105 protein-coding genes and 1 tRNA gene (1 of these 106 only partly in view) are annotated in these 104,591 nt (G+C 61.7%); 55 read left to right on the top strand and 51 right to left on the bottom strand.

Annotated elements, in window-relative coordinates:
* Window positions 1-180: 180 nt before the first annotated feature.
* Entirely contained in the window at window positions 181-2,922 is a 2,742-nt protein-coding gene (locus KSW38_RS09760; RefSeq protein WP_216924637.1) for an FG-GAP-like repeat-containing protein, read from the bottom strand.
* Window positions 2,923-3,193: 271 nt separating this feature from the next.
* On the opposite strand from KSW38_RS09760, the gene KSW38_RS09755 reads away from it, so the two are divergent.
* Window positions 3,194-3,430: a hypothetical protein gene (locus KSW38_RS09755; protein WP_216924635.1), complete on the top strand. Its 237-nt coding sequence runs from the start codon at window positions 3,194-3,196 to the stop codon at window positions 3,428-3,430.
* A gap of 26 nt (window positions 3,431-3,456) precedes the next feature.
* On the opposite strand, the gene KSW38_RS09750 is transcribed toward KSW38_RS09755, so the two are convergent.
* Window positions 3,457-3,744 (bottom strand): MoaD/ThiS family protein, encoded by a 288-nt coding sequence (locus KSW38_RS09750; protein ID WP_216924633.1) that lies wholly within the window; start codon window positions 3,742-3,744, stop codon window positions 3,457-3,459.
* 7 nt (window positions 3,745-3,751) lie between these two features.
* Window positions 3,752-4,906 carry a WD40/YVTN/BNR-like repeat-containing protein gene (locus KSW38_RS09745; protein ID WP_216924632.1) on the bottom strand — a complete coding sequence of 385 codons (1,155 nt, stop codon included), beginning with the start codon at window positions 4,904-4,906 and terminating at the stop codon, window positions 3,752-3,754.
* 158 nt (window positions 4,907-5,064) lie between these two features.
* Between KSW38_RS09745 and metH the strand changes: the two genes are divergently transcribed.
* On the top strand, window positions 5,065-8,730 hold the full coding sequence (gene metH, locus KSW38_RS09740) for a methionine synthase (RefSeq protein WP_216924631.1): 3,666 nt from the start codon (window positions 5,065-5,067) through the stop codon (window positions 8,728-8,730).
* On the opposite strand, the gene KSW38_RS09735 is transcribed toward metH, so the two are convergent.
* Both KSW38_RS09735 and KSW38_RS09730 read right to left on the bottom strand, forming a co-directional pair.
* A complete protein-coding gene (locus KSW38_RS09735; protein ID WP_216924623.1) occupies window positions 8,720-11,686 on the bottom strand; it encodes an ATP-binding cassette domain-containing protein in 2,967 nt (988 codons plus the stop codon). The two genes, metH and KSW38_RS09735, sit on opposite strands and share 11 nt — an antisense overlap.
* The gene (locus KSW38_RS09730) at window positions 11,683-12,255 is read right to left on the bottom strand and encodes a hypothetical protein (protein WP_216924621.1); all 573 of its coding nucleotides are present in this window, start codon (window positions 12,253-12,255) and stop codon (window positions 11,683-11,685) included. The genes KSW38_RS09735 and KSW38_RS09730 overlap by 4 nt, the downstream gene beginning before the upstream one ends.
* Window positions 12,256-12,489: 234 nt before the next feature.
* Here KSW38_RS09730 and KSW38_RS09725 point away from each other — a divergent pair, with 234 nt between their 5' ends.
* The 13 genes from KSW38_RS09725 (at window position 12,490) to KSW38_RS09665 (ending at window position 25,500) form a co-directional block, all read left to right on the top strand.
* Window positions 12,490-13,164, top strand: a complete 675-nt coding sequence (locus KSW38_RS09725) for a haloacid dehalogenase type II (RefSeq protein ID WP_216924619.1) — start codon at window positions 12,490-12,492, stop codon at window positions 13,162-13,164.
* Window positions 13,165-13,200: 36 nt separating this feature from the next.
* Entirely contained in the window at window positions 13,201-14,250 is a 1,050-nt protein-coding gene (locus KSW38_RS09720) for a phosphotransferase (protein WP_216924617.1), read from the top strand.
* A gap of 29 nt (window positions 14,251-14,279) precedes the next feature.
* Window positions 14,280-15,641, top strand: a complete 1,362-nt coding sequence (locus KSW38_RS09715) for an aspartate aminotransferase family protein (RefSeq protein ID WP_216924615.1) — start codon at window positions 14,280-14,282, stop codon at window positions 15,639-15,641.
* A gap of 116 nt (window positions 15,642-15,757) precedes the next feature.
* The gene (locus KSW38_RS09710; RefSeq protein ID WP_216924614.1) at window positions 15,758-16,684 is read left to right on the top strand and encodes an ABC transporter substrate-binding protein; all 927 of its coding nucleotides are present in this window, start codon (window positions 15,758-15,760) and stop codon (window positions 16,682-16,684) included.
* 53 nt (window positions 16,685-16,737) lie between these two features.
* Window positions 16,738-17,829, top strand: a complete 1,092-nt coding sequence (locus tag KSW38_RS09705; RefSeq protein ID WP_216924613.1) for an ROK family transcriptional regulator — start codon at window positions 16,738-16,740, stop codon at window positions 17,827-17,829.
* Between the two features lie 167 nt (window positions 17,830-17,996).
* Window positions 17,997-18,686 (top strand): haloacid dehalogenase type II, encoded by a 690-nt coding sequence (locus KSW38_RS09700; protein WP_216924611.1) that lies wholly within the window; start codon window positions 17,997-17,999, stop codon window positions 18,684-18,686.
* Window positions 18,687-18,703: 17 nt separating this feature from the next.
* Window positions 18,704-19,174 carry a RidA family protein gene (locus KSW38_RS09695; RefSeq protein ID WP_216924609.1) on the top strand — a complete coding sequence of 157 codons (471 nt, stop codon included), beginning with the start codon at window positions 18,704-18,706 and terminating at the stop codon, window positions 19,172-19,174.
* Between the two features lie 40 nt (window positions 19,175-19,214).
* Window positions 19,215-20,321, top strand: a complete 1,107-nt coding sequence (locus KSW38_RS09690) for an alanine racemase (RefSeq protein ID WP_216924607.1) — start codon at window positions 19,215-19,217, stop codon at window positions 20,319-20,321.
* A 69-nt stretch (window positions 20,322-20,390) separates the two neighbouring features.
* A complete protein-coding gene (locus KSW38_RS09685; RefSeq protein WP_216924605.1) occupies window positions 20,391-21,125 on the top strand; it encodes an SDR family NAD(P)-dependent oxidoreductase in 735 nt (244 codons plus the stop codon).
* A gap of 52 nt (window positions 21,126-21,177) precedes the next feature.
* Window positions 21,178-22,584, top strand: coding sequence for an NAD(P)/FAD-dependent oxidoreductase (locus KSW38_RS09680; RefSeq protein ID WP_254186283.1), 1,407 nt, complete (start codon window positions 21,178-21,180; stop codon window positions 22,582-22,584).
* A 47-nt stretch (window positions 22,585-22,631) separates the two neighbouring features.
* The gene (locus KSW38_RS09675) at window positions 22,632-23,543 is read left to right on the top strand and encodes an ABC transporter substrate-binding protein (protein WP_216924603.1); all 912 of its coding nucleotides are present in this window, start codon (window positions 22,632-22,634) and stop codon (window positions 23,541-23,543) included.
* 109 nt (window positions 23,544-23,652) lie between these two features.
* Window positions 23,653-24,786: an FAD-dependent oxidoreductase gene (locus KSW38_RS09670; protein WP_216924601.1), complete on the top strand. Its 1,134-nt coding sequence runs from the start codon at window positions 23,653-23,655 to the stop codon at window positions 24,784-24,786.
* A gap of 36 nt (window positions 24,787-24,822) precedes the next feature.
* Window positions 24,823-25,500 carry a GntR family transcriptional regulator gene (locus tag KSW38_RS09665; protein ID WP_216924599.1) on the top strand — a complete coding sequence of 226 codons (678 nt, stop codon included), beginning with the start codon at window positions 24,823-24,825 and terminating at the stop codon, window positions 25,498-25,500.
* A 34-nt stretch (window positions 25,501-25,534) separates the two neighbouring features.
* Here KSW38_RS09665 and KSW38_RS09660 read toward each other — a convergent pair whose 3' ends face one another.
* The gene (locus tag KSW38_RS09660; protein ID WP_216924597.1) at window positions 25,535-25,735 is read right to left on the bottom strand and encodes a hypothetical protein; all 201 of its coding nucleotides are present in this window, start codon (window positions 25,733-25,735) and stop codon (window positions 25,535-25,537) included.
* Between the two features lie 198 nt (window positions 25,736-25,933).
* On the opposite strand from KSW38_RS09660, the gene KSW38_RS09655 reads away from it, so the two are divergent.
* Genes KSW38_RS09655 through KSW38_RS09645 form a run of 3 tightly spaced genes read left to right on the top strand, consistent with a single transcriptional unit; the run spans window position 25,934 to window position 29,402 of the window.
* Complete coding sequence (locus KSW38_RS09655) at window positions 25,934-28,507, top strand: CHAT domain-containing protein (RefSeq protein ID WP_216924595.1); 2,574 nt, start codon at window positions 25,934-25,936, stop codon at window positions 28,505-28,507.
* The gene (locus KSW38_RS09650) at window positions 28,504-28,845 is read left to right on the top strand and encodes a CU044_2847 family protein (protein ID WP_216924593.1); all 342 of its coding nucleotides are present in this window, start codon (window positions 28,504-28,506) and stop codon (window positions 28,843-28,845) included. The genes KSW38_RS09655 and KSW38_RS09650 overlap by 4 nt, the downstream gene beginning before the upstream one ends.
* A gap of 50 nt (window positions 28,846-28,895) precedes the next feature.
* The gene (locus KSW38_RS09645; RefSeq protein WP_216924592.1) at window positions 28,896-29,402 is read left to right on the top strand and encodes a universal stress protein; all 507 of its coding nucleotides are present in this window, start codon (window positions 28,896-28,898) and stop codon (window positions 29,400-29,402) included.
* Between the two features lie 265 nt (window positions 29,403-29,667).
* Here the strand turns inward: KSW38_RS09645 and KSW38_RS09640 are convergent, their stop codons facing one another.
* Genes KSW38_RS09640 through KSW38_RS09625 form a run of 4 tightly spaced genes read right to left on the bottom strand, consistent with a single transcriptional unit; the run spans window position 29,668 to window position 34,692 of the window.
* A complete protein-coding gene (locus tag KSW38_RS09640) occupies window positions 29,668-31,059 on the bottom strand; it encodes a GntP family permease (protein ID WP_216924590.1) in 1,392 nt (463 codons plus the stop codon).
* Between the two features lie 24 nt (window positions 31,060-31,083).
* Window positions 31,084-31,719 carry a bifunctional 4-hydroxy-2-oxoglutarate aldolase/2-dehydro-3-deoxy-phosphogluconate aldolase gene (locus KSW38_RS09635; protein WP_216924588.1) on the bottom strand — a complete coding sequence of 212 codons (636 nt, stop codon included), beginning with the start codon at window positions 31,717-31,719 and terminating at the stop codon, window positions 31,084-31,086.
* Window positions 31,716-33,374, bottom strand: coding sequence for an N-acyl-D-amino-acid deacylase family protein (locus KSW38_RS09630; RefSeq protein ID WP_216924586.1), 1,659 nt, complete (start codon window positions 33,372-33,374; stop codon window positions 31,716-31,718). Before KSW38_RS09630 ends, KSW38_RS09635 begins: the two co-directional genes overlap by 4 nt.
* A gap of 10 nt (window positions 33,375-33,384) precedes the next feature.
* Window positions 33,385-34,692 (bottom strand): type III PLP-dependent enzyme domain-containing protein, encoded by a 1,308-nt coding sequence (locus KSW38_RS09625; protein ID WP_216924584.1) that lies wholly within the window; start codon window positions 34,690-34,692, stop codon window positions 33,385-33,387.
* Window positions 34,693-34,816: 124 nt separating this feature from the next.
* Here KSW38_RS09625 and KSW38_RS09620 point away from each other — a divergent pair, with 124 nt between their 5' ends.
* The 3 genes from KSW38_RS09620 to KSW38_RS09610 are packed head-to-tail and all read left to right on the top strand — an operon-like array spanning window position 34,817 to window position 37,048.
* On the top strand, window positions 34,817-35,881 hold the full coding sequence (locus KSW38_RS09620; protein WP_308169318.1) for a sugar kinase: 1,065 nt from the start codon (window positions 34,817-34,819) through the stop codon (window positions 35,879-35,881).
* A gap of 19 nt (window positions 35,882-35,900) precedes the next feature.
* Window positions 35,901-36,647, top strand: a complete 747-nt coding sequence (locus KSW38_RS09615; RefSeq protein ID WP_223947367.1) for an IclR family transcriptional regulator — start codon at window positions 35,901-35,903, stop codon at window positions 36,645-36,647.
* The gene (locus KSW38_RS09610) at window positions 36,644-37,048 is read left to right on the top strand and encodes a RidA family protein (protein WP_216924578.1); all 405 of its coding nucleotides are present in this window, start codon (window positions 36,644-36,646) and stop codon (window positions 37,046-37,048) included. Before KSW38_RS09615 ends, KSW38_RS09610 begins: the two co-directional genes overlap by 4 nt.
* A 251-nt stretch (window positions 37,049-37,299) precedes the next feature.
* On the opposite strand, the gene KSW38_RS09605 is transcribed toward KSW38_RS09610, so the two are convergent.
* A complete protein-coding gene (locus tag KSW38_RS09605) occupies window positions 37,300-38,601 on the bottom strand; it encodes an LssY C-terminal domain-containing protein (protein WP_216924576.1) in 1,302 nt (433 codons plus the stop codon).
* A 210-nt stretch (window positions 38,602-38,811) separates the two neighbouring features.
* On the opposite strand from KSW38_RS09605, the gene KSW38_RS09600 reads away from it, so the two are divergent.
* From KSW38_RS09600 to KSW38_RS09590, 3 genes are read left to right on the top strand one after another with little or no spacing between them, the layout of a single operon-like run.
* On the top strand, window positions 38,812-39,414 hold the full coding sequence (locus tag KSW38_RS09600; RefSeq protein WP_216924574.1) for a PadR family transcriptional regulator: 603 nt from the start codon (window positions 38,812-38,814) through the stop codon (window positions 39,412-39,414).
* Entirely contained in the window at window positions 39,411-41,177 is a 1,767-nt protein-coding gene (locus KSW38_RS09595; protein WP_216924572.1) for a sulfatase, read from the top strand. Before KSW38_RS09600 ends, KSW38_RS09595 begins: the two co-directional genes overlap by 4 nt.
* 59 nt (window positions 41,178-41,236) lie before the next feature.
* The gene (locus KSW38_RS09590; protein ID WP_216924570.1) at window positions 41,237-42,595 is read left to right on the top strand and encodes an MFS transporter; all 1,359 of its coding nucleotides are present in this window, start codon (window positions 41,237-41,239) and stop codon (window positions 42,593-42,595) included.
* 52 nt (window positions 42,596-42,647) lie between these two features.
* Here the strand turns inward: KSW38_RS09590 and KSW38_RS09585 are convergent, their stop codons facing one another.
* Window positions 42,648-43,625, bottom strand: coding sequence for an NAD-dependent epimerase/dehydratase family protein (locus tag KSW38_RS09585; protein ID WP_216924568.1), 978 nt, complete (start codon window positions 43,623-43,625; stop codon window positions 42,648-42,650).
* Between the two features lie 107 nt (window positions 43,626-43,732).
* Between KSW38_RS09585 and KSW38_RS09580 the strand changes: the two genes are divergently transcribed.
* From KSW38_RS09580 to treS, 3 genes are all read left to right on the top strand, one after another.
* Entirely contained in the window at window positions 43,733-44,302 is a 570-nt protein-coding gene (locus KSW38_RS09580; RefSeq protein WP_216924566.1) for an RNA polymerase sigma factor, read from the top strand.
* Window positions 44,303-44,337: 35 nt separating this feature from the next.
* Window positions 44,338-45,120: a hypothetical protein gene (locus KSW38_RS09575; RefSeq protein WP_254186281.1), complete on the top strand. Its 783-nt coding sequence runs from the start codon at window positions 44,338-44,340 to the stop codon at window positions 45,118-45,120.
* 190 nt (window positions 45,121-45,310) lie between these two features.
* Window positions 45,311-47,587, top strand: a complete 2,277-nt coding sequence (gene treS / locus KSW38_RS09570; RefSeq protein ID WP_216924562.1) for a maltose alpha-D-glucosyltransferase — start codon at window positions 45,311-45,313, stop codon at window positions 47,585-47,587.
* Between the two features lie 65 nt (window positions 47,588-47,652).
* Here treS and KSW38_RS09565 read toward each other — a convergent pair whose 3' ends face one another.
* The 8 genes from KSW38_RS09565 to KSW38_RS09530 all read right to left on the bottom strand — a co-directional run bounded on the left by KSW38_RS09565 (window position 47,653) and on the right by KSW38_RS09530 (window position 56,564).
* Window positions 47,653-48,777 (bottom strand): alcohol dehydrogenase catalytic domain-containing protein, encoded by a 1,125-nt coding sequence (locus tag KSW38_RS09565; RefSeq protein ID WP_216924560.1) that lies wholly within the window; start codon window positions 48,775-48,777, stop codon window positions 47,653-47,655.
* Window positions 48,770-49,075, bottom strand: coding sequence for a putative quinol monooxygenase (locus KSW38_RS09560; RefSeq protein ID WP_216924558.1), 306 nt, complete (start codon window positions 49,073-49,075; stop codon window positions 48,770-48,772). Before KSW38_RS09560 ends, KSW38_RS09565 begins: the two co-directional genes overlap by 8 nt.
* 27 nt (window positions 49,076-49,102) lie before the next feature.
* A complete protein-coding gene (locus KSW38_RS09555) occupies window positions 49,103-49,708 on the bottom strand; it encodes a glycerol-3-phosphate responsive antiterminator (RefSeq protein ID WP_216924556.1) in 606 nt (201 codons plus the stop codon).
* Between the two features lie 46 nt (window positions 49,709-49,754).
* Window positions 49,755-51,278 carry an FAD-binding oxidoreductase gene (locus KSW38_RS09550; RefSeq protein WP_216924554.1) on the bottom strand — a complete coding sequence of 508 codons (1,524 nt, stop codon included), beginning with the start codon at window positions 51,276-51,278 and terminating at the stop codon, window positions 49,755-49,757.
* Window positions 51,279-51,281: 3 nt separating this feature from the next.
* The gene (locus tag KSW38_RS09545) at window positions 51,282-52,943 is read right to left on the bottom strand and encodes a glycerol-3-phosphate dehydrogenase/oxidase (protein ID WP_254186280.1); all 1,662 of its coding nucleotides are present in this window, start codon (window positions 52,941-52,943) and stop codon (window positions 51,282-51,284) included.
* A 57-nt stretch (window positions 52,944-53,000) separates the two neighbouring features.
* On the bottom strand, window positions 53,001-54,509 hold the full coding sequence (locus KSW38_RS09540; protein WP_216924551.1) for an FGGY family carbohydrate kinase: 1,509 nt from the start codon (window positions 54,507-54,509) through the stop codon (window positions 53,001-53,003).
* 20 nt (window positions 54,510-54,529) lie between these two features.
* Window positions 54,530-55,963 carry an MFS transporter gene (locus tag KSW38_RS09535; protein WP_216924549.1) on the bottom strand — a complete coding sequence of 478 codons (1,434 nt, stop codon included), beginning with the start codon at window positions 55,961-55,963 and terminating at the stop codon, window positions 54,530-54,532.
* Window positions 55,964-56,174: 211 nt separating this feature from the next.
* Window positions 56,175-56,564: a GNAT family N-acetyltransferase gene (locus KSW38_RS09530; RefSeq protein ID WP_223947383.1), complete on the bottom strand. Its 390-nt coding sequence runs from the start codon at window positions 56,562-56,564 to the stop codon at window positions 56,175-56,177.
* Window positions 56,565-56,591: 27 nt separating this feature from the next.
* On the opposite strand from KSW38_RS09530, the gene KSW38_RS09525 reads away from it, so the two are divergent.
* The gene (locus tag KSW38_RS09525; protein WP_216924547.1) at window positions 56,592-57,029 is read left to right on the top strand and encodes a VOC family protein; all 438 of its coding nucleotides are present in this window, start codon (window positions 56,592-56,594) and stop codon (window positions 57,027-57,029) included.
* Window positions 57,030-57,039: 10 nt separating this feature from the next.
* Here KSW38_RS09525 and KSW38_RS09520 read toward each other — a convergent pair whose 3' ends face one another.
* Together KSW38_RS09520 and KSW38_RS09515 are read right to left on the bottom strand one after the other, a co-directional pair.
* Window positions 57,040-57,705, bottom strand: a complete 666-nt coding sequence (locus KSW38_RS09520) for an alpha/beta fold hydrolase (protein ID WP_216924546.1) — start codon at window positions 57,703-57,705, stop codon at window positions 57,040-57,042.
* A gap of 25 nt (window positions 57,706-57,730) precedes the next feature.
* Window positions 57,731-58,075 (bottom strand): rhodanese-like domain-containing protein, encoded by a 345-nt coding sequence (locus tag KSW38_RS09515; RefSeq protein ID WP_216924667.1) that lies wholly within the window; start codon window positions 58,073-58,075, stop codon window positions 57,731-57,733.
* A gap of 297 nt (window positions 58,076-58,372) precedes the next feature.
* Here KSW38_RS09515 and KSW38_RS09510 point away from each other — a divergent pair, with 297 nt between their 5' ends.
* The 5 genes from KSW38_RS09510 (at window position 58,373) to KSW38_RS09490 (ending at window position 64,339) form a co-directional block, all read left to right on the top strand.
* Entirely contained in the window at window positions 58,373-60,214 is a 1,842-nt protein-coding gene (locus KSW38_RS09510; protein ID WP_308169321.1) for an FG-GAP-like repeat-containing protein, read from the top strand.
* A gap of 53 nt (window positions 60,215-60,267) precedes the next feature.
* Window positions 60,268-61,086, top strand: a complete 819-nt coding sequence (locus KSW38_RS09505) for an alpha/beta fold hydrolase (RefSeq protein WP_216924542.1) — start codon at window positions 60,268-60,270, stop codon at window positions 61,084-61,086.
* Window positions 61,087-61,153: 67 nt separating this feature from the next.
* Window positions 61,154-61,525 (top strand): metal-sensitive transcriptional regulator, encoded by a 372-nt coding sequence (locus tag KSW38_RS09500; protein ID WP_216924540.1) that lies wholly within the window; start codon window positions 61,154-61,156, stop codon window positions 61,523-61,525.
* Between the two features lie 49 nt (window positions 61,526-61,574).
* The gene (locus KSW38_RS09495) at window positions 61,575-61,808 is read left to right on the top strand and encodes a heavy-metal-associated domain-containing protein (RefSeq protein ID WP_223935099.1); all 234 of its coding nucleotides are present in this window, start codon (window positions 61,575-61,577) and stop codon (window positions 61,806-61,808) included.
* 8 nt (window positions 61,809-61,816) lie between these two features.
* A complete protein-coding gene (locus KSW38_RS09490) occupies window positions 61,817-64,339 on the top strand; it encodes a heavy metal translocating P-type ATPase (protein ID WP_216924538.1) in 2,523 nt (840 codons plus the stop codon).
* A 12-nt stretch (window positions 64,340-64,351) separates the two neighbouring features.
* Here KSW38_RS09490 and KSW38_RS09485 read toward each other — a convergent pair whose 3' ends face one another.
* Entirely contained in the window at window positions 64,352-64,624 is a 273-nt protein-coding gene (locus tag KSW38_RS09485) for a DUF2277 domain-containing protein (RefSeq protein WP_216924537.1), read from the bottom strand.
* Between the two features lie 158 nt (window positions 64,625-64,782).
* Between KSW38_RS09485 and KSW38_RS09480 the strand changes: the two genes are divergently transcribed.
* Window positions 64,783-65,046: a WXG100 family type VII secretion target gene (locus KSW38_RS09480; protein WP_216924666.1), complete on the top strand. Its 264-nt coding sequence runs from the start codon at window positions 64,783-64,785 to the stop codon at window positions 65,044-65,046.
* Window positions 65,047-65,192: 146 nt separating this feature from the next.
* On the opposite strand, the gene KSW38_RS09475 is transcribed toward KSW38_RS09480, so the two are convergent.
* Window positions 65,193-66,239, bottom strand: coding sequence for an EamA family transporter (locus KSW38_RS09475; protein ID WP_216924536.1), 1,047 nt, complete (start codon window positions 66,237-66,239; stop codon window positions 65,193-65,195).
* A 71-nt stretch (window positions 66,240-66,310) separates the two neighbouring features.
* On the opposite strand from KSW38_RS09475, the gene KSW38_RS09470 reads away from it, so the two are divergent.
* Window positions 66,311-66,859, top strand: a complete 549-nt coding sequence (locus KSW38_RS09470; RefSeq protein ID WP_216924534.1) for a CGNR zinc finger domain-containing protein — start codon at window positions 66,311-66,313, stop codon at window positions 66,857-66,859.
* 10 nt (window positions 66,860-66,869) lie between these two features.
* Here the strand turns inward: KSW38_RS09470 and KSW38_RS09465 are convergent, their stop codons facing one another.
* The 3 genes from KSW38_RS09465 to KSW38_RS09455 all read right to left on the bottom strand — a co-directional run bounded on the left by KSW38_RS09465 (window position 66,870) and on the right by KSW38_RS09455 (window position 69,219).
* Entirely contained in the window at window positions 66,870-67,223 is a 354-nt protein-coding gene (locus tag KSW38_RS09465) for a hypothetical protein (protein ID WP_216924532.1), read from the bottom strand.
* A 73-nt stretch (window positions 67,224-67,296) separates the two neighbouring features.
* Window positions 67,297-67,869 carry a DUF308 domain-containing protein gene (locus KSW38_RS09460; protein WP_308169317.1) on the bottom strand — a complete coding sequence of 191 codons (573 nt, stop codon included), beginning with the start codon at window positions 67,867-67,869 and terminating at the stop codon, window positions 67,297-67,299.
* A gap of 9 nt (window positions 67,870-67,878) precedes the next feature.
* Complete coding sequence (locus KSW38_RS09455; protein ID WP_216924530.1) at window positions 67,879-69,219, bottom strand: MATE family efflux transporter; 1,341 nt, start codon at window positions 69,217-69,219, stop codon at window positions 67,879-67,881.
* A gap of 42 nt (window positions 69,220-69,261) precedes the next feature.
* Between KSW38_RS09455 and KSW38_RS09450 the strand changes: the two genes are divergently transcribed.
* Both KSW38_RS09450 and KSW38_RS09445 read left to right on the top strand, forming a co-directional pair.
* Window positions 69,262-69,846 (top strand): putative antibiotic biosynthesis monooxygenase, encoded by a 585-nt coding sequence (locus KSW38_RS09450; RefSeq protein ID WP_216924527.1) that lies wholly within the window; start codon window positions 69,262-69,264, stop codon window positions 69,844-69,846.
* Between the two features lie 40 nt (window positions 69,847-69,886).
* Window positions 69,887-70,321 (top strand): DoxX family protein, encoded by a 435-nt coding sequence (locus KSW38_RS09445; protein WP_216924526.1) that lies wholly within the window; start codon window positions 69,887-69,889, stop codon window positions 70,319-70,321.
* 143 nt (window positions 70,322-70,464) lie between these two features.
* Here the strand turns inward: KSW38_RS09445 and aztD are convergent, their stop codons facing one another.
* A complete protein-coding gene (gene aztD / locus KSW38_RS09440; protein WP_216924524.1) occupies window positions 70,465-71,778 on the bottom strand; it encodes a zinc metallochaperone AztD in 1,314 nt (437 codons plus the stop codon).
* A gap of 145 nt (window positions 71,779-71,923) precedes the next feature.
* Here aztD and KSW38_RS09435 point away from each other — a divergent pair, with 145 nt between their 5' ends.
* The 6 genes from KSW38_RS09435 to KSW38_RS09410 all read left to right on the top strand — a co-directional run bounded on the left by KSW38_RS09435 (window position 71,924) and on the right by KSW38_RS09410 (window position 75,515).
* Window positions 71,924-72,346, top strand: coding sequence for a hypothetical protein (locus KSW38_RS09435; RefSeq protein WP_216924522.1), 423 nt, complete (start codon window positions 71,924-71,926; stop codon window positions 72,344-72,346).
* Between the two features lie 2 nt (window positions 72,347-72,348).
* A complete protein-coding gene (locus KSW38_RS09430) occupies window positions 72,349-72,693 on the top strand; it encodes a PEP-utilizing enzyme (RefSeq protein WP_216924519.1) in 345 nt (114 codons plus the stop codon).
* Between the two features lie 8 nt (window positions 72,694-72,701).
* Complete coding sequence (locus KSW38_RS09425) at window positions 72,702-73,262, top strand: hypothetical protein (protein ID WP_254186278.1); 561 nt, start codon at window positions 72,702-72,704, stop codon at window positions 73,260-73,262.
* Window positions 73,263-73,341: 79 nt separating this feature from the next.
* A complete protein-coding gene (locus KSW38_RS09420) occupies window positions 73,342-74,316 on the top strand; it encodes an acyl-CoA thioesterase (protein ID WP_216924515.1) in 975 nt (324 codons plus the stop codon).
* A 115-nt stretch (window positions 74,317-74,431) separates the two neighbouring features.
* Window positions 74,432-74,614 carry a hypothetical protein gene (locus tag KSW38_RS09415; RefSeq protein WP_254186277.1) on the top strand — a complete coding sequence of 61 codons (183 nt, stop codon included), beginning with the start codon at window positions 74,432-74,434 and terminating at the stop codon, window positions 74,612-74,614.
* Between the two features lie 73 nt (window positions 74,615-74,687).
* Window positions 74,688-75,515: a hypothetical protein gene (locus KSW38_RS09410; RefSeq protein WP_216924511.1), complete on the top strand. Its 828-nt coding sequence runs from the start codon at window positions 74,688-74,690 to the stop codon at window positions 75,513-75,515.
* Window positions 75,516-75,535: 20 nt separating this feature from the next.
* Here the strand turns inward: KSW38_RS09410 and dnaB are convergent, their stop codons facing one another.
* A complete protein-coding gene (dnaB, locus tag KSW38_RS09405) occupies window positions 75,536-76,921 on the bottom strand; it encodes a replicative DNA helicase (protein WP_216924509.1) in 1,386 nt (461 codons plus the stop codon).
* A 631-nt stretch (window positions 76,922-77,552) separates the two neighbouring features.
* Between dnaB and KSW38_RS09400 the strand changes: the two genes are divergently transcribed.
* Window positions 77,553-78,023, top strand: coding sequence for a hypothetical protein (locus tag KSW38_RS09400; protein ID WP_216924661.1), 471 nt, complete (start codon window positions 77,553-77,555; stop codon window positions 78,021-78,023).
* Window positions 78,024-78,030: 7 nt separating this feature from the next.
* Window positions 78,031-78,606: a hypothetical protein gene (locus tag KSW38_RS09395; protein WP_216924507.1), complete on the top strand. Its 576-nt coding sequence runs from the start codon at window positions 78,031-78,033 to the stop codon at window positions 78,604-78,606.
* Window positions 78,607-78,612: 6 nt separating this feature from the next.
* Here the strand turns inward: KSW38_RS09395 and KSW38_RS09390 are convergent, their stop codons facing one another.
* The 4 genes from KSW38_RS09390 to KSW38_RS09375 form a co-directional block, all read right to left on the bottom strand.
* On the bottom strand, window positions 78,613-78,960 hold the full coding sequence (locus KSW38_RS09390) for a TFIIB-type zinc ribbon-containing protein (RefSeq protein WP_308169314.1): 348 nt from the start codon (window positions 78,958-78,960) through the stop codon (window positions 78,613-78,615).
* A 133-nt stretch (window positions 78,961-79,093) separates the two neighbouring features.
* Window positions 79,094-79,717 (bottom strand): FMN reductase, encoded by a 624-nt coding sequence (locus KSW38_RS09385; protein WP_216924659.1) that lies wholly within the window; start codon window positions 79,715-79,717, stop codon window positions 79,094-79,096.
* A gap of 97 nt (window positions 79,718-79,814) precedes the next feature.
* Window positions 79,815-80,300, bottom strand: coding sequence for a DUF1801 domain-containing protein (locus KSW38_RS09380; protein WP_254186276.1), 486 nt, complete (start codon window positions 80,298-80,300; stop codon window positions 79,815-79,817).
* The gene (locus KSW38_RS09375; RefSeq protein WP_308169313.1) at window positions 80,281-81,264 is read right to left on the bottom strand and encodes an alpha/beta hydrolase; all 984 of its coding nucleotides are present in this window, start codon (window positions 81,262-81,264) and stop codon (window positions 80,281-80,283) included. The genes KSW38_RS09380 and KSW38_RS09375 overlap by 20 nt, the downstream gene beginning before the upstream one ends.
* A gap of 332 nt (window positions 81,265-81,596) precedes the next feature.
* Between KSW38_RS09375 and KSW38_RS09370 the strand changes: the two genes are divergently transcribed.
* From KSW38_RS09370 to KSW38_RS09360, 3 genes are read left to right on the top strand one after another with little or no spacing between them, the layout of a single operon-like run.
* On the top strand, window positions 81,597-83,024 hold the full coding sequence (locus tag KSW38_RS09370; protein WP_216924501.1) for a GntP family permease: 1,428 nt from the start codon (window positions 81,597-81,599) through the stop codon (window positions 83,022-83,024).
* A 46-nt stretch (window positions 83,025-83,070) separates the two neighbouring features.
* Window positions 83,071-84,321, top strand: a complete 1,251-nt coding sequence (locus tag KSW38_RS09365; RefSeq protein WP_216924499.1) for a CaiB/BaiF CoA transferase family protein — start codon at window positions 83,071-83,073, stop codon at window positions 84,319-84,321.
* The gene (locus KSW38_RS09360; protein WP_216924497.1) at window positions 84,318-85,295 is read left to right on the top strand and encodes a beta/alpha barrel domain-containing protein; all 978 of its coding nucleotides are present in this window, start codon (window positions 84,318-84,320) and stop codon (window positions 85,293-85,295) included. The genes KSW38_RS09365 and KSW38_RS09360 overlap by 4 nt, the downstream gene beginning before the upstream one ends.
* 42 nt (window positions 85,296-85,337) lie before the next feature.
* On the opposite strand, the gene KSW38_RS23415 is transcribed toward KSW38_RS09360, so the two are convergent.
* Both KSW38_RS23415 and KSW38_RS23410 read right to left on the bottom strand, forming a co-directional pair.
* Window positions 85,338-85,583 (bottom strand): hypothetical protein, encoded by a 246-nt coding sequence (locus tag KSW38_RS23415; RefSeq protein ID WP_254186275.1) that lies wholly within the window; start codon window positions 85,581-85,583, stop codon window positions 85,338-85,340.
* A complete protein-coding gene (locus KSW38_RS23410) occupies window positions 85,553-85,786 on the bottom strand; it encodes an SRPBCC family protein (RefSeq protein WP_254186274.1) in 234 nt (77 codons plus the stop codon). Before KSW38_RS23410 ends, KSW38_RS23415 begins: the two co-directional genes overlap by 31 nt.
* Before the next feature lie 92 nt (window positions 85,787-85,878).
* Here KSW38_RS23410 and KSW38_RS09350 point away from each other — a divergent pair, with 92 nt between their 5' ends.
* Window positions 85,879-86,760, top strand: coding sequence for a hypothetical protein (locus KSW38_RS09350; RefSeq protein WP_254186273.1), 882 nt, complete (start codon window positions 85,879-85,881; stop codon window positions 86,758-86,760).
* A 109-nt stretch (window positions 86,761-86,869) separates the two neighbouring features.
* Here the strand turns inward: KSW38_RS09350 and KSW38_RS09345 are convergent, their stop codons facing one another.
* The 5 genes from KSW38_RS09345 to KSW38_RS09325 form a co-directional block, all read right to left on the bottom strand.
* On the bottom strand, window positions 86,870-87,322 hold the full coding sequence (locus tag KSW38_RS09345; protein ID WP_216924495.1) for a hypothetical protein: 453 nt from the start codon (window positions 87,320-87,322) through the stop codon (window positions 86,870-86,872).
* Between the two features lie 14 nt (window positions 87,323-87,336).
* Window positions 87,337-87,804 carry a hypothetical protein gene (locus KSW38_RS09340; protein WP_216924493.1) on the bottom strand — a complete coding sequence of 156 codons (468 nt, stop codon included), beginning with the start codon at window positions 87,802-87,804 and terminating at the stop codon, window positions 87,337-87,339.
* A 940-nt stretch (window positions 87,805-88,744) separates the two neighbouring features.
* Window positions 88,745-89,644 carry a diacylglycerol/lipid kinase family protein gene (locus tag KSW38_RS09335; RefSeq protein ID WP_216924491.1) on the bottom strand — a complete coding sequence of 300 codons (900 nt, stop codon included), beginning with the start codon at window positions 89,642-89,644 and terminating at the stop codon, window positions 88,745-88,747.
* A gap of 56 nt (window positions 89,645-89,700) precedes the next feature.
* Window positions 89,701-90,492 (bottom strand): IclR family transcriptional regulator, encoded by a 792-nt coding sequence (locus KSW38_RS09330; RefSeq protein WP_216924489.1) that lies wholly within the window; start codon window positions 90,490-90,492, stop codon window positions 89,701-89,703.
* A gap of 54 nt (window positions 90,493-90,546) precedes the next feature.
* Window positions 90,547-91,398, bottom strand: a complete 852-nt coding sequence (locus tag KSW38_RS09325) for a PhzF family phenazine biosynthesis protein (protein ID WP_216924487.1) — start codon at window positions 91,396-91,398, stop codon at window positions 90,547-90,549.
* A gap of 55 nt (window positions 91,399-91,453) precedes the next feature.
* On the opposite strand from KSW38_RS09325, the gene KSW38_RS09320 reads away from it, so the two are divergent.
* Entirely contained in the window at window positions 91,454-91,882 is a 429-nt protein-coding gene (locus tag KSW38_RS09320; protein WP_216924485.1) for a DUF1801 domain-containing protein, read from the top strand.
* 58 nt (window positions 91,883-91,940) lie between these two features.
* Here the strand turns inward: KSW38_RS09320 and rplI are convergent, their stop codons facing one another.
* From rplI to KSW38_RS09295, 5 genes are all read right to left on the bottom strand, one after another.
* Entirely contained in the window at window positions 91,941-92,393 is a 453-nt protein-coding gene (gene rplI / locus KSW38_RS09315) for a 50S ribosomal protein L9 (protein WP_216924483.1), read from the bottom strand.
* Window positions 92,394-92,411: 18 nt separating this feature from the next.
* Complete coding sequence (gene rpsR / locus KSW38_RS09310; RefSeq protein ID WP_003800144.1) at window positions 92,412-92,651, bottom strand: 30S ribosomal protein S18; 240 nt, start codon at window positions 92,649-92,651, stop codon at window positions 92,412-92,414.
* A 127-nt stretch (window positions 92,652-92,778) separates the two neighbouring features.
* Window positions 92,779-93,369 carry a single-stranded DNA-binding protein gene (locus tag KSW38_RS09305; RefSeq protein ID WP_216924481.1) on the bottom strand — a complete coding sequence of 197 codons (591 nt, stop codon included), beginning with the start codon at window positions 93,367-93,369 and terminating at the stop codon, window positions 92,779-92,781.
* A 50-nt stretch (window positions 93,370-93,419) separates the two neighbouring features.
* Window positions 93,420-93,725 (bottom strand): 30S ribosomal protein S6, encoded by a 306-nt coding sequence (rpsF, locus tag KSW38_RS09300; RefSeq protein WP_021473324.1) that lies wholly within the window; start codon window positions 93,723-93,725, stop codon window positions 93,420-93,422.
* A gap of 280 nt (window positions 93,726-94,005) precedes the next feature.
* Window positions 94,006-94,088, bottom strand: a tRNA-Leu gene (locus KSW38_RS09295).
* A gap of 134 nt (window positions 94,089-94,222) precedes the next feature.
* On the opposite strand from KSW38_RS09295, the gene KSW38_RS09290 reads away from it, so the two are divergent.
* Window positions 94,223-94,885, top strand: coding sequence for a DUF1345 domain-containing protein (locus KSW38_RS09290; RefSeq protein WP_223947409.1), 663 nt, complete (start codon window positions 94,223-94,225; stop codon window positions 94,883-94,885).
* Between the two features lie 94 nt (window positions 94,886-94,979).
* The gene (locus KSW38_RS09285) at window positions 94,980-95,402 is read left to right on the top strand and encodes a hypothetical protein (RefSeq protein ID WP_216924479.1); all 423 of its coding nucleotides are present in this window, start codon (window positions 94,980-94,982) and stop codon (window positions 95,400-95,402) included.
* 61 nt (window positions 95,403-95,463) lie between these two features.
* Here the strand turns inward: KSW38_RS09285 and KSW38_RS09280 are convergent, their stop codons facing one another.
* From KSW38_RS09280 to KSW38_RS09270, 3 genes are all read right to left on the bottom strand, one after another.
* Entirely contained in the window at window positions 95,464-96,879 is a 1,416-nt protein-coding gene (locus KSW38_RS09280; protein WP_216924477.1) for an amino acid permease, read from the bottom strand.
* Window positions 96,880-97,120: 241 nt separating this feature from the next.
* On the bottom strand, window positions 97,121-98,428 hold the full coding sequence (locus tag KSW38_RS09275) for a M18 family aminopeptidase (RefSeq protein WP_216924475.1): 1,308 nt from the start codon (window positions 98,426-98,428) through the stop codon (window positions 97,121-97,123).
* Window positions 98,429-98,464: 36 nt separating this feature from the next.
* Window positions 98,465-99,352 carry an intradiol ring-cleavage dioxygenase gene (locus KSW38_RS09270; protein ID WP_216924467.1) on the bottom strand — a complete coding sequence of 296 codons (888 nt, stop codon included), beginning with the start codon at window positions 99,350-99,352 and terminating at the stop codon, window positions 98,465-98,467.
* A 181-nt stretch (window positions 99,353-99,533) separates the two neighbouring features.
* Between KSW38_RS09270 and KSW38_RS09265 the strand changes: the two genes are divergently transcribed.
* The 3 genes from KSW38_RS09265 to KSW38_RS09255 all read left to right on the top strand — a co-directional run bounded on the left by KSW38_RS09265 (window position 99,534) and on the right by KSW38_RS09255 (window position 101,546).
* Complete coding sequence (locus KSW38_RS09265; protein WP_216924465.1) at window positions 99,534-99,980, top strand: hypothetical protein; 447 nt, start codon at window positions 99,534-99,536, stop codon at window positions 99,978-99,980.
* Window positions 99,980-100,720: a cyclase family protein gene (locus KSW38_RS09260; RefSeq protein WP_216924463.1), complete on the top strand. Its 741-nt coding sequence runs from the start codon at window positions 99,980-99,982 to the stop codon at window positions 100,718-100,720. The genes KSW38_RS09265 and KSW38_RS09260 overlap by 1 nt, the downstream gene beginning before the upstream one ends.
* A 61-nt stretch (window positions 100,721-100,781) precedes the next feature.
* A complete protein-coding gene (locus KSW38_RS09255; RefSeq protein WP_216924462.1) occupies window positions 100,782-101,546 on the top strand; it encodes an IclR family transcriptional regulator in 765 nt (254 codons plus the stop codon).
* An 11-nt stretch (window positions 101,547-101,557) separates the two neighbouring features.
* Here the strand turns inward: KSW38_RS09255 and KSW38_RS09250 are convergent, their stop codons facing one another.
* From KSW38_RS09250 to KSW38_RS09240, 3 genes are all read right to left on the bottom strand, one after another.
* Window positions 101,558-102,322, bottom strand: coding sequence for an IclR family transcriptional regulator (locus KSW38_RS09250; protein ID WP_216924460.1), 765 nt, complete (start codon window positions 102,320-102,322; stop codon window positions 101,558-101,560).
* A 147-nt stretch (window positions 102,323-102,469) separates the two neighbouring features.
* Complete coding sequence (locus tag KSW38_RS09245) at window positions 102,470-103,918, bottom strand: amino acid permease (RefSeq protein ID WP_216924458.1); 1,449 nt, start codon at window positions 103,916-103,918, stop codon at window positions 102,470-102,472.
* A gap of 163 nt (window positions 103,919-104,081) precedes the next feature.
* A protein-coding gene (locus tag KSW38_RS09240) for a response regulator (RefSeq protein ID WP_254186306.1) crosses the window boundary here: on the bottom strand, window positions 104,082-104,591 show its 3' portion. It continues 129 nt past the right edge of the window; the window shows 510 of its 639 coding nt (coding positions 130-639); its start codon lies off the right edge, out of view; its stop codon occupies window positions 104,082-104,084.

The following is a 104,591-nucleotide window of genomic DNA, read 5'->3' as shown; positions in this document are numbered from 1 at the left end:
GTGAAGTGACTCCGCTTCGAAGCACGCAACGGGACAACAAAATCCATAACGGACCTTTCCCCGCCCCGCACGTCAGGCCACGAGCGACACACAAACTGTCACACAGCAGCCTGACACACAGGGGTTTCCCGGCGATTTCGCACGTTTCCGGCGACCTCGTGGCACCAAGGCCAGCCGGACCTATCGCGGATTCAGCGCCACCGGCATGAACTTCCCAGCACCCGTTCCGGAGTACATCAGCAACGTGCCGTCCCCGGCAACTCCCACCACGGAGGGGTCGCCAGTACCGGTAAATCCGTTACCGAGGGCAGCGATGCTGGAGAACATGTTCCACCCTGAGCCGAGGTAGGAGCGGGAAAGGAAGCCGCCAGCCCCGTTCCCCGGGTAGAGCCAGAGTCCGCCATCACCTGTACGGCCAACCAGGTCTTCCCTTCCGTCGCCGTTGAAGTCACCGGCCTGCAGGACCAGGTTGAACATGTCCCACCCGGTGCCGATCTGTTTGCGGGCCAGGAAGCCCCCGGAGCCGTTGCCGGGATAGACCCACAGCACGCCATCGGAGCCCTGCGCAACGATGTCCGGCTTTCCGTCGCCCGTGAAATCGCCCGGGGCCAGCAATTGCTCGAAACCTTGCCATCCGGTGCCGATCTGTTTACGTGCAAGGAACTGTCCCGTGCCGTCCGTCGGGTAAAGCCACAGTGTCCCATCGGAAGCCCGGGCCACAAGATCAGGGTGCGAATCGCCGTCGAAATCTCCCGCGCTGAGCACCGACGTGAACTGGCCCCAGCCCCACCCGACTTGAACACGCGGAACGAAGCTGCCCGATCCGTTGCCCGGGTAAAGCCAGAGCGCGCCGTCGGTCCCGCGCGCCAGGATGTCGGCGGCAGCGTCGCCGTCGAAATCGCCTGCTTCCCACACCTGACGGAACTGGTTCCATCCGGTCCCGATCGCAAGCCGATCCGCGAAGCCAATGCCGTCCCCTGGATAGAGGGTCATGCCCCCGCCCGCTGCTGCGGTCAGGACGTCCACCCGCTTGTCACCTGTGAAGTCCCGGCCGCCAACAATGTCACCTACCCCGTTCCAACCAGTTCCGACGGCGGCACGCGGCAGGAAGCCGCCCCTGCCATCCCCGGGGTAGACGAAGAGCGTGCCGTCGCCGGCCCGGGCGAGCAGACCCGGAGCACCGCCCCCGAACGAACCTGACGCTGCGAGGCTGTTGAAGGAATCCCAGCCTTGGCCGATCTGCGTTTGGGCTAGGAAACCACCTGTGCCATTGCCGGGATACAACCACAGGCGGCCATCCGCACCGGCGGCGATCAGGTCGCTCCGGCCATCCGCATTGAAGTCCCCGGCCGCGACCAACTGCGTGAAGCCCTGCCAACCAAAACCGATCTGGCTCCGGGTCAGGAATCCACCCTTGCCGTTGCCAGGATAAAGCCACAATGCGCCGTCGCTGGTTCGGGCCAGGACATCCGCGAAGCCGTCGCCGTTGAAGTCCGACGTTCCCAAAACGGCATTGAAGATGCTCCAGCCCGAGCCGATCTGCACCGGATCGTCCAGCCGGTTTCCTGGGAGGCCGCTGAAGAGCAGCAGCGAACCGTCAGCTTCCCGGGAGATGACGTCGGCCAGTTTGTCGCCGTCGAAGTCGCCCGCGGAGAAACGCATGCGTGCCTTGAGTTTGGGATCGGCGTTGATGGTGACAGTCGCCGAGGTTGTGGAGACGGAGTTGATGGTGACCTGGGTGCCGGTGTAGGTGGTGAAGGTGCTGCCGGCTTGCCAGGCGTGGTTCTTGGCGTAGTACTGCTCCGGGAACGGGATGGTGGACGGCATGAGAATCAGCGATGACGCGATCGTGGCGCCACCGCGTTGGACGATCTTGACGCCCCTGTTGCCGGCGGGCCTGCCCTCATCCCCGAGATAGCTGTCGTACCCCACCGGCTGCCTGAGTTCCAGGTAGTAGACCTCTTTGCTGACCGGGTCCGTGAACTTAATGGCTCTCTGCGCGTCGGTGCCTCCCCAAGGCTTCAACGTGTAGCTTTTGACGCCTGTAGCCACCCCGACATCGCGGATTTCATCGCCGCGGCCCAGCCCTGCGTAGTCCCAGAAGCTGGAGCTCACCACCGGCTGGGCGTACTGCGCAGCGCCCATGAGGTCCGTGGTGTCTCCGTATTCACGGATGTAGCAGGAGCTGTCCGTGAACCGCCCGGTGCTGTCCACGCCGACGTCGGACGCGCCGCTGTAGCACTGCAACGCATCGGCGTGCATCAGTCCGATCACGTGCCCGAATTCATGGCTCATGACGTTGTTGGAGAAGTTGCTGATTTGCGGCATCAGCACCCGCCCGCTGTAGCTGCCACTGCTGTAGCCGACGCCCAGCGCATTTCCGGAAAGTGTGGACGTCGGAATAAAGATCACCAGCGCCGTGTAGGGGCTTGCCGTCCATTTCAACTCGCTCGTGATGGTGGACATGATGGTGCTGTAGCTGTCTGTCGACTTGGCTTTGGATTGGAACCCGGAGACCTTGCTGTCCACAGTCATGGACAGCTTGTTGTCCGTCATGGCTTTCCAGTAGCTGCTGGTGGCCGCTACCGTCTGCTCGGCCGCTGACATGGAGACCGGATTGGTGTTGTCGGCAAGCTTGGCCGTGACGAGTCGAACCCGGATATCGCCATTGGGGCCGGTTGCTGCTGCGCCCTCGCCGAGAAGGGATTCGACGTCGGTGATCTCGCCACTGCTGGATGGCGCCTGTCCGGGTGGCGCCTCAAAGACGTGCTCCGAATGCGGCGTCCCCTCGAAGAACCGTACGTTCGGATTATCGGGTGTGGGTTCCGGCACCGCCGAGGCAGGGGCCTGGACGAAAAACAGGCCTGTGGCGAAAACCACCAAGCCTGTGGACACCGCGATTGCACGTCGCAAAAAGCCCATTAAATCTCCCGGGGACGGAGTCTGTGGTTCCTGTGAGTCTCAAGAACCGAGATCAGGTTACCGTCGCGCCCGCGCGGGTCCGCGGAAGCAGCCACAAAGCGAAGGCGAGTCCTACCACCGATGTGCGAATCGGCGTCGGGCGATAGCGGAAACGCAAGCATCCCGGAATGCTAACCGGACCCTAACCACGCCGAAATACTTTGGCAACAATGCCCCGCCACACTGGAATAGCCGGCAAGTGCAGGCACCAGCTCCAGTTCAGGAGGACACCATGCTGAAGGAAGTCACCACTCACACAACACGTATACGCGCGATCAGCCAGCTCCACCGCGGAGACGAGATCGAGGCCCGCATGTCCGTTGGTCCCGCCTACGATGACGTGGTCATCCGCCGCGGACGGGTCCAGGAAACAGCGCCTGGAATCGGCGTCGTCTGGATCATGGACCACGTCTCCGGTATGAGGAAAGCCATCAATACCGACGAATGCAGTGTTTGGCGCGTCGCCTGAACCCAGGCTTGACCCCAAATACCCGCTTAGCCGCCGGCCACGGACTGGATAATCAAGACCTCCTGGCCGGCCGCAACCTCCGTATCAAGACCCTTCAGACGCCGGACCTCATCGCCGTTCACGTAAATATTCACGAAACGGCGGAGCGCACCGGTTTCATCCCGCAAACGCCTGGCCAGCACCGGATATTCTCCGGTTACCGAGTCCAGCAACTGTCCAACGGTCACAGCCCCGTCGGCGGACGCAGTCAGATAGGACTGTCCGCCGACGAGCGGCTGCAGGACACCTGGCAACACGACCGTAAAGTCAGCCACAACGGGCCTAACCAGGCACCGGAGCGCTGGCTGATGCTTCCCGCGCCCGGCCGCTGCGGTTTCCAACCACGACGGCGGCACGCACGCACAGTACGTCCGGCAAGTGCGAGGCCACTTCAGTAAAGGTCTCGCCCTCGTCGGCGCTGGCATAGACAGCTCCACCGCGCGTTCCGAAGTACACGCCAGTCGGTTCGGCAGTGTCCACGGATGCGGCGTCGCGAAGCACAGCGTTGTATTCGTGGTCCGGCAGACCGGTGTGGAGCTCTCTCCACGTTCCGCCGGCATCCTCCGTGCGGTGCACGCTGAGCTTGCCGTCCGGCGGGATGCGTTCGCCGTCGGCCTTCAGCGGGATGACCCAGGCGGTGCCCTCGCGCCGGGGGTGGGTCAGCATCACGAAGCCAAAGTCCGCGGGCAGCCCCTCCGCGATGGAGTTCCAGTTCTCGCCGTTATCGTCCGTGCGATATACGCCATGGTGGTTCTGTGCGTACAAACGGCCCTCGACGGCAGCATCGGCAGCAATCTTGTGGACGCACTGGCCAAACTCGGGATTGGGATCAGGCATGAAGTAGGCCGAGATTCCCTTGTTACGGGGCTCCCAGGAGGTACCGCCGTCGAGCGATCTGTAAACGCCGCCCGTGCTCATGGCGACATGGACGTTCTCACCGGAAGGATCCACCACGATCGAGTGGGCTGCCGCGCCGCCATAGCCAGCACCCCACTCACTGCGATGGGGGTGGTCCCAGAGTCCGCGGTTCAGCTCAAAGTGCTCGCCGCCGTCGGTGGATTTCCACACTGAAATCGGCTCGCACCCGGCCCAAACCACGCCAGGACGGGACTCGGCGTCGGGGTAGATCTGCCAGATGCGTTCCAAGGCGGCGTCGGTGCCGTCCGGAAATTTGATGGCGCCTTGCTCGGGTTCGGTCCAGGTGGCGCCGAGGTCATCTGAGTGGGCCACGGTGGGTCCCCAGTGCTCCGAACGCACCCCCACCATGATCCTGGTCTTGCCGTCCCGGGTGTCTATCCCGATGCTCGGGATCTCACTCATCAGGAAATGCGGGCCGGAGAGGGACCATTGTTTTCGGTCCGGGCTGCTTGCGAGCCACAAACCCTTCTTGGTCCCGATCCCTAGGACATAACTTTCTTCGGTAGCCATGAACCCCATCGAACCATTGTGGTCAGGGGAGGGCAATGAATTTTTGAGGCTATGTGGAAAACCCCTTTCGGATCAGAGGACCGGCCCGCCGCGAAAGACAACCACCCGCCGTCGTAGTACACGGACATACGAAGTACTGTGTCGGACCTCACCCGTACCCTGTTTATATGCCTCGTTTTGCCCTTGACATCGATTCCGTCTCCCGCCCTGTCCGCTCCCAATCGCTCTTGGATGCGGTCAACCAGCGCGTGGTCATTGCCGATGGCGCCATGGGCACCATGTTGCAGGGCCGGGAACTCTCCCTGGACACGGATTTCCAGGGACTGGAAGGCTGCAATGAGATCCTCAACGACACGCGCCCTGATGTCATCGGGGACATCCATGACGCGTACTTCGCGGTGGGAATCGACGCAGTAGAGACCAACACGTTCGGCGCGAACTGGTCCAACCTCTCCGACTACGGCATCGACGACCGCATTGAGGAGCTCGCCCGCAAGGGTGCGCAGATTGCCCGCGAGCGCGCGGAGGCTGCAGAAGCGAAAGACGGACGGATGCGGTGGGTTCTGGGTTCCATGGGCCCGGGCACCAAACTCCCCAGCCTCGGGCACACCAGCTACGACTCCCTCAAGCAGACCTTCGCACTGCAGGCCGAGGGCCTCATCGCCGGCGGAGCGGATGCGTTCCTCATCGAAACCAGCCAGGACCTCCTTCAGGCAAAGGCTGCGGTGAACGGTTGCAAGCAGGCGATCGTTGCCAGCGGTGTCCGGCTCCCCATCTTCGTCGAGGTGACGGTCGAGACCACCGGAACCATGTTGATGGGTTCCGAAATCGGCGCTGCGCTCACCGCTCTTGAGCCGCTCGGCGTCGATGCCATCGGTCTGAACTGCGCCACCGGGCCGGATGAGATGAGCGAGCACCTCCGGCACCTGTCCAAGCAGTCCTCGGTCGCTATCGCCTGCATGCCCAACGCCGGGCTGCCGATCCTCGGCGCGAACGGCGCGCACTATCCGCTCTCCCCCACGGAACTCGCCACCGCGCACGAGCAGTTTGTGCGTGAATTCGGCTTGGGCCTGGTGGGCGGCTGTTGCGGTACGACGCCGGAGCACATGGCCGCCGTCGTCGAACGTCTTGAGCCCTTCCGCACCAACGGCAACACGCTCGACGCCGGGACCGTCGCCAACGGCGCGAAAAGCGCCGGCGGCCGGGTTCCCACTGAACGCGAGGCCGGCGTCGCATCCCTCTACCATCACGTGCCGTTCGACCAGGAGTCCGCGTATCTCGCCATTGGTGAGCGCACCAACGCCAACGGTTCCAAGGCGTTCCGCCAGGCAATGCTGGAAGAGCGCTGGGACGACTGCGTGGATATTGCCCGCGAGCAGGTCCGCGTCGGCGCACACCTGCTCGACGTTTGCATCGACTATGTGGGCCGCGACGGCGTGGCGGACATCAAGGAAATCGTTTCGCGCTTCGCGTCGGCCTCCACCCTCCCGCTCGTCATCGACTCCACCGAACCGCCCGTCCTGAAGGCCGGGCTGGAACTCATCGGTGGTCGTCCGGTGGTCAACTCCGTCAATTACGAGGACGGGGATGGCCCGGACAGCCGCTTTGCTCGGATCATGCCGCTGGTGAAGGAACATGGCACCGCCGTGATTGCGTTGACCATCGACGAGCAGGGCCAGGCGCGCACCACCGAAGGTAAGGTGGCCATCGCTTCCCGCCTCGTCGACGCCCTGGTGGGCGATTGGGGGATGCGCGTAGAGGACATCATTGTGGACGCCCTGACCTTCCCCATCGCCACCGGTCAGGAGGAAACCCGCCGGGACGGCATCGAAACCATCGAGGCAATCCGCCAGATCACCACGAAGTACCCGGGCATCCAGACCACCCTTGGCGTGTCCAACGTGTCCTTCGGCCTGAACCCGGCTGCGCGCATGGTGCTGAACTCGGTGTTCCTGCACGAGGCAGTGCAGGCGGGCTTGACCAGCGGAATCATCGACGCCGCAAAGATCGTGCCGCTGGCATCGCTGCCGGATGATCAGCGCAAGGTGGCCCTGGACCTCGTGTGGGACCGCCGCGAGTACGACGCCGACGGCAACGTCACCTATGACCCCTTGGCCATCATGCTGGACCTCTTCGCCGGCGTCGACACCGCTGCGCTCAAGGACCAGCGCGCCGCGGAACTCGCTGCACTGCCCACCGGCGAACGCCTGCAGCGGCGCATCATCGACGGTGAAGGCAAGGGACTCGAAGAGGACCTCGACCTCGCACGCAGTGAAGGCATGACCCCGCTCGGCATCATCAACGACCAACTGCTGGAGGGCATGAAGGTTGTTGGTGAGCGCTTCGGCGCCGGCGAGATGCAGCTTCCGTTCGTGCTGCAATCCGCTGAGGTGATGAAGAACGCGGTCGCACTGCTCGAGCCGCACATGGAGAAGTCGGATTCTTCCGGCAAGGGCACCATGGTGATCGCCACCGTTCGCGGCGACGTACACGATATTGGCAAGAATCTCGTGGACATCATCCTCACCAACAACGGCTACAAAGTGGTCAACATCGGCATCAAGCAGGGAATCGCCGAGATCATGGCCGCAGCGGAGGAGCACGACGCCGACGTGATCGGCATGTCCGGCCTGCTGGTGAAGTCCACTGTGGTGATGAAGGAAAACCTTGCCGAGCTCCAGTCCCGAGGCCTGGCGAAGAAGTGGCCCATCATCTTGGGTGGCGCAGCCCTGACCCGCGCCTACGTGGAGCAGGACCTCGCGGAGCAGTTTGAGGGAACCGTCAGGTACGCCAAGGACGCCTTCGAAGGCCTCGCTCTCATGGAGCCGTTGGTGCAGGTGGCCCGCGGCGCTGACCCTGACGCGGTCGGCCTCCCGCCGCTGAAGAAGCGGATCCACAAGAGTGGCCCCAAGTTCACCGTGACTGAACCTGAGGCAATGCCCGGCCGGTCCGACGTCACCGCCGAAAACCCCGTCCCCGCACCACCGTTCTGGGGCACGCGAATTGTGCGCGGCGTCGCATTGCACGACTACGCTGCTTTGCTCGATGAGCGCGCAACGTTCATGGGCCAGTGGGGACTCAAGCCCGGGCGGGGCGACGACGGCGCCTCCTACGACGAACTGGTGGAACTTGAAGGCCGGCCCCGCCTGCGGTACTGGCTGGACCGTATCCTCGCCGAGGGAATGCTCGATGCATCGGTCGCCTACGGCTATTTCCCCGTTGTGTCCGAGGGCGAACAGGTGGTGGTGCTGCACCACGGAGAGGATCACGACGGCGTCCTCGGCATCCCCGGCCTGCTCGCCCCCGATGGTGGCTCAGACGGACCAATCGGCACCGAGCGCCTGCGCTTCGACTTCCCGCGCCAGCGGCGGGACCGGCACTTGTGCCTCGCCGACTTCGTGCGGTCCCGGGAATCGGGCCAGATCGACGTCCTGCCGGTGCAACTGGTAACCGCCGGTGCGAAAATCGAGGAATTCACGTCCAAGATGTTCGCAGCCAACCAATACCGCGACTATTACGAGCTCAATGGCCTGGTCATGCAGCTCACCGAGGCACTGGCTGAATTCTGGCACGCGCGGATCCGTTCCGAACTGGGTTTCGCCGCCGAAGAGCCGAAGGACAAAGCCGGTTACTTCAAGCTCGACTACCGCGGTGCCCGCTTCTCCCTGGGATATCCGGCCTGCCCGGACATGGAAGACCGCCGCAAGGTCACGGAGCTGCTGAAACCCGAACGGATGGGCGTCATCCTTAGCGATGAGCTGATGCTGCACCCGGAGCAGTCAACGGATGCTTTCGTGTTCCACCACCCGGAGGCCAAGTACTTCAAGGTGTGAGTTGGTGCGGGTCCTTGGCTTTGGGGTGACGGGCATACTTTGTGCCCGTCTTCCTGGATCCAGGGTCCTCGGCCCGGGTGGTTTGAACGCCCGGGCTGGAGACCGGCTTCGCCCGCCGGAAGGCGGCGAGGATAGCCCGTCCCACGGCAGAGATTCCGATGATGGTAGTGATGGCACGCAGGGTGTCCCACCCCGCCGTCGAGGTCAAAAGGGAGTAGAGCAGGAAGCTGCTGAGGTTGGTGGCCAGTGGGGCGCCGGGCGTGTAGGAAATGCCGGTTCCGGCACCCACAGCGAACGGCCAGAACCACAAATTGGTGAGCAGGCCGAAAACGTAGGACGCCACGACGCCATACCCGCAAAGCATCCATAGTTCAGCACGTCCGCGAACCCGGCGGGGCAACAGGCCCGCCCCCGCCCCCACCCAGGCGCAGGCGAAGATCTGGAACGGCGACCACGGGCCGATACCGCTCCAGAGGGCGCTGGAGACTGCGATCGTAGTCGCGCCAAGGAGCATTCCGAATCTGGCACCGAAGGCGCGGCCGGCCAGGATCAGCAGGATGAACACTGCTTCAACTCCCCCGACGCCGGTGCTGGCCACACGAACTGCCGAACCGACGGCGGCCAGGACGCCCAGCAGGGCCACGGTGTGAGCGGAACGGACGGAACCGTCGAGGGAAACCACGACGGCGACGACCGCCAGCGGCGCGATGGCCAACGCCGCGTAGGGAACAGCGGCCGCGGCATCCTCGGGTAGGGCCGCAGCGAGCAATGGCCAGCAGAACGCGCCCAGGGCCAAAACGTTGGCAGCCGCGAGAATTGCGGCCTCCAAGGCCCGTGGCAAGCGGAGGTGGTGGGCCCGCTTTGCGGTCGGACCAATTGTCGGCCCGGTCTCTTTTGCCCCGTCGATGAACCGCGGGGCCGCAACCTGCCGGATTTCTCCGGGCTGCTCTGCTGCCCTGGCTGTGGAGCTCGCGGGGACGGCGTCGCCGTTGGATAGGAGTACGGCTTCGGCTTGGGCGGCAGGCGCCACGCCGTCGTCCATCTGCACGATCCGGGCCCCCAGACCGTGCGCGAAATCGAGGTCATGCGTGGCGATCAGGACTGCTGCGCCAGCGTCCGCCAATGCGAGCAAGGCGGCCGTGATTCCTGCGCGGGCCTCCGGATCGAGCCCGCGGGTGGGCTCATCAATAAGGAGGACTTGGGGATCGTCCGAGGTCTGGAGGGCGATGGCGAGGATACGGCGCTCTCCGGCCGACAGGTCCCGCGGATGCTCGTTTCCAATCGGAATCCGAACGTCACCACGCAATCGGGCCAGGCGTGCTGCTGCCGGCTGTGAGGCGGTCCTGTCCGAGCCATTCCCGTCTGATTTACGCCGGGCCCGCGCTTCGCGCCGATCTGCTGCCCGGAGCTCAGCAGCCACCGTGTCCCTCGTGAAAAGGTCGTCAGAGGCGTCCGGAACCAAAGCGACGCGGCCGCCGTCCACCGTGCCGCTGGTTCCTCCTCCGAGCGCGAGGGCCACCAGCAGCGAGGACTTGCCGGCCCCGTTAGGGCCGACCAGGGCAACCACTTCACCAAGGTGCAGGGTAAGGGAGGCGTCGCGGACGAGCGCCTTGCCGTCGCGGTGCACCGCGAGCTTAGTCGCGGTCAGTACGGGTGCGTCTTCCGGTGACCCCGATGTCGGTGACTGTCCCAATCCCGCTGACACGGCCGACGTCGGGCGGATCCCACCCCGGCGCGAAGGTGCTGGCGAAACGCCCGATACCAGGCCGCCGTCGTGAATACTCCACCATGAGTCGGCGACGGGGAGCAGCGGCTCCGCCCGATGCTCGGCCACAATGATGCAAATGCCCGATCTACGGGCGAGGGCGTCGAGTACGGCGATAACGCGGGCCCGGGCCGTGGTGTCGAGGTCAGCAAGCGGCTCGTCAACCAAAAGTAGGGCCGGGTGCTCCACCACGGCGGCGGCGATCGCCACGAGCATCGCCTCGCCAGCCGAGAGGGAGTTCAGGTTCCGGTCCAGGAGCGCCGACACGCCAATCCACTCCGCGACCTCCACGGTGCGGGCCCTGGCGACGCCGGGCCCAACGCCGCGCAGTTCAAGCGAAAGTGAGATTTCGTCCTTGACGCGGGTGCTCGCGAACGCGGCGCGCGGGTTTTGCAGGACGACGCCGACGACGCCCGCAGTATCGCGAGGCGGTGCTCCCGCACGGTCCACTCCGGCTACACGAACCGTGCCGGTGACTTCTCCGCCGTCGACATGTGAAAGGAGGCCCGCTACACCCCGCAGGATGGTGGACTTGCCTGAGCCGGTGGGGCCGGTAACAACCGTTATTGTCCCGGGGTCTGGCTTGAAGTTTTCCACCTGCAGCCGCGTATCGCCAATGCGGAATTGGGCGTCCCGGATCTCAAGGGGCAACCCCGGATCGCGGCCGGGTTGGTGCGCCGTCCTGCTTCCGAAGCCACGCAATTCCAAGGCCGCCGCAACCCGGCTGGCGTGCTCAAGGGTTCGCTCGAGCACGGGCACTAGGGCGCGGGGCCCGAAGCGCTCGCCCCGCAGCCGGAAGGCCAAGCGGACGGAGGCGACGGCGTCGGCGAGCGCGGGGAGCGCCGCCCAAGCCACCACGAGTGTGCGGGCTATGCCTTGGAATGGACCGCCGCGGGCCAGCCGTATGAAGCCCCTTGCCACGTCAACGAAAGCGTTGAGTACGCCAAAAGCCAGGATCAAGCCGGCAATCGGAAGCGCGGACAGGACCGCCTCCCACAGGCCCGGCGCCGTTACCGGACCTAGGAAGACCACATGGGCGTACGGGGCGGGCAGCCGCACAGACGGCAGGTTGAGCAGAACCGGCCCAACGGTGCCCGCACCGTTGAAAAGAACGCGGTAAATGACCCGCGCCGCGACGAACACGACGGCGAGAGCCGCCCCTGCGCGTAGCGGCGCGGATCGGAAGGTCATGCCGTGGGTGCGGCCGGTGCGCCGTCGACGGTGAACAGCAGCTCCAGGCTCTCGCCGGGCTTCACCTGCTGGGTGGCGAGGCCTTCCTGGGCGTAGGCCCAGTCGCCGGTGGCCGGCTTGACCCAAATGGACCAGTAGGCGAAGGCTGCAGGCATCTTGCCGCACTCTTCGCGGTACGTGCCGCCCTTGTGGGTGATGTCGACGTCGGCAGCGGGCACTCCGTTGACACGGCAGACCAGCTCGGTGGGGTACTGGGTGGTTCCCTCGGTCTTCACCTTTGCTTCGTCCAGCACCTTGGCGGCGGTGGTCGGGGCGTCCAGGGACACGCATACGGATGTGTCAGCGGCGGAGGGCTTCAGGGCGCCGGAATCGACGATGACCTTTACGCCCGTGCAGGGTCCGGAAGCGGCGCTGGATGAAGGCGCTGCGGAGGAAGAGGGGGCGGACGAAGCGGGGGCGGAGGTACTTGACTGGGGGGCCGCTGGCGCGGAACAGGCAGCCAGGGCAAACAGGAGACCAGCGGCGGCGAGGGAACTTGCGGCGGCGGTGCGGATCTTGGAAAAAGTCACGCTCCAAGGGTAGGACGTCGCTTGGCTGGATTCGGATGTGGCGGGTTGTGTGACGTTCGGTGGCGATGCTTGCCGTTGGTCGCCCAACAAAATCTCTGAAAAATTGTTGACAATTGACAGTGAGCGATTTAGATTCATAGTGAATCAAATACCCCACTCGCTCGCATCGGGACGCCTACCGCGAAGAAACGAGCGAGGCCCCCTCTCCTACCACCTCCACTGAAGGGACCCATCATGGCTACTACCGACTCCCGCCCGAAGTACATCTCCTTTGACATCTACGGCACACTGATCAACTGGGATACTGACTCCACTACCCGGCGCTTGCTCGCGGGCCGTTTGCCTGAAGAGCAGTGGCCCGCGTTCAAGAAGGTGTTCCGCGGCTACCGCTTCGACGAAGTCCTTGGCGACTACAAGCCGTACGAGCAAATCCTGCAGAATTCCTTTGACCGGGTCTGCAAGTTCTTTGGCATTGGGCCAACCCCTGGCGCAGGGGCAGAGTTCGCTGACGCTGTCCGCGGCTTTGGTGCCCACGACGACGTGCCGGCGCCGCTGAAGCTCATGGGCGACAACTACAAGCTGGTGGCCCTGTCCAACGCCGACGACAGCTTCCTGGAGATCAGCATCCCCAAACTCGGTGCTGACTTCCACGCCGTGCTGACCGCCGAACAGGCACAGGCCTACAAGCCCCGCTACCAAGCCTTCGAGTACATGCTCGACACCCTGAACGCCAAGCCGGAAGACTTCCTGCACATCGCCTCGCACACCCGGTACGACATGCACCCGATGCACGACATGGGCTTCCGTAACCTCTGGGTTCTGGACCGCGGCTACGACCCCATCACTGGCGGCTACGACTACAACAGCGTTAAGTCCCTGGACGAGATCAACAAGCACCTCGGCCTCTAAACCGGTTTGCTGGCTCTCCGTCGATGAAAGGCTGAAATGAGCGATTCTGCTTTTATCCAAGCAGTGGCATCAGAGAGTGGACTCCTGGCGGAGCATCCGCAGCTCGCTGACCCCGCCGTTTTGGAGCTGCTTGAACAGTTCTACGGCCTGAAGGGAACGCTGGTCCGGATTCCCACCGAGAAGGACGAGACATTCCGGCTCCGGGATGGGGACGAAACGTATCTGGTGAAGATTTCAGCCCCGGATGAGGATCCAGTGATCGTCCACCTTCAAACGGCTTGCATGGAGCATTTGGAACGGGCTGCCCCTGAACTTCCAGTCCAGCGTCTTGTCAGGAGCCTTGGCGGAGAGCCGCAAATCCTCATTCCGGCCCCTGCGGGAGCCTTTGATCGGGTACTGCGGGTGATGCGGTTCCTGCCTGGTGACTTGCTGGCCAATCAAGACGCGTCGGCTGGCCAGCTTCGATTGGTGGGCTCAAGCCTGGCCCGCCTGGGGATTGCTTTGCAGGATTTCGATCATCCCCGCGCCAACCGTTTGCTCCTCTGGGACCTTAAGCACTTCCACCGGATGCGGCCCTTGCTTGAATACGTGGAGGACCAGGAAAAACGATCCCTCGCGGAGGATATTTTCGATCAGTTCGACGAAAAAGTGGTTCCGCTCCTCAGCACCCTGACCTCCCAGGTTGTCCACGGGGATTTCAGTCCGTTCAATGTCCTGGTCAACCCCAGCACGCCCGACTACGTGACCGGGATTATCGACTTCGGGGACGTCGTGCGAACCCCCCTAATCTTCGACATCAGCGTCACCATGGCCAACCTGCTGGGGGCCGACCCGGCCAGCCCCTGGGAGCACGCACTCCACGTCATGAACGGTTATCGAAGCATCCACCCCTTGCCGGGGCAGGAGTTGGAGGCCCTGATCGTCTCTGCCCAGGCTCGCCTGCTGCTGCGGGCCCTGATAACCCAGTGGCGCGCAAGCCAGCTGCCGCAAAGGCGCGACTATCTCCTCTCCCATTCAAAACCCGATTGGGACCGGCTCGCCTCCACCGCCGCGGCGCCAGCACCCGAACTTTCCTTCACACCATGAACCCCACCGCCGAGCCCCCAGGAGAAACCATGGACCTCTCTTCCCAAATAATCCGCAAACCGTCCAAGGCCATGGTTAACGGCTTCGATCCCAGCCGCTTGGACGAGCTCCCGGACCAGATGCAAAAGAGCATTCGACGCCGGGACAAGAGCCTGGGGCCCAGTTACAGGCTCTTTTACGACGAGCCGCTGGAAATCGTTCGCGGCAAGGGCGTCACGTTGTTTGACCGGGACGGCAATGAATATCTCGACGTCTACAACAACGTTCCCTCTGTCGGTCACGGCCACCCGCGTGTCATTGAAGCTGTACACCGGCAGATGCAGACGCTGAACACGAACACCCGCTACGTCCAGGAGTCCATCCTGGATTACTCGGAGCAGCTCCTTTCAACGTTCCCCGCCGAACTCGGCCATGTCATGTTCACGTGCACCGGTTCAGAAGCCAATGACCTCGCGATGCGCGTCGCAAAATATGTGACCGGACAGCAGGGCATCATCGTCACGGCCGGCGCGTACCACGGCCTTACTGCCGAGGTCTCGTCGTTCTCACCTTCCTTGGGCAAGGGTGTGCCGCTGGGTGCGAACGTGCGGGTTATCGACGCCCCTGACGCCCTGCGCTATTCATCAGATCAAGCCCCGCTGCAGGATCACCTGCGGGCCCAGGTGCGTGCAGCCATTGCTGACCTGCACCGGCACGGTATCGGAGTGGCCGCTTTCATCGCCGATAGCATCTTCTCCTCCGACGGTGTCTTCGCTGGCCCGTCAGGCTTCCTCCGCCCCATCATCGAAGAGATCCATGCCGTGGGTGGCCTGTACATCGCAGACGAAGTACAGCCGGGATTCGGCCGGACGGGTGAGGAATGGTGGGGCTTCCAGCGCCACGGAATCGTCCCCGACATCGTGACCATCGGCAAACCCATGGGTAACGGCATTCCCGTAGCTGCAGCAATCTTCAAGCCCGAATTGCTGCAGGAGTTCGGGAAGAACATCCGCTACTTCAACACCTTCGGCGGAAATTCAGTAGCCATAGCGGCAGCCCAGGCCGTTCTGGACGTCATCCGGGAGGAATCACTCATAGAGAACGCTTTGAAAGTTGGCGGAAAGATCCTCACCGGCCTGAAGGACCTCACCCGGAATCTCGACCAGGTGGCAGAAGTACGCGGTAGCGGCTTGTTCATCGGCGTCGACCTCGTGACCGATCGGTCCACCCTCACTCCAAACGGGGACGCCGCCGCCAGCATAGTCAATGCCCTCCGGCAGGACCGGATCCTGATCTCGGCTTGCGGCGCGCAGGGCAACGTCCTGAAAATCCGTCCGCCAATGCCCTTTTCCAGTGACGACGCCGATCGCCTGCTTGAAGGAATGGGCCGTGCCCTCAAGGCACTGCGCTAAGGCGCAACAACAAACAGGCCGGCCTGGCGCCGGCACCAAATGCTTGGGGATTGTGCCTTCCACTGTGAAAGCACTCTGTGTATTACACCAGCCGAAATCACTTGAAGGGTTGCACCATGAAGACGACACACAAGATCCAAACAGCCGCTGCGGGGCTCGCTGTACTGTTGGCCCTGACTGCATGCGGTGGTGCCGCAACAGGGACTGAAGCGACGGAGATTCCGAAGACACAGAACACCCGTGACATATCAGAGGGTGTCCAACCGGACGCCGCGGCGGTGGCGTTGCTGCCGAAGGCCATCAAGGACAAGGGCGAGCTGACGGTCGCGATGGACCTCAGCTCCCCGCCGATGACGTTCCTCGCCGAGGACAACACAACGCCCATTGGCGTAAACCCGGACCTTGCCCGTTTGGTAGCAAAGAAGCTGGGCCTGAAGCTGAAGTTCGAGAACACGGCGTTCGACACAATCATTCCCGGCATCGACGGCGGCCGCTACGACTTCACCGCCACCACCATGTCCGCTACAGCCGAGCGGCTGAAGGTGTTGGACATGATCAACTACCTCAAGGGAGGCTCGGCCGTAGCCGTAGCGAATGGCAACCCGCTCAACCTGACCAATGACACGCTCTGCGGCAAGAACGTTGGTGTGACAAAGGGCTCAACACAGCAACTGAAGCACCTGCCCAATGTCTCGGAGTGGACCTGCACTTCCCAGGGCAAGCCGGCCATCAACGCCATCACCCTGCCCAACGTCCAGGAAGCCCTGACACAACTGGACTCCAAGCGGATCGACGCTGTCTTTTACGATGCCAGTGCCCTGGCCTGGGCCAACGACCAGCAGCCCAACCACTTCACCACCTTGCAGCCGCGCATGGATACCCGCACTGACACCAATGTCGCCATGGGCCTGAAGAAGGGGTCACCCCTGACCCCGGCACTCCAGAAAGCAATCCAGTCGGTTCTGGAATCCCCGGAATACAAGAAGTCCCTGGACTACTGGGGCCTGGGAGAATCAGCTATTACTGAGGCCAAGATCCGCTAGAACCCGCCCGGTCACGTCCTGGCCTCGCTCTGATACCTCATTAAGGTTGTGCTATGCGTACCAACCCCACCGCACGCGACTACACCAAGGCTTCGGTTCTTGATGCTCTCCTTTCAGAGGCACCCTTGACCCGTACCAGGCTCATCGAATTGACGCGATTGAGCCAGGCCACGGTATCCCGGAAGGTGGATGAGCTTCGTTACGACGGTTTCGTCGTCGAACAGGGAGTCAATGCGGTCGCACGCCGCGGCCGGCCCTCCACCTATCTGGATGTGCCAGGTACGGCGGGGCATGTTGTGGGCATCTCGTTCGGGGCGCGGACCACATGCGTCCTGGTGACGGACCTGCGGGGCCGCGAGGTCAGGCACGTGATTGTTCCCAGCCGGGAGGGCGGCGATATGGAAGCCACTTCCGAGTGGTTGCTGGACTTGGTAGTGGACACCAGCAAGTCCGCCGAGGGGCCACTTCGCCAAATCGTCGCCGCCCTCCCTGGACGCGTCCGGACGGAAACGGCCCTTCTTCAAAAGACGATCGAAGATCGATTGAATGCTCCCCTGCTGCTGGAGAGCGATGCCAGTGCGTCGCTCCGGGGGATTCTGGAGGAAGACGCGACCATAGGAAATGCTGTTCTCTTCATGCTGAGTACGGAGCTGAGCTTCGCCAGTTGCACTGATCATGAAATCGCAAAGGGCCGAACTTCGGCTTTTGGCCACCTTGGTGAGGTTCTGTTCTCCGGTGTTGGCAACGAGACACTCGAGGGACTGTTAAGCACCAAGGGATTCGTCCAATTCGCCAGGGGACGGGGACTGGACCTGGACGACATCCAGGCGCTCTGGTCCCAACCGAAGGATGCGGCGTCCCGTGCGGAAGTGATGGAGGCATTTACGACGGCGGTGGTCGCCGCCGTCGGCGCCGTTGCCGTGACGCTTGACCCCGAGTCTGTATATTTCGTGGGCCGCCTGAGTCCGCTCGTGGACGAAGTCCTTCCCGAGGCACGCAGGCGGCTGGCACAAAGCCTTCCGGTAGTCCCCGGTATCACCGTGGTGCCGCAAGTCGTCGGACTATCGGTGGCCCAAGGAGCGGCATATGCAGGACTGGCGTTGGTACAGTCCCGGCTGCGGGACTCCATGCTTGAGGCCCAGTAGCAACCATGTAATGAACCCGGGCTGTCCTGGATAGCTTTTTGCTTCGGGGCAACAAAACCGTTGACAATCTACAACCGAGACGAGTATTGTCGACAATCGACGGTACTTCACAAGGCGCTCTCGTCGACAATCGACGAGAGCAATCAAAATCAAAACTGGAGGAAAAAATGGCATTCGACATCAAGCCGAAGTTCGCAACATTCGACATGAACGGAACACTCATCAAGTTCGCTATCGCCGACGCGACCCGTGCGGTCCTGGGCGAACGCCTGCCGGCGGAGCTCGCCGATGAATACCTGCAGGCCACCAAGGCATACCGGATCGATGAGTGCATGGGCGATTACAAGCCCTTCCACCAAATCATCGCCAACTCCATGGAACGCGCCTCACGCAGGCTCGGCCTTGAGTACCGCGAGGCCGACGCAAGGGCGGTTTACGAAATTGTCCCCACGTGGGGCCCCTACCCAGGTGTGACCGAGGCCCTGAACCGCCTCGCCGAGGCAGTCCCCCTGGTCATCATTACCAACAGCGACACGGTGCACGCTGAGCGACTTTCGGAAAACCTCCAAGCTCCGTTTGCAACCGTCATCAGCGCCGAGCAGATGGGCATGTACAAGCCCCGGCTCGGAGCCTTTGAGTACATGTTCGACAAACTTGGCGTCACGCCCGACGAGGTTGTCCACGTCTCTGCGAGCCCGATGTACGACCACCGGTCCGCAGCCACCATGGGCATCAAGAACAAGGTGTATGTGGACCGTGGCTTCGAGCATGACGAGCACTGGCTCGGCTACGAGCGGATCACCGACATCGCCGAGCTCCCCGTACTCTTCGGCCTGCCCCGTCCCGCTGCTTCCTAAGAAAGACCCGATTACAGATGAGCGTCACTATGGCGGGCTCGGCTTTGGATCGGCTCCGGGCCCTTGGCCTGGAGCTTCCAACCCTCGCTGACAGCCCTTATTACGTGGACCACCGCGAGGTGGGTTCCAGTATCCACATCGCCGGCCAACTACCTTACAAGGACGGTGTGCTGCTGGGCCAAGGCATCGTGGGGCGGGACGTGGGGCTGGAGACAGCGCGGGAGTTGGCCCGCCATGCCGCGCTCAACTGCCTCGCCGCGGCTGTGCAGGCGGTGGGAGACCTGGACCGGGTCCGGATCGTGCAGATGCTGGTGTTCGTGGCCAGTACACCGGATTTCGGTCTGCAATCTCGGGTCGCCAACGCGGCCAGCGAATTGCTCATCGAGGTGTTGGGGGAGAACGGACGGCACGCCCGCACCGCAATCGGCGTCGCCGGGCTGCCGGCCAACACTCCTGTAGAGATCCAGATGATCTGCACAGCCGCTTAGCCGCGGACATGTTGGCGGCAAAATTCATGAGGAGAACAGCGTGAACCGTATCCAAGGAGCACTCAACGCTCTGGTCGAGCGGGTCGACACCCCTGCGCCGATCGTGCTGGCAGACGTTATGCAGGACAACATCGATCGCATGCAGGGCTTCGCCGACCGCCAGGGACTCAATGTCAGACCGCATGTAAAAACGCACAAATGCGTCGAAATCGGCCGTCGACAGGTCAAGGCCGGAGCTGTGGGAATCACGGCCGGCAATGTGGGTGAGGCCGAGGTCTTCGCCGCAGCGGGCTTCGACGATATCTTCATCGCCTACCCAATCTGGCCTTCGGGAACGAAAGGCCTGCGCATCCGCAAACTTGCCGTAACCACCCGACTACGCGTCGGCGTCGACAATTTCGCGGCGATCGATGCCCTCGCTGATGCGATGGGATCTGAGGCCGAACGGCTGCAGGTTGTCATCGAGGTGGACTGCGGTGCGCGGCGTTCCGGCGCACCACCCGAGTTCGCCGGCGAACTCGCCGCGGCCGCCCGCCGGCGGGGGCTGGTGCCGGTGGGTGTCTTCACCTATCCAGGTCATGGAAGTGCCAGCCCGGACTCCCGCCAGCGAGCCGCGATGGACCAGGAAGCCGCCCTCACCACAGCGGTGCGGAGCTTCAGCGCGGCGGGCATCAGCGCAGACGTCGTCAGCGCGGGCTCAACACCCACCGTTGAGTACTCCACGGGCAACGTGATCACCGAAATCAGGCCAGGCGAATACGTGTTCAATGACTTGAACAACGCGCGGCTCGGGGCATGCACGGAAGATCAGATTGCCCTGTTCGTCGCCGGCACGGTGGTCAGCGACTGGGTTCCCGATCAGGTCATTCTCGATGTGGGCACCAAAGCTCTCAGCCGGGAGGGCAACCCGCAGATCGGCTATGGCGCCGTCCCCGGCACGTCGGCGGTTCTGTCCAAGCTCAACGAATACCACGGGTTCCTTCCCCTCCCGGCCGGCGATTTCCAGCCGGGCGTTGGCACGGTGCTCCCGATCGTGCCGAATCACGTCTGCCCGGTGGTGGTCAATTTCGAGGAGTACATCGTCACTGACAGCACGGGAACATCGCTGGAACGGTGGCGGGTGGATGCCCGCGGATTCCTCAGCTGATTCGTGGGGGCCGTACCCGCCGACCCCCAGCCCGCAACCAAGCAACTTACCGTAGAAGGACTGACCACCATGAGACTTGATAAGACCACTGCTGTCATAACCGGCGCCAGCAGCGGAATCGGGGAAGCAGTGAGTTCCCACTTCCGCCGCGAAGGCGCCCGGCTGCTGCTCACTGGCCGCAGGGAGCAGCTCGATAGCGCCCAGCCCGACGACGTGTACCTCCCCGGAGATCTAAATGACGAGGCATTCGTCGAAAGCCTCGCCCGTCAGGCTGCCGAAGCGTTCGGCACCGTGGACGTCGTCGTCCTTAACCATGGCCTGCAGGTAAGCGGCCCGCTGACGGAGATGGCGTATGAAGATGCCAAAAACGTGCTCCACAGCAACCTCCTCAGCGCTTTCCTGATGATGAAGCATTTTGCACCGTTGATGCCTGCTACGGGCGGCTCGTTCGTCTTGGTCGGTTCACGGCTGGGCATGGTTGGCAAGCCCGATGAAGTCCTTTACTCCGCGGCCAAGGGCGGCCTCATCATGCTCGCCAAAGGAGCCGCAATCGAGTGGGCCTCACGCAACATCCGCGTCAACGTCGTCGCACCGGGGCTGACCGTCACCCCGGTCATAGAGGCATCGTTCCAGCGCCGGCCCGATCCCCAGGCGTACCGGGCAGAACGCGAGGGCCAGATCCCACTCCGGCGCCTGGCAACTCCCGAAGAAATTGCCGACGCCATACTTTTCATGGCGTCTCCGGAATCGTCCTACATCACAGGCGCCGTACTGCCCGTCGACGGCGGCTACACCGCTTTCTAAACAGCACACCGCCTTCCACTGGCTCACCAACTCCCCACAAAGTAGGACAAAGATGAAAGCCCTCACAGCAACACCCCGAAACGGAGACCTCGGCTTCTGGATGGCCGGACTCGCGGAAAACCGGCCAACGTACCCGCGTTTCGCAGGCGAGGGGACCGTGGACCTGGCAATCATTGGCGGTGGGTACACAGGCCTCTGGGCTGCCTACTTCGCCAAGAAGCTCGAGCCCTCACTGTCGGTGGCGGTTTTTGAGGCAGAACAGATCGGCTACGGAGCCTCCGGGCGAAACGGCGGCTGGCTGTCCGCCATGGTTCCCGGCAACCGGGCAACATTTGCCCGCGTATCCGAAGGCGGGCTGGACGCAAGCAGGGCCTTCCAGCAGGAGTTCATTGCCGGCGTCGACTCTGTCCTTGGCATTCTCCAGGCCGAGGGCATCGATGCGGACCAGCACAAGGGCGGCGCGCTGGTCGCCGCCCATACCAAGGCAGGGCTGGGAAGACTGGTCACCAGGCGCGACGCCGACCTGAAGTATGGCGTGACTGAACACGAGGTCCATCTGCTGGACCGGGACGAGTTCCAAAGCCGCGTCAACATCTCCACCGTCCACGGAGGGCTCTTCTACAAGCACTGTGCCCGGATCCAGCCGGCCAAACTTGTCCACGGCCTCGCGGACACCCTGACGGCCATGGGGGTGAACATCTACGAACGCAGCCGGGTAGGCAGCATCGATGGCTCCACCGTCACACTCGACCATGGGCGGGTGACCGCAACCAAGACCTTCATCTGCACCGAAGGGTATTCGGGACAGCTGCTTGGCAAACGAACGCTGATACCGATCAACTCCTCAATGATTGTCACCAAACCGCTCTCTGAGGACGCATGGCAACAGATTGGATGGAACGGGCTGGAGTGCCTCAACGACTCCGCGCACACGTTCATCTACTCCCAACGCACAGCTGATGGCCGCATCGCCATTGGTGGTCGGGGACGGCCCTACCGCTACGGCTCCGGCACCGGAGGCGCCGGCGCTACTGCCCAGTCAACGATCGATCTGATCTCTACCAAACTCCGTTCCTTCTTCCCTGGGATCCAGTTCGAAGTGGACCACGCCTGGTCCGGAGTCCTGGGCGTCACCCGTGACTGGAACGGGGGCGTCAATTGGGACCAGGCATCCGGAATCGGATCGTCCACCGGCTATGCCGGACACGGTGTTACAGCCGCCTACGTGGGCGGGCGAACGCTCGCGGAACTGGCCTTCGAACGGGAAACGGAACGGACCACGCTCCCCTGGGTTGGCTACCGTGCACGGAAATGGGAACCGGAACCCATTCGCTGGTTGGGTGTTCACGGCATGTACCGGCTTTTCGGTCTTGCTGATCAATGGGAAGAGCGCAAGGATTCAACCAAGACGTCCCTCCTGGCCAGATTCGGCAGCAGGCTCGCCGGACTGCACGAATAGGGCACCATGCAAAAACCTTCATTTGAAACGCCCGCGGGAGGTACACCGTGAAGACCAAAAACAAGATCCAGGCTGTAGCCGCTGGGTTTGCAATGCTGCTGGCCCTCACCGGCTGTGGCGGGACAACAAGCACCGCCCCAACAGATCCGAAAACGGCCGACATCTCCGAGGGCGTCCAGCCTGACGAAAAGGCCGTGAGCCTGTTGCCAGCTTCCTACAAGGACAAGGGCGAACTGACAGTCGCGATGGACCTGCACTACCCGCCGACGACGTTCCTCGCTGAAGACAACTCGACGCCGATCGGCCTGAACCCGGACATCGCCCGCCTCGTGGCAAAGAAGCTCGGCCTGAAGCTGAAGTTCGAAAACACCGTCTTCGACACGATCATTCCTGGCATTGACGGGGGCCGCTACGACTTCACCGCCACCACCATGTCCAAGACCGATGAGCGGCTCAAGGTCCTGGACATGATCGACTACTTCAAGGCCGGCAACTCAGTGGCCGTGGCCGCGGGTAATCCTTTGAAGCTCACCAACGAAACCCTGTGCGGCAAGAACATCGCCGTCACAGCCGGCTCCACAGGTCAACTCAAGCGCCTCCCTGCCCTTTCGGAGCAGACCTGCACCTCCAAGGGACAGCCCGCGATCAATGCCGTGACCCTGCCCAACGTCCAGGAGGCCCTGACACAGTTGGCGTCCAAGCGGGTCGACGGCATCCTCTATGACACAACCTCCCTCGCCTGGGCCGAGAAGCAGCAGCCCAAATCGTTCACCATCCTGACTCCGCAGGTCAACGTTGGCTCCAGCGACCTCACCGCTATCGGCCTGAAGAAGGGCTCTCCCCTGACCCCCGCCCTCCAGGCCGCCACCCAGTCCGTCCTGAACAGCCCGGAGTACAAGAAGTCCCTCTCGAATTGGGGCCTCGAATCCGGTGCCATCACCGATGCCAAGCTCAACTAGGAGACGTTCTCCCCTCATGCAAACCCTTAATCACAGAAGCATGGGCTTTGTCCGCGAAACAGCCGACAGCCTGCTGTTCATGAATGCAGATTCCGAGGTGCTCTGAGCCATGGACGGAAAACTGGCCGTCATCGGCCTGGGCAGCATCGGAAGCATGGCACTCTGGCAGGCCTCGCGTCTTTCCGATTCCGTGGTCGGTTTCGAAGCACACACCCCGGCCCATGGACGCAGCGCCGTAGGCGGGGACACCCGGCTGTTCCGCATGATCTACCGCGGCAGCCCCGCGCAATATCCCATCCTGGAGCGCTCACGGGATCTCTGGGCGGAACTCGAGGCAGAAACGGGACAGGACATCCTCACCCGCTGTGGCGGACTCTCCATGGGCACCACCGATGGGCCATACCTCCGCAGCATTCTCGAGACTGCCCGGATCAATGGGGCTGCCCACCAGATCCTGAGCCGTGAGGAAATGGCCGAACGTTACCCTCAGCACAACCTCCGTGCTGACGACTCCGCAGTGTTCGACCCCAACGCCGGTGTCCTGCGGACTGACCGGGCAGTAACGGCAGGCATTGCCGCTGCACAAGCCAACGGGGCAACGGTCCTTGGTAACACTCCTGTTACCAGCATCCGGGAAACCAACGACGGCGTTGTCGTCAGCTCCGGCGACACCTCCTGGACCTTCGAGAACGTCATCGTCGCCTCAGGGGGTTGGTCCCGGCGGCTCATGCCTGATTACCTGAAGCCACACACCGAAACACGCAGGGTTTTCCTGAGCTGGTTCGTTGCCCGCGACGCAGCGCAGTTCACCCCGGAGAAGTTCCCCACATTCAACCGGATGTACGAGGACCGCTCCATGTACGGAGCACCCGCCGTGGACGGCGTTACAGTCAAAGCCACCCTGGACGGCCGGGGCACGGTGACAACGGACCCCGATGCTTTCCCCAGGGAACTCTCAGCAGCCGAAATTGCCGACACTTTGGGAACCGTCACCGAATTCCTGCCCGGCCTGGTTCCCAGCATCGTCCGCTCGGACGCCTTCCCGGATCTCTACACCGAGGACCGCAATCCGCTGTTGGGCTGGTTCGGCGGGTCCAGCAGGATCTACTGCGCCACAGGCTTCTCCGGAGGCGGATTCAAAAATGCCACTGGCTTTGGTCACATCGCCGCGTACGAGGCGCTCGGCAAACAGTCGCTCGACGGGCTGGAATTCGTTCGCCCCGAACGGTTCAGGACGAGCTAGCCCGGTATAATCGACAATCGACAAGGGAGGCGGAACATGGACCGCAAGTTCACCTGGCAGGAACAGCGGATGACGACGCCGGATGGTGTCTACCGCGTACTCCGCACCGCCATCCTTAACGGAACTGTGCCTCCCGGGGAACAACTGCGCGAGACACATATCGCCGCCGACCTCGGTATCAGCCGATCCCCGCTACGTGAGGCGCTGACAAAGCTCGAGGAAGAAGGGCTAGTGGTAAAGGTCCCCTTCCGGGGATCCTTCGTCGTAGAAGTCAGCGCCCGTGACGTCGCAGAAATCGCGTCGGTCCGCGTACTCGTCGAGCCCTATGCTGCCGAGCTCTCAGCCCCCACGCTGCGGGGTCCCGAGCGGCTCCGTCTCAAGCAGACCATCGAGGAACTGTACCGGGCCACCGACACCAATGACATCCCAGCCAGCATTGACGCCCACCTTCGTTTCCACAGGCTCTTCTACGAATTTTCGGGGAACACCGCCCTGCACAACATGTGGAACGGGTGGGAGAACAAGTTGCGTCTCTACCTGGCGGTCGATCACCGTACCTATAGCGACCTGCACGAGATCGCTGTTGAGCACGAGAAATTGGCTGAGCTAGCTCTGGCCGGAGACTTCGATGCCTTCCGCCAGGAAATGGTCAGTCAATTCCAGAATGCTCTCCACGAAGAACCTTTACAGCAGAAAAGCCCACAGCAGACGTAAATCGGCTTTCCGCGAGGCTGGCTCGGGCCCTGCCTTAGTCCACGAACTCCGACTGCGTCTCAATGAAGTCCCAATCCTGCACCGTCAGCACTCCACTGACTTTGTCTGGATGAGGGCCCCCAGCCTCGGCAATGTGCTGCAGGACCTGTAACGGAAGGTCCTCGGCACGCAGGTTTTCGCGTAGCCACTCCTTGCTGTCCATGTGCAAGTCCAGCCACCACATGAAGATTTCCATCGCAGACCACCTCTCCTCGGATTAACCGTAGGCCGGGGCCGGGTCGTCTACAAGGGCTGCCCCTCTGCAGATGTGGCTCCACGAGCGCAGGGCTATCAGGGTCTTGTGGGGAGCCCGGCTGAGGGCCAATCTGTACGTAGGGATATCCGGCGTGCTCTTGACCCAGAGTCCGGATGCCCCTCGCACAAGGGATCCGCGATGGACTGTGACATCGAGCTGGAGATCGATACCGGCTCTGCACGCGGCGAATACACGGTGCACGTGGTCCGTGCTCCGGCGGGAGGCCACGCTTCGGGGATGTTCACCTTGGACGTTGACGGCATCCTGGACCGGCTGCCCCAACTTGAAGCGACCGTTCTTGCCTCCGCGGTCGCGGCCCGCCGCACCATGCCCGTGGCCGAGATGGCAGTCCGCGAAGTTGGCCAGCAGTTGTTCCAGGCCTTGTTCACCCGCGAGGTCTACGGCACGTACCGGGCCAGCCTGGGCGCGGCCCAACACGCAGGCCAGCAACTGCGGGTGGTCTTGCGCCTTGCCGCCCCGGAATTGGCTACCATGCCGTGGGAGACCCTCTTCGATCCCGAAACCGAGACGTACCTCTGCCAAACAGAACCCCTGTTGCGGCACATCCCTGCCCCCGACTACAACCAGAACCCGCTGGACGTGTCTCCTCCGCTGCGCATCCTCGGCATTGTTGCCTCACCTCGGGACCTCCCCACGCTGGACGTCGACGCCGAAAAGGACCACTTAAGTAGGGCGCTAGCGGGACCCGTTGCCGAGGGACGCGTGGAACTTGTCTGGTCCAGGAGCGGAACCTGGGATGACGTGCAATCCATGTTGCTTGCCGGTCCATGGCACGTAGTCCACTTTGTGGGCCACGGCGACTACGATTCCCGCACAGACGAAGGCAGGATCGCCCTCGTCGGGCCAGACGGCAGGGCAGCAATGGTCCGCGCCGTGCGGCTCATGGCATTGCTGAGTGTTGCCGCTCCACGTCCGCGGCTGGTTGTGCTGAACTCCTGTTCGTCCGGGGAGATGAGCCAATCCGACCTCTTCTCCGGCACTGCTTCCTCCCTGGTCAGGAGCGGGATTGGCGCTGTCGCCGCAATGCAATTCGCCATCAGTGACTCCGCTGCCATCGCCTTCGCCCACGGCTTCTACGCCGCGATCGCCAACGGCCGAACGGTGGACGAGGCAGCACGTGTCGGCCGGATCTCGGTCATGGCCAGCCCGGACGGAACACTCGAATGGGTCACCCCGGCCCTCTACGTCCGGGGCGGCTCCACTCAACTCTTTACGCTGCGCGGCACGCCACGCGCAGCGGCTTCGGAAGCACGTTCGACGTCGGCGCCCACCTCGGGCGGGCAAGCCGGCCAAGCTGCTGTCCCGACGTCGGCGCCCACCCCCGGCTGGCAAGCGTCAGTCCCGCTGCAGGCCCCAGGCTCCGGCACGGTAAGCTCCGGCACGGGGAGCTCCGGTACGAAAGACGACGCCACCGCGAAGTCGGCACAAACCAACGCCGACCAGGCCATGAAGCGAGCCCAATTGCGGGCTCTTTATGTCCAGGCGTCCGCGGAGTTAAGGGCACGGCGTTTCGAGCAAGCCGTTGAATTGTTCGATGACCTCCTGACGTTGGAGCCCGGCTACCGCGACGCCACGGCGCTAAGGGAGAGCGCACAGCACCGGCTGGACATGTCCCGCACATACCGTGAGGCACTCGCCGCTGAAGAGGCCGGAGATTGGCTGGCAGCGGCGGACGGCTTTGCCCTGGTTCAGGAAGATCGGGAGTTCCCCGAGGCAGCAAGCCGCCGTCAGGACTGCGAGCGCCGTCAACGTATCTCCGACCTCCAGGGCGAACTCCGCTACCACTCGTCTTTGGGCTCATGGGGAGCCGTGGTTGATGTTTCAGCCGAACTTGCGACGCTAGACCCGAACGCGGCCGACCCAGACGGACTTGCGAGCGCTGCAAGGGCTGAGATCGAGAAGGCGAAACAACCAGAACCGGAGCCTGCAAAGCAGCCTTCCCCCGACAGGGAGCCACAGGGCTCGTACACCACAGCGGACCTGCATCCGGAGCCCCGGCGGGCAACGGCAACCCCCGCAGCGCAGAGACCGGCAGCCACCCAGGTTCCTGCGTCGGGCACTCCATCCGCGAAACCGCCGCAACCAGCACTTGCCTGGACACCGCTCGCGTGGGGTGGCGCCGCGCTGGCACTGGCGGGGCTGCTGGGCACGTTCATTGTGGTGTTCTTCATGTGGTTCGACGAGAACTATTGGCAGGACAACGGCGGTGACATCGTGCTCCGGATCCTGTACGGCCTGCTGGCACCCCTCGGTTATCTGCTGCTTATGGTCGCCGGGCTGCCTGAGCGGACCCTGCAAGCGCGTCTTGCGATGACCGGCGTCGTGCTTTCCGCCGCGATCTTTGGGCTCGCGGGCTTGAACTACACGGTGGAAGTGACCGCCGTCGTGGCCAGTTTTATCCTTGCCGCCTTCGGACTTTGGGCGGGCATCCTGGCTCTGAAGGACCCGGCGAGGCGAACGTTTGCGTGGCTCCTCCTGCTGCCCACGGTGTTGCAACCGATCATCTGGATCCAAGGGAAAGGCGTGTTCATGGAGAGCTGGTACATGTCGCAGGCGCTGCCGTTGCTGCTGCATCTGATGCTTCTTTGCGCGGTGGGCGTGGTGTTCGTCGTGATGGCACGGCGGCTCCGCACCGTCCCTGCAGCGGGACCTGAAGCGGGGCCTGATGCTAACGCGGGAACCTCGCCATGAGCCGGCTGGTTGAGTTCACCACCGACGACGGCGGCACTGTGGTTGTGGAGGTCGCGAGCACAGCCGGGAGTATCGTGACCCGGGGTGGCGATCACGCAGGCGATTATTCCGGCGTCTTCGCGAGGGCCCAGCAGACTTTCCAGCGGGCCTTGGAGCATGTCCGGCCCGCAGTCCAGGGCGTGATCGATGAGCTGTTGAGCCTTGAGAACCGGCCCGACGAGGTCAGCGTGGAATTCGGCATAGACCTCCATGCCGAGGCCGGGGCTTTCATTGCATCGGCCAGCACTGCGTCCAACTTCAAGGTGCGGCTGACCTGGAACAAACCGAGCGAGCCCTGAAGGGCGCCAAACAGCCTGTTCAAGGACACCTCGCGGCGCAACAATAGGGTATGGCTGCGGAGAATTTCAGCGGACGGATTCCTTTGGTTGTCGGCGTCTTGCCCGACCAGCATGTGGAGGTGCTGCAAACGGCCCGGACGCTGGCGGAGCAACTCGGGGTGCCCCTGGTTTGCGCGTACGTAGACGAGGCCAGCTACCTCGTGGAATGGGACCCGGCGCGCGAGACACACCGGATGTCGCTTCATCCGGAGAAGGATGACGAGGATGTCGCAGCTGTTCGCAGTGATCTGGGCAAGCTCATCGGCGACGCCATGGATGGTGGCTCGGCGGATTGGACTCTGCGGTTGCTGGCTGGAGACCCTGCGCGTGCCTTGGGAAGACTCGCCGAGGACATCCACGCCTCGATGATCATTGTCGGCACGCCGGAGCCTGGCCTAGGACATCGCATTTCCGAGGCTTTGAACGGCTCTGTGGCGGCGTGGCTGAGCCACCACCAACGCCGGCCCGTGCTGATCGTGCCGCAGAAAAAGCCGCAGGAAGCTGCCCGTAAAAACTAAAGCGAAAGTACTTATTCGAGGTGGTGGCAATGCCGTCCCGCCCAACGTAGAGTGATTACTGCAGGACGGCGAAAGCACCTGCTCAAAGACCGCTCCGGAGTGCGTATCCCCCAATAACGCACTCCGGAGCTCTTTGTTTAACCGGCGCTGGACTCCGCAGCACTGTAGCTTCCCGACCCTCTTTCGCACGCAAACAGTCCCGACACGCCGTCTCTCTCGGCATCTCGGGACCGTTTAGCTTTCAAAGTAGGTCGTGAAGCTACGCCTACCTCACGAACGTGTACAGCAGCGCCGCCATTGCGAAGCCCACGATGGACAACACCGTTTCCAGGACCGTCCACGTCTTGAGGGTGTCCTTGACGGACATGTTGAAGTACTTGGAGATGATCCAGAAGCCGCCGTCGTTGACGTGGCTGGCAATGATGGAGCCGGAGGAGATAGCCACCACGATCAGGGCGAGCTGCGGCTGGGAGTAACCGGTCGCCAGGCTCGGGGCCAGGATGCCACCGGTGGTTACAATCGCCACGGTGGCCGAGCCCTGCGCAATGCGCATACCCGCACTGATCACGAAGGCGGAGAGGATGATCGGCAGGCCGGCCTGGGCCAGCGAGTCCGCCACGGCCTTTCCTACACCGGTAGCCGAGAGAACCGCGCCGAAGAAGGCACCGGCGCCAACAACCAACAGGATCATGCCCACGGGACGAAGCGATGAACCCGTGATTTCGCTGAGCTCGGCGGAGGTCATGCCGCGTCGGATACCCAGGAGCCACATGGCCAGCAGCACGGCGACCGTCAGCGCGATGGCCGGGTTGCCGAAGAACTGGAGCACATCCCGGAAAACACCGGGAGGAGCAAAGATGTTGCCGAACGTGCCGCCAAGGATGAGGATCATGGGCAGGCCGATGGCCAACAGCACCAGTCCGATGGACGGCTCGTGGCCGCGGGCTTCCTCGGCCTCGGGAACGATCCGGTCCTCAGGCACGGAAACCATCACGCGCTTGCCGATCCACGTGCCCCACAAAATACCGGAAGCGAACCAGGCCGGGATACCGCAGATGAGGCCCATGAGAATGATCCAGCCAAGGTCAACATGGAACAGGCCGGCGGCAGCAACGGGCCCGGGGTGCGGTGGCAGGAAGGCGTGCGTCACGGAAAGGCCGGCCAGCAAAGGAAGTGCGTACAGTGCCAGCGACTTGCCACCGCGAATTGCAGCGACGTAAACCAGCGGCGCCAGGACGAAGATGCCGATATCGAAGAACACGGGAATACCCAGCACAAAACCGGTGATGCCCATGGCGAGCGGGGTGCCCTTTTCTCCGAAGATCTTCACGAGCCGGCCGAGCAGCACTTCCGCGCCACCAGACCGTTCGAGGATCGCACCGAGCACTGTACCGAGGCCGATGATCACGGTGATGTGGCCAAGGATTCCAGCGAAGCCCTTCTCAATCAGGGCGTCACTGCTCTTGGTGGCCGAACCGACCAACGCTTCCACTGAGACCCCACCCACCAAGGCCACGATCACGCCGGTTCCCACCAGGGCGATGAAGGGTTCGAGCTTGACCTTGATGATCAGGAACAGCAGGAGGGCGATGCCCGCGCCTGCCAGGAGGAGCAGGCCGGCGGTGTCGTGCCGCAGCCATTCGAGGAATTCATTCATGGGGGGTTTCTTTCTGGGTGAGTCCTACTTGAGGGTGCCGGTAAACGCGGCGGCACGGGCCGCGATGTCTGCCCAGTTGCCTGCAGCGACTGCTGCGGGCGGGACCACGCTGGTGCCGCAGCAGACTGCGGCAGCACCGGCGTCGAGGTAGCTCTTGGCGTTGGAAGCGTCGATGCCTCCCGAAGGCAAAAAGCGAATGCCCGGGTAGGGGCCCTGCAGGTCCTTCAGATACGCCGGCCCAAGCTGGCGGGCAGGGAAAATCTTGACGACGCCGGACCCAAGGTCAAGCGCCTGCGCCACTTCGGTGGGTGTCATGGCGCCAAGGCTGAAGGGAATGCCGGCGGCCACAGCCACTGCTGCAACCTCGGGCCGGATGCCCGGCGTGACCAGGAACTTTGCCCCGGCGTCGATGGCTGCGCGGGCTTGGTCTGCGGTCAGGACCGTACCGATTCCGACGGCGGCGCCGTGGTCCGCGGCGGTCTCGGCTGCACGCTGTACGTGCTTGAGCGCATCAGGCGTGGTGAACGTCAGTTCGACGCTGCGGATGCCGCCGTCGGCCAGTGCCCGGCAGAGATCCGCTGCGTCCGTGATGGAGGGAGCGCGGACCACGGCAAGGGTGCGGTCGGCCTCAAGCTGCTGGATGAATTGTTCGGGGGTCATGACTTTCCTTCTCGGGTGAGTCCGTCTGGCTGTCGGCGCAGGGCACGGCCGGCGCGGGCACCGGTGGGCCGGCCGCCGTCGATCGCTGCTGCGCCGTTGACGAAGACGTAATAAATGCCGCTGGCGGCTTGGCGGGGATTCTCAAAAGTGGCTTCGTCGCGAATGGTCTCCGGGTCGAACAGCACGACGTCGGCCGCGTAGCCTTCGCGGACCAATCCCCTTTTGTGGAGCTTGAGTCGTGCGGCCGGACGCCCACTCAGGTGATGGACCGTTTCCTCAAGGCTGAGCAATCCGAGATCGCGGGAGTAGTGGCCGAGGTAGCGCGGGAATGTTCCCAAGGCCCGGGGGTGTGGCTTGGCGCCAACCAGGAGGCCGTCGCTGCCGCCGGTGTGCGTGCGGTGTTTCATGATGGCCTGGACGTTTTCCTCGTGCCCCACGTGCTGCAGGATTCCGGTGCCTAGGCGGTCATCAACGAGGATGCGGACGAAGACATCGAACGGCTCCTCGTTGGTCTCGGCGGCGATGTCCTTGATGGTCCTGCCCACGTAGGCCGCGAGCGCCGGGTTCTGGACGCCGCTGATTTCCAGGGTGTCCCACTCGGCAACCACTCCGTGGCAGCCGTCCGAACCATAGATCTCCACGGCCTCTCTGATACGTGCGCGGGGTTCGGGGTCTTTGAGGCGGGCAAGCGTCGCTTCCGTGCCCCCGGACGATGCCCAGCTGGGGAGGATCGCGGAGAGCGTGGTGGCTCCGGGGAGGTAGGGGTAAGTGTCCAGGGTGATGTCCACGCCGTTATCAAGCGCGTTATCGATGAGCTCCAGGAGTTCGCCTGCCCGGCCCTTGTTCTCCGCGAAGTTCATGGTGGCATGGGACAAATGAAGGGCGCAGCCTGTGTCCCTGCTCAGGCCGATCATCTCCGCATAGGCATCCAGTGCACCCTTGCCGTAGGAACGGTGGTGCGGTGCATAGAAGCCACCCAGCTCGCCCACAGTCCTGCAGAGGCCAGCGAGTTCTTCGGTCTGCGCGTACATGCCCGGCGTGTAGGTCAGGCCGGAGGACATTCCAACGGCGCCCTCCTCCATGGACGTGCGGATCACGTCTTGCATCTGCTGCTGTTGCTGCGGGCTGGGATCACCTTCTGCGAAGCCCATCACCATGGCCCGGACAGTGCCCTGCGGAACGAGGTACGCAGCGTTGGTGGCGATGCGGCCTGTAGTGCCGTCCGCATCGGTGACTTCGGTATCCAGCCGGTCCAGGTACTCCCCCACGGTCCGCCAATTCCAGTCGAAGTCCGCTGGGTTATCGTTCCAACCAGCGATCTTCTCCCGCACACCGGCGAGCGTGGCATCATCCACTGGTGCGTAAGAGAGGCCGTCCTGGCCCAACAGTTCCGTGGTAACGCCCTGGCTGAGCTTGGCGTAATGCTCCCTATTAACGAGCAGTTGCAAGTCCGAATGCGCGTGCATGTCAATGAAGCCGGGGCTCAGGACCAGGCCGGAGGCATCGATGACGCGGTCCGCGCCCGTTTCCGCGGCGGTGAGGGAACCGGCGTCGACGACGGCGGCAATCACGGCACCGTCCAGCAGGACGTCCGCCGGGCGGCGGTCCGCTCCGGTTCCATCCACCAGGGTGGCGTTGCTGATAAGGGTCTTCATGGCAGGGGTCCTAGAAGAAGGTGTGGATGAGGTCGACGACGGTCTGGTCGCCTGCGCTTTCGGCAAGGACAGGGATGACGGTCCACTTGTCGAAGGCTGTGCAGGGATGGGAGAGGCCCAGCCGGATCACATCGCCGGGTTGGACACTGGTGGTTTCGGGGTCGAAGGTCATGAAGCAGTGCTGATCGTTGACCGACGTGATTTCGGCTCCCTGCAGTGGTTCCATCGCGCCGCCAAGGACAGGACCGATGAGCTGCGGTTCCGGCAGTCCTTCATCGAACGGGAGGTCGCGCTTGCCGGCGTCGAGGATGGCCAGGCCCGGCTCCGTTTGTGAGACCACCCTCGCCCAACCGTGCATTGCCGCGCGGAACGGCTGGTTGCCTTGGCGGGAGAAGGGCGAAATTCCGCGGTAGAAGCCATCGTCGTGGATGATGTAGGCGCCGCTGCGGATCATGAGGTCCACGCTCGGATCCCCCATTTCGGCGCCAGTGCTGATGCAGGGCGACAGGACGGAGACGACGTCGTCGAAGTACGCGCTGCCACCCGCCGTGATGATCAACGAACCGGATCCGTACAGCCCGGCGGCGAGCAATTCCTCATGGAGAAGCCGCATCTGCGCGAGGTAGCCGCGGACGGCACCCAGTCCGGCGTCGTCGGCTGTGTGCGCGAGTGAGCCTTCATAGCCGCTGACACCTACCAGCCGCAGATTCGGTGAGGCAGCAACCGCACGGGCCACCTCCATGGCGGCATCAACACCACGTGCTCCGGTCCGGCCTCCACGGGCGCCGAGCTCCACGAGCACATCCAGCACGGCGTCGCTCCCGGCGAGCAAGTGGTTGATGACCTCCACGGTTCCCACGGAGTCCACCCAGGACAGGATCGGCGCATCGGCAGTTGACGCTCCGGCCACCCATTGGATGGCGTGCGGGTCCGTGAGGCTGTTGGCGAGCTGAAGATTCCGGACCCCGAACTCGCGGGCTACCCGAAGCTGAGCGAAGTTCGCCAACGTGATGCCCCAGGCTCCGCGGTTGAGCTGCTCGGTCCAGAGCTGGGGGGACATGGTGGTCTTGCCGTGCGGCGCCAACAACACGCCGTGTTCCTTGCACCAATCGGCCAGGTGATCAGCGTTGGCCTGGAGGGCCGCGCTATCAAGCGTGAGCAGCGGCGTCTGCAGATCGGCCAGAGTGTGCTGGGCCGCGAGGAATTGGGCATGCGTGCTCCCGTTGGCGGTGGCCGGGATGGCCTTGTGCCGCCAATCGAGCTGGCGCTCTGCAAGGCCGGCCACGGCGTGCGCCGAGATGGCTTCGGAAGTGTTCACGGGTTCATTCCCTTCGCGGGGCTGCGTTTTTGAAGCTGCGGTGTGGGGCTGTTCAGTATGAGATTCTCATTTGCGTTGCGTATTTTGCAACGCTGGTTGCAAACCTGCTGGTGATATGTCTAACATGGTGGCGGATCGAGAGTCAAGGCCGCTGAGAAGCGCACGAACTAATGGGAGAACGATGCTTTCAGCTGTATGCGTTGGCGAAACAATGGCCATGCTTACCCCTGTCCAGGCTGTTCCCCTTCACCTCGCCACCGAACTCCACTGCGGGATTGGTGGCGCTGAGTCCAATGTCGCCATGGGACTTGCGGCCATGGGCCTGGACACTCACTGGGTCAGCCGCGTGGGCCACGACGGCTTCGGCACGCGCATCCTTGACGAGCTTCAAGCGCACGGGGTGGGAGTCTCCGGCGTCGAAGTTGATCCCGAGCGGCCCACGGGCCTCTACGTGAAGGTCCCCGCCCAGGAATCAGACCCCGACGGCGGCAGCTCAGTTTTGTACTATCGGCAAGGTTCTGCGGCGTCGGCCATGGGACGCCCCTTGCTTTCCAATCCCGCTGTTTCATCACTGCTGGAAAACGCGGCCCTCATCCACCTGAGTGGGATCACGGCTGCTTTGTCTCCGGAGTGCTTGTCTCTCCTGGAAGCCCTGATGACCGAACCGCGGAACGGGCGCATCGTCAGCTTCGACGTCAATTGGCGGGAGGCCCTGTGGGCAGGCCAGGATCGTTCGGTCCTGCAGCGCTTGGCGAACCTGGCCGACGTCGTGCTTGTTGGTAAAGACGAAGCCGAGCACGCCTTCGGCACCACCGATGAGGCCGAACTTCGCCGCCTGATGCCGGACCCCCAAGTGCTGGTCATCAAGAACGAGGCGATCAGCGCCATTTCTTTGGATCGGAGTGGCACCCGGGAAGAGGTGCCCGCACTGTCCGTCGCCGTCGTCGAGCCTGTTGGCGCGGGTGACTCGTTCGCCGCCGGTTACCTCAGCGGCATGCTGTTTGGGCTTGGCCAGAAGGCGAGCCTCCGCAGGGGCCACGTCGCGGCCGCCTGCACCTTGACCGTCCACGGCGATCGTGGTCCGCTGCCTTCCGCGGGGGAACTGGCAGCCATTCTCGATTCTTCGGATGACGACTGGGCTGCTATCCATGTTGAAGAGGGACATTTCAACACCAGAACCGGAGCGTGACATTTTGAGCCAAAGCCTCATGCGAGCGATCGACCTGCTCGGCGAACTCGCCGCAAAGCCAGCAACCCTGGACGAGCTCGCGTCCAAGGCTGCCGTACACAAGACCACCGTGATGCGGCTCCTGCACGCCATGGAGGAGAAACGCTTCGTGGTCCGGGACGAAGACCAGCGGTTCATGCTCGGTTCCAAACTGTTCGAACTGTCCTCGCTGGCCTTGGAACAGCGGGATATCCGCAAGGTAGCGCACCCGCACCTCGCCGAGCTGAACGGCCGCACCGGGCATACCGTCCACCTCGCCGCGTTTGAAGGGAACGAGGTGGTGTACATCGATAAGTTCGAGTCGCACCACCCCGTCCGTATGTACTCGCGCATCGGCCTCACTGCATCGCTGCATTCGGCCGCTGTGTCCAAAGTCCTCCTCGCCGACATGCCGCGCAGCCGGCAGGAAAAAATCGCGGCGGGGCTGGACTACGTCAAAGTTACCGAGAACACCCTGACCTCACCGGAAGCCCTGCTGGCCGAACTGGAGCAGGTCAGGATCCAAGGCTGGGCCCACGACAACGCTGAGCACGAGGCATTCGTGCACTGCATCGCGGCCCCCATCCGTGATGCCAGCGGCGCCGTTGTTGCCGCAGCCTCTTGTTCGGTACCGGTAGTGATGCTCAGCTATGAAGGCTTGCTGGAGCTGCTGCCCGATCTCAAAGCCAGCACCGAGGCCATCTCGAATGACCTCGGCTGGATCAGCCACGAAAGGAACTCAGCATGAGTGAAAAGAACGTAGTACTGACCGAAAACGCCCCCGCCCCGGCGCACGTATTCTCCCAGGGCATCAAAAAGGGCGGGATGTTCCAGGTTTCCGGCCAGGGCCCCATGGATCCCGCCACCAACCAGTACATCGGCGAGGGCGACGTCCGCGTCCAGACACGTCGCACACTGGAGAACGTGAAGGCCATCCTCGAAGCGGGCGGGTCCTCCGTTGAAGACGTCATCATGTTCCGCGTCTACCTCACCACCCGCGATGACTTCGCCGCCATGAACGAGGTTTACGGCGAGTTCATCCGCGAGAACGTGCCCAGCGGTTTGCTGCCGAGCCGCACCACCGTGTTTGTGGATCTCCCGCACGAGGTCATGCTGGTGGAGATCGACGCGCTGGCCGTGACTGCGTAGGCTTCCCGGCTGCCACAGCTATTTTCCTCTGTGCCACGCTAGCGGGCTGGCGACACCTAAATCCGGGTGTCGCCAGCCCGTTTCTGTGTCCCCAGTGAATGTGCGCGTCGTCAGCGCTCCCCGCGCTCCGCCGTCGGGCGTTTCCTATGTGGTGGCTGCGGCGTGTGGCTTCCTGACCCACTTTGACGCTCGGACGGCACCGACACGCCGCATTCCCCGGCGCGTCGCGGGACCCCCGGCGTGAAAGAAGGTCAGGAAGCTACGCGGCGAACCACCGACGGCGGGACGGCCGGAACCCGCTGGCGCTTGGCATAGATCCGGGCCCGTTGGCTGGACAGGGCCAGGAGCACCAGGATGTCCGTGGCCAAGCCGGACAGGCCTGCCTCAAGCGTGAGATTGGTGGTCCCCGTGGAGGCGTCGATTGCCTGAACCACGATCGAGATGGAGCTGAGTCCCATCGCAATCACACGGGCGCCGTTGCTGCCCAGGAATATCCGCCAGGCAAGGAATACCTCGCCGAACCCGAAGACCAGGACGATCGCAGCTATGGTGACGATTGCCGCCGTCGTGCTTTGTGGGTCAAGGTTGGCGTCCTCGCTGGTGATGTCGCCGCCCGAGGTCAGCAACGTGACAGCCAAAGCCAGCGCCGCCAGGGCCCGGACGACCACGAGGAATGCGCCCGTCATGGTGGGTGCGGGGCGGCGGTCGCGGCTGTCCGTCTGACTGGCTGGTTGGTCGACGGGGACGGGCACTCGGCGGGCGTCGATGATGGGCAGATCGCCGTCCGTGGAGATCGAGTCCCCTCCGCCATTGCGCGAGTGATATCCAGTGGAAAAGTCCTTGATGACACGGACGGTCACGGCAGGCTCAGCCTCGGCGACCGTCCGTACGATGTGGTCCCGCTCAACGTCGGTATTCTGCTCGATCTTGTGGGTGATCTGCAGGGTGAACAGCGAGAAACCAACGCTGCGATCGTAGGTGCCGGCGGCGAGCCAGTCCACCTTGTGCCCGCCGGGCAGCATCCAGCCCTCGGGGCAGCGCCAAAAGCGGACGTGGTGGCGTTTGCCAGGGTTGCTGTCCACTTCCTGCTGGTAGGCGAAGTCCTGCTGGCGGTCAAAGAGGTACAAGGGACTGACCGGTGCCTGCGTGTAGCTCTGCCGCAGGATCGATGAACTGATGATGCGGCGACTACTGGCAAAAGTCACGTCGTCCGCAATGGTCCACCCAGCAGCCCTCATGATCGCTTGGATCTGCGGCTCGGTGCCCATGAGGGCCACGTTGACGGGGTCACCGAGCAGTCCGTCGCTGGTCCGGGCGCGGCCGATGAAGTAGCCGGGGACGTAAATCGTGGTCAGGATCCGGTGGAGGCGAGGCAGCAGCAGGTAGGCCAAGAATGCCCAGAACACGAAGGAGAACCACAGCTGGCCCCACCCCAGATGAAAGCTCTCCCCCACCAACAGGAATGCCAGCCACACCGCAGCGGCCCCACCAAGGACGAAGAAAGCGTGGTCGAGCCTGCTGTCCGTGACTCCTTTGTTTGGCGCTTTGTACATCGTTCCCCCCTGTGCTCCTTAAGCTTCGCCTTTCGCCCTCCTCGTGTACACAGGCTCGGGCGTTAAGGTTCGACGCCGGAACTTAGCCTGATGCCGCCGTCGAACACTAAAGCATTCCACTTGTGTCATTGACTCACCATTCCACTTGTGTCATTCTTTTCTTAGAAAGCGTGACCCGCATCACGCAATGACCTTCCAATGGAGAGAACAATGAAGCTCGAACACATCCTTCTTGGAGTCCTGCTGGAGCACCCGAGCACGGGCTACGAGATCAAGAAGTACCTGGACACCCATGGCCGGTTCCTGCGCTCCAATACGCAAATGAGCCAGGTGTACCGCTCGCTCGGGAGCATGGAGAGCCAAGGTTGGGTGACCCACAGCGTGGACCCGCGGCCCGGCGCACAGGACGCAAAGACCTACCGCGTCACTGATGAAGGAGCCACCGTGTTCCTCGATTGGCTCACCGGCCCGTATCACCCGGCCAGCCGTTTCCAGGACCCGGAACTCGGTGCACGGTTGTCCTTTTCCGGCTTCATGAGCGCCGAGCAACTCCTCCGGATTCTCGACGTCGAAATCCAGACCCGCCAGGACGAAATCGCCAGGTACCGCAACCGCGACCGCAGGGAACAATGGGCTCCCACGATCGCTTTCGACACCGAGCTGGCCGAATCTGTGGGCGAGCGCCTGCACCTGATGGGCGCGAGCGCCATTGATGCCCACGTCGCTGGACTGATCAGCCTGCGCAAGGAGCTCCTGGATGGACAGTTGTCGTCCCGCTCGCTCACCGCAGTACCGGCGGAGCTGCGACCATGAAGGCCATCATTCTCATGTTCGATAGCCTCAACAGACACATGCTGTCCCCCTACGCGGCGGACACGTTCGTAGATGCGCCCAACTTCGCCCGCCTGGCAGCAAAGACGGCCACGTTCGACAATTTCTACGCCGGTTCGATGCCCTGCATGCCAGCCCGCCGCGAAATGCACACCGGGCGCCACAATTTCCTGCACCGCAGCTGGGGGCCGCTGGAACCGTTCGACGATTCCATGCCGGAGATGCTGGGGAAAGCAGGAGTGCACACGCATCTCGTATCAGACCACCCACACTATTGGGAGGACGGAGGCGCCACCTATCATCCCCGGTACAGCACCTGGGAGTTCTTCCGTGGCCAGGAGGGCGACCCGTGGAAGGGTGTAGTAAATCCTTCCGGCGGAAGCCAGGACTGGCGTGCCGGGATGAAGCGGCAGGACCTGATCAACCGCAGTTACATGCCCACCGAGGCAGACCACTCGCAGACCAAAACCGTGGACGCCGGCCTGCACTTCATCGATACGAACCATGAAGCAGACAAGTGGATGCTCCAAATCGAGCTTTTCGATCCGCACGAGCCCTTCTTCACCCACAGCAAATACAAGGCTTTGTACGAGCATGATTACGACGGCCCCGAATTCGACTGGCCGGGATACCAGAAGGTCACCGAACCTAAGGATCAGGTGGAGCACGCCCGCTACGAATATGCCGCTTTGGTCTCGATGTGCGACAAGTCGCTGGGCCGGGTCCTGGATGCCATGGATCAGTACAACCTTTGGGAAGACACCCTCCTCCTGGTGAACACGGACCACGGCTTCCTGCTCGGCGAACACGGCTGGTGGGCCAAGTCTGTTCAACCTTGGTTCAACGAACTCGTGCACCTGCCCATGTTCCTGTGGGACCCGCGCACCGGCGGCAAGGACACCCGGCGTGGAGCCCTCGCTCAGACCATCGACATCGCACCCACCATGCTGCGCTTCTTCGGCGTCGAACCTACGAAAGACATGCAAGGCCAGGATCTGGCCGCAGTGCTACAGGACGACAGCGAAGTGCGTGAGGCAGCCCTCTTCGGTATCCACGGTGGCCACGTCAACGTCACTGACGGCCGATACGTTTACATGCGTGCCGCCGTCGATCCTTCCAATGCACCGCTGGAAGATTACACGCTGATGCCCACCCACATGCGGTCTCGGTTCTCTACGGCCGAACTCGCGCAGTGGGCACCTGCGGAAGCGTTCAGCTTCACCAAGGGACTGCGGACAATGCAGCTCCAGACCACCTCCATGATGAACTCATGGGTCCACGGAACGCTCCTGTTTGACCTGGAAACCGATCCCGGCCAAACAAACCCAATCCTCGATGACGAGCTGGAACTGCGGCTCCTGAAAACACTGGCCAACCTCATGCACGCCAACGATGCACCCGAGAGCCAGTTCCAGCGGCTCGGAATCCCTTTCGATGCCGAACCCACAGCCCAGCGCCTCCTCGCCGCCCAGCAAGCGGACAGGGCGCGGCTCGCCTTGGAACCCCTGCCTCCGATGGACAGCTTCGCCGACGGCGGAGCGGCCTTAACACTTCCCCTTCTGGAACTGCTCCAGGACGGCCGCGGCCGCGAAGCCGTGGAGAAGCACCTCCCCGGCCTCATCAGCACTGAACTGGTTAACATCCCCGCCCAGCTCAGCCTCTACCAGCTCGCAGCCGTCATCCCGGTTTCCTCGAGCGCCCTCGGGTCCATTGCCGAGGAACTGGCTGCCGTCCCCACGGCGTAACTCCAAGCCAGTGACACATCCCCAACCCAGCCTGACAATGTAGACAGGACCTACAGCCCATGACCACCCAACCCAGCCCTGCCCTCTCCACGGAAGCTCCAGCTGAAGGAGCAGCCCAAGCCAGCAAAGTTCCCCACCGCTGGCGAAACCTCGCTGTCCTCACCGGCGTCACCGTGGTGGACAATACGGAAGCCGGCCTCAGTGCCACACTCTTCCCGACCATTGCGGCGGCCCTGAAACTGCAGAGCAGCCACCTTGGCCTGCTCGCCGCACTCGGCAAAATCATCGCTGTCCCTGCCGGTCCGGCGTGGGCCTGGCTTGCCGGGAAGATCGGCCGACGGAAAGCGCTGATAGCCACAACCCTGGCAGGTGGCGTCTTCGGTATAGCGGCAGGTTTCTCGCAGGACTTCGTTCAACTGTTGATCCTCAACACCCTGATGTCGGCGTCGATCATCGGCGGAAGCCCGATCGCCAACGCGATCATCGCGGACTCCTTCGATGACAGCCAGCGCGGCAAGGCTGCGGGTTACTTCTACGGATTCATGAGCCTCATCAGCTCCTTCATTGCCCCGCTCATCGCCTTGTTCACAGGCATCACTGACGGCTGGCGGTTCGGCATGTGGACCATCGGTGGCATCTGCATCCTGGCTGGCCTGTTGGTGGCGTTGCTCCTGAAAGATCCTGGTGTGGGCGCTTCCGAGAAGCAGCTCGCAGACCTCAGCGCCCGCGAGCGCCTCGCCCCGAAAGTCACGGTCCGCTCGGTGGCCTCGCTGTTCCGGATTCCAAGCTTCTCCATCATGATGCTTTCCCGCCTGCTCTCCGGGCATCTCCTCATCACGATCTTCGGCATCCAGTTCCTCGTGGTGGAACGGGGCTTCACCAATGCCGTGGCCGCCATTGTCCTGGTGCCCTTTGGGCTCGGCTACTTTGCCGGGACCGCCGGCGGCGGCTGGCTCGTCTCCCTCCTGGACCGGATCCTTCCCGACCGTGGCCGGGTTGCCTACCTGCAGGGCGCCCAGGTTCTCTTCGCCGCCGTCGCATTCTTCGCAACCCAATTCGACTACCACAACATCGGCATCTACAGCGCGTTCTGGGCCCTGATCGGCTTCGCCCAAGGAGCGAACCCACCCGCCAACCGTCCAATCGTCGCAGCCGTCGTCCTGCCGGAACTTCGCGGCCAGGCCTTCGCTATCTTCCTGACCGTTTTCGAGACGATCGGGTGGGCCGTCTTCTCCCTCGGAGCGGGCGCCCTGGCCTCCAGCCTCGGGATCCAGGCCGTGTTCCTCTGGACGCTGGTGATCCTCATGCTGGTCAATGCGGCCGTCCTCACCGCCCTCTACTTCTGCTACCCGAGGGACGTGGAGCGTGTCCGTGACACGTTGGAGCGGCGCCGGCAGGAAGCACTGCACCAAGCCTGACCCCGTAGTTAAAGCTCGACGTCGGTACTCAGGTGAGTGCCGACGTCGAGCTTTAACTGGTGGCGAGGTTGCCGACGCTGAGTTGTTTGTGGTCGATGAGCCACTCGATGGACTCTCGCACCGCCTGTTCCGGCTCATACCGGGGCGCGTAACCCAGCAGGGACTTGGCTTTCTCAATGCTGAAGCAATGGTTGCGTGACAGGTGGCTCCAGCTCGTATCCGCGTGCCCAGGCGCGGAGACCCTGCGGAATTCCTCCCAGCTCACTGGCTCGAGGCGAGGTTCCTTCGCGAACCAGGACGCCGCGATTCCGACGTATCCGCGAACTGTCAGGGCGGTGGGAGCAACGATGTTGAAGTCCTCCCCGGCTGCGGCTTCACGTCGCTGGACGGCTTTCTCGAAGGCTTGCGCGAGGTCGTCGGCGTGCACGTGATGCATCAGCTCGGTGCCACTTCCGGGAACCTGTAGCAGCCGCCCGGCGGAGATCGTCTCCCACACGGATGGGTCCAGGTTTCCAAGTGGCCCGATCGGCTGCCATCCAGGTCCGACGATGTGACCGGGGTGCAACGACGTCGTAGCCAGCCCGCCGGAAGCCGTCTCTTCTTGCAACATGCGGGCGATTGCGCGCTTCTGGATGCCATACTCATCGGTTGGGGCCGCAGCAGAATCCGAGCCCTCCGCGATGGGCAGCTTCATGCTGGCGCCATACCGCCAAATAGAACCGCAGTGCAGGAGGTGGCCCACCTCGCCGCGGAGTCGGTTCACGAGGGCGGTGGCGGAGTCGAGCGTAAAGCAGACCAGGTCAATCACGACGTCGGCACCCAGTTCCACGATCCGGTCACCGAAGGTGCCGTCCCGGTCCTCCTGCTCCCGGTCCGCTGTGACCTGGCGGACCTGCTGCCACTCGGGTGTGTCGGTGTAGGCCTGGCGGATTCCGCGGCTGATGTTGGCCACCTCATGGCCCGCGTTGACGAGCCTGGGCACGAGGAACGAACCAATGTGGCCACTGCCGCCGATGACAACTATTTTCATGGGTACTCTTCGCCTTTGGGCCTGCATGGGTTGGAGTTCCAGAGTAGCTGCCAGAATTGTTCGATCATCGGCGACACATTTAGGCAGGTGGCGGACAGGTACAGGGTATGAGTCATTTATCGAGAGCCCCTGATAGGGCGGACGCCTTCCGGTCGTTATACGAAGCTGCATATACCGACCTTTTGCGGTTCGTTCAGCGACGGACGGAACCAGCAAGTGCTGAGGACGTGGTCGCAGAGGCGTTTCTCATTGTCTGGAAACGCTTCTCTGAAGCTCCAGCGGATGAAAGTGAAGCCCGAGCCTGGCTTTTCGGAATTGCACGGAATCTCCTCCTGAACGCTCACCGTGGAGATCGGCGACGTCAAGCGTTAGGTGTTCGGCTGGCTCAAACAACAACGGATGCTTTCAACGCCTCGCATGCCGAACTGGTCGATCACCGCATTGATCTGAGCCGTGCTTGGCAGCTTCTATCTGAAGCTCATCAGGAAACCCTGGGACTCGCCGTGTTTGAAAACCTTGCCGCGCCGCAGGCTGCCAAAGTCCTGGGAATCTCACCGGTGGCTTTCCGTCTGAGATTGACTCGCGCCAGACGGGCCTTGCGGCTCCTCCTTGACCACCTCCCTCATCCTGCTTCCGATACTTCGGCGGCATCACCTGAAAAGGCAGCAACGCTATGAAAAGTGATCAGAGACTCGACACACTTCTGCGCTCCATGGACGCAGCAGAACAAAGTTCACCGCCGGATCCTATCCGGGCGCACGCGGACCTGAACCGCATACTCAGTTCTCAACCAGCAATTGCCTCCAGCAGCACATTGCCAGATAGCCACGAGTCCAATAAACCCAAGATCCGCCAGCGCCGACGCGCGCTCACTCTTGCGGGCCTGGCAGCAGCAGTTACAGCCGGATTTGTCATCATGCCGGCGCTCTCGGGAGGTGACCCGGCCTTCGCGACCTGGACGGCAGCCCCCGGAACACTCACTGGCTCAGACCGTGACAACGCCGTCTCAGACTGCCGTAACTCGAAACAGAACGTAGGCGGTGGCATGTACTCGACCGAACTTTCGGCTGCGGAAGTAGCCATCGCCGAGCGGCGCGGTGCCTGGGTCACGGTCGTTCTCACTGGAGCTGACGGCTTTGAAGCAACATGCACTACCGATGCCACGGCAGCCTGGTTCCGCAAAGGGATCATAGGTTCCATCGGTAAACCGGCTAATGTCACCGCCCTCCCCGCCCGAGGCATCGCTGCTACTCAACTGGGAACGGGAGTAATCGCAGACAAGCCCATCTCGATTGCGTCAGGCCGCGTGGGTGCCGATGTCACAGGTGTTTCCTACACCAACGCTGACAAGGAAGAAGTGCTCGCCACCGTAGCGAAAGGCCAATTCGCCTTTTGGCTTCCCGGAAATGAGTTGCAGAACGCGACTGACCGAGGAGTGCCCGTTCACGTGACGTACAGCGATGGTTCCAGTGAAATCCAACTGCTTGACTTCTGAGCTCAGACGTTCGGGCGCCCTGGAATCACGTCATTGGCCAGCAACCTGACGACTCACTTCTCCCAAGCTCGACAAACCCCATGCCGTCGTGACTAGCATGAATACTCCGGGCAAGCCCGGGTACGTGACCTCTTGAACGACCCCCTCGGACGGTCGGCGTTGACGCGGCGACCACGTAAAGGAGAAAGCTGTGCGGGAGCCTGTAGTCAGCGAGAGCGTGTCAGAAACCAACGGGAATCCAGACGAAACAACGGAGGATCCGCAGGAAACGCAAACCGACGAAACCGCCACAGAGTCACCCGAGATCACCTTCGACGAACAGTTCTATCCCGCTCGCCCAAAGGCGCTACGGCCGATCGCACGGCGCCGGCAATTCTTTGCTGCCAGGCCTTCCTTGGAATTCGATGGGCGCAATCCCACGTATGTGGACTGGCTTCGCAACCAGTCGATGCTCGGCGACGCCAACACCATGGCCCGGCAACTCTCAGGCCAAGCAAGCATGTGGCAGAACGCCTACGCCCGGCCAAACCCCAGGGCTGCTGTGGAGCGCGCACCCGTGTGGTTCACGGCCTACCCTCTCTCTTTCATCACCCGCGAGGGTCAGTCATTCCTGTCGGCGTTGGGAGAGCCCGGGCTCTGGAAAGCCTTCCGGGAGATCGGCATCCGTGGTCTCCACACCGGTCCCGTCAAGCTGGCCGGAGGCATCAGCGGTTGGTCCCAAACGCCCAGCGTAGATGGTCACTTTGACCGCATCAGCATGGCGATCGATCCGGCATTCGGCACCGAAGAAGAATTCCGCCGGATGTGCGAAGTCGCCGCAGATCACGACGGGACGGTCATCGACGACATCGTGCCCGGCCATACAGGCAAAGGCGCCGACTTCCGTCTTGCTGAGATGAACTTCCGGGACTACCCGGGCATCTATCACATGGTGGATATTCCTGAGGAAGACTGGCGCCTGTTGCCCGATGTTCCCGAGGGCGAAGATTCAGTGAATATCAGTCCAGACGCCGAGCAGGCCCTGCAAAAAGCCGGGTACATCATCGGCAGGCTCCAACGCGTGATCTTCTACGAACCCGGGGTCAAGGAGACCAACTGGAGCGCCACCAGGCCGATTGTGGATACCACCGGCAAAACCCGCCGCTGGGTGTACCTCCACTACTTCAAGGCCGGTCAACCATCCATTAACTGGCTTGACCCCACATTCGCCGGGATGCGGTTGGTGGTGGGCGATGCGCTGCACTCCCTCCTGGACCTGGGCACCGGCGCCCTGCGGCTGGATGCCAACGGGTTCCTCGGCGTGGAGAAGAGCGCGGAGGAGCAGCCGGGCTGGTCAGAAGGCCATCCCCTGTCCGAGGCAGCGAACCAGCTCATTGGCTCGATGATCCGCAAAGTGGGTGGGTTCTCCTTCCAGGAACTCAACCTCACCATTGATGACATCAAGGCGCAGTCCGAGTCTGGCCCCGATCTCTCGTACGACTTCATCACCCGGCCGGCCTACCACTACGCGCTGGTCACCGGTGATACCGAGTTCCTGCGGCTGACGCTTCGGTTGGCCATGGAGATTGGTGTGGACCAGGCCTCGCTGGTGCACGCACTGCAGAACCACGACGAACTGACCTACGAGCTGCTTCACTTTGCCGCTGGCCACAGGGAAGACATCTTCGAGCTTGGGGGCGAAGAATTAACGGGCGCCGAGGTTGCCGAGAAGGTTCAAAGCACCCTGCGGGAACGCCTCACCGGTGAGAACGGGCCCTACAACGCGGTCTTCACCACCAACGGCATCGCCTGCACCACCGTCAGCTTCCTCATGGCGGCGCTGGGAATCAAAAATCCGGACTCGATAACCCCGGAGCAAGAGTCCCAGGTCCTGGATGCCCACGTGCTCCTGTCAATGTACAACGCGCTGCAGCCTGGCGTCTTCGCACTTTCCGGCTGGGACCTCACCGGCATCACCGCCTTGGATCGCGAAACAGTAAGGGAGCTCACCTCGCAGGGCGACACCCGTTGGATCAACCGCGGGGCGCACGACCTCATGGGGACGAGCCCCGATGCCAAGACATCCCTCGCAGGCATGGCGCGTGCCCGGAGCCTCTACGGTCCGCTGCCTGAACAGCTCAAGGATCCAGCCTCCTACGCCCGGCGCCTCCAGCAGATCCTGAAAGTAAGGGAAGAGTCCGGGATCGCGACGAGCACTTTGCTGGACGTGCCCGATGTTTCCAACCGCGGGCTGCTCGTCCTGGTCAACCAACTCGGCAGCGGCGAGCTTGAAGTCACCGTGCTGAACTTCTCCGATCAGGACATCGCAGGCAGCATCCAGTCCTCGCATCTTGTCCCTGGCGCCAGCGTCCACGATCTTTTCAGCGGCGAAAACGTGGGGCAAGTGGATGATCTTGGCAGCTTCTTCCTTGAGCTGCGGGCGTTCCAGGGGACCGCGCTGGTTCTGAAGGAAGCCGAGACCGAATAGAAGCCCCCGACGTCGGCACCCGCGTAAGTGCCGACGTCGGGGTTTGGTGGGCCGGTTTGCCAGCGCTATGGCTCGGCAGTGGTGAAAAGGCGCCGGACGATGCTTCCTTTTGCGAGCGCGTCCAAGGCTTCATTGATCTCGGACAGCGGTTTGGTGTCCGTATGCAGCAGCTCCACGGGGAGTCGCCCTTCCCGCCACATCTGGATGTAAAGGGGAATGTCCCGGCTGGGCACCGAATCCCCCATGTAGGACCCCAGCAGACGTTTGCCCATGCCGGCGAATTGGAGGGCCTGGACGGTCAGGGTTTGCTTTGGGTCAGGTAGGCCCACCGATACCAGGGCTCCGCCGCGCGCCAGCAGTGAGAGACAGGCTTCCATAACTTTGGCGTGCCCCACTGCCTCGATTGATACGTCAACTCCCTCTTCCGTGTTGGCGGCGACCAAGTCGGCGGCCTCGTCGGGCCCTGCCGCGTAGTCGGCGCCGCAGCGCAATGCGAGCTGCTGTTTCTCTGCCAGCGGGTCAATGGCAATGACTGTTGTTCCCGGAATTTGCGCAGCTGCCATCACGGCCATTAGCCCCACCGCCCCGAGACCGAACACAATAACTGACTGGCCTTCCGTTACTTGGGCCGTGTTAAGTACTGCGCCGACACCAGTGAGTGCGGCGCAACCAAACATGGCGGCCACATCCATAGGCACGTCGTCATCGATCACCACGAGGGATTCGCGGGCAACGACGGCATATTCGGCGAAAGCGGAAACACCCAGGTGATGGTTAATGCGTTCGTCTGAGCCGCCAATGAGCAGGGCATCACCGTGGAGCAGGTCGCCGCTGGTATTTGCTTCGGCACCCCGGCGACATAACGCTGGGCGACCAGCGTTGCACGCCGAACAGTTACCGCAGCTGGGCACGAAAACGATCACGACGTGGTCTCCGCGCTTAATATCCATTACGCCTGAGCCGACTTCGGTAACCGTACCCGCAGCTTCGTGGCCCAGAACCATTGGAAGGGGTCGGGGTCGGCTTCCGTTGACAACGGAAAGGTCCGAGTGGCACAGGCTCGCACGCTCGATTCTCACCTGCACCTCCCCCGCGCGCGGTTTTGGACGTTCAAGCTCTTCGAGTTTGAGGGGACTGCTGTCCGCGTATGGGTACGGGGCGCCAGCGCGGCGGAGCACGGCGCTACGCATCGCCACGGCCTTCATACGTTTCAATGGTTCGGCTATTCAGGCGCGGAAGGATCTCGCCAATGGCCAAGGTCTTGAAGTGTTCGTACGTTCGGTGGGCGGCGAAACCAGCTGCATCGGTGTACTTCTCCAGGATCACGAAGTGCCCTGGATCGTTCACGGATTGAAAATAGTCGTAGGCCAGATTCGCCTCCTCCTGACGGCTGGCTTCCGCCAGCTTGCCGAGCAACCCGGCGACTTCCTCTACTTCTTGGGTGATGGCGTGATAATGGGCAATTACTTGGAAGTGCGTCTCTGACATTCCGTTCCTTGTCTTATGGGTTGAGTATCAGTTTGTTGACGTTTCGACGCTGTCTCGTCCGGCCAGATCCCATAGCTCGGCAGCGCTGGTGGAAACCGCTTTGGCACCTTCCCTCAGGGCCCTCGCCACATCGCCGCCCGTACGGATGAAGCCGGCAGCAACGAAGGGGGTGAGGCTGCTGAGTTCTGCCGGTGAAAGGTGGGCGATAACGGGCCACGGCATCACCTGGACCAAGTGGGGTTTGCTCTGTTCAACAGCCCCGGTGCTGCGCGGCAGGTTGGACCGGTCCGTCACGAAGACCTTCTGCATTGTCACCATTTCCATGGTGTTGGCGCGCTGGATCAAAGCCGTCTTGGTGCTGACCAATCCCTCAGTGCCGATCTTCTTTAGATATTCCACGGCGCCCCGGTCCTGCCCCAGCCCGGAGCAGGCATCGATGTTCACAAAAGTGAACTTGCCGGCAGCCGTCAGAGAGTGAAGCAGTCCTTCAAGCTCATGCAATGCCACATGGGCAAGGATGCACACCTGACATCCTGAGCTGAGAAAGCCTGGCACCGCGTCGACGCCGAATACGGAGCCGATCACAGGATTGCGGCTGAGCCGAAGGTCCAGTTCCTGTGGAAATTCAATCATCTTTGGATCCTCGTCGTTGTATGCGGGTCACCTGCACAAGCGCACGCTAAAGACCCAGTTTGCCCGGGTTCAGAAGGTTTTTGGGATCCAGCGCACCTTTAACCGCCCGGAGTACTTCGAGCCCGCCGCCCAAGGACGCCTCCATGTAGGGTGCGCGCAACAAGCCAACGCCGTGATGATGGCTCAGCGTCGCCCCATGCCGGATGATGACTTTGTTGGCGGCGTCCCACGCGGACCTGTACCACTTGGCACGTTCATCCACTTCAACATCGCCGCGCACGGAGAAGTACAAACATGCTCCATCAATGTACGCGTGTGATTGATGCGCGGAGCCTGCGAGAGTACCGGGTATGGCGTTGAGTGCGTCAACGACTTCGGTGTAGATGGCGGGCAATTCCTTCCAATTGCCGATCATCTCCAGGGTGTCGGCCACAAAACCGGGTCCTCGTTTGAAACCCTCGGCACTCTTACCCGTGAGGTACCTGGTATCGAGCCATCGCTCGAAGATCATTTCTCCGTTGAGCTCGCTACCCGTTGCGGCGCAGACGCGTTCACTGATTACCATCCCTGCATCCACTAGTTCCTGGGTACCCTCATCTGCCACCAACAGGACGTTGGTATCCGGAAGGTCAAATTGCACGCCGCTTTCAAGGTTGTCGTATAGGCGGAGCGCGGCTGGCGTTGCCCCCTGCTGCATTATTTGCCGACATGCTTCCAGCCCTTCGGCGAAGGTCGCGAACCCATAGGCAACCGCACGGCCGTAATCAGGCAGCCGATGCAGTTTGAGACGGACTTTGGTGATAATGCCCAAAGTTCCTTCCGACCCGATAAAGAGCTGGAGCAGATCGGGACCGACGGCGGCCCGGGCACCATTGCCTACACTGATCACTTCCCCGTTGGCCAGAACCACATCGAGTCCGTGGACCATGTCCTCGATCTTGCCGTAACGGGTGGAAAGTTGGCCGGCGCCGCGGCAGGCGACCCACCCACCCACAGTGCTGATGGCATAAGAGGAGGGCCAATGGCCCATGGTCATGCCGTAGTTGGCCTGGATTGTCTGCTCGAAAATGTCTCCAAAGACGCCGGCCTCCACTTCAACGATCTGACTCTCCTCATCGAAGCTGGTGACTTTGTCCAAGCCACAGACGTCCAACACGAGGCCACCGGCAATGGGCAGCGCCGCACCGGTGACGTTGCTGCGTCCTGCCGAGACCGTTACCGGGATGCCAGATGCCGAGGCTATCCGCATGATGTCCTGCACCTGCTCAACGCTGGAGACGTGGACAATCACGGCGTCCGAAGTGGCTGGCTGCCCGCCCGTTTCTGCAATCATTGTGCCGGCCCACCAGTCGCGGGTACCGTCCAGCACTTCTTGGGGTTCAGTGACAATCCTGTCCGCGACTGAAGCCAACTTCTCCAAAATGTCCGTGTTGATCGTGGCTGGGTTTGTGGAGTAGGCAGCCTTCCCGTCAAGGGACCCCAAGGTCTGGGCGAAGTGCGGCTGAGTCGGCGCACCTACAGTGTAATTGCCTCGGTTGTAGCCGCGTTTTACTGCTTCCTTGCTGATCATTGTCTAGTTCTCTCCCATCAGGATGGCGCGTTCATGCGCGGTTTGGTTCTTGTAGCTGGCAACCTGGGCATCAATTTCCGTTGCGGGCAGGTCGAGTTCTTTCATGAGCAGCTGGCCCACCCGCTCTGCAGCTTCCGCAGAGGCGTCCCGGGCGACAAGCCGGGCCCGGGTCCGGCGGGACATGATGTCATCGACATTGCGGGCCATCTCATGGCGTGCGGAATAAATGACCTCCGCTTCCAAGTAGGGCAAGCCGTCAATGATCGGCTTGTTCAGCCCTGGGTCCTCCGCCAGAATGTCCGTGACGAATCGGGCTTCTGTCCCGTACCGCTCCCCCAAATGCGAAGCAAGGCCACCTGAGGCAACAATCGCCTCAGCGTCGTAACCAGCAGCACCTAGCAGGTAGGCGTTCTTGGTTCGGCAGCGGCGGTTTTCTCCCAACACTTTCTGCGCTGCGTCAATGGTCTGTTCGGCCATGTGCCTGGAAGTGGTGAGCTTGCCTCCGACGACGGTCACCAGCCCATCCGGGTCGGTACGGATCTCGTGGTTGCGTTTAACTTCCAGGGTTTTCCCTCCCGGAGGTGCAACCAGGGGCCGGCAACCGCCTATGCTGCCAAGCACGTCCTCCGGCTCTACATCGATGTTGAGTGCGGACCGGGCGCCTTCCAGGAGGAAGTCCATCTCCTCGCGAGTACAGTTCACATCGTCGAGGTTGCCGTTGTAGTCCTCGTCAGTGGTGCCCAGGTAGGACGTATTGCCCCAGCGGGTGATAGTGGCGCGCCGGTTGCGTCCTGGAACCGGGATGGTTACCGTGCAGTCGTTGCGGATTTTGGTCCATGGGACTGCAATGTGAACGCCCTTGGCTGGCCGGATATTGGGCGCGTCAACTTCTTTGCCGGCACCGGTCCAGTCCCGAAGCCAAACACCAGTGGCGATGATGACAGCGCTGGCGCTGGCGCGAAGCTCCCGGGTTCCGGTTTCGATAACTACTCCGTTTACTTGGCCGCCCTGGCGGGTCACCTCAGTGACTTTTGCACCGTTAAGCACGGTTGCTCCGTGGAATGCTGCGGTGCGGGCCAAGGTCAGCGTCAGCCTCGCGTCGTCGGCGCGTGCGTCGTAATACAGGAAGCCGCTCTCAAGGTTTTCAGCTTTGAACGTAGGGCAGTGGGAAAGGACTTCATTTTTGGTCAACTTCTGATGGAGTATGCCCTCGCGCCACCCGCCCGCCAGATCGTAGGTCCAGAGAAGACTTTCAAATCCTGCTGCAAGGCGGCGGTCAAAGACACCCGCATGCGAGAGCACCGGAAACAGGAACGGCAACCGTTGGACCAGGTGTTGAGCGTTTTTACGCAGTCGCTGGCGTTCCAGGAGCGAGTGTCGCACCAGCGGTAGGTTGCCCTGTTCGATATACCGAAGCCCGCCATGGATCATCTTGGACGATTTGGAGGAGGTGCCCGAGGCGAAGTCATCCTTTTCCAGCAATGCCACCTGGTAGCCGCGTAGTGCCGCGTCCATGGCCGCATAGGCTCCTGTGACACCGCCACCGACAATAATGATGTCGAATTCTCCGCCATCCAGGCGGTTGATCTGCTCAGCCCTGTCCAATTTCAGGGGGCTGTCCGTAACCATCCGGGCACGCCCGGCTTTCGGTTTGCGTGAGGGCATGGAAATCATGAAGGTATGTCTCTCTCAATTGTCTTGGGTCGTGGCTGGTAGTCGGTGTCAGGAGTCACGGACAAGCGCCAACTCACTGGCGATACGCGAATTCCATGCATCGCGGCGGCCGAGTTGTTCAGCGGCGGTTAGTCGTGGTTCGAAGAGGTCTCCTGGACCCAGGCATTCGACGGCTTCGGTAAGGGAACTCCAGAGCAAACCGTCCGCGGCACCCATGAATGCGGCGCCACGCAGGCTTGCCGTGTCACAGGAATTCAAGCGACGCATGGGGATGCCTGTCAGGTCAGCCTGCATCTGGATCAGGGGATCACTGGCCGACATTCCGCCGCCCACTGCGATCTCGGTTACGGAAATGCCGGACACTGCCTCGTTGGCCTCCACACTGCTGGCCACAGAATGGGCAATGCCTTCCAGGATTGCGTAGGCGATTTCCGGCAAAGTACTGGACATCGAGAATCCAGTCAGCGATGCACGGGCGTTCGGTTCTACAACTGGCATGCGGAGACCGGTCAGAGCGGGAATGAACATAACGCCGTTGGAGCCGTCCACCGTGGCAGCCAATTCACTGATTCTCTGCGGAGAGTCGAACCAGCCAAGAGTGCTGCATACCCAGTCCAGCGCCGAACCCGTTGTCGCGGTAAATGTTTCCACCGCATAGGTGGTTTCGTGGTGCCGGCGCCATGCAGCCAGGCTTAACGTCCCTTCGTACAGCCCCGGCCGCGCCGGCATGTTGCTGCCCGTCACAAGATCGACAAAGCTGCCCGTGCCGTGAACGCACATTGCTTGTCCGGGACGCAAGCATCCCAAACCCACGGTACCGGCATGCTGATCACCCATGGCGGACAGCACTGGCACTGAAATGCCCAATTTGGAACTGTCGCTGTGACCAAGGTGATCGGCATCCTGACGCAGCTCGGGCAGTAAGTCCGAGGGAAAACCCAAGGCCTCGATCCAGTCCCGCTCATAAGCATGGTCCCTCAGAATGTAACCGCCGGCCGACGTCGCATTCGTCGTTGTAGCAACGTATGAGCGTTCGGCGGTGAGACTCCACAACAGCCAGGTCTCAACGGTGCCAAAGCCTAAGCGGCGTTCCCGAAACGCGACTTCCACTTCGCGGGTTTCCCTCAGATGATGGGCGGCCCAGAGATAGGGGGAACGTACTCCCGCAGGGCGCCCAACTGATGCGACAAGCCGTTCGTTCCATTCCTCTCCCAAGATGGCAAGTTCAGTAGCGTATCGGCTGTCCTGCCAAACCATGGCCGGCACCAGTGCCTGCCCTGTAACGGTGTCCCAAAGGACGGCAGTCGAGCGTTGCGTGGCAAGCGCGATCCCTTGAATGTCGACACCCTCATCAGCGGCGCGATTGAGGACTGCACGGCACGCGTCCAGCGTCTTGTCCAGAATTTCGTTGGCGTCCTGCTCCACCACACCAGGGCGGGGGCTTGAGACAGACAACCGTCGATACTCCAAGCCATGGACTCCGCCGTCGGAGGTAACCCACGCCGCCCGTGTCCCTGTGGTGCCTTCGTCTATTGCCAGAACGGCCGAATTTCCCATAAAGCTTCCTCTTTTCCGTGTCAGCGGGTGGGGACGGCGACTTGGGCGGCGTCGTTCCTGAATTGAGGCGCGTCGGTCTCCTCGTCGGGGCTGACGGGTGCGCGGGTTGGATCCCACTTGATGATGGAGCAAATGATGCAGGCAGCCAGGGGAACCGCGGACAGGATAAGGAACGTTGGCCCCAGTCCCAGTTCTGCTTTCAAAAGCGGGAAGATCAACAATCCCAATGCCGCGCCAGTACTGCCCAATGCTCCGATCACACCGTTGGCGCCCGCCCGGAGTTCGCTCCGGAAGGAGAGCGTGGAGATGCTCTTGCCGTTAGCGCCTGGACCACCGGAGTGGAACAGGATGAACAAGGACGGCACCAGGAAGGCAAGGAAAATCGGCAGGGTCTCGTAGAAGAAGCCCAGGATCAGGAGCATCACGAACACGGCCCCAAATCCGACTGCTGAGGCCCGACGAAGGCCAAGTATCTTGCCGATCCTTGGCGACATGAAGCCGCCGATAATGCCAAATACGTTGAAGACCAAGGCCCCTAAGGTTGCCACTACGAAGTCTGACCCGAAAAGGGTGAGGCTGATGATGGGTAAGTACCAGCCGACCGCGAAGTATTGGATGGACTGGCCAATCTGCACGGTGGCCGCCAGGATCGTTCGTGGCAGATAGGTACCCCGGAAGATGAGGGCGATATTGGCAGCGCCCCTGTTAGCCATGTTCAGGATCGGGGTGCGGTCCGCCAGCGGAGCGGGAGTGAAGTCCTGCCCGTAGATTTTGCTCATGGAAGCAGCGGCGCGGTCCAAGAGCCCTTTTCGGGCCGCCCAGGTGGGGCTTTCAACCATGAAGATGATCTGGGCCAGGAACAGCGCCAGTGCCACCACCCCGGCAGAGCCAACCGCAAACCGCCAAATCGAGTCGCCGACCCCCAAATTGTAGAAAGCAATCGCCAGAATCAGATTGCTGCTGACAGCCGTGTACCAGATTCCCTGCCACGTATTCAGGCGGCTCTTCAAGCGCGCCGGCGTGAATTCCGCCAAAACGGCCATCGCAATCGCAAAATCAATGCCATAAGCAGCACCTACGAAGAACCTGCCCACCAGAACAAGCTCAAAAGTCGGTGCGAAGGCCGCGAAGCCAGCGCCGGCGAAAGCAAGGAACTTGGCAAAGATGAGCGGTGGGATCCTCCCCCACCTGTCCGCCATCCAGCCGCCGATTGGATTGAACGCAATGGCTACCCAGGAGGCCAAGGACGTCAGGATCGCTATCTGTGTTGGGCTGAGGTGCAGGTCTCTGGTCATCGGACCGAGCCCGGCACTCAATGCCGAGTTGGAAAAGGCATCCAGGAACAGGCCACCCAAAGCCAGCCACCAGATAAGGCCTGCTCGACCGGAAATTCTGGGGCGGGCGTCGATGTAGGACACGACATCGTGCACACCGCGAAGGACCAAGCTAGACATTCGTTCGACCTCTCTGTCGTGAAACCGTTTCGTCAGAGGTCGTCGCCTGTAAAACAAAAAATGGGCAGATTGAGACCTCCAACAGGAAGTCTCAATTCTTACCCTGTGCCAGTGATTCTATTCACAGTTCCTACGGCGCTGCAAGCGCCGGTTCGCAGATTTCAAAAACCATGACGGTTGCAATCGGAACCTGAGTGCCGGCGCCGGGGGTTTATGGCTGGTTTGTTAGACGTGGCTTGGCCGAGACGTCAATCCAGTAACGCCGAAAATACCGCCCGCTCTCAGCCTCCCGCAGATCCTCAAGCTGGCCGCCACAACGTTCAATGGTCTTGGCGGACGCCGCATTGGCATCATCACAAGTCAAAAGAACGCGGTCGGGCTCTCCCGCCGCAGCCAAACGGGCGCAAACTTCCTGCAGAGCCCAGGCCGCGAAGCCTTCCAGGCTTGTGATGTCGTCGTCCGCCAACAACCCCGCACCGTCCTGATGGGCCCCATTCCACTCGCGGTGCGACTCGGCAAACGAGTGGTAATAGGAAGCATCCGGTGCAACGAGTTTGAATATGTGGACGACTATATCCGTGGTCAAAGTAGCTGGAGCCAAGCGCTGCACCTTGGTAGCTTTCAACGCATGGCCATCAAATTTGAGAATGTGGGAATCGCTGTTCGCGACATCGAAGAAGCAATCGCCTTTTTCACCGATCTTGGTCTTACCGTCATCGGCCGTGACACGATCAGCGGCGAGTGGGCGGACATTGCCGTAGGACTTGATGGAAACCATGCCAAGATCGCGATGCTACAAACTCCGGACGGGCAGGGTCGCCTTGAACTCTTCGAATACATCCACCCGGAAGCGATCGAGTCGGACCCCACTCGCCCCAACGACATTGGCATGCACCGCGTGGCCTTTTCGGTTGACGATATCGATAAGGCCCTTGAAGTAGCTGCAAAGCACGGATTCCACCCCCTTCGCGGCGTGGCGACCTATGGCGACGTCTACAAGCTCACATACCTTCGCGGCCCCAGCGGAATTCTCGTCATGCTCGCCGAGGAATTGAAGAAGGCCTGACAGCCGAGCATTAGTGGCCCGACTCTCGGGCGATTTTCTGGGCAAAATCGTTCAATACTGCAGCCACAGCTTCCGGATGGCTTAAGGCTGCGTAGTGACCCCCTGGGATTTCCACCGGTTCGATTCCAAGCCGCTGATGTACTTGGCGTCTCATGAATGAAGCCGGAAAGAACCGGTCGTCACGGCACAGTATTGCCATGGTGGGGACGGCTGGATGCCGACCAGGCCAGGGCCCTGGCATCCAAGTACCTCGCTGATCGCGCTCCCTGTCGCGGGCCTGATCCGCGAGGTCTTCAGGGACCTCGTTGAAGAAGGCTTCCTGAGGGTCCGGGTCAATGGTCTCCCGGTTGTGTCGGGTGTTGATCCACCAGTCGCCGAATGTCTCGCCTGGCAGTGGGATCATTCCAGCCAAATACACAAGGCCTTCCGAGTGGAGCTGCTCGCAAACCAAGGGTGCCGTAAAGCCTCCCAGCGAGTGGCCCACCACGATGGTGTTCTGAGCATCGCCCACCGCTGCAGTCACTGCTTGGCTGTAATCCCCAAGCCCTGCAGCCTCGTCCTCGATGGGCAAGTCAACCGCTACGACGCCGTGCCCGGATGCCTCAAGCAGTGGCCTGACCAGATGCCAGTCCCATGCCGAGGAACCGCCACCGTGGATCAGTACGAAAACGGCCACATTCCCACCCCGCTTTCCAGGGACATCACGCGTGAGCTGTTACCAGCGGATCGGGCTTCTGCGAGCTGACGCCGGAAGCAGTCTCAAGTGGTAGGCCGTTCCGGATCCAGTACTCGATTCCGCCTATCATTTCCTTCACGGAATATCCCAGCTCGGCGAATGCGAGCGCCGCGAAGGTGCTGCCGTTGCAACCCGGACCCCACGAATAGACCACCACTTTTGTGGCCGCCGGGATCAGGTCAGCAGCCAACGCTGGAATCTGCGCGGTCGGAATATGTACCGCACCGGGAATATGCCCGTGGTCCCATGAGGACTGCCGCCGCGTGTCCACCACAACGAGGGAGCCCTGCTCCGACTCCGCCACTTCCATGACGTCGATCTCACACTGCAACTTGGCGCGAAAATAGGCGGCAGGATCGAGTTCTTTGGTGGCCGGTGAGGTTTTCACGTGTCCTCCTTTATGAAGAGCGGATTCAGCGGAGATCCTCGTTCCGCCAAAGCAAACAGTACGCTGAGCCTCCCCCTCCCGATGCCGCCGGGGTAGACTCCAGCCCACGACGCGGGCAAGTCTGTGGCATTTTGGGGGATTTCAATGGGAATTTTTGCCGGTAATTCAGCTCTGCTTTTTCATCGCACTTCGGAGGAACCTCGACGGCGGTTGGCAGCTGTGCTTTCGGCCGCCGCCTTGCTGTCCCTGGTACTTAGCGCGATGCCGGGTAATCCGGCGCGGGCCGACGTCGTGGTGAACAACATTAGCGTGGGCGAGGGAGCCAGCAACATTGTCGTCAACCCTGTCACCAACACCGTGTACGTCACGACGAACGACGGGCTAACCATCATCAATGGGAGGACGCAAGCCACTGCCAAGGTGAAAACAGGTGGGGTCCCGGCGGATCTGGCCCTTAATATCGCCACGAACAAGATCTATGTGAGTAACAAAGGCGGCGAAGCGAGCGGAACGGTTGCAGTTATTGATGGCAGTACGCATGCCGTGACCCAAGTCTCCGTTGGTCCCGATCCATATGCCATCGCCGTCAACCAAACCACGAACAAAATCTACGTCGGTGGCCGGGCGGGCCTGTCTGTGATCGATGGAAAAACGAACGCCAGCACAACCATCAACACTGACTGGGTAACACAAGTAGCGATCAACCAGGCTACGAACCGCGTTTATGTCTTGGCCAACGGCGTGAAAGTGATTAATGGTGCCACTAACAGCGTGACTCAGATCGACATGGGCTCCAGCGTTGCTTGGCCCACCAACTTGGCTGTCAATCAGGTCACCAACAAGGTCTACATTGCTTCGCGTGTCCGCAATTATATGGAACTCGAAGTCTTGGACGGGGCTTCCAACCAAGTGCAGCCGATCTACTCGGATCTGAACTCAAGCCCGGCTGGACTCGCTGTCGATGAAACGAACAACAGGGTCTACCTGGGCCGCACCTTGCTCGGGGACGGAACGCTGTCATCGCTGACTGGGGTCCTGTCCGTTTTCGGTGGTGAGGGTGGCGGTCCCATCGATATCAGGACAGGGGAAACACCAGAGAAAATCGCGGTCAATGGAAAGACCAACAAGGTGTACCTCGGTGGAAACTACCTCGGTGTCAAAGTCATCGATGGCACAACTTTTGCTTTGTCGACGCTATTTGTGAAGTCCGGAACCGCTATTGCGGTTAACGATGCCACCAACAGAATCTACGTCGCCAAATGGGCCGGAACCGTGGCTGTTATTGACGGGCGCATTCCGTCCCAGCTGAAGAACGACTTTAGTGGAGATCGGAAAACGGACCTCCTTGCCCGTGACATGTCAGGTTTGCTATGGCTCTACCCCGGAAACGGCGCGGCTGGATGGCAACCCCGCACACAGGTGGGGTCGGCTTGGAACTCCATGACCGCCGTCGTAAGTCCTGGCGATTTCAGCGGCGACACGAAACCGGACGTCCTGGCCCGCGACGGCGCTGGCCATTTGTGGATGTATCCCGGAAACGGCGCGGGCGGCTGGTTGCCCCGTGTACACGTCGGCTCAGGCTGGAACGCCATATCCGCCATCGTGACACCGGGCGACTTCAACGGAGACGGCACGTCGGACATTTTGGCCCGGGACACGTCGGGAATCCTCTGGTTGTACCCGGGTGACGGCCGCGGGGATTGGCTTCCCCGAACCAATCTGGGGGCCGGATGGAACGCCCTGACCGCGATCGTTGGCACTGGTGATTTCGATAGCAACGGTACGCCCGGTGTCCTCGCCCGCGACGGCTCCGGGCTCCTGTGGCTCTATAGCGGCGATGGGACGGGAGGCTGGTGGGGGAACCGCAAGCAGGTGGGACAGGGATGGAACCCGATGACCGCGATCGTCGCCCCGGGAGACTTCAACGGCGACGGGCGTCCGGACATTATGGCCCGCGACAGCAGCGGCGCACTCTTCCTGTATCCCAGTGCGAGTGGCGGAGCGTGGCTGCCCACTGTACGAATTGGGCAGGGCTGGAACAGTATGACCGCCATCCTTTGACGCGACAGGCCAACGTTCTTCACGGCGGTCACCGGCAGCCCTAGGCTGGAAACATGCCGAAGGTGAGCGTTAACGGCGTCGCGCTTTACTACGAGGAACACGGCGAGGGCGTGCCTATTCTTGGTTTACATGGCACGCCTGGTTCGGCAGCTCTGTGGGCCGGAGCCGCTGTGGCGCTGAGTAATCACGGGCGGTGCATCATTTTCGACCGCCGCGGTTTCCACCGCAGCGCACTCGTCCCGCCTCCGTCCACCTTGGACCTTATCCAGCACGTCGACGACGCCGCGGCCCTCCTCGCCGCACTCCACGCAGGGCCCGCCGTGGTCATCGGCCCGGGCACTGGCGGGCTCATAGCCCTGGGGTTGGCGCGGCATTTCCCGGACAAGGTGAAAGCGCTCGTCCTGCTGGAGCCGGCTTTGTTCACAATAGATCCCGACGCCGACACTTGGGCTCGCGGGCTGCGGCAGCGGGTGCTGGGGGCCTCGCGCGACCGTCCGTTCGGAGTGGCGGAGGTTGTGATGCGCGAAGCCTGGGGCGTTCAGTCTTGGGATGCGTTGCCGGGCGACATCCATGAAATGCTCGCCCACACCAGCCCAGCAGTCCTGGCCGAGATTCGTGGCCGGGGACTCGATCTCAGTGATTCCCCTTTGGAGATGAATGAGGACGATCTTGCGGACATCCGACGGCCAAGTCTCATCCTCTCTGCCGAAGGCTCTCCGCATGTGCTCCGACTTATCACCTCGCGGTTGTCCGGTGCACTCCCCTATACAGAATCAGTGCTGGTATCGGGAGGCCATCTGATCAATCCAGCACATCCCGCCGTTCTGGACTTTGTAGACAGAATGGCTGCAACACCCAGTTCGTGGGTATAGCTTCCATCGAGAAGATACCCCCAGGGGGTACTTGATTTGATACCCCCAAGGGGTATACATTCAATGCATGAGCCATGCAGACCTGAGTATCAGTCAACCGGGCGGCGACTTCCCCACCATCGAAGCCGACCTGGAGCACGCCGCGCCGCACGGTTACACCAGCAACAAGGATGCATACCTACGCCGCCTGAAACGCATCGAGGGGCAGGTCCGCGGCATCGCGCGCATGGTGGAAGAGGACAAGTACTGCATCGACATCCTCACGCAGGTAGCTGCTGCCACCAAAGCCCTGCACGCCGTCAGCCTTGGGCTCGTTGAGGAGCACATCGGCCACTGCGTGGTGGGCGCCGCCTCCGAACCCAATCCAGAAGCCCGGGCCGAACAAATCGACGCCAAAGTCAAGGAGGCCACCGATGCCATCGGGCGCCTGTTGCGGTAACTCCGCCAGCACACACCACACCATTCAACTCACTACAAGGGAGCGCATCATGAGCCAGACCATCCAGACAAACGTCAACGTTTCCGGCATGACCTGCGGCCACTGTGTTTCAAGCGTGAGCGAGGAACTCGAAGCACTTAACGGAGTGGAAGACGTCTCCGTTGACCTCAACCCTGGAGGCCTGTCCACCGTGACCATCACCTCCACCAGCGAGCTCTCGCCGTCAGAAATAGGCGAAGCCGTTGCAGAAGCCGGCTACTTGGTGGTAGCCAACGAAGCCTAGGAGTCCTCTTGAGTAGCCAGGAGACCTTCAACCAGCCCGAAACCCGGGTCATCGAACTGGACATAGAGGGCATGACCTGCGCCTCGTGCGTCAATCGAGTTGAGCGGAAGCTCGGCAAGCTTGAAGGCGTTGAAGCCAGCGTCAATCTCCCCTTGGAATCAGCCCACGTTACGGTTCCGGCCACGGTAACGGATCAGCAAATCGTGGACACCGTCAACGCCACAGGCTATAAAGCCAAAGTCCGCCAACCCCCGGCCCCCCACACCCGCGAGCGCCACACCGAGCACCACCACGTTGGACTCACGCCCGCCGAGAGCAGCACCGACGTCACGGATCACAGTGTCCACGCAAACACATCCACCCATGCAGGACACGTGGCACAAGCTGAGTCGACCCACACTGCGGAACCCGGAACCGGCCACGACCACAGCGGAACCGCCGGAGGCGTGCGGCAGCATGCGTCTAAGCGAGGCACGCGCGAGCATGCAGAGCGCGGCGCCGACGGTTCCGCACCCACGGAGCCAGCCGACCACGCAGATCACATGTCGCACGGCCCAGCGGCGTCAACACTCCGCCCACGCCTGATCACGGCGGCGATACTGACCGTCCCTGTCTTCGCAATCTCGATGGTGCCCGCCCTGCAGTTCACCAATTGGGGCTGGATTGTCGGTGCCCTGGCGCTGCCGGTAGTCAGTTGGGCTGCGTGGCCGTTCCATAGGGCCGCCGCTATCAACGCCCGGCATTTCGCATCCACCATGGACACGCTCGTTTCCATCGGGGTGATCGCGGCCTACCTCTACTCCGCGTGGCAGTTGTTCGCGGATCCTCGAATGACTGAGCATCCCGGCATGGAGAGCATGTCCGGTGGTGGTCTGTATTTCGAGGTCGCCGCGGTTGTCACCACGTTCCTGCTTTTGGGCCGGTACTTGGAAGCGAATGCGAAGGCCAAGGCCGGCGACGCTTTGAAGGCCCTGCTGAACCTTGGCGCCAAGGATGCCACCATTTTCGTGGACGGCCGGGAGCAGAAAATACCTGCTGAAGAACTCCTGGTAGATGACGTCATCGTGGTCCGCCCAGGTGAGAAGATCGCCACGGACGGTGTGGTCATTGACGGCGCGTCCGCCGTCGACGCCTCTCTGGTTACCGGCGAATCCGTTCCGGTCGAGGTCGGTCCGGGCAGTCAGGTGACAGGCGCCACCATCAATACTTCTGGCCGCCTGTTGGTACGCGCCACACGGGTTGGATCCGATACCACCTTGGCGCAGATGGGCCGTTTGGTCAGCCAGGCGCAGACTGGAAAGGCACCGATCGCACGCTTGGCGGACAGGATCAGCGCGGTGTTCGTGCCGATCGTGCTGGTGCTTGCGTTGGTGACGTTCCTGCTGTGGCTGTTCTTCTCGGGCGACCTGAACGCGGCGTTTACCGCTGCGGTTGCTGTCCTCGTGATCGCCTGCCCTTGCGCCTTGGGCCTTGCAACTCCTGTAGGCCTGCTGACAGGAACGGGCCGTGGCGCCCAGTTGGGCATCCTCATCAAAGGTCCGCAGGTGCTCGAGGACACCCGCCACGTGGACACCATCCTGCTGGACAAGACAGGTACCGTGACCAGCGGCAAGCTAGCCGTGGACCATACGGTCGCCCTCAACGGGCATTCTCCGGCCGCGGTCCTCACGCTGGCCGGTGCGGTTGAGTCGGCATCGGAGCACCCGATCGCCCATGCGATTGCAGCGGCGGCCAGGGAAGCAACGCCCGACGCCGGTACTCTTCCGGCCGTGGATGAATTCAGTTCCGCTCCCGGCGGCGGAGTCCGGGGAACCGTGGCTTTGGATGGCACCAGAAAAACGGTTGTCGTGGGCCGATCGGGTTGGCTTGAGAAGAACGGCATTGCCCTCGATTCCAGCCAGCGGGACGAACTCGCAGCCCAGGAGAATGGCGGCGCCACCGCTATCTGGGTGGCTGTGGACGGTCAAGCTGCCGGAATCATCAGCCTGAGCGACACCATCAAGCCCGGCTCGGCGGCTGCCATCCAGCGACTGAAGGACCTGGGTATCCGTCCGATGCTCCTGACAGGTGATAACGCTGCCGTGGCCGCCCAAGTAGCTGCCGCCGTCGGGATTTCTCCTGACGATGTGTTCGCTGGGGTCTTGCCCGAAGGCAAAGTCGACGCAGTTCGGAAGCTCCAGGCCTCCGCCGCAACTGTGGCCATGGCGGGCGACGGCGTGAATGACGCCGCTGCGTTGGCACAGTCCGATCTGGGCATTGCCATGGGATCGGGCACGGATGTCGCGATCGAAGCCTCGGATCTTACGGTCATGGGCAGCGATCTGGGTCAGCTCGTCCAGGCTATTGAGCTCTCCCGCAAGACGCTCTCCACCATCAAGACCAACTTGTTCTGGGCATTCTTCTACAACGCGATCGGTATCCCAGTGGCAGCTCTTGGACTGCTGAATCCCATGATCGCGGGCGCGGCGATGGCAGCGAGCTCCGTGCTTGTTGTTGCAAACTCCCTACGGCTGCGCTCGTTCGGAAAATAACCAGGGTCCGGGCTAAGCGGTTCCGAAACGGACCGCGGCCCGGGCCTTTGCCTTGGCCGCTTCCTCATCACGGTTCTTCGCGGGGGCATGACTCACCAGCGAATCCAGCAAATGCTGGGTGATGTGGGCGATCTCGTGGACGGCCTCAGCGAAGGCTTCCTCGTTGGCCTTGGAAGGTTTGGTGGAACCGCTGATCTTGCGCACATATTGCAGCGCGGCGGCCTCCACCTCCGCCGACGTAGCGTGTGGTTCGAAGTTATGAAGAGTCCTGATATTCCGGCACATAACCCCATGCTAACTATGGGCAGCGCTGCATGGGGAGGGGTGCCCATCGACGCCTTTTGGAATCCCACGATAGGTTTTAGCTATTGGATCTTCCGGATGAGCCGGAGGCCGCTGGGGATGCCGAAGAGCTCGGGTCCGAACAAATGAAGGAGAATCTCATGGCTATTTGGGGTGCAGATGTTGATCAGCTTCGTCAGCTCGGTAACAAGCTGAAGGCTGGCGCCGAGAACATCGAGCAGCAGCGTTCACAGTTGAAGGGTGCCCTCGACGGCACCGACTGGAAGGGCCCGGACGCTGACAAGTTCCGCAGCGAGTGGGACAGCCAGCACGCTTCCAACCTGAAGAAGGTTGCCGACGCCCTTCGCGAAGCTGGCGACCGCGCTCAGAAGAACGCTGAGCAGCAGCAGCAGGCTTCCAACTAAGACAGTTGGGAATGGCCCGGACGCACACAGCGCCCGGGCCATTCGCCTTTTAAGTCGGAACCCAACTAAGCCGAATCCCGAGGTTGTTCGCTGATCCTGACGCTCAAGGGCAGGTTGTGCGAACGAGCCCGGGAGTTCCTCTTGGTCTAGTCGCGCGGCACCTTGGCAGCCGGCCTCGACGGGACGGGCTCGACGTCGTTCGCGTGATCCAATACCCGTGCCGCGGCAGCTTCCGCTTCCGGGCGGGCGACGCGCCGGTCACCCCGGAGCTCGTCCACGCGGACCAGGACCACACCGCCCACAATCAGAAGTCCGCCCACCAACTGGATGGGACCCGGCAGTTCGCCCAGCAGCAGCCAAGCCCAGATCACGGCGAACAGCACCTCCGTCAGGGAAACGAAAGACGCCACTTTCGAGCCCAGGCTGCGCGCGGCCATGATTCCGGAGACGTAGGCCAGGACGGTCGCGAGAATAACGAGTCCCGCGGCTGAGACCCACCACGGTATCGTCCATGGGCCGAGGCTCGTATCAGCGGTGCTAAAAGTCATGGGAATCAATCCCAAGGCGCCCACCAGCCACATGACCAGTGCGCCCACCAGAAGCCCGCCCGAGGCGAGGACCAGAGGGGGAAGGGTGTCGTTTTCCTTGGCCGTGATGAAGAAGTAGATCACCAGGCACACTGCCGCAGCCATGCCCCAGAGAACGCCGATGAAGTCCACCTTCACAGCGCCGGTCAGGTCCAAGACAAGGACTAACCCACCCAATGAAAGCAGTGCGCCGGCGGCCGTAAGGGCCCGAGGCCTGCGGCGGCTGGCGATCCAGAGCCAGAGCACGATCATAACCGGAGCCAAGTATTCGAGCAGCAGTGCGACACCCACGGACAAGCGGGCCACTGCATTGAAGTAGAACAGTTGGCAGCCAGCGACTCCGATGAGGCCGAACAGCAGGATAGTCAGCCAGTTGTCCTTCAGCTGGTGCCACCGGCCGCGAAGAACCACGACGCCGGGAATCGCCAGGATCAGTGCGGCACCCGTCAGTCGCACGGCAACGGCAGCGCCGGGTGACCAGCCGGTTTCCAGCATGGATTTGGCGAACGAGCCGGAAGTTCCGAAAACCGCGGAGGAAAACAGGGCGATGCCGACTCCCGAGGCCAGGAAACCTTTTGCATCAGCCTTCGTCTTTGTAGCTGACACAGCAGCCTCCTGTCAGGAGTAAAGTGGGCTTATGGTCATGACAGTACTCCCGAAACATGTAAGGAGTCAAAGTGCATTTTGCGCCTGACACCGAGATTGCACTTCGCACCGTCGTCAATCTCATCAACACAGCAGCCAACGGCGAGGATTCGCTGGCATCAGTAGAGGACCTCGACGAGTTCTTGGAGGCCGAAGAATTCTCGGGTTCGAGGACCCACGATGAAGCAGAATTGCGCAGCGTCAAGCGGCTGCGTAGCGAGCTGGCATCACTCTGGGCTGCCGATGAGGACACCGCCGCAAAGACCGTGAACAAACTGCTCATAGACGCGCAGGCACTCCCGCAACTCGTCAAGCACGATCACTGGGACTGGCATCTCCACGCCACCACCCCGGAAGCACCCCTGGCCGACCGCATGGGCACAGAAGCTGCCATGGCAATCGTTGACGTAATCCGCAGCCAGGAGATGGACCGCATGCGTGTATGCGCCGCGGACGATTGCGACGCCGTGGTTTTGGACCTCAGCCGCAACCGCTCAAAGCTCTATTGCGACACAGGCAACTGCGCCAACAGGGCCCACGTCGCGGCGTATCGGGCGAGGAAGGCTGCCGAGGGCGACTAAGGCCGGGAGCCTAGTGGCCGGCGTCGGGCGTTTCTGTCTCATCAGCAGCCGAACCGGGAGCTGCGGAACCGCCGCGCCCGGGGCGCTTGGAACTGAGATTGACGCCGGAGCCCTTGCCCAGGTGCTCGGCGTTTTCCTTGTGGCTCATGGAAAGCATGGCCGCCACCACGAGGCTCACGATGAACGCGATACCTGCGCCGGTGAATGCGAGATCGAACCGCGGAGTGTGGGCACTGCCGCCTGAAGCGAAGATCAGCACGGCGACGAATGCCAGTGCAGCGAAAAACGCGGAGAACATGAGGGGTCCCTTGACCGAGGTCCGCATCTTGCGCGGCTCTCCTGGTGTCTGGTCTGCCACGGTCATTCCTCCAATGATGGCGGGCCTGTTCGGCGCCCGCCGGTTGCAAAAGTTCTACAGAGAGTAGAACGTCCAGCTACTAGTTTACGGCCTCAGGGGAAGCACCCGGCGCAGTGGCCTGGGTCCCCGACTGAGCGTCATGCCGGAGGGTGAGTCCGGAGAGCATCCACAACACTCCGGAAAGGATCGCACCGCCGCCAGCGACCCCCAAAAGCGCGTGCGCCCCGAGCGAAATGAAGAACGGCAACGCCAATGCGGTACCCACAGCGATAACGCCGGAAACAAGCCAATCACGGGTCAACGAGTCGCGATTCCGCAGGCCGTGGATCAGTTCAAAAACGCCAAGCACGAGCAGTGCGGCGGCGGCGGAGAGTGCGACGCCGGCATCGGACTGAGTGACCAAAGCCGCCACACCGCCCACTGCGACGACTACGGAAACGGCCTTAGGCAGAACGCGGGACATCCACAGAGCGGCAGCTGTCCCCAGCAGGTATAGGCCGATAGCCCACGCGAGGACCTGCACAGAAGGCGATCCCCAGAAGATCGTAACCAGGCCAAACACCAGTGCAACGGCGGCGCGGACCAGCACGGGTTTCCAGAGCTCGGCCACGGAGGCAGACGGTGTCTGGGCAGAATTCGCTGGGAGAGTCACCCGTCCAGTTTAGTGTGAACCCAGCACCATCCATTTATCGGTCCGCGCGCGCAACCCTAAGGTCACTCCACGGGCGAGCATGTAGCCAAGCGCAAAGACCACCCACAACCACACCAGCCCCGCCGCGCCGTCGGGCCTGATGACATGGACGGCCGCCAGCAACGGCCCATAGACCGCAAGATTTACGACGCCGGCAATCGCCAGATAACGCGCGTCGCCAGCACCGATGAGAACTCCATCGAGGACAAACACGTAGCCGGCCAATGGCTGTCCGACGGCGAGGACCCAGAGCGCCAGCGTCAGAGCCTCCCGGACACCGGCATCAGAGGTGAAGAGGTAGCCGGCCCAAGGAGCAACCAACGCCAGCAGCAACCCGGTGACCACCCCAAAACCGAGACCCCATCGGATCATGGTCCGCGTGAGTTCACGGACGCGGCCAGCATTTCGCGCACCCAGTTCCTTGCCGATCAAGGCTTGCGCTGCGATGGCGAGAGCGTCCAAAGCGAAGGCGAGGAAGGAGAAAATGGTCATCGCCAACTGGTGCGCCGCGAGGTTCACCGCACCCTGGGCTGTGACCACGAGGACCGTGGCGAGGATGGCGAGACGGAGGCTGAGCGTGCGGAGCATCAGCCACGAGCCCACCTTGGTCATGGCCCGAATGCCGTGCCAATCGGGCTTGAAGGACACGTCGTGTTGCCGTGCATTTCGCCCGACCATCACCAGATACACGGTGGCCATGGCCCATTGGGCAATGCTGGTGCCGATTGCCGAACCAGTAACGGAGAGATGCAGGCCGTACACGAGGAACCAGTTCAGCGCGATGTTCAGTGCAAAACCTGCAGTGGCAACCACCAGAGGCGTCCGGGTGTCCTGAAGGCCGCGGAGCACGCCAGTACCTGCGAAGATCAGGAGCATCGCGGCGAGGCCGGGCATCGACCAGCGCAGATAATCCACCGCGAACCCACGCACGTCGCCAGTGGCGCCCATGAGGCCCACGAGGGGTTCGGCAGCGACAAAGCCAACCACAGCGAGCGAAATGCCCAGCACCAAAGCCAGCCAGACGCCGTCGCGCCCTGCTGCCAAAGCTTTCGCCAACTTTCCGTCACCGATCGCCCGGGCGACTGCAGGCGTCGTCGAATATGCCAGGAAGACCATAAGTCCCACAGCGGTATGCATAACGGTGGATGCCAGGCCAACACCCGCGAGCTGATCTACGCCAAGGTGGCCAACGATGGCGGAGTCGGCGAGCAGGAACAGCGGCTCGGCTATGAGCGCGCCGAACGCGGGTACTGCCAGGCGCAAGATCTCGCGGGCATTGGAACGTGTGGTGATGGTTGTGGTTTGAGGCACTAAACAAGCCTAGTCCGCTTGGGGGCGGGTAAATTTGGGGCCGTGTCACACAAGCATCCCGTTACAGTTTCCGTCGCCCGCACCATTCTTCCGGGGTATACCCGGCAAGCAAACGCCTGGGCACACGCCGGCCAGGAACTGGCACGCGAATGGCCCGGTTACCTGGGGTCGGGGTGGGTCCGGAATGGCGCTGGTTCAAACGAATGGCACATGCTGTACCGCTTCGCTGATGCTGAAACGCTGCACGGATGGGAGCAGTCCGAGGAACGTCGCTGGTGGATTGATAGTGCCCGGGAAATGATGGAGACCACTCGCGTTGAACGGCGCACTGGAATCGAGGGCTGGTTTTCACAGCCTGGCGACTCCTCTGTGGTCGTCCCGGAAACCGTTGTGCCGCCTCGTTGGAAGCAAGCCATTAGCATCTTCCTGCCGTTCTTTCCGCTCAGTTTGTTGGCTAATTTCCTGCTGCACCCTTTGACGCAAGGCTGGCCACTGGTGTTCCAGGTTCTCCTTAACATCGTCATCCTGACGCCGTTGATGACGTACATCTTCCTGCCGATCACGACGCGTCTTCTGCAGCCATGGCTACAAGCAACGCCGCGTGGGAAAAGTCACGGAACTTCTTAATTAGTTGACTCTTCAACTTATCTCGGGAAAAGTTGAATATATGAACAAGTCCAGCCTGAGCACCACAGCCCTGACCGTCCTGCGCGTTATTGCAGGTTTTCTCTTCGCCGCGCACGGTTGGCAGAAGTTCAACGAATTCACCATTGCGGGAACACAGGCCTCCTTCGCGCAGATGGGCGTGCCCGGCGCTTCAGCCGTGGCCCCGGTAATTGCAACCCTTGAACTTGTGGGCGGCATCGCATTGATCATTGGCCTCCTGACCCGGGTGTTCGCAGCCCTCCTGGCCGTCGATATGCTGGGCGCACTGTTCCTGGTTCACGCACCGGCCGGCGTTTTCGTCGCCAATGGCGGTTACGAGCTTGTCCTGATCTTTGCCGGCGCCGCCTTGGCTCTCGCCCTCGCTGGTGCAGGCAAGCTTTCCGCCGACAACGCGCTCTTCGGACGGCAGGGATCCAAACTCCGCGTCCTCGCGTAAGCGCTCCCATACCCTCTCTCACCTAATAGCCTTTTGAGCCGGATGTTCTCTCACTTTCGTCAAGAAAGTGAGAGAACATCCGGCTTTAGGCCTCTGGAAGTGAAAGAAGATCGGTGAAAAGCCCGCGGGAAGTGAGAGAGCGTTTAGCCTTCTACCCCGGTTAGCTCATTCGGGACGTGCTCCAGCTCAGCCGACTTCTTCACTTTTCCCGTCTTCAAATCCACCGCGTGGATGGTGCTCGTCGCAGGTTCGGTGACGAACGCCGTCGCGCCCTGGACAAACAGCGTGGGACGCGGATCCTGCCAGGTGGTGGACTCTTCCCACGCGGCCACTACGGGGATCGTCGAGGTCACTGAGCCTGAAACTGGGTCGATGACACGCAGGGAACCGTCAGTTCCAAGGACCAGCGCTTCACCGGCAGGTCCGCGACCGAGGGAACGGAACGAGTAGCTGGTTCCAATATCCACAAGTTGAAGGGTTGCGGTTTCAGTGTTCACCAGCGAAATGCGGGTTGGCCGTTCCAGCTCAGCGGCCTTGTCCACTTTGTAATCCCCCAGGATCACCGGCGACTTCCCGGAACCCGCCTGATTGCCCAGACGTCCATAGGCATCCGGGCTGGCGACCTTGGTAATCACGCCATCCTTATAGATCAGCATGCCGTTCTCGCAGCCGACCACCACAGCTTCTCCGGCAGCAACAGCCTCGCCGTGGACGCCCGGGCAGTCCTCGTTGCGGACGATTTCCTTACGCTCCTGGCCCTTGCCTGCGGAGAGGATAGCGATTCCTGAGCGGCTTTCCTCATTTCCCAGGGTCACCAGCAACTTGCCGTCTTCCAGCTCCACTGCCACACCGTGATGCGGCTCCGGCGTCGTGTAGACGTCGGTGGCAGGCAGGGCGCCATCCTCGATGGAAGCACCCAAGGAAGACGACTTGAAGCTCTCAACCTTGCCCGATCCATCATTGAACAGGACTGTCTTGCCCGCATGACGAACCACGTGACCGGACTTGTCTGCTTCAATCGCCAGCTCGGTCAACTTGGGTTCGGCAACGTAGTGATGGCTATGGTCGCCGTGCGGCTCGGTCCAGGCGCCTGCGTCGAACAGGCGGAACGAGTCTCCCGTGGATACAAACACATGGCGCCCGTCACCGGCGGGATTCAGCCGATTGAAACCTGACAATTCCGCCCCTCCCACAGGCTTGAGGGTGGTGGCGTCCAGGACTCCAATACCGGCGTCGTGCGTGTAAACCAAACGCGGGCTGGGGGCGCCGGCCTCTTTCGGGCTCGACTTCCCACTGCTGGAGGCGGCAGGCTCCGCGGCGTTGCCAGCTGAGCCTCCAGGGGCTCCGCAGGCGGAGAGTAGAAGGGCGGAAAGCCCGACGGCGGCAAGCGGCTTTGCGGGGAAGCGGCGTTTGGGGGTGGCTGATGCAGGGGAAATAAGGGTGGAATGATGAGGCATGAGTTAAATGATATTGATTCTCATTTGTGTATCAACTCGCAGAGCGAATGTGTCGGGCGCCGCGCCGAACCCATCAACAGCATGTTGACAACATAGTGTTGATATCCCATGCTTGCGCTAGAAATGGTCAATCAAGGAGCAGCACATGGAAAACGACGCAGGGTCCCAGGACGCTGACCAAGCGGAGCGGGAAACCAGGGCTGTCCGGTTACTCATGGACAGGGGTGGTTCGGACCTCAGTCACCGGCCCTGGCTCGCGGCTGGTCAACCCCCCTCGGCCACGGACCTGATCCAGCACGTACTTTGGCGGTCCAGGGGTTCCAGTCAGGGCACAGACCCAAATCCTGCCCCCGTCGAGGCCGCGGATCTACGTGCCGCCCTCGCATTGGTTGCCGCCGCTCGTGGTGAGATGGACGCCGTCGAAACCGCGCTTCTGTTTCTTGCGCGGGCAGAAGGCCTCACGTGGCCGCAGATCGCGGAGAGCCTCGGGCTCCGCTCCGCCCAGGCCGCACAACAAAGACTCGATCGGCTTACCGATCGACCCAATCCGAACCTCGGTGGGCGCTGACGATGGCAGTCACACTCAACGGAACAGCGGCAAGCGCAGGAACGGCCCATGGGACCGCGCGAATCATCAACGGGCCCGATGACTTCGGTCGGTTCCAGCTTGGCGATGTGTTGGTGTGCCGCACCACCGACCCCGCATGGACGCCACTTTTTGGGATGGCTGCGGCAGTTGTCACTGAGAGTGGCGGAATGTTGTCCCACGCCGCCATCGTCGCCCGTGAATTCGGAATACCGGCCGTCGTAGGTGTCCGGGACGCCATGACGTTGCTCGCGGACGGAACTTCCGTGACGATCAACGGATCCTTGGGCACAGTTACCGTCGCTGCCGTTGCGGAATCAGCCGAATGACTGGCGACTTGTTGCTTACACTTCACGCCGTCCGACTCCTCGGATTCGCCGACGCCCACGCCATTGCGGATCGATTCAGTCGGGATCACAGCTTGGTCGAATCCGAACTCATCGACGCCGGCGTGCTCGGTTTCGTTTCCCACACTTCTTTTGCTGGTAGCAGCGGGTGGTCCCTGTCCAGTGCTGGGCGTGTCGAGAATGAGCGCCTCCTCGCAGCTGAATTGGACCGTGAAGACGCCCGCTCCGTGGTGATGGGCGTGCACAACGAGTTCGTGGACCTAAATCCGACGGTTGTCAGTGCCTGCAGCGCCATCCAACTCCAGCAAGTAAGGGGCATGGCTGCCTCCGGGATCTTGGAGGAGGTGTTAGCTTCGTGGCGTCCGGTGGAAGAACGCCTGGCGGAATCATTGCCACGGTTCGCGGGCTACTCCCGGCGGCTGATGAACGCGCTCGAGCAGGCGCGCAGGGACAGTGCCTGGTTCACCGCCACCGACCGTGATTCCTTCCACCGGGCATGGTTCGAACTGCACGAGGATCTCATCGCAACCCTGGGAATCCAGCGCGGGTAGGCAGCGGACGTCCGGCCACTCGGACAGCGGATCCAGACTTACTCACGTAACAGAAACATGCCGACAGTAAACTTCCAGCATGAGTGAGACAGCCGGCAACTCCGTGACCCTCCGCTTCCTTGCGGCTCCAATGGACATTGGACACAGCGGCTCGGTCGACGCCGGCACTGTCCTTGAGTGGGTGGACAAGGCCGCTTATGCCGCAGCGGTGGGCTGGGCGAAGTCGTACTGCGTCACCGCCTACGTGGGCAACATTCACTTCACCGATCCGGTGAACAGCGGCGACATGGTGGAGGTAACTTCCACCATCGTGTACACGGGCCGCTCCTCGATGCACATCCACACGGTGGTCAGTTCCCGTGACCCCAAGGGCGGACCGGAGACGATGCACAGCCAGTGCATGGTGATATTCGTGGCCGTAGGACCTGACGGCAAGCCGATTCCCGTGCCGCAATTCGAGCCCTCCACCCCGGAAGAAATCGAGCAAAGGGATCACGCGCTTGCGCGCATTGAAGTGCGTGAACAGATCGTCAATGCGATGAACGCCCAGAAATATACCGACGCCGGCACCGCCGAGCGCGTCGTACTGCGGTTTATGGCGGCCCCCACTGATGTGAACTGGGGCGGCAAGGTCCACGGCGGCATTGTCATGAAATGGATCGACGAAGCCGCATACGTTTGCGCCTCGCGATACTGCGGCAGGGACACCGTGGCAGTGTTCTCAGGCGGCGTGCGCTTCTATCGGCCGTTGTTGATTGGCCACGTGGTGGAAGTAGAAGCCCGTCTCGTTTACACGGGTGCAAAGGGAATGCACATCGCTGTCCACGTCCGCTCCGGTGATCCGAAAACCCGCGAGATGAACCTGACCACGTACTGCCTCACTGTGATGGTGGCCCGGGATGAAACGGGACCTGCGGTGCCGATTCCAGAATGGGTTCCTGTATCGGAAGAGGACAGAAAGTTGCATGCCCATGCCCGGGAATTGTTGGAAATCCGAGGACGGGCGCCCGGGAATCGACTGCCGGATCATTTGCTTAAGGCTGCTGGCAACTAGCTCCCCGCCTTGTAGGACTCTGTGTCGTGCAACGCTCCAACAATGCGATGCAGGACGTCAACGGAGCTCCAAGAAGCACGAAGACCGGTAAAATTAGGCCTAGAGGTGCATGGAGATGTCTCTGGCTTTTGCTGTTGTCCTCATCCTGTTGGGTCTGGCTTCCCTTGCCGCCGCCATAGGGGCCGCGGTGTTGGTGATCCGCGACGGCCGCGGGCAGATTCCGCTTGAACCCTCAGTTCAACCATGGGTGGCAGGAACCCTCCCAAGTCGCCCCTACTCCACGCTCCGACGCATTTAACGTTTGTAGCAGCCGGCCGAATTGCGGAAAAGGCGGCCTTCAGGGGTTAGCCAGCCCCGCGCTAAACTGGATCATGACCGGTGCCCGCGCCCGTCTCCTGGCTTGGTTCGTCGCCTTTGCCACCCTTCTGTCGGCCTGTTCGTCCGCGACCGGCGTGGACGAGGCCGCCCCGAATCAACCGCCTTCATCTTCCACGGCCCAGCCAGTGGCTGGCGGTGTCGCCGGTCCAGCTCAGGGAACGACTCAAACGGCCCCTGCTCCGATTTCGACGCCGGCCCCAGTCCCAACGCCTGTGGCGGTGCCTCAGGCGTACTCCCTGAACTTGTACCAAGAAGGCGACTTCGTACCGCAGTACACGTTTGATTGGTGTGTCGCAGCGAGCATCCAGATCGCGCACAACCTGATCGACGATACCGGAGGCGGCACATGGGCCGGCCGCGCCCAGCAGTCCGAGCTGTGGGAAATGGCGCGAATGCGGTCCTCCGACTCCTTCAACGGCGCAAACCCCTTCGGCTGGGCAGCGGTTCTGACCGCCGTCGGGATGGGACCGTACGAAGTCGTCAGCATCGCCAACTATGGGGAAGCCGTACGAACTGCTGCACGAGCCATGGCCACTACGGGCCGCCCCGTTGGCTTGGTCATGTGGAGTGGCCGCCATGCCTGGGTGATGAGCGGATTCGAGTCACTCGGAGATCCCTCCCAGTTCCCGGACTTCTCCGTCACGGGAATACGGGTACAGGACCCGCTCTACCCCTACGGCAGCGGACAGTGGGGCCCTTCGCCTGCCCCCAACAGCCTTCTGACCCCTGAACAGTTGGCGACGCAGTTCGTTGTCCGGGAACCGCGACGCTGGAGCGGTTCGCTGCCGACTGGGTACCTGCTGGTACTGCCCGTTGCCTAAGGAGCCTCCGGCTCGGGAACCTAGAAGCCGCCCCCACCACCAGCATCGCCGGCCATGTTTGCGAAGCGCGAGTAGTGACCCTGGAACGCGACAACAATGTCCTTGGTAGGGCCGTTACGGTGCTTGGCGATGAGGATGTCGGCCTCGCCGGCTCGCGGCGATTCTTTGTCATACACATCCTCACGGTGGAGCAGGATGACCATGTCGGCGTCCTGCTCGATAGAACCTGATTCACGAAGGTCAGACACCATGGGGCGCTTGTCCTGGCGCTGCTCGGAACCACGGTTCAGCTGTGACAGCGCAATGACGGGAACCTGAAGTTCCTTGGCGAGCAGCTTGAGGGCACGCGAGAACTCGGAGACTTCCTGCTGGCGGGATTCAACCTTTTTACCGGAGCTCATCAGCTGGAGGTAGTCCAGGATAACGAGCTTGAGGTCATGTTGCTGCTTCAGCCGACGGCACTTTGCCCGGATTTCCATGAGTGACATGTTGGGGCTGTCGTCAATGAACAGCGGGGCGTCGTTCATGCGGCCCATGGTGGTGGCGATCTTGGACCACTGCTCGTCCTTGATGGTGCCCTTACGGAGATCTTGAAGTCCGATGGTGGCCTCGGCAGAGAGCAGACGCATCGCGATCTCGTTCCGGCCCATTTCGAGGGAGAACATGACCGTAGCCAGATTGTTCTTGATGGCGGCGGAGCGCGCGAAGTCCAGCGCAAACGTGGATTTACCGACAGCAGGACGGGCAGCGATAACAATCATCTGGCCCGGGTGGAGGCCGTGGGTCAGTTCGTCAAGCTCGTAGAATCCGGTGGGAACGCCCACCATGCCTTCGCCGCGATGCCCGGAAGCTTCGATCTCGTCCACGGTGGACTCCATGACGTCCTTCAACGCCACGTAATCTTCGGCAGTGCGCTTTTCAGCAACCGCGTAAACCTCTGCCTGTGCCTGGTTGACGAGGTCTTCCACTTCGCCGTCCTGGCCGTAGCCCATCTGGACAATCTTGGTGCCGGCGTTCACGAGGCGGCGCAGCACTGCGCGCTCTGCCACGATCTCGGCGTAGTAACCGGCGTTGGCGGCCGTAGGTACAGTTTGGATGAGCTCGTGCAGATAGGCTGGTCCGCCGATCCTGTTGATCTCACCGCGCTTGGTCAGTTCGTCGGAGACCGTTACGGCGTCGGCGGGCTCGCCACGGCCATAGAGGTCAATGATGGACTCGTAAATCGTCTCGTGCGCCGGACGGTAGAAGTCGTGGCCACGGACGATCTCGACGACGTCGGCGATGGCGTCCTTGGACAACATCATGCCGCCCAGGACTGACTGCTCAGCGGGGATGTCCTGGGGAGGTTTCCGGCTCGAGTCCGAAGCGCGTGTGCCCTCGATTGAGTCCAAGTGCGTAACTGACAAAGCCGTCCTCCATTTGTGTACCGCTGCAGAGAGTTAGTCCCTCAGTGGTGCGTAAAGCGCAGGTGGACCTGGGATGGATTGCCCGAGCCTCCGGACCAGCCGAGTGCTCCTGTTATATCCATGGGGGTCCGACAATTTTCGACTTTCCCCAATTTCCACAACTTATCCACAGAAGTCTCCCCAAGCATGTTTGCGCGCGGCTGCTTGAAGGTCACTGAGAGGGCAAATTCCATACTGAAACAGGTACCCGAGCCACGTTAGCGGTGCTAAGTCCGGGCGCAAAGTCCACTGTCAAGTGCACATGTGGATAACCTGTGGAATACCACCCCCACGTTGTGCACAGTCTGTGCGTTACCCTGTGGATAGAGAAATTCTTTTTGCAGTAACTATGGCCTGACCTGCGGAAACGTTCATCACAGCCTGTGGAGCAAAGAAAGTTTTGGTGGAAAATCATCCACAGACCGAGCTGGTCCAGTTGGTCACTAGAGCCTTAAATCCATGCTAAACATGCCGCAAATGTGATGCATCTTACAAAGAGGGCCTTAATTTGACACTGTCCTCTCAGAAGTCTATGCCGAGACTGGAATGTGCTGTGGATAACCAAGTTCTGGCATAAGCTCTAAGCATGGGGATGAACTTTGGTGACGTGCTGATGATTGCCCTTCCGCTAATTGTCCTCCTGGGCCTGCTGTGGGCGCTTTCAGCGGCCTTTAAACCGCGCGACACTGGCCTTTCCGATGCCGAGCGGTATCAACACGAACTTGCGGCCCGTTCCGCAGCGCATCAAGCTTCACAAGTTCAGGCTGCGCTTGCTGCCCGGGCCAAGATCGAGGCTTCCACCAAGCCAAGCCAGAACGAGGCCCAGCACACCCAGCAGACAGAACAAACCCGGGCCGCTCATCAGGCCCAAGCCGCCAGGACGGCAGGCACGCAAACGGGGCACCAGCCTGCGGTGCTTCCCAATGGACAGCTCAATCCTCAACTCGCCTTTGAGTTGCAGAACCTTGTTCGCGGCGGACGCAAGATAGAAGCCATAAAAGTCTTCCGCCAGGCCACGCATTCAGACTTACTCACCGCTAAGAACTATGTAGATCGGCTCTGACAACGCCATGGATTCCTTGTTTGTCCCGCTCGTGATTTTGATCGCGGTCATCGCGGGCGTATTGCTGCTGATGCGTTCCTTTAGCAAGCGTTCGGCCGAGACAAAGGCTGGTGTAGCTGCAGCCAACTCCCCCAAAGATCCGGTTCAGCTCGCCAAAGAATCGGCTGCGAAGCTGAACGAGGAACAACATAGGCGGCTCTACTCGCTTATTGCCCAGGGCCAGGGCATGGCAGCCATCAAACTGTATCTGCAAGCCACCGGGGAGGGGCTACGGGCGTCGCGGGACGCCGTGGGCGCTCTGGCCGCCCACCCGCAGCCCTTTACGCCAGAGGCGAAGCCCAAGGATCTCTTGTCCGAGGACGACGACGAGCCCGAGCGCTTCCCGTACCGATACCGGGCCATCGTTAGCAAGGGTGACGTGACGCGCGAGGTGAGCAGCAACATGCTCAACGATGAGATCTACGGACGAATCCGGACTTTGGCAAAAAGCGGTGATGTGGAGGGCGCAGCCCTGGCCCTGACACGCCACTCGGACATCACCATTAAACAAGCGCGTGAATTCATCGAACTCCTGGACGATTAGGCGCGGCTAAAAGTCGAACAGTTCTCCCAGGAATCCTTCCTTCTTCTTCCGTTTACGGCCATACTCGTCGCGTCGGTCATAGTCACCCCTGCGGTCATAGTCACGGCGATCGCCGCGATCGTCGTATCGGGGCTGTTGCGGACGCGATTCAAAGGGGTTGTAGATGGGCGGCGGAGCGATCGGAGGCTGCTGGGGTGCCGGGGCTTGCCTGGCAGGAGCCGGCATGGTTTCGACAGCGACCCGGTCAATAATCTTGTCCAGCTCACCGCGATCGAGCCATACACCCCTGCACTGCGGGCAGTAGTCAATCTCCACGCCGCTTCGTTCGCTCATCACCAGATCAATGGAATCCACAGGACACTTCATGCTTGCCCCAACGACCGGACCCGGGGAAAAGTTCGGTCTGACGGAGAACTGAAATTCAAAGAGCTGGAACCGCTCGATTCATTTCCGGGTCGGCAAGCTCACGCCAATGGAGACGGGTCTCTTACCTGCCCCCTGAGATACCGGCCAGCAGTTGTTCGAATGGCAGCGACTCCAGGGCTGGGGTCTTGCGCCCGGGCTGGGGACCGCTGAGCAGTTGCACGAGTTCACCGGCCGCCCGGTCTACGCGGGCCGAGAGGGGCGAGCCGCCGTCGTCGTTTCCCCAGTCCTGGGGCCCCGCGAAGACGCCGGTGGACGCAACCCGGGTCCGCAGGTAGCTGAACAGCGGACGCATGGCGTAGTCCAGGACCATTTGGTGGCGGTCGGTGCCGCCGGTTGCGCCAAGCAGCACGGCTTTGCCGTCGAGGGACTTGGGGTCCAGGACGTCGATGAAGGACTTGAAGAGGCCACTGTAGGACGCGCTGAAAACAGGGCTGACGGCGATGATGCCGTCCGAATCCTCGACGCCGGCAATCACCTCTGCGAGGCGCGGAGCGGCGTAACCGGTGACGAAGTTATTGGCGATGTCCACGGCCAGGTCTCGAAGTTCGACGACGTCGATCCTCGCTTCGTAGCCTGCCGCCCGCAGCTGCCGCTCGGCGGATGCGGCCAGCTGGTCCGCCAGCAGACGGCTCGACGACGGGACGCCGAGTCCGGCGGAAAGGACTGTGATGCGGCGGGTTTCCATGGCATTCTCCTGTTGCTCGTTCATTCCCAGCATACATGCATATGCATCTAAATCACTGAACGAGCGAGCATCACAAACTATTCCCGCAGGGCATCCATCAACGCTTCCTTCCTCCAATGCCCGGGACGGACGTGACCTGTTTCATCCACGTCGCTATATGGTCTTCGTCGATGTCCTCCACGGATTCGAGCTCCAGACCCCGCGTCGATTTGCCCATTCCCACGGGCGTCACTGGCGGCACGGGTTGAAGCGTCACGCCATTGATAAACATGAGCTTGACGTGGCCAGCGAAGCCGCCGCAGCTGAAGCACCAACCGTCGCCGACGCCGTAATACGCCATGCCCCATTTCACCGAGCGCTCAAGTCCCGGCAGTGTCTTGGCCGCCAGCGCATCGATGGCTTCGGCGATGCCACGCTGTGGCTGCGGAAGGCTGGCGATGTAGGCGAAGACGGGCTTGTCCCCAACTGCGGCCTTCGCGGGACTTGCCCTGCCAGTCATGGCTTCTGGCAGCGACAATACTCCGGCGTCGATATGCCCTTCCGAGCGGTCCACAGTCTTTCCCTCAATTCGTTCTGGAGGCATGCATGGACAGGAAGTCCAAGGTCTTGTCCCTGGCATCGCGGGCCTCGGCGAAGTTCAGGTGGAATTGGTACTCATGCGGCAGTTCGGGGGCGTGGTCCGCGGCCCAAAACAATTCTGTCACCGGAACACCGGCTTCCTTCAGGCGATTGCTGTAGGGAACCGACTGAAGCCACGTCAGACCATCACCATTGCCGCCGCTGATGAAGGTCGGCGGGAAATCCTTGGTCACAAAATCAATGGTGGACATGGTACTGCCCGCATATGTGGAGGACCAGTCCTTCGTTCCCGTATATGCCCACAGCGAGGTTTTGAAGCCCCACGCAACCAGGCCATTGAGGTCGGCCATGGCCCGGAGGTCATACACACCGCAGTGCAGGATGGTCGCGGCCAGGTCCGATTTCTGGAGCGCGGGTTCGATCCCCATCAGGTTGGCATACTCAGGGTTAACAGTGAGAGTGGTCATTTGGCTGGCCAACTGCGCTCCAGCAGAATCGCCGGCCAGGACAATCCGAGTGGTATCCACGTTCAGTTCTGTGGCGTGCGCCTTGATATAGCCAAGGGCATCGTTGATGTCCCGTACGGCGGTGGGATAGACGGCCTCCGGCGCGATCGGGTAGCTCACACCAATGGTCGTGTATCCCTCAGCCGCAAGAATTCGAAGATAGGGTTCCACATCGCGTTGAGCCCCTGAAATCCACGCACCGCCGTGGATCCAGACGATCGTAGGGAGCGCAGCGGTGGTCCCCGAAGGGCTGAAAACATCGAACGCGGAACCGGGCTTGTAAACAACACCGGCGTGCTCCTGCAAGGGAGTGTCCGGGACGTACGGCTCCATCTCATCAATAGTCGACTGCGCTCCGCGCTCAAAAACGCTGCGGATCAACATAGCCGAGGGCCAAGGAGTCGCCGACAGGGCCAGAAGAATGACCAGGATCAGAATGATGGCGAGGTCGAGTTTCCTCACTCGGGAAGGACGCCGTCGCTTGGTCTGCGAAGCTGCCCTGGAACCGGGACCTAAAGGGGAACCGCCTCCCGCATCCGTCCGGGCTTTTGCCGCGCCAGTCACGTTGGCTTGAGTCGATTCCAGTGGCCCCATTACACACTCCCCCAGTTGGTGTACCTGTGGACCATGCTAAGTCTCCGGGGCTGGATCATGAAGGGAAATCCCGTCCGATTTCTCGAAAAAGCTTGCAATATGAGTTCAAACTCATAATATGGGATCAGTGATGTGGCCTGCCTCACGGCGTGCATCAGTTCCCAGCCTTCAGAGCGGAAGGCCCAACGATCGGATTTCCCATGTCAGACATTGCTGTTCTGATCAACACAGCTGTAGCGGTCCTGGCCGCCGTTGTGCTGATCGTCCGCTTCAGAGTCAACCCCGTCATTTCCCTGGTCATCGCTTCCGTGTATTTGGGCCTGGCAGTCGGCCTCGGGGTCGAAGAGACCGTCAAGACCATCACGTCCGGCTTCGGCGAGATCATGGTCGATGTAGGCCTGCTCATCGCCTTCGGCGTTTTGATGGGCTCCATCCTCAATCAGAGCGGAGCTATCCGGCGCCTGGTAGAGCATCTCCTCAAGACCTTCGGCCCCAAACGCCTTCCGTACACCATGGGGCTGGCGATAGGCACGCTCCTCCAGTCCATCTTCCTGGATGTCCTCCTGGTTATCTCAGCCCCGCTTGCCCGCAAGCTGGCTCCCAAAATCGGAAAACTGGGAACGGCACGCATGGCAACCGCCATGGCTATCGCACTGGAATGCGGCATCGTCTTCACGGTGCCCGGTGTGGCTTCCCTGGCACTGGCCGGCCTCCTCAACGTCCCACTCGGCAAGATGCTTCTCTTCGGCCTGCTGCTGGTGGTTCCCACCATCATCATTTCCATTGCCATCATGACGTTCCTCTTCCGCCGCGGTTTCTGGAATGAAGCCAAGGACGAGGACCACACCTTCGTGGCCGAGGAAGACAGCGAGGGCGAGGATCCCACCAGCGGCTCGCTCCCTGGAACAGATACTGCCAGCAACTCCGGCTCCAGCACCCAGCCAACCAAGGGCGCGGTGGTTGTTGCCGAACGCGAGAGCAATGAGAAACCGCTGATCATGCTCTTTGCCCCCCTCCTGACTTCCCTGATCCTCATCGGTGCGGGCGCTATCCTCCAGATTTTCAAGATCGATCTCCCCTGGCTCCAGCTGCTTGGCGAACCCGTCATCGCTCTTCTCATTGGGCTGATCGGCACCTGCCTTGTAACCCGGGCGTCGATTGGCCAGAAAAAGGTTGAAGAGGCCATTGCTGTGGGCTTCAAGGAAAGCGGACAGATCCTGATCCTGACCGGCGTGGGCGGATCCCTGGCAGCCACCGTCAAAGCCGCCGGGCTCGGCGACATCCTTGGTGGCTTCTTCTCAGCGAGCACCGTGGCCCCGTTGCTGGTGGTGTGGGCCATCGCCGCAGCGCTGCACATCGCCGTCGGCTCCGTCACCCTGTCCGCCATTACGGCCGCCGGGCTGCTGGCACCCATCGCCCCAGCTATTGGACTTGATCCCGTGCTGCTGGCCCTCGCCGCTGGCGCCGGCTCGCTCTTCATGGTTCACGTCACCAGCAACACGTTCTGGCTCTTGCAGTCTCTTTTGGGCCAGAGTGTGAGGGGTGCATTGAAATCGGTCACGGTGGGAGTTTCGGTAGCCTCCGTGGTCGCGATCCTGCTGATCCTGCCCATGAGCCTGCTGTTCTGACCGCCCGCCGACCGTCCCATCACAAAAGCACGCACGAGAGAAGACCATGACACACGAAACAATCGCCCCGTTGGACGGCGTCCGAGTCCTCGAACTCGGCAATTACATTGCCGCTCCCACGGCTGGCAGGCTGCTAGCCGATTTCGGCGCTGAAGTCATCAAGGTCGAGCGTCCAGGCAGCGGCGACGAGCTCCGCAATTGGCGCCTCCACAAGGGCAACACTTCCATGCTCTACCGCACGCTGAACCGCAACAAGAAGTCCGTGGTCCTGGATCTCCGCACCGAGGCAGGGAAGCAGGCTGTCCTGGCCTTGGTTGCCAAGTCGGACATCCTGCTTGAGAACTTCCGCCCCGGAACGCTGGAGAAGTGGGGTCTAGGGCCCGAGGTCCTCAACCAAGCCAATCCGGACCTCATCGTCACCCGCATCTCTGCCTTTGGACAGACAGGGCCATTGTCCGAGCGGCCGGGGTTTGCCGCCGTCGCCGAGGCCTATAGCGGGTTCCGCAACCTGGTGGGTGACCCGGACCGCGCTCCGGTGCGTGTGGGCGTTTCCATCGGAGACTCGATCGCGGGCCTTTACGCCGCCTTTGGCTCCATGATGAGTCTTTACCAGCGTGAAGCACGACGCCGGAGCGCGGCCGGCGCTGTTCCCCTCGCCGAACGCATCATCGACGTCGCGCTGAACGAAGCAATGTTCTCCATGATGGAATCGCTTATTCCTGACTATCAGGCGTATGGCGTGGATCGGCAGCGCGTTGGTGGCCGGATGGAAGGCATTGCGCCCTCGAATGCGTACGTGTGCAAGGACGGCGCCAGCATTGTCGTGGCCGGAAATGGGGACTCGATTTTCCAGCGATACATGCAGACGATCGGCCGGCCGGACCTGGCCGAGGACCCGGCGCTGCAAACAAATGCCGGGCGCTGGGCTAGCCGCGAGGAACTGGACCAGGCAATCGGCGAGTGGACCGGCCAGCTGACCGCGCCTGAAGCATTGGCGGCCTTGGAGGACGCCGGAGTTCCTGCTGGTCCCATCTATACAGCTGCGGACATCAGTACGGACAGCCAATACGCGGCCCGCAATATGATCCAGAAGTTCGACGTTTCCACCGGCGAGGAGATCCTCCCGGGAGTAGGTTTCCCGGGCATCGTTCCCGTGATCGGGGAGCAGTCCCTGCCCATCCGCAACCTCGGACCGGACCTCGGCGAAAACACTGAAGAAATCCTTGGCGGCCTCCTTCACCTGGATGCTGTGCAAATCGATGCGGCTTCCGGCCGCGAGGAGGCCGTCCGACCATGAACCGCTTTGAAGGGCCTTTGGCCACAACCCTGGGTGGCGCCATCCTGCGGGATGTCACGCTGAGGGATGGATTGCAACTGACCGGGAAACTCCTGCCAACGGAGCAGAAGATCGAAACGGTGCGTGAGCTGCTGCGGTTGGGTGTGCCAGCAATCGAGCTCGGTTCCATGGCCCGCGCGGACTTGGTCCCCACCATGGCCAACACACTCGAAGTGGTCCAGGCCCTCACGCCCGAGGAACTCGAGAAATGTTGGATATGGGTGGCCACACCGGGCCACGTCGCCAAGGCCGCCGCTGCTGGAGCACGGAATTTTCAGTACTGCCTGTCGGCCTCGGATTCGCATAACAAGGCCAATATCGGCCGCACCACGGACCAGAGCCTTGCCGCGTTGCCTGAGGCCGTTGAATACGCCCGCGCAGTGAATGGCCAGATCCAGCTGTGCATCGCGACGTCCTTCACCTGCCCCTTTGAAGGGTATGTTCCAGAGGAACGCATCCTCGCGATCGCCAATGACCCCCGGGCCGAGGGCACCACGGACATCGTCATCTGCGACACGCTGGGGCAAGCCGTCCCCGCACAGGTTTCACGCCTGATCACCCGTGTGCGGGATGAATCCCCTGCCCGGCGGATCGTCTACCACGGTCACGACACCTGGGGCTTGGGCGTTGCCAACACGCTCGCCGCAATCCAGGCGGGCGCAGCAATGGTCGACGGCGCTTTGGGCGGCCTGGGCGGCTGTCCCTTCGCCCCCGGCGCCAGCGGCAACACTTCCAGCGAAGACATACTCTTCGCCACCCGACCCGAGTGGCTCACGCCCGGGACTTTCGGCGGCCTCGTGGCTCTGTCCGAGAAGCTACTCGCGGAACTCGGGGAACCCAACCGTTCGAAGGCTGCCCAAGGCGCCCGCTCCCGGGCAGACGCCTTCGACTGGGTCATGCCGGCTGCCACGCCAACGACGGCACAGGGCAACTGAGACTGAGGCGATGCGGGCTGCCGGCCGCGCTGTGGCAGGGCTCTAGCTTGGCTTCCCCGCCCCGCCTGCCGCCATCAACTCCAGGCGACGCAGGGTTTCGCGGTTGCGGACGGTGATCATGGGATCCCTGAGTGCCTTTGGCACCACCTTTCCCGGGCCCCGAATCGCGTCCTCAGCCATAGAGACGCGGCAGTGGTTGCCACCCAGCTCCTCCAAGGTAATGCGCACCTTTGCTTCACCTACGGGCCAGCCGCGGGCTAAAAGTTCCAGGCTACGGCCAGGTTCCACGCCGGTGACGCTGGTGCTGTCGTTGAGGAGGAGCGGCCATGCCCCACGGAGTGATGGAGTTTGGAGCCGACTTGTGGCCACTGGTCATCCACCGCGCGGATCCTTGAGGCGCCAACCACCCACCCGGAGTACAGCCAGCCGTCGGCGATGACGTTCCAGACGTCCGCGGCAGAGGACCTGAACAGCTGAGTAACAGTGGACATGGAGTTCCCTTCTGCGTGCCTTCGGCATCTGTGGTGAGACTAAGCTAAGCATGCTTATCAATTGTCCGCTACCGGCCGCCTACACTGTTGGCATGGAGAGCGGGGAGTGGCGTTATTGGGCAGCATGCGTAGCCCTGATGTCCACCCTGCCGTTGGCGGCATGTGACCGCTCCCCCAGCAAGGAACCGCCGACCAGCCCAGGGCCACAACCCATCTCCGTAGAGGTTAATCAATCCCGGGACCAATACGGCAAGCAAGCCATCCTCATACAGCTCACCAACTCCGCGGATGCTCCCGTTACCGTTACCGGTGCGCGGCTGAACTCCCCTTTATTTGAGAAAGACATCGTATGGGAGCCAACAGGCGGCGTCCTGGAGCTACCACCCCGGCAGCCCAAGAGCCTTCCCGCCAATTTGCCTGCGCCGCATTGCAGCCAGTCGCCTAATGGACCTATCAAGGCCATGGTTGAATATTCGGAGCCAGCTAAGGGACCCGCAGAAATCTCGGTTGAGGCGCAGGATCCGTTCAACGTCCTGCCCCGGAACGCCGACGAGCTGTGCTTGGCAGCGGACGCCGCCGCCGTAGCTACCATCGTCTTGAACTCCGATCTTGAGGTGGCCCCGGATGGTCGAACCGCCGTCGTGCGTCTTGTCATTACCCCTGCGGGCACTCCAGGTGAGCCACCGCAAAAGCTCACGATTAGGTCCATCGACGGAACCACCCTCCTGGCCGAATCGCCCGCGGACCCCTGGCCGCGGGACATCGCGATATCGCCCGGCATGGCCCGGAAAGAGCTGCCCTTGACGATTCGTCCGGCGCGATGCGACCCGCATGCGGTGGCCGAGGACAAGGTGGGAACGCTCTTGCCACTAAGGATTTCGGTGGGCGCGCGGGAAGGCGTACTGAAGGTTGCAGCACCAAATGAATTGCGTGGACGTATCTATGACTTCGTGACGGCCGCCTGTGGTGGATAGGGCGACCTGTGGCGGATAGTGAGGGTTCGCTCAATGTTAATTGTCGGGGAGGACAAAGATCACCCCGAAGCTGCTGCGCTCCGGGGTGAGCCGTTCACTCCGGCCTTTTCTACTTGTCAGTACTCGAAGTGACGGTCCCCTCCGAGAAGACGAACTCACCTATGACGGTGACGCCATCGAGGTCGTAAACTCCGATACTCACCGGGCCCTTGGGCCGGTTTGCCTGCCATTGCAATGCCTCTTCTGGCGACTTGAACAGCGATGGATCGCCAGTTGCTACTTTTCGTTCGCTGTTCCTGACGTACCCAATTCGATCGTTGGTTGCATAGGCCCGAATCAGGTCCGGTTCAACGGTAACCCCATCAACCTCAGTTGGAAGCCCATACGTTTGGCCAGCGGCATTTTTCTCGAAAACGCCGTCACCTAACACGACAGCGGGCGCAAGGGGCACTACCTGGGCCGGCGGCTGGGATGTAGCGCTGGCAACTCCGATTCCGGAACCGACGAGAAGAATTGCTCCTAGGAGGACAGTTGTTGTTCGGGCTTTCAATAGACGCTTCATTTTCCCCTCCGAAATTATGGATTCTGGACTTTCCCTGGAATAGTCGAGTAGTGGTTGTAAGAGCTGGACCAGGTGTTCCAAGCCATGGTTTCACCGTGGCTGTAGAAGTACCGCATTCCTCCACCAAAGTTGTAGTAGGCGGTGTACCCCCGCCACTCGCCAGGACAAAGGGTAACCTCCGTGTAATACCAAGGACCTTCAGATCTCAAAGCAGCCCCGGTGCCACTCGCCGAACTCTCAAAGAGCTTCGCTTTAGCAGCAATCGAACCTGCTGATACACAATGCGTGTCCGGTCCGCTTCTCGTTTCTCCCCAGGCCTGAGTGCTGTGCACGATGACGTTGGCCTGATTCCAATACTGAATTCCGGTAAGGGTGTAGACACCTCGATCTCCGGGCGCATTACCCGCGTGAGCAGCAGTAGGCGACAGTGCCAACGCTGCCGTCAGGCTCACTGCCAGTAGTGTCTTTTGCAAGAGACGCATACAATCCTCCTACTATGTGTGCGTGCATGCGGAAACGTGACGCACTTCTCACTGCCAGGATCGCGGCGATTTATGGCAGCATCATCAAGCTGAGGTTTCCCTCTGTAAGTAAGCGGAAGACGACCGTGCTGGTAGCGTGGCAGATCCGTCGGCTGTCATGCCTGGTCAGCTTGACCGCCATGTGCGGCCGCGCTGCAATTTGATCGATGGCGGCGCGGAAAAGTTCACGCGCATGGGGGGCAATTCTTGTATACGAATCTCAGGGCCAGGACACGTTGCTGAGACTCACTTTGGACGAGTAACGCCGGATATCCATGTAGCAGACATGTCGCAGAATGACAGTCGCGCTACGCAGTCCAAGAGACTGCGTTCAGGACCGTGTGTAGCAACTTTTCGTGTCACAGGCTCCGTTCAGCCAAGAGCCTTCCAAACAAGCGCTCGCAGCTCACCGAACTATTGGCTAGACCTATGAAGCGATGCTTCCGCCGAGATGCACACCCGCTATCGGTTCAAGGTAGTGGCCGACCGGACTAAAACCATCTACCAGCGGTGGATGTGGTTCGGTCTCCATGTGCCAACACAATCCCCTAACCTGGCTGGCCATGTGCAGGAGTACTTGAAGGGGTTGTTCCGTCCCTGAACCGGGGAACCTCCAAGAGCAATGCTATTGCCGCCTTCCTGGGCGCTTTTACTAGGCCGCCTGGATCCCTGCTGAGTTCTCCCCAGTGCACGAAGATGGTGTGCTGGCTCCTCCGGTTCTGGCGACGAGCATCCCGCAACTCCCGCGGGCGCCGACATCCTATCCAACTACGGATTAAGACTCCGCGGTGTTCCATATGCGTCGCTTATCTCGCGGACTCTGGTCCTTCGACCCGTAGAAGCGGGGTGTGACCGCCCTCTTCCATTTCGTCCTCGAAGTGGACCGATGTCTAGGCCCGTCCTAACCCACTGTAGCCAGCGCGGCCGGAGCGCATTCCACCCTGACTTTCACATTGGCTTCCACCGTCTTCACTTCACCGTCCATCTGGTATGGCAAGGGTTTGAGCGTAGTGAATTCGTAACTGCTCACGCTCGGCTGATCGCCCAAGCCTTGCGTTGTCGCGCGCAGGGCAGTCAGCAGCACCCGCCATTTGGGCATGTGCGGAAATATGATGACCTCAAATTTCCCATCAGAGGGGTGATCTTCGGCCTCACTAAGCGTTGCGTACTTAGCCATTTCGGGGATGTTGGCGAAAACCAAGCTGTCGAATTTCCTGCGTTTGCCATCGGATGTGCGGATGCCAAATGGCTCGAATTTCGAAAAGGTCTTGATGACGGAGACCATCTCAGTCAGGGCTCCCTTACTGCCCTTTTCGAGTTCGGTGGCCACAACAGGTGTGAGACCAAATCCGATGTATGAGTGCGCGTATTCCAAAGGCTCGCCTTCTTGTTGGCCCGTGTGAATGCTCAGGAGGTCAATTTGCCGGACGTGGCCCTCAGCAATAGCTTCTTCCAGGGGTTTGGTTCCCGTGATCCGACGGTGATCGTTGGCGTTGCCCGCGGCCATGACCGCACAGACTGCCTGCGGGTTCCCGGCCTGCATCACGCCGTTGACAACCTCGTTATAGCCGCCGTCACCACTCACGGAGACAACAAGGACGTCGCCTCCCCTTGCCGCCGCCGTCCTGGCCAACTCAACGGCATGTCCAGCGTGTTCAGTGGGCTGCAGGGTAATCTCTGGGGCGTAGGGGAGCGTGTCCTTCAGCTTGACCTGTAATTGCTCAGCCAGTTCGGGCGCATTGCCTGTGCTGTTGGGATTGAAAATAATGGCGATCGATTCAAAGTTCCGTGCGGAATGCATAATGTGCTCCTTGGGTGTACGCCCGTTTGGTTACTGCCTGTTAGCCCTTAATACCCCTACGACTCCCCCGGGAACCGCCCACCAATGAGTCTGGTCATATGTTCCGCGGTCGCGAGCAAAGGTTCCACCCACGCTTCGCACGTTTCCAGTGGCATCCGCAATGTAGGTCCGCTGATGGTGACCGCGCCCACAAGGGCAGCAGCTGAATCGAACACTGGCGCCGAGAGCCCTGAGGCACCGTCTTCCCGTTCCCCTACAGTGATAGCAAAGCCATCAGCCCGCGTCTTCTTGACCGCGACCTCCAATTCCTCTGAGCTGGTGATCGTGTAGTCGGTAATGGGCTCCAACGGATCGCGAAGGACGGCCTCCATCAATTCAGGAGACCAAGCCAGCAGAACCCTGCCCGCCGAACCCGCATGAAGCGGGATGATCTTGCCGAGATGCATCTCGCGGCGGAGCGCGTGACGGGTATCGGCCATGGCGACGCACACGCGGTAGTGCTGTTCTGCTTTGAAGAAGCACGCAGTCTCACCGGTAGTATCGCGCAACGTCTTCAGCAGCGGGCTTAGGATGTCCACCACGTCCATGCCACGGGTCGCCGGAGCCGCCCAGTAGGCCATCCGCATGCCAATGCGGTAGGCGTCGCCCTCCCGGTCCAGGAATCCTTGGGACGTCAGGTTGGTGACGAGACGCTGCACCGTGGAGGTCGGCATCCCGGTGTACTCGCGAATGTCGCTTAGCTGCAGCACCGGCTTCGATAGGGAAAAGGCGTCCAGGATAGACGTGATCTTGCCAAGGACAAGCAAAGGGTTGCCGTTGGCCTTGGCGGAAGCATCGGATGCTGACATAAGTCTCACGCTAAACGCTCGCCGGAGGGGACGCCAATTCCGCTCCGGTTGGAGCTACAACAGGACAGTGCCCTGGATACACGTGGCCGATGCCCCTCCGACCCAAATGTCACCGTCCTCAGCCTTCACATGGATGCGACCCGCCCTGCCCAAGGCAGTGCCCTGCGCCGCCACATATTCTTCAGGCGCCCGCCCCGTACCGATCAGCCACTGCGCTGCACCGGCGTTGAAACTGCCGGTCACGGGATCTTCCACCATGGCGTCGCCGGGTATGAACGTGCGCACTTCAAAGTCGACGTCGGACCCAGGCTTGTGGGGGCCAATCACCCCGACCTTGAGGTCACCCATCGCCACCAGATCCGGTTCGATTGCCAGGACTTGTTCCGCAGACTCAAGCAGGACGCCAACCCATTCCGGGCCGTTCACCAGCCATGATGCGTCCAGTAAGGAGGCCTCCGGGAGCCTAAGACCGGCTGCCAGCTGGGAACGAACGGCGGCATCCACCGCCTCGAAGCGGGTCAGTGGTGGTGCAGCGAAGGCCAGCCGGCCGGCGTCGTGCTTCACCCGGACCAAACCTGCGCCGCATTCCTGCACCAGCACACCGTCAGTCTTGGGCTCTCCCCCGGCCTGCAGCCAGGTGTGGGCGGAACCGAGGGTTGGGTGCCCAGCGAAAGGGAACTCCTCGCTGCCCGTGAAGATGCGCACTCGGTAATCGGCACGCGGATCTGTTGGAGGTAGAAGGAAGGTGGTCTCAGAGAGGTTGGTCCAGTTGGCGAAGTGCTGCATTGCCTCGCTGCTTAGTCCCTCTGCGTCCACCACTACTGCCAGGGGGTTAACGCGATATGGCTGGGCCGAGAAGACGTCGACCTGGTGGAAGGGGCGGATACGCAAGGATTCTGAAGTCACCGCTGCAGGTTATCACTGGGTGGCCGGCCAATCGTGAGTCTGGAAAACTACGAACATGGCAGAGAACAAGACCCAGCCCACAAGCATGTCCGTGGATGAATTCCTTTCATCTGTGGAGCACTCCGGCCGGCGCGCCGATGGGTTGGAACTGCGGAGGATGATGCAGGAGATTACTGGCCACGAAGGGGTGATGTGGGGGCCTACAATCGTGGGCTTCGGTAGCTACCACTACAAATACGAGAGCGGGCGGGAAGGTGACTCTGCCGCCGTCGGTTTCTCACCGCGCAAGACGAACCTGGCACTCTATGGCCTCACATACGGGCCCGATGCCGACCGTCTGCTTCCGGAGTTGGGCAAGCACAAGACCGGAGCAGCATGTTTATACATCAATAAGCTGGACGATGTGGACCGGGAAATCCTCGCAGAGATGATTCGGACGGGCTACCAGCACGTCATGGCTGAGCTCCACACACCGTCCTCATAAGCAAAAGGACCCCCACCACCGGAAACCGGCGGCGGGGGTCCTTCTTAGCAGTCAGAGACTACTTCCCTGCAACGACCTCAAGGTCGATAACAGCGGAAACATCCTCGTGCAGGCGAACGTTGGCCTGGTACGAACCGACAGACTTGATGTGGTTCGGCAGTTCAACGTTGCGCTTGTCGATGGCGCCGAGGCCAGCGGCCTCAACAGCAGCAGCGACATCAGCAGGCTTGACGGTGCCGAAGAGACGACCGGACTCGCCGGCCTTCACCTCGAGCTTGACCTTCTTGGAGGACAGAGCCTGGGCCTGTGCCTGTGCAGCTTCAACAGAAGCGTGGGCACGAGCAGCGCGGGCAGCCTTGATGGTCTCAACCTGCTTCTCGCCACCCTTGGTCCAGGTCAGAGCGAAGCCGCGGGGCAGCAGGAAGTTACGTGCGTAACCGTCCTTGACCTCGACAACGTCGCCAGCAGCACCGAGACCGGTTACTTCGTGGGTCAGAATGAGCTTTGCCATGTTAGTTAATCCCTTCCCTTAGCCGCGGCCAGCGCCGGAGTAAGGCAGCAGAGCAACTTCGCGGGCGTTCTTGATTGCCTGGGCGATCTTGCGCTGTTCCTGAACGGTAACGCCGGTAACGCGACGAGCGCGGATCTTTCCGCGGTCGGAGATGAACTTGCGCAGCAGTGCTACGTCCTTGTAGTCGATGACAGTGATGTCAGCGGCCTTCAAGGGGTTGGACTTTGGTTTGGGCTTACGGAGTTCAGCCTTAGCCATCGTGGAGCTCCTTTTCTATGGAGCCCGTGGATATTGATCCACGGGATGGTGGTGTTCGACGGCGGTAGTCGCCCGGATGCCTTGCAGCAGTCCCGGCGGGTTCCGGCGTCGGACTTTTTCTTGGTGTTTAGAAGGGAGGTTCGGAATCCGGGCCGTTGCCCCAGCCGCCTGCATTGCTGACTCCGGGCGTAGCCCAAGGGTCATCCTGCTGCGCGGGCTGGTTGCCGCCCCAGTTTCCACCGGAGTTGCCGCCCTGGCTTGCACCAGCTGCTGCACCTCCGCCAAAGCCACCGGCGTTACCGCCACCGAAGCCACCCTGGCCACCGTTTCCGGCGCCGAACTGGCCACCGGAGCGCTGGGTACGGTTGACTTTGGCGTTTGCGTAACGCAGGCTCGGGCCGATTTCATCGACCTCAAGCTCGATAACGGTGCGCTTCTCGCCTTCCTTGGTTTCGTAAGAACGGCTCTTCAAACGGCCGGAAACAATGACGCGCATGCCCTTGGTAAGGGACTCGGCCACGTTCTCGGCTGCTTCGCGCCAGACGGAAGCGCGGAGGAACAGGGTTTCCCCGTCCTTCCACTCATTCGACTGACGATCAAAGGTCCGGGGAGTAGAAGCGATGGTGAAGTTCGCTACTGCTGAGCCAGACGGGGTGAACCGCAGCTCCGGGTCATTGGTGAGATTACCGATGACCGTAATAGTGGTTTCGCCTGCCATCTACTGCCTCCTTGTTCGTTCCTGCGGTGTAAAGATCTGGAAGGGGCTGATTACTCAGCAACGACCTTCTGGTCTTCGGGGCGGATGATCTTGGTGCGCATGATCGTCTCGTTAAGAGACAGCTGGCGGTCAAGTTCCTTGGCGGTAGCCGGCTCAGCGGTGAAGTTCACCACTGCGTAGATACCTTCGGACTTCTTCTTGATGTCGTATGCCAGACGGCGACGGCCCCAGATGTCAACCTTTTCGATGGTTCCACCATCGGTGGTGATGACATTAAGGAACTTCTGAAGCGACGGCTCTACGGTACGCTCTTCGACCTCGGGGTCGATGATTACCATCAATTCGTAAGGACGCATATGTGAACCCACCTCCTTTGGGCTAAGCGGTTACGGTATTTCCGTAACAGGAGGTTCATTTGCGATGCTGTGGCTCGCTCCCCCGCCGAAGATTCGGAAGGAGGGCGCAACACAGACTTCAATATCTTAGTGCATCTCCTGCACCCAAAGCTATTCGGTGGGATCCTGGACCGAAACCCGCCAGTCGCCGTATGTGGATAACCTTGACCCCAGAGGAAGCTGGCGTGCGATGGAAACGACAAAACCCCTGGAAGATCAGCGATCTTCCAGGGGTTTCCTGTGCGCGGAGGGGGACTTGAACCCCCACCCCCTTTCGAGGACTAGCACCTCAAGCTAGCGCGTCTGCCATTCCGCCACCCGCGCAGGGTGATTCGGAGAAACAGTGTTTCGTTTTTCTCCGTAACAGCGACAAAGACACTAACACGAGGATGCCCATTTAGTGGATTCCTGTGTCCCAATGCCCCGGATCAAAAGGAGAACCGGGCTAGGGTGGGGGCATGGATGCACTGAACAGAGTTCGGCGTAGCCGCCTGCGTTTCGTTGTCATGGTGGCAGCCGGCGCCCTAGCCTTCATGGTCACCGGAGCCGCAGGCAGCTGGGTTGATGCGCCGGCCGTGGGCTGGGCAACGGCAGCGCTGATCTATGTTGTCTGGGTGTGGCTAGTGATAGCGCGGATGGACCCCGCCGAGACCCGGCAACACGCGACATCCGAGGACCCGTCCCGTGGAGTCACCGACGTTCTGATCCTTATCGCAAACCTGGCCAGCATCGCCGCTGCTGCGGCGGTGATCGTCAACTCGCACACTGAAGGAACGGACACGCGCTTTTATTCCGCCGCGCTCTCCCTGGCGTGCGTGGCCCTGTCCTGGATGCTGGTCCAAACGCTCTTCACCCTGCGCTACGCCGAGCTCTATTACAGCCCTGAAGCCGAGGCCGGTGGTGGGGTTGGTGGCATCAGCTTCAACCAGGACCGCCCACCGCAATATACGGATTTCGCCTATCTGGCCACCAGCCTGGGCATGACGTATCAGGTCTCAGACACCAACCTGAGCAACCATAGGATCCGGCTTGAGGCCTTGAAACACAGTCTGCTGTCCTACTTGTTCGGCACCGTCATCCTGGCCGCCACAATCAACCTCGTCATTGGCTTGGCCCAGTAGCCCACACCGCCCGAAGCTCAGTTCCCGGCGCCGTGGCCAGTTCCCGGCGCCGTGGCCGGTTCCCGGCGGCGCGCCCAGGCGTAGGCTACTTGCCATGAAGCCCCGGCTGATCTTGGTTGCGGCGACTATTCTCGTGGCCGCGATCGGCGGACTGGTGTGGTTCGCCGTGGACAAGTCACGCGTGTGCCCTGCAATTGGGAACGCCGCTCCGATCGAGCTGAAGATAGCCTCGACGCCAAGCCGCGTCCAGGCATGTTTCGGAGACGGCTGCACACCGCGGCCCGTCCAGCAGCAGACGGATGGCCGCTGGCTCATCCCCCAGGAGCCCCCGTATCTATCTGCCGGGCAATCAGCCTCCCCGCCCAGCGTTGTGGCCAAGGTCCGTGTGGTGGTCAAGGAGGCAGGCAAACGCCAGCGGGACTCCGTCTTCGACATCCCTGCCATACCTGGTGTTCCGGACACCACCGGCGCACAGTGCCCCGGACCCATCCAGTACCTCCCCGTTGAGGTGCCTTAAACCACAAACGGGGCAGCCGCCGTCGAACGCTGACAGCGGCTGCCCCGGACGAAAAGGACGCTTACGACGCCGGACCGGAACCCAACGTCACACGCTCGGCATCCACGTCACCCGCCGGAGCGGACGGCGTCCCACGCTTGCGGTATCGGAATACGCCGATGGCGACGACAACAGCGGCCAGCGCCAGCGAGAGGAAGAGCGATTCTCGCGTGGATTCAAGGATCACCATGCCGATGATGAGCGCAACGATGCTTCCGATTGCGATCCACGTGAGGTACGGGAACATCCACATCTTGAGGTTCAGGTCCTTGGCGGCCGCGCCCATCCGGCGGCGGAGGATGAGCTGTGAGCTGGCGATAACCAGCCACACAAACAAGGCGATAGCGCCGGACGTGTTGACGAGGAACAGGAACACGGTATCCGGAGCGACGTAGTTCAGGCCAACAGTGATGAACCCCACCACGGTGGAGGCCAGCACTGCTGCCGCAGGAACGCCGCGCTTGGAAATCTTCATCCAGGATTTGGGAGCGTCGCCACGCTGCGAGAGCGAGAAAAGCATGCGGCTTGCCGTGTACAGGCCCGAGTTCAGGCAGGAGAGAACCGACGTGAGCACCACGATGTCCATGATGGTGCCGGCACCCGGGATTCCGTAAAGCTCAATCACGGCAACATACGGGCTCTTGGCAACTGAGGCGCTGTTCCACGGCAGGAGCGTGACCACAATGGCAATGGAGCCGATGTAGAAGATCAAGATGCGCCACACAGTGGACTTCACAGCCTTCTTTACGGCATCTACTGGGTTTTCGGACTCGCCCGCGGCGATCGTGGCAATCTCGGCACCAAAGAACGAGAAGACCACCACGAGGATGCCAGCCAAGACCGCCCCGGGACCGTTGGGCATAAAGCCGCCCTGGTCCAGAAGGTTGGCGACGCCCGGCGCGGAAACACCCGGGATCAAGCCAAGGATGGCGGCAATGCCTGCGAGTAGGAAGATGACGATGGCAGCCACCTTGATCGACGCGAACCAGAATTCAAACTCGCCGTAGGACTTCACGGAGCCCAGGTTGGTCAATGTCAGGAGGACCATGAGTACCAGCGCCCAAACCCATTGGTCGACGCCTGGAACCCAGCGATGCATGATGGCAGCACCTGCGGTGGCCTCGATGCCCAGCACGATGATCCAGAACCACGCGTAGAGCCAGCCAATGCTGAATCCGGCCCAGCGGCCCAACGCCTTGTCCGCGTAGGTGGAGAAGGAGCCTGTCTCCGGGTTGGCCGCAGCCATCTCGCCAAGCATCCGCATGACGAGGATGACCACCAGGCCAGCGGCCAGATAGGCGACAAGGATGCCCGGACCAGCCTGTTGGATGGCGGCGCCGGATCCCACAAAGAGCCCAGCACCAATCACGCCGGCGATGGCGATCATGGAGAGGTGTCGTGGCTTCAGGGACTTTGAAAGCTGTTGGTCAGCGTGCATGGGTCGGCGCCGTCCTTAGTCTGTTTGGAGAAGGGGCCCAGTTGATGTGCAGTGGGCCACATGGCTTTCCCAGAGTAGCCATCCGGACAGGGCATCTTCTTGTGCAGATGTACATTTTGACGTTCTTCAAAACGGAAGCACGCACAAAAAGTATGATAATAAGCATCCAAAGTTTCCCCTGCGAAACATTGGAAACGCTCTTGAAATGAGTCCTTGAGGCTTTTGGTTTCCTTGGAGGACCTCAGACGGCAGTTCGGTAGAACAGTTCAGCCAGAGAAGCCAAACGGAAGGCGTCCTCAACGCCGCACAACTCCCGTGCCGAATGCATGGACAGCAGAGGGATGCCCACATCAACTGTCCTGATGCCCAAGCGCGTCGCGGTCAGTGGACCGATGGTGGAACCGCATGGAAGGTCATTGTTGGAGACATATTCCTGGTACGGCACATTTGCTTCCGCGCACATCCGCGCCCACAGCGCAGCCCCCGCCGCATCGGTGGCGTAGCGCTGGTTGGCATTGATCTTCAACAGCGGCCCACCGTTGAGTACGGGACGGTTTACCGGATCATGCCTCTCGGCGTAGTTCGGGTGGACGGCGTGGCCGGCATCCGCAGAGACACAGAACGACGCCGCCAAGGACTGCCGCCGCTGGCTCACCGAAGCGCCAAGACCGTCAGAGATTCGAGTCAGGATGTCCTCGAGGATGGGCCCGCAGGCCCCGGAGCGCGAGTTGGAACCGATCTCTTCATGGTCAAAAGCAGCGAGGACAGCGATGGGGCCGTCTTCCGGGCCCGCTTTCGCATGTCCAATCAATGCCACCAAACCAGCGTGGGTCGAAGAAAGGTTGTCCAAGCGGCCGGAGGCGAAGAACTCACCCTTAGCGCCGAAAACCGCGGGCGCCTGCGTATCCGCCACCACGACGTCGTAACCCCCAATGTCCGCCGGATCAACGGCGGTGCCCTCGGTTCGCTCGGCAAGCAGGCCCAAAAGATCTTCATTGGCTGGATCGCCCTGCCCGAAAATCGGGTTCATGTGCTGCTGCTTGGAAAGCAGGAGGCCGTTGTCGTTAACCCCACGATCCAAGTGAATGGCCAGTTGTGGGAAGCGCAGGAGCGGGCCGGTTGCAGTCAGGTGCTGCGTGCCGTCGCGTAACACCAGGCGACCGGCCAGTTGCAGCTCACGGTCCAGCCAGGAGTTCAGGAGTGGCCCTCCGTACACCTCGACGCCGGCCTGCAGCCAACCGAACTTCCCGGTGGTGGGCTTCGGCTTGAGTTTGAAGGAGGGGGAGTCCGTGTGGGCGCCCAGAATATTGAAGCCCGTGGTTGGACCGGCATTCTCCGGAGTTACCCACGCGATCAGGGCGCCATCGCGGATGACGTAGAACTTACCCGCGCCACCTTCCCACGGCTGCAGTTCATCCAGTGAGGTGAAGCCAGCGCTATTGAGCCGGCGACCGGCCTCGTGCACTGCATGGAAGCTGGATGGCGAAGCCGAAACATATGCGCCGAGGTCCTGGATGTGGTCAGTTGCTGCGGAAGCATTCGAAGGCATGCCCCGAGTCTAGCCGCGCTCGTCGACCGCTTCGCGTCAGACCGTGACGTTCAGCGCGGCTGTGTAGCCTCCCTGGACGGAGCCCGACATAGTGGCCAGCTGATATATGCCCCCATCGTCACCAAAGACGTTGTCATCTGCCAGGGTGCTCTTTGCGAAGTTTCGGGCACTCGACTCATATCCCTCCGACGCGTAGACGTCCTTGCACGCTGCCTCGGTAAGGGCGATCTGGGAAACTGCCAGCACCTGCCCGGCCGCAGAAGTGTTGCTCATGGATTCAAATACCTCAAAGTGAATATGAGGCCACCGGCCACTGTAGGCGCCGGGATAGATGGAGGTGAAAGTTACCTGGCCGTTGCTGTCAGCTTCCTGGACGCCGCGCAGGTAGTTCTCGTTCTTCAGCCCCGAGTCGTACAGGGAATACTTTCCATTCTGGTCACAATGCCATACATAGACAGCTGCGCCCGCCAGGGGCGAGCAACCATTGGCGTTGTCCATGAGCGTCAGGGTGAAAGTCAGCGGGACACCCGTGGCCTTCGTGGTGGAGCTACTGAAGCTTGAACTGATGTCCTTTCGAACCACTCCCGATGCTTCGAGCACATTCGGCCCGTTGGAACCGTCGCCGGGATATGGGCCGACTGTTTCCTCGGGGATCTCGACCCCGCATTCGGCGAGGGCGCGCGTCACGGTACTCGTAGCGGAAGGTGTTACGGCCGCCGTCGTGCTTTCTGTTGCGGTAGCGGCAGCGCCGGAGGACGACGACGGCGACGCGCCGCCACCTCCGGAACCCGGCGTGCAGGCAGCCAGGGCTGCTGCCGTCCCGGCGCCGAACAGGAGGCCGAATGATCGCCGACGGCTCAGGAGAGTGGAGAGATCGAATTCGAGGCCGCGATCGTGGTCTGGATGGGGCTGTGGGGAGGTCATGCGTCCATCAAACCCACGGGGGCTGTGACTTGTACATGCCGAACCCATGGTGGCGCTGTGAAAGCCGCGACTAAGAGCTCTCGCACTGTGTGTGCAATATAAACATTTCTATATGCTTGTAATGCTCGTCACGTTGTGCCACCATTGCTCCCAGTAAGCACACCTCGGAAGGCATTGCCCCATGAACATTGAATTGAAAGCCGTGCGAAAGCTGCGCATCCACTGGCCCATTCCGCTGGACACCATGACCCAACTGGCCAGTGGCGATCTGGGCGCTCTGGAGTCCGACGCCGGCATCGCCTCGCTGCTGCAAACGCTCACCGCAACGCCGGAGCTGGGTGGCTTCGGTAATTACCACCACGTCTTTGAGTCCTCGGCAGGGTTCGAGGGCTTTACCGTCGCCGAAGGTGCCAATCCCACGCTGGGAAGCGTGGGGCAGAGGACCATCTCGCCGACCTTTGTCTTCACCACATACTTCGATGATTCGCTCTCTGAGCAGGCCGTTCATGAGCTCGTCCAGCGGATCGTCGATATCCACCCGTGGGAAGTTCCCGTCATTGAAGTCTCCGGGCCACTGAGTGTCTCCAGCAGTGCCCACGCTCCTGTCACTGAAAGCCGGGTGGCCTGATGAATTACCCGCTATGGCAGCAGCTCGCGCCCCTGCTCGAAGGCAGGACGTACACCGATCTGACGCATGCTTTCCATCCAGGTCAGCCGCGCTTCGCGGCCTTTCCGGATGAGTCCCGCGAAGCCCTCTTTGACATGGAAAAAGGGGACGGCTTTACTGCCCACCGGTACTCGATCGTGGGCCAGTGGGGAACCCACGTGGATCCGCCGTCGCACTTTGTGCGGGGAGGCCGAACGCTGGACCAGATACCCGTGGAACAAATGCTCTTGCCCTTGGTTGTCCTGGATATCAGTGACCGTGTCAGCAAGGATGAAGATGCCACCCCAACACTCGCCGATGTCCAGGCTTGGGAGGAGAGGAACGGGCACATTTTGGCGGGTTCATTCGTGGCGCTCCGCACTGGTTGGAGCAGGCGGTGGCCCGATGCCCAGGCCATGGCGAACAAGGACCAAGCCGGCATCAGCCACACTCCCGGCTGGTCGAGGGAGGTTCTGGAATTCCTGATCGAGAACCGTGCTGTGGCTGCCGTGGGCCACGAACAAACGGACACTGATCCCGGCGTCGCAACTTCCCAGCAGGACTTCAGCCTGGAAACTTATGTCCTGGCCCGGGACAAGTGGCAGATTGAACTTCTTGCCAACCTGGACAACGTGCCCGAGGCCGGGGGCGTCCTGGTTGCTTCCTGGGCCAAACCCCTGGAAGGCAGTGGATTTCCGGCCAGGGTTTTCGCAATCCACTAAGGCCCGCGCCTGTCCCCCGCCCTGGTCCGCCGCGCCTGCGGCCAATAGCTAGAATCAATCCATGTCAAAGACCTCAAGCATGGGCCGCGGCATGATGGCCATCCTTGCGGTCGGTGCCCGTCACGCGCAAGGATACGACGGCGGGACGGTCGCCGACGTCGCTGCCGACCTGGACAAGGACCGCAGCCAAGTGTCCCGGAGTCTCAAGGGCGCCTTGCAGGAGGGCTTCCTGGCCCGCAGGGATCAGAGGAAGTACAGCTTGGGCTGGACTATCCTGACGGACGCCCAACTGGTCGCTGAACAACGGCTGAAAACAGACGGGCTAACCGCCCTTGAGGGTCTCGCTTCTGAAACCAACGAGGCATGCTTTCTTGGCGTGCTCAGCGGCAACAGTACGGTCACCATCGGTGAACAAGTGCCTGCCAGCGCCAACCTCGTGGGATCGTGGCTTGGACGTCCCTATCCTGCATATTGCAGTGACGCGGGCCAAGCACTCCTGTGGGACGCTCCGGACGAAGAAGTCCGCAAGATCTTCGAGTCTGTTGAGTTCGTGAAGCATGGACCCAATACGCCTTCCTCTGTGGAGGACTTCCTGGCGCGCCTCAATGATGCTCGCGTACGCGGCTACTCAATCGTGGACGAAGAAGCTGAACCAGGACTTTACTCGTTGGCTGCCCCCATACGCGACTTCAAGGGGGAGGTTGCAGCGGCCCTTCAGATTGTGGGCCCAAAGTCACGCATTGAGCCCCACCGCGAAACTTACGCAGTCGCACTCCACTCTTGGCAGGAGTGGCTTGAGTCTATGGTTGGTGGACGGCTTCAGTAGCTGCCCTGGCCTTAGGCGCCGGATGCGGAACCGAGCCTCTGCGCTGCCGAATGCAGCAGCGGGGCAAGCTCCGGTGCGGCCCTCTCAAGATCGGAACGGGTGCCCAGGACACTGAGGGCAGAAATGATGCCGCCCGAAGGATCCCGAACAGGTACGGCCAGTTCCCATACACCGTGCTCGAACTCCTCAGCCGCCAAAACAAAACCCTGGGGCCTGTCGCGCTCCATGAGGGCGTGGACTTCCGCCTGGGAATGCGCTGCAGCAGGCCCGCCGACGCCAATGAAGTTGACGTCTTTGAGCAGGGCTTCCAGTTCGTTTCGGGAGTGGTCCCACAGCAATGCCCGCCCGGAACCCGTACACCACACAGGCGTGACCATTCCCGGCTTTGCGAACCCGCCCAGGACTGAGTTGTTAGTAGAGGAACGCAGCAATAGAACCCTGACACCGTCGCGCACTGACAGTCGGGACCTAAATCCCAGGGACGAGACCAACTCTTCCAGTTCTGCACGCGAATCATGGACCCAGCCAACGTTGAGGGAGGCTGCCAGGCTGAAGAACCGAGGTCCCGCACGGAAAGGTCCGCGCTCCAGGCGCTCGAGTAACCCCAAATCGCACAGTTCCTGGGCCAGGCGCGAAACCCGGCTCTGCTCCATGTCCAGCTCGGCCGCGAGTTGGGATACGCCAAGTAGCTGACGGCCCTGCTTTTCGCGGTCAGTAACCAACCGAACGAGACGAAGCCCCTGCGCCAACGACGACGCCTCCGGTGACACCTCCAAGAATCCCGCTCCTTCCGCCAAGCGCTCACGCCATTCTCACACGCCCGTGTCAGCCGCAAGAATCAGGCCCTCATGGGCAGGACGATGAAAAGGCTGCACGGCCGGACTCTCTCTGAAGTCCGGCCGTGGAGCCCTGTGCTGGATTGATCAGGCGATCTGCTTAGTGGCCCGCCGCCCGTGCATGAAGTGGAAGTAGATGTAGCAGGCGGCCACGAACGGAATACCGAAGTACAAGGCAGCAACCTGGTTGGGATCGAAGGCAATGCCTACCAGTGAGACCAAGCAAAGCGTGAATGCCAGGATCGGAACCAGCGGGAAGAGCGGGGCTTTGTAAGCAAGGTCGGCCACCTGGCCGCCATTTCGGATGAATGCCCGGCGATGGAAGAAATGTGAGGCCGTGATTGACATCCATACCCCTACCACCGCGAATCCTGCCACGGAAACAAGAGCGAGGTACACCGTTTCGGGGGCAACCACACTGCTGATCAGCGATGCCAGCCCGCCAAGCATGCTGACAGAAAGGGCAACGAGGGGAATGCCGCGCCGCGTCAGTCGCTTCAGGGCCTTTGGCGCGTGCCCTTCATCAGACAGCGAGTACAGCATGCGTGCACAGGAGAACAGTCCACTGTTTCCGGCGGACAACAGTGCCGTGATGATGACGAAGTTCATGATGTCGGCCGCGTAGGGGATGCCCACCGAGGAGAACACTGTAACGAACGGGCTCTCGTCCAAGCCCACCTGATCGAAAGGAACAGTTGCTGCGATGACGGCAATGGCACCGACGAAGAAGATCAGGAGGCGGACTACAGTGCTGCGCATGGCTTTGGGGATATTCCGCGCGGGATCGGTGGTTTCTCCGGCAGCGACGCCGATGAGTTCGGATCCGGAGAAGGCATAGAAGACTGCCAGGGCAGTAACAAGGACTCCTGAGAAACCGTTGGGAAAGAGGCCGCCTGAGGTGTTGAAGTTCTCAAAGAGGAACGGGTGATTAGCGGATTCCGAGAGCGGCTGGAACCCGACGAGTGCGGCCCCACCAAGCACGATCAACGCGATGATCGCACCCACTTTAACGATGGAGAACCAGAACTCGGACTCTCCGAAGAACCTGGAGGAAACAGCATTTAATCCGAAGAGGATCGCTGCGAACACCACGCACCAGACCCACACTTCGACGCCAGGGAACCACCGCTGCATGAGCAGGCCCGAGGCCGTGAATTCGGACCCGATCGCAACGGCCCAGCAAAGCCAATAAAGCCAGGCCGTTGTGAAGCCCGTGGCCGGACCGATGGATCGTGCAGCATAAATGTGGAAGGCGCCTGACACCGGATAGGCGATGGCGAGTTCACCCAAGCAGGCCATCACAAGGTAGACGACGAAGGCCCCCACCAAGTATGCAAGGACAGCGCCAAGGGGGCCTGCCTGGGAAATCGTGTATCCGGAACTGAGGAACAGGCCCGATCCGATGACACCTCCCATCGCGATCATGATGAGGTGGCGCGGACCCATCGTTCGGCGGAGGCCGGTTTCGGCAGGAGCGGTGGGGGAAGCGGGAGCATCAGGTAGATGGTCCAATTGCAGGGGTGCTGAAGGTTCCATGTGGTGTCTCCGGTTAATGACAGATGCGAACGGTACGCCTGAGGACATCCGGACTGAGGGTGCCAAGGAGGGCGTCTGTAGTGACGAAGGTAACACAGTTTCGCCGCGTGTGGTCATTAAAAACATTTGTTAATGCATATGTTGCACGTTACGTGCTGCCGGGTTAGTAGTCCGGGTTACTCGGCACAACAAGTCCGGTCTCGTACGCGTACACAACCACTTGCACGCGATCCCTCAGTTGCAGCTTGCTGAGGATGCGGCGGACATGGGTCTTAACAGTGGCCTCGGACAGGAAGAACTTATGGGCTATCTCCGCGTTGGACAGCCCCTCGGCGATGGTCGTGAGGATCTCAGTCTCACGTGGTGTGAGATCGTCCAATAACGGATCGCGATGCGGGCTGGGCGATTGTCCGGGCACGCTGCCGCCGCGTACGTACGTCTCCAACAGCCTCTGCGTTACGCGGGGGGCCACAACGGCGTCGCCACTGGCCACAAGCCGTACAGCGTGCACGAGTTCAACCGGGGCAACATCCTTAAGCAGAAATGCAGAAGCACCAGCCTGCAGTCCCGAGAAAGCGTATTCGTCCAGGTCAAATGTGGTGAGGATGATGACCCGGGCTTCGGAACCGGCGTCCGAAATGCGGCGCGTAGCTTCTACGCCATCCATGGTGGG

The organism is Paenarthrobacter aromaticivorans (genome assembly GCF_019038615.1).
Taxonomy (GTDB): domain Bacteria; phylum Actinomycetota; class Actinomycetes; order Actinomycetales; family Micrococcaceae; genus Arthrobacter; species Arthrobacter aromaticivorans.
Note: the sequence above shows the minus strand (reverse complement) of the source record. Positions and strands in the feature narration are given on the sequence as shown.

Coding starts and splice junctions, on each gene's coding strand:
- KSW38_RS09760 (WP_216924637.1), bottom strand. CDS start 2,922: ATGGGCTTTTTGCGACGTGCAATCGCGGTGTCCACAGGCTTGGTGGTT.
- KSW38_RS09755 (WP_216924635.1), top strand. CDS start 3,194: ATGCTGAAGGAAGTCACCACTCACACAACACGTATACGCGCGATCAGC.
- KSW38_RS09745 (WP_216924632.1), bottom strand. CDS start 4,906: ATGGGGTTCATGGCTACCGAAGAAAGTTATGTCCTAGGGATCGGGACC.
- metH (WP_216924631.1), top strand. CDS start 5,065: ATGCCTCGTTTTGCCCTTGACATCGATTCCGTCTCCCGCCCTGTCCGC.
- KSW38_RS09735 (WP_216924623.1), bottom strand. CDS start 11,686: ATGACCTTCCGATCCGCGCCGCTACGCGCAGGGGCGGCTCTCGCCGTC.
- KSW38_RS09725 (WP_216924619.1), top strand. CDS start 12,490: ATGGCTACTACCGACTCCCGCCCGAAGTACATCTCCTTTGACATCTAC.
- KSW38_RS09720 (WP_216924617.1), top strand. CDS start 13,201: ATGAGCGATTCTGCTTTTATCCAAGCAGTGGCATCAGAGAGTGGACTC.
- KSW38_RS09715 (WP_216924615.1), top strand. CDS start 14,280: ATGGACCTCTCTTCCCAAATAATCCGCAAACCGTCCAAGGCCATGGTT.
- KSW38_RS09710 (WP_216924614.1), top strand. CDS start 15,758: ATGAAGACGACACACAAGATCCAAACAGCCGCTGCGGGGCTCGCTGTA.
- KSW38_RS09705 (WP_216924613.1), top strand. CDS start 16,738: ATGCGTACCAACCCCACCGCACGCGACTACACCAAGGCTTCGGTTCTT.
- KSW38_RS09700 (WP_216924611.1), top strand. CDS start 17,997: ATGGCATTCGACATCAAGCCGAAGTTCGCAACATTCGACATGAACGGA.
- KSW38_RS09695 (WP_216924609.1), top strand. CDS start 18,704: ATGAGCGTCACTATGGCGGGCTCGGCTTTGGATCGGCTCCGGGCCCTT.
- KSW38_RS09685 (WP_216924605.1), top strand. CDS start 20,391: ATGAGACTTGATAAGACCACTGCTGTCATAACCGGCGCCAGCAGCGGA.
- KSW38_RS09680 (WP_254186283.1), top strand. CDS start 21,178: ATGAAAGCCCTCACAGCAACACCCCGAAACGGAGACCTCGGCTTCTGG.
- KSW38_RS09670 (WP_216924601.1), top strand. CDS start 23,653: ATGGACGGAAAACTGGCCGTCATCGGCCTGGGCAGCATCGGAAGCATG.
- KSW38_RS09665 (WP_216924599.1), top strand. CDS start 24,823: ATGGACCGCAAGTTCACCTGGCAGGAACAGCGGATGACGACGCCGGAT.
- KSW38_RS09660 (WP_216924597.1), bottom strand. CDS start 25,735: ATGGAAATCTTCATGTGGTGGCTGGACTTGCACATGGACAGCAAGGAG.
- KSW38_RS09655 (WP_216924595.1), top strand. CDS start 25,934: ATGGACTGTGACATCGAGCTGGAGATCGATACCGGCTCTGCACGCGGC.
- KSW38_RS09650 (WP_216924593.1), top strand. CDS start 28,504: ATGAGCCGGCTGGTTGAGTTCACCACCGACGACGGCGGCACTGTGGTT.
- KSW38_RS09645 (WP_216924592.1), top strand. CDS start 28,896: ATGGCTGCGGAGAATTTCAGCGGACGGATTCCTTTGGTTGTCGGCGTC.
- KSW38_RS09640 (WP_216924590.1), bottom strand. CDS start 31,059: ATGAATGAATTCCTCGAATGGCTGCGGCACGACACCGCCGGCCTGCTC.
- KSW38_RS09635 (WP_216924588.1), bottom strand. CDS start 31,719: ATGACCCCCGAACAATTCATCCAGCAGCTTGAGGCCGACCGCACCCTT.
- KSW38_RS09630 (WP_216924586.1), bottom strand. CDS start 33,374: ATGAAGACCCTTATCAGCAACGCCACCCTGGTGGATGGAACCGGAGCG.
- KSW38_RS09620 (WP_308169318.1), top strand. CDS start 34,817: ATGGTGGCGGATCGAGAGTCAAGGCCGCTGAGAAGCGCACGAACTAAT.
- KSW38_RS09615 (WP_223947367.1), top strand. CDS start 35,901: ATGCGAGCGATCGACCTGCTCGGCGAACTCGCCGCAAAGCCAGCAACC.
- KSW38_RS09610 (WP_216924578.1), top strand. CDS start 36,644: ATGAGTGAAAAGAACGTAGTACTGACCGAAAACGCCCCCGCCCCGGCG.
- KSW38_RS09605 (WP_216924576.1), bottom strand. CDS start 38,601: ATGTACAAAGCGCCAAACAAAGGAGTCACGGACAGCAGGCTCGACCAC.
- KSW38_RS09600 (WP_216924574.1), top strand. CDS start 38,812: ATGAAGCTCGAACACATCCTTCTTGGAGTCCTGCTGGAGCACCCGAGC.
- KSW38_RS09595 (WP_216924572.1), top strand. CDS start 39,411: ATGAAGGCCATCATTCTCATGTTCGATAGCCTCAACAGACACATGCTG.
- KSW38_RS09590 (WP_216924570.1), top strand. CDS start 41,237: ATGACCACCCAACCCAGCCCTGCCCTCTCCACGGAAGCTCCAGCTGAA.
- KSW38_RS09585 (WP_216924568.1), bottom strand. CDS start 43,625: ATGAAAATAGTTGTCATCGGCGGCAGTGGCCACATTGGTTCGTTCCTC.
- KSW38_RS09580 (WP_216924566.1), top strand. CDS start 43,733: ATGAGTCATTTATCGAGAGCCCCTGATAGGGCGGACGCCTTCCGGTCG.
- KSW38_RS09575 (WP_254186281.1), top strand. CDS start 44,338: ATGGACGCAGCAGAACAAAGTTCACCGCCGGATCCTATCCGGGCGCAC.
- KSW38_RS09565 (WP_216924560.1), bottom strand. CDS start 48,777: ATGCGTAGCGCCGTGCTCCGCCGCGCTGGCGCCCCGTACCCATACGCG.
- KSW38_RS09560 (WP_216924558.1), bottom strand. CDS start 49,075: ATGTCAGAGACGCACTTCCAAGTAATTGCCCATTATCACGCCATCACC.
- KSW38_RS09555 (WP_216924556.1), bottom strand. CDS start 49,708: ATGATTGAATTTCCACAGGAACTGGACCTTCGGCTCAGCCGCAATCCT.
- KSW38_RS09550 (WP_216924554.1), bottom strand. CDS start 51,278: ATGATCAGCAAGGAAGCAGTAAAACGCGGCTACAACCGAGGCAATTAC.
- KSW38_RS09545 (WP_254186280.1), bottom strand. CDS start 52,943: ATGCCCTCACGCAAACCGAAAGCCGGGCGTGCCCGGATGGTTACGGAC.
- KSW38_RS09540 (WP_216924551.1), bottom strand. CDS start 54,509: ATGGGAAATTCGGCCGTTCTGGCAATAGACGAAGGCACCACAGGGACA.
- KSW38_RS09535 (WP_216924549.1), bottom strand. CDS start 55,963: ATGTCTAGCTTGGTCCTTCGCGGTGTGCACGATGTCGTGTCCTACATC.
- KSW38_RS09525 (WP_216924547.1), top strand. CDS start 56,592: ATGGCCATCAAATTTGAGAATGTGGGAATCGCTGTTCGCGACATCGAA.
- KSW38_RS09515 (WP_216924667.1), bottom strand. CDS start 58,075: ATGGAAGTGGCGGAGTCGGAGCAGGGCTCCCTCGTTGTGGTGGACACG.
- KSW38_RS09505 (WP_216924542.1), top strand. CDS start 60,268: ATGCCGAAGGTGAGCGTTAACGGCGTCGCGCTTTACTACGAGGAACAC.
- KSW38_RS09500 (WP_216924540.1), top strand. CDS start 61,154: ATGAGCCATGCAGACCTGAGTATCAGTCAACCGGGCGGCGACTTCCCC.
- KSW38_RS09495 (WP_223935099.1), top strand. CDS start 61,575: ATGAGCCAGACCATCCAGACAAACGTCAACGTTTCCGGCATGACCTGC.
- KSW38_RS09485 (WP_216924537.1), bottom strand. CDS start 64,624: ATGTGCCGGAATATCAGGACTCTTCATAACTTCGAACCACACGCTACG.
- KSW38_RS09480 (WP_216924666.1), top strand. CDS start 64,783: ATGGCTATTTGGGGTGCAGATGTTGATCAGCTTCGTCAGCTCGGTAAC.
- KSW38_RS09465 (WP_216924532.1), bottom strand. CDS start 67,223: ATGACCGTGGCAGACCAGACACCAGGAGAGCCGCGCAAGATGCGGACC.
- KSW38_RS09445 (WP_216924526.1), top strand. CDS start 69,887: ATGAACAAGTCCAGCCTGAGCACCACAGCCCTGACCGTCCTGCGCGTT.
- aztD (WP_216924524.1), bottom strand. CDS start 71,778: ATGCCTCATCATTCCACCCTTATTTCCCCTGCATCAGCCACCCCCAAA.
- KSW38_RS09435 (WP_216924522.1), top strand. CDS start 71,924: ATGGAAAACGACGCAGGGTCCCAGGACGCTGACCAAGCGGAGCGGGAA.
- KSW38_RS09430 (WP_216924519.1), top strand. CDS start 72,349: ATGGCAGTCACACTCAACGGAACAGCGGCAAGCGCAGGAACGGCCCAT.
- KSW38_RS09420 (WP_216924515.1), top strand. CDS start 73,342: ATGAGTGAGACAGCCGGCAACTCCGTGACCCTCCGCTTCCTTGCGGCT.
- KSW38_RS09415 (WP_254186277.1), top strand. CDS start 74,432: ATGTCTCTGGCTTTTGCTGTTGTCCTCATCCTGTTGGGTCTGGCTTCC.
- KSW38_RS09410 (WP_216924511.1), top strand. CDS start 74,688: ATGACCGGTGCCCGCGCCCGTCTCCTGGCTTGGTTCGTCGCCTTTGCC.
- KSW38_RS09400 (WP_216924661.1), top strand. CDS start 77,553: ATGAACTTTGGTGACGTGCTGATGATTGCCCTTCCGCTAATTGTCCTC.
- KSW38_RS09395 (WP_216924507.1), top strand. CDS start 78,031: ATGGATTCCTTGTTTGTCCCGCTCGTGATTTTGATCGCGGTCATCGCG.
- KSW38_RS09385 (WP_216924659.1), bottom strand. CDS start 79,717: ATGGAAACCCGCCGCATCACAGTCCTTTCCGCCGGACTCGGCGTCCCG.
- KSW38_RS09380 (WP_254186276.1), bottom strand. CDS start 80,300: ATGCCTCCAGAACGAATTGAGGGAAAGACTGTGGACCGCTCGGAAGGG.
- KSW38_RS09370 (WP_216924501.1), top strand. CDS start 81,597: ATGTCAGACATTGCTGTTCTGATCAACACAGCTGTAGCGGTCCTGGCC.
- KSW38_RS09365 (WP_216924499.1), top strand. CDS start 83,071: ATGACACACGAAACAATCGCCCCGTTGGACGGCGTCCGAGTCCTCGAA.
- KSW38_RS09360 (WP_216924497.1), top strand. CDS start 84,318: ATGAACCGCTTTGAAGGGCCTTTGGCCACAACCCTGGGTGGCGCCATC.
- KSW38_RS23410 (WP_254186274.1), bottom strand. CDS start 85,786: ATGTCCACTGTTACTCAGCTGTTCAGGTCCTCTGCCGCGGACGTCTGG.
- KSW38_RS09350 (WP_254186273.1), top strand. CDS start 85,879: ATGGAGAGCGGGGAGTGGCGTTATTGGGCAGCATGCGTAGCCCTGATG.
- KSW38_RS09345 (WP_216924495.1), bottom strand. CDS start 87,322: ATGAAGCGTCTATTGAAAGCCCGAACAACAACTGTCCTCCTAGGAGCA.
- KSW38_RS09340 (WP_216924493.1), bottom strand. CDS start 87,804: ATGCGTCTCTTGCAAAAGACACTACTGGCAGTGAGCCTGACGGCAGCG.
- KSW38_RS09335 (WP_216924491.1), bottom strand. CDS start 89,644: ATGCATTCCGCACGGAACTTTGAATCGATCGCCATTATTTTCAATCCC.
- KSW38_RS09330 (WP_216924489.1), bottom strand. CDS start 90,492: ATGTCAGCATCCGATGCTTCCGCCAAGGCCAACGGCAACCCTTTGCTT.
- KSW38_RS09320 (WP_216924485.1), top strand. CDS start 91,454: ATGGCAGAGAACAAGACCCAGCCCACAAGCATGTCCGTGGATGAATTC.
- rplI (WP_216924483.1), bottom strand. CDS start 92,393: ATGGCAAAGCTCATTCTGACCCACGAAGTAACCGGTCTCGGTGCTGCT.
- rpsR (WP_003800144.1), bottom strand. CDS start 92,651: ATGGCTAAGGCTGAACTCCGTAAGCCCAAACCAAAGTCCAACCCCTTG.
- KSW38_RS09305 (WP_216924481.1), bottom strand. CDS start 93,369: ATGGCAGGCGAAACCACTATTACGGTCATCGGTAATCTCACCAATGAC.
- rpsF (WP_021473324.1), bottom strand. CDS start 93,725: ATGCGTCCTTACGAATTGATGGTAATCATCGACCCCGAGGTCGAAGAG.
- KSW38_RS09290 (WP_223947409.1), top strand. CDS start 94,223: ATGGATGCACTGAACAGAGTTCGGCGTAGCCGCCTGCGTTTCGTTGTC.
- KSW38_RS09285 (WP_216924479.1), top strand. CDS start 94,980: ATGAAGCCCCGGCTGATCTTGGTTGCGGCGACTATTCTCGTGGCCGCG.
- KSW38_RS09280 (WP_216924477.1), bottom strand. CDS start 96,879: ATGCACGCTGACCAACAGCTTTCAAAGTCCCTGAAGCCACGACACCTC.
- KSW38_RS09275 (WP_216924475.1), bottom strand. CDS start 98,428: ATGCCTTCGAATGCTTCCGCAGCAACTGACCACATCCAGGACCTCGGC.
- KSW38_RS09270 (WP_216924467.1), bottom strand. CDS start 99,352: ATGACCTCCCCACAGCCCCATCCAGACCACGATCGCGGCCTCGAATTC.
- KSW38_RS09265 (WP_216924465.1), top strand. CDS start 99,534: ATGAACATTGAATTGAAAGCCGTGCGAAAGCTGCGCATCCACTGGCCC.
- KSW38_RS09260 (WP_216924463.1), top strand. CDS start 99,980: ATGAATTACCCGCTATGGCAGCAGCTCGCGCCCCTGCTCGAAGGCAGG.
- KSW38_RS09255 (WP_216924462.1), top strand. CDS start 100,782: ATGTCAAAGACCTCAAGCATGGGCCGCGGCATGATGGCCATCCTTGCG.
- KSW38_RS09245 (WP_216924458.1), bottom strand. CDS start 103,918: ATGGAACCTTCAGCACCCCTGCAATTGGACCATCTACCTGATGCTCCC.